Raw genomic sequence first — 114701 nt, forward strand, 5'->3', positions numbered from 1 at the left:
CATCGCCGCAACCATGTTGCCGCCGGTCTCGTTATAGGCTTCGATCATCTGCTGCAGGCAGGGTTTGTCGGCAGCGATTACGTCATCGGGCAGCATCACCGCAAAGGGTTCATTGCCGATCAGACGGCGCGCGCACCATACCGCGTGGCCCAGGCCAAGCGCTTTGTGCTGACGGATATAAGCGATAGCACCGCTGTCCATGTTGGTGCTTTTCAGGATCTCCATCAGCTCTGTCTTGCCCTTGGAGCGTAGTTCCTGTTCCAGCACGGGAGAGTGATCAAAGTAATCCTCCAGCGCGCCTTTGCCGCGGGAGGTGACAAAGATGAATTCCTTGATGCCCGCCGCGCGGGCCTCGTCGATGGCGTATTGCACCAGCGGGCGATCGACCAGGGTCATGATCTCTTTGGGGACAGATTTCGTCGCGGGCAAAAACCGAGTTCCCAAACCAGCCACCGGAAAAATCGCTTTTGTTACTTTCTTAACCATTGAGCGTCCTTATCTGGTTTTGTTAGATCACATTTTTGGTCCTGAACCTTGTGCCGGAATTTAGCAAAGTCCTTCCTGAAAGGATGGTGTGCGAGTTAGGCTTTTTTAAGGCAGGAGCCAATACGTTCTAACCGCAACACTAGGCGATAGGTTTGCGAAAACTAATTCAGCCAACAATAGCGGCTTACATCTTGCCGCATTATATTCTTCTACAGATAATTTCTTTAGGTTAGATACTACGAAATACTTGTCCAATTATTGTTCTAAGATCGTTTTTATGGGCGCTATCGATAGAAGAGTTCTCATATGAAATTTTTGAAGTGTTGACTTCATATGCGTCCGTTCTGATCTTGAATAGCATACCTAATTCGGAAGATTGTCGCTGAGCCATTGGTTGACTGCACCAGGACCTTGCCCCCAACAGGGCTTGCTCACGCTGATAACATAGAAGTTATCATCAGCGTCTAAGTTTTTCGATAGGTTATCGTAAACTTCTGTAACCTCCGCATCTGTTGAGATTATATATGCGGAATCTCCGATTTTTGCCCAACTTCCGTATGCCTTGATATCGTTTGAAATACTAAACCGCGCGTTTTCGACCGCTGAATTGTAGGCCACGAGATAGCAAGCCATGCTTAGTTCTCCTTCAGTACAGTATTCACCTTACAATAGTGCAAATTCGATCATACTGAATGCGAGTTCTATTGTAGGATGTATTGACTTCGACAATATGTATCGTATGACATATTTACATTTTGACAACTGGTAACGTGTTATCTAAAACCTTCGATGCAATTGACTTGCTTTAGTGCATTGATGGCTTGGGCCAAATTCATTTCAACTGCAGAATTTCCGAGTACTTCTATAAGAGCTTTTCGTGTTAGTTTGCCGACACTGCCATCTATCGGCCCTGGGTCAGAACCAGCCTCCACAAGTAAACGTTGCAGTTGAAAACCGTCTACATCGTGCCGGTCATCATTAAGTAAGCACTTTTCTTGATCGTCAGCCGAAGCTTCCTTGATGGGTTCGTTAATACTTTCATGGGATGCGATAGATTTCGGTTCCGAGATACCTTTACTTGGGGATGCTTTTCCCAAAACGCAGGAGGTCAACTCTGCTAGCTGCTCCACGGCTTCTTTGGGGGGGGGTGCCACCCAAGGTTGTAGTGCAAGAATCCCTCCCACAGGAAAAACTCATGTGCCAGTCTTCCGATGAAAAACTGGGTTTTAGATAGCCTTCGCCGTTCGAAAATATCGCATAGGGTAGACCATTAATTAAGCCTTCTTGCCATACGCTAGGGAAAAGGGGGGACGGGACGTCGGCGTAGTTCATTATAACGTTAACAGCGCCTGGGAGTGGCACATCGAACGTCGAAGAAATACAGGGAGCCGCTAAGGTTTCGCGCCCATAGATCACGACACTGAAAAGTATAAGAATTACGAAGTCCGTTCTCATGGAGATACGCGAATTAACGGACCATGACGTCTAAATGCAAGCGCTGCGAGTACAGTCGCATTGGTATTAGCCGTAATTGATGTGTTTGTTGATCCGTCTACTTCGTAAATGCCTTCCGGCCATCCACGTTCATAGTTCGCGGTGGGGGCGATTGCAGAAACCAGTTTGCGCGTATATTCGGTGCCAAACAACGCGTCCATTGCGAAAGAAACTTTCGTAGTAACAGTGCGTTTGCTGTCTAAGCGGTCCCCTTTAAACGTCATTACAGCCCAAGGCGCACCTCCGCCCCATATTGATGAATATACAAAATAAGGTGCTTCATCTAGGTGGGACTCACTTACGGCGGTCAGAATGCCGGTCTCCGTGAAGCGGGCCTCTTGTGCATGGTATATCGCCGTTGCAAATCGATGGGACCGATCATCAAAGCCGAACTCTAGACCATCGAAAATGTACGGCTCGCTGACGGTAAAGGCAGGGGTGACGTTGCGGTGCAAGCGAGTATCAACGGGTACGGGGTGGCCTAGTACGTCTTTCACCATCAAATGATCTTCTACACCGTACGCGTTTACCATATCGTAACCGAAGAGCATCATGGCTTTAGCGGCATATTGTTCATAGCCGACGCGTCCCTCCTGATCGCGACGCAGTTTATCGTTCGCAATATTGCCGCCGATCAGTTGCCCACCTTCGACCATCTGAGTGAGGTGCCATTTGTCGAGCAGAGCAGTTACCTGCGGCGCTAGCTCGGGATAGCGACTTTCAACCTGAGCCAAGGCACCGACCATACGTGCAATGTCCAAAGCCGACCAGCCTAGGCCACGTTCGACTGGTCGATTGCCGTAGTCTACAAGTTCGGCTGTCTGCACGTTATAGGCTTTGTTGGGTAAGAGGTCGTCGAACAAACGCAAATTGCTGAGCGTTTCTAAAGCCAACAATAGTCGAGATTGTGCTTCGTCTGGGTCAATTATTTCGAGTAATTCAGCAGATATTACGGCAATAAAGTATGATCCCGTTTCCCACATCGTTGTCGATGGGTACTTGTCTGCAGAATTCACCAGCCCCGTAGTCTTATGCGTGTTATTCTCGAAGTAGCGCCAAGCGATCCGCGCATAATCAAGGTCGCTTTCGCTACTTTCGCCCGTCATCGCTAGTGGCAATGGCGTGACGGCCTCAAAGGCGGCGAGGGGGGAGCGCTGTTCCACGGCGGAGGACTCCATCAGTTCTGGGTCACGTGTTGCGCGTTTATCGATGGTGTTTTCTAAAAACACAACCAAGGCCAGGCCAAAGCCCAATGCCACGAGGAATGTAATATGGCTGCGGGCCTTTATCAGATTAGAACGAAAGCTCATGCGTTCAGCTCCTCTTGCGATTGTTCGGGTTGCCATAGGGCGGCGCGGATCATTCCGGCCATGGCGAGGCAATTGTTAAGTCCCCACAGAATATTCGCCACGACACCGCCCGCTGAATGCCCGGAGCCGCCATAAATCAGTGCCCCGATGCCCCAGAGTGCCCCAAGGACGGTAAACAGGATCACGGCCATCTGCGGGCGGACAAGCTCAAGGAAATTGCCTGTCTGTCGAGTTTTAGGGGTGACCTTGAAAGAAATCCTCTCGCCCTTGGCGACGGCCAGCAGGGCTTTCATGCCCAATGGGAAAAAGGCGAGGTAGCTGCTTTTAGCGGCATATCCCGCAATCCCCCAAGTGCCGATCATTATTGCCAGCTCCAGCGTGACGAGAAAGGGGATCAGACGGAAAAAAAACTCATTCGAATATGCGGAAACGGGCGAAGCGCCGGTAAAAAGATACACGACAGGGGCAAAGAGAAAGATGATGTTCCACAACGGTGCCAGATAGGAATAAAACGTGGTGCCATACATAAGCCGTTGGCCGATCGACAAGCCCCGGCGAAACAGAGGATTGTCGTTCTTGAGAATATCCAAGCTACCGCCAGCATATTTGAAGCGTTGCACGGTCCATGTCAGCAGATCTTGAGGTGATAGCATTTTGCTTTCAACCATCGGATGCTGCTTTGACTTCCAGCCGCGCTCGCTATCCGAATGCAGGACGATTGAAGTATAGATGTCTTCGGAGACGTGGAATCGATATGGCGTCAACACCTCTGTCGCGGCGGATTCCGTGCGGATGGCTGCCATCAGATCGGGGGCAATCTCGCGCTCTTTGCTGGAGACGGTAATATTTTCTTCGACCGCGAAAGACCGTTGTTCGACCTTTTCGCCGAAGCTGCGCAGCGCAGCCTCCATCACCGCCTCTCGGCGATGGATAGAACCAGCGCCACAACAGAATGCGGCATTTACCCAGTTCCGACGGCGTAGGATGATATCGTAGAACATCTTGGGGTCGTTCACGAAGGGATCCGCGCCGTAAACCACAGGCCCAATCGTCCGCTCGGCCGCTCGGCCGATCTTGCCGCCAAACTGACCGAAACGGCGTTGCAACTTGTCAGTCAGATGCTCTCCGGCGGGCAGGTCGTAGAACCACTGGGGCGTTTGGACCCAGGCCATCTTCTTGTCTCTAAAATAGCCCATTGTGTGTTCAAGAAACGTTGGGAAAGGGCGGGTGTCTGCGTCGCAGATCACCATGAAGTCGCCCGAGGTCTGCTCCATCGCGTTGCGGAGATTGCCGGCTTTGAAACCTTCGTTCGTGCTGCGGGTGATGTAGTTTACCCCTTCCGCTTCGGTAACTGCGCGCATTTCGGGGCGACGACCATCGTCGAGAATATGGATGCGTATGTCGATCGGGTGGGGGTAGGTCATTTGCTTCGCATCGAGGATTCCGAGCCTCACCAGTTCGGGGTCTTCGTCATAGGTGGCAAACATCACATCGACAGAAATTGGCCGATCCCCCTCGGGATGGCCATCAACGACATCTGAAAGAACCGCCGGGGGGCTCTCGATCTTGAGCGGATCGTCTTTCCACAGATTGAAAACGAACAGCAACATGCCGAAATAGGCACAGGTTTCGGCCACCACCAAGGGTAGCGCAAACCACATGGCGTCAGGGTTCAGCGAGTGGGCCCATCGCCACCAGATGTACCAGCCCCCGACAACCAAGGCGATTGTCGCAAGGAATTGCCACAGCATTTCACGCAGTGGCGAGTAGGGTAGAGGCGGCTCCGGCAGGCGGTCTTCGAACTTGAGAAAATAATCGTCCATTCTATGCACCAGCCAACGGTTTGGCCTTGCCCCGTTCCCAAGGCAGCGGCCCAAGGCCGATCGTCCAAGCCACCAAGGCCCCCTTGGAAAGCCCGTAGGCTACGGCGAAAGACAGCGGCAGCGCGAAGGCGTAGCGGGACAGGACAAGCATCCACGGTTGCATCATCTGGGACAGGCCCGTTTTGAACACGAAGATATCGAAGAGGTCGATCACAAAAGGATGAACTAGGTAGACGCCGAAACTGAACCTCGCAAAGAGCGACCACTGCTTTGACCACGGTAAGAACTGCCCGCCAAGAAAGACAAAGAACACGAAGACCGGCATCAGAAAATGCCCGTAATAATCCCAATTGTTTCGGATGCCCCAGCCGCCGGTTTCATAGGCGATGGCGAAGAAGGGTAAGGTGGCAATATAGGCGAGGGCCACGAAATAGAACGCGGCGCGTCGGATCAGGCGAGACTCGCCTCTGGGAATGCCGTCCTTCCACAAGCCATAAATCGCGAAGGCCGCCAGCCCGTATCCGACATAGCCGAATATTTTCAGCGCGCGAACGATGTAGTCGCGGTAGAAGGGGTCGATCCCTGTGCTCCATACAAATGCCTGCGCGCTGTTCATGACGCCTATGGTCACTAATACGGCAAATCCGAACATGGGATAGCGCATCGCGACGCGCATCACCGGATAGAACAGGAAGAGGGCAAATAGCGTGGGCAAAAAGTGCATGTGGTACTGGGACTTGCCCAAGATGAGATAGCCCGCCCAGTTCTTCAAGTCGGCGATCTGATCCCAGATATAGGGCGTGTAGCCAAACGCCTCTGCCTTCGCCAAACGGAAGAACACATAGAAGAGCGTCCAAAAAGCAAAAGGCACCAGCAGCCGTTTGGCTTGTTGTCCGATCGCCGTTCCGTAGCCTGGCATCTTCCTGTCGACCCGCATCGCCATCAGGAAAAGCGAAAACATAAAGAACATTTCGGAGCCCGAAAATTCGCCGATTGATCGCAAGAACACCGGAATAAGACGCGCTGCAGGTTCCGCATCGGCAAATGGCTGCCCCGAAAAATCCGTGGTGGAGTGGATCAGCACAACGCCCATCGCCGCAAAAACCCGGTTTGCGTCAAACCACAACAGTCTTGTTTTGCTGCTCTGGTTCATGGGTTAGCAGCGGGGATCGGGCAGGATTTCGGTAGCACTTTACGCACTTTGGGTGGCGGCATCTTATGTTCGGTCGGCTGGCATTCGGTCGCCCCGATTTCCCCGCCTGTCAGAACGGGGCGGCAATAGGTGAACTCCTCCACAGGTATCACGGGATCGACGCGGTTGGGGTTCGCGCAGGCACAGCAAGGCACCTCTTTGATCATCTTGTTCGGGTGGCATTTGTTGTCGCGCAAATCAGTCCCGATATTTGCCATATCCCAGGTCTGCGTATTGTTGTTTACCTTTTTCAGGATCGGCCCTTGGACCTTGTACAAAAGAGCCGCGAGGATGATGCCGTTGTTGTTCGACGATTGAAGCGGGATATAGCCATTGCCGTTCTCATAGAGCCCTTCGTAGAATCCTAATTCGGGCTCGGACAGATCGGCAACGCTTTCGAACAGAAGGTCCGTATAGTCCGTCTCCCACAGCGCCCACATGCCGATTGCGGCTTTGGCGGCGATGGCGGCGCGGTCGGGTTGGTATTCTCCCGTAGGATCAAGCGTATTCCAAGGATAACCATCGGCAAAGATCGTGTCATACACAAAGTAAGGCTTGCCGTTGACCTGATGCTCGGATCGCGCGGTCACGATGCCTGTCTGTTCGAACCGGCGCTGTTGCACCAGATAAATGCGGTTGGCGAATTCCGCCCGCCAACCGTGGCTGGCAGTTTCGCCGTCACCGTCTGTGTCGGAGGGAATGTCCCACCCTAGTTCCAGACCGTCCAGAATGTAGCCTTCGGTTAGTACGTAGTTCTGGTTCTTGAAAATGCGGGGATCGCGACCGTCGAAAGGCACTTTGACGTCATAGATCGTGGTATAGGACAGCGGTTCCGGCGATAGGGCGCGGTCGACATCGAAACCCCAAAGCGCAAAGCCTTTTGCGGCGTATTCTTCATAGCCTAAACGCCCCTCCTGTACATAGCGTGTGGACCCGTCACCACGTTTGAATGACCCGAACATCCGGCCATCCTCATTGATAAGATTGCAGAAGTTCCACCGCATCGGAACGTTGTCGACACTGTTTGCCAGGTGCGGGTGGCGTTCTTTCAAAATGCGAAGCCACACAAGCATCCGGCCGATATCAAGCGCAGACATGCCGACTTCGCCAGATTCATTTGCATAGTTCACTTTCTCGCCGGTCTTGGCATTGTAAACCTTGTTGGGGGCTTCACCTTGGTACAGGTCAAGATTGCGCAACGTATTGAGCAGTTTGGTTGCGCGGGTGTCGAAATCCCGTTTGTCGATTACGCAAAGCTCATAGGCTGAAACCAAAGCGCTGATATAAGAGGCCGTGTCCCATAGGGTGGTGGAAGGATAGGCACCCACGGCATTGACCAGTCCCGTATCCGGTTGAAAACGCTTCTCAAAATAAGACCAAGCGGTCTGCGCCATCGCGTACTCGCGGTCTGTCAACTGGCCGTTGCGGCCAAAGTGTCTTTCCTTGTCAAATCTCGCCCCGCGATTGCATTCATTTCGAGCACTTCCATCACCGTTGAAATCGATGATCAAAGGCGCTGTTGAGCGGATGGTCATACTGTCGTAAGGCGTTCCTTCGACAATGATATTGCCGATCGTGACCTTTTCGGCCTTAGCTTCTGCCTTGGCCTTAGCTTCTGCCTTGGGCTTGGCTTCTGACGTGTCTTGGGCCTGAACCAGCGGCGCGGTGGCCAAGGCGACAAAAGCTGCTGCAATGCAATTTACGAATTTTAATGACATAGGGTGCCTCATTCGCACGCTCCTTCTGCGGGGGGCATGGTGGTACTATCGGGTTCAATATCCCGAAATGCTAACAATAGCCTGCGGCCGTTGCCGGATGGGCCGTATTCGACCTCATTCGCGAATTCCATAATAAGGCCAAGCCCACGGCCGCCTTCGGACATTTCGTCAATTTGCGACAGATCGGTTGCCTTTTCGCGCAGATCGAATGGCTCTGCGCCGGCGGGGTCGAATATCTCTATCGATATTGCTGCGGGCTGGACTGTAAGTTCAATATTGATCTCTGCCGCGGATGGTATTGGACGGGCGTGGATCACGAGGTTGTTCAGCGCCTCCGAGATGCAAAGCTCAAATTTGAACCGTGTCGTATCAGATAATGATTGCCCGACCGCAGCGCTTAAACGCTGGACCATCGGATCCACAGCCTCAAGGGCGTTGGACATCGTGTAGCATTGGCTCTTCACTGGCGCTCTCGCAGCGACTGGAGCGCTGCATCGACGTTTCGGTGAATGGGAAGCACCCGATCCATGCGGCAGATACGGAACATCTGTTCCACGTCGCTGTTAAGATCAGCAACCAGCAAGTCGCCACGATGCCCAATTTTTTTCAAAACCCCGACCAGTGCCCCCAAACCAGAGGAATCCAGAAAAGAAACCTGCGAAAAATCGACAATGATTTGGCTGTTGCCCTGATCAATCAGTTCGACGACTTCGTTTTTGAACCCGGTCGCGTTCTGCGCTGTCAGCCGCTCTACGCCGGGGCGAACGACAGTTATGGAATCGTCATGTTGTGTCGTATAGATCATTCTCAGTTCCTATTAAGAGCGACAACGGTCAGGTCGTCTTCCAGTGTGTTCCCGCCGCGCCAATCGGTCAATGACTGGACGATCGTCTCAGGCATTTGCTTTGCGCCGACGAATGGCATTGTGGCGACCATGCGTTTGAGACGATCAAGTCCGAAGGAGGTGCCCATCTCGTTCTCGGCCTCAGTCACCGCGTCGGAGCAGACGACCAATGTGCATCCTTTGGCAAGGTGGATCGTGTTGTTTTCGTAGGTCAGGCTCGGCAGCATCGCGACGGGAAAGCCGCCGTCGCCCACCATGTCTACGGCACCGGATTCATCAACGTAACAGGGCGATGGGTAGGCGGCCTGACAATAGGTCAACTCGCCGCTTGCCGTGTCGATAACGCCGCAGAACATGGTGAAATATTCGTCGTTCTCCGGGCTGAAGAAGCGGTCGTTCAGATTGGCGACCAATGCTGCCGGATCAGGGGGCTGGCCTTCTCGCAGCGCAAATGTTCGAAAAAATTCTGGCGTGATGAGATAACCCAGTGCAACCGAAAGAAGCGATGCGTGAACGCCGTGGCCGGATACGTCTATCATGTAGAAACCGAGCGTATCGTCGTTTAAAGGAAAGCAGCCAAACATATCGCCCGAAACAAAGGATGAGGGGACGAAAGCCGAGGAAATGTCGAAGCCAGACATCTCTTCCTTAAAATCAGGTAAAAGCCGGCGCTGCGCTGCGGCGGCGGCGCGCAGGTCTGCCTGAATACGGTCGTTGGATTCCTTAAGAATCCTTGTCCGTTCGGCAAGCTCATCCGCGTGTTGAATCAGTCGCGTCGCCGCACGGATACGGGCATTCAGACTCATGGGGCTGCGTGTTTTAGCAAGAAAATCATCGACCCCGGCGTCTAGCGCCTTGGATCGAAGTTCTTCGTTCTCGCTACCGGTAATCATAATAATGTAAACGTAATGGTCCAATTCAAGCGCGCGCACTGCTTGGGTCAGCTGAATGCCGTCCATATTGGGCATCTGATAATCGCTGATGACAATTTGTATTTTCGCTTCAACTAGTTGCTGGATCGCAGCACGACCATCGTCGACGGGAATTGCCTCATACCCTAAACTCTCGATCAGTTTTGAGAGGTATAGCCGTTGAACTGCATTATCCTCTGCAACGATGATTTTCAGCCGTTCTACCATCCCGCGTTTGCTAACCTCAGTTTATAACGTCCACCTGCTGATTCCTACTTAATAGCCGAACTTTGTCATTTGATTGGCGGGATATTGTGAAAAATTGTGAAAATACCTTGATTTTGACAATTTTCAGGTGGGCTCCTCTGATAGGTAAACAAAGGGTATAGGTTAACAGGCTCGGGTCCCAAGAGACTGACACTGTCTTCTGGAAGGGTGGAAATGAATGGTCTGATATATGTGGGTTCCGCCATAACCATCTTGTTGAAGAGGGAAGGTTAACATTTATGAAAGTGGGGCGATATGAAGGGTACTATTTTTGTTGAACTAATCAAAATGGCCGAAGATGCGTTTGGCGAGGATGTCGTAGATATTGCGTTAGATAACGCAAATCTCGACAACGGCGGCGCGTTTACCACGGTAGGAAATTATCCTTGCTCAGAACTTATCAAAATTGTGACTGCATTCAGCGAGTTATCGGGTATTAGCTCGGAAAAGCTACAGCGCATGTTTGGGCACTGGATGATGAATCACTTCGTCGAAAACTTCGGCGGATCGTTTGAGGGCAAGGCCGATAGCTTCTCGCTTCTTGAAGCTGTCGACGGCCAAATTCACGTCGAGGTTAAAAAATTATACCCTAGTGCCGAGCTTCCGGCGTTCTCCACGGATCGCATAAGCGATGACCGCCTAGTGCTTACCTATTCTTCTCCACGTCCATTGGTCGAATTTTGCCATGGTATGGTCGAAGCTTGCTTGGAACTTTACGGCCAAACGGCAGAGATTGCACGTAGCCCCGCCCCGCATCCAGCAAATGCTACGAACTTCGATATTCGTTTGAATGGATAACCATTGGTATCGTTTGAGGTAAGTTTTGAAATGCCTAATGAAGTCTCATCTATCAATACTACAGTTTCTCGGCGGCGCTATCAGCGCGAGCAGGCGGCCCGAGCTGAAGCGGAAAACCTGTTGGAGCAGAAAAGTCGTGAACTATTTTTGGCGAATGAAAAGCTTAGTGCCTATTCATCGGAGTTAGAAGAAGCGGTGCGGGTGCGCACTGAAGAGTTGGAAGAAGCGCTGAAACAGGCCGAACTTGCAGGAAAAGCAAAAAGCAGATTTCTAGCCACGATGAGCCATGAGATACGGACGCCGCTTGGCGGTATGCTGGGCATGATTGATCTGTTGGAGATGGACGAAACAGATCCTGAAAAGAAAGAACTCCTTAGGCTTGCGTCCACGGCGGGCATCAGTTTGGGAAGGATCGTGAATGATGTTCTCGATTTTTCAAAGATGGAAGCTGGTGTATTTATTCTTGAGAGAGAAAACGTTGATATTCGTGCGTTGATTGAGAGCGTATGCGTGCTTGCGGGGAGCAATGAAACGACCCGACACCGCAACCTGAAGATCGAGGTTACCCACGACGTACCCAAGATATTTTTCGGGGACGCAACGCGCATCCGGCAAGTCATCTCAAACTTGGTTTCTAACGCTTTGCGGTATTCCACCGAAGGGCCAATCCATATTCGTGCCTCGGCATCAAAGCATCCGAAAGGATGTCTACTTCGAGTTGAAGTTGAAGATTCGGGTATTGGCATTTCGGATGCTGCCAAACTCGATTTGTTTAAGGACTTTTCACAGGTATCCAACTCTTTGACCGCCGCGGCTCAGGGTACGGGCCTCGGCCTAGCCATCTGTAAACGAATTATTGAGGGCTCAGGTGGTGCGATTGGTTTGATTAGCGAGGTCGGCGTTGGATCTACGTTTTGGTTCGAGCTTCCTGTCGAAACCGGTGAAATTACCAATGTCGCTTCTGACACGGAGAGGCGGGATCAGCCCAATGGTAACGCTCTCGACGGGAAGCGGGTGCTTATTGCCGAAGATAACATAGTCAATCAAAAACTTTTGCTAGCCTACGCTGATCGTTTAAACCTTGTAAGTGACCTTGCAGAAAATGGTCGTGTTGCAGTGAAAATGTTTGATCCCAAAAAGTACGATCTAGTACTAATGGACGTCGCCATGCCTGAAATGGACGGACTAGAGGCCACGCAGCGTATTCGTGAGAAATGGGGCGCGTTCAGTTATCCTCCAATCATCGCACTCACAGCGCACCTGATGGATGCTATTGAAGAAGAAGCCAAAGTAGTGGGAATCGAGACTATCTTATCTAAGCCTATTCCGTTCCTAGAACTTAAATTCGCGCTAGAGATCGCGTTATGCGGGCAAACACCTAGCTCAGACAAACAAGCAAGTTTGGTGGCGGAGGGAGCTTTGGGTACTAACGTGCAAAGTGCTTCGATACTTGACCGGATGTCCGATCGCAGCTTGAGTGACATTCGAGAGCTTTTTACCGAAGAGAAATTGATCCAGCTTGCCCACAAGTATGTGGACGATTGTTCCAGGCGTTTCGAGCGTTTGGAAACTGCGTTTGAAGAGGGCGATGCAAATACGGTGAAAGCTGAAGCTCACTCAATCAAGGGTTCTTCGCTGATGCTGGGATTCAACAACATCGCCGAGTGGGCAAAACTTCTTGAGGAAACGCCTTTGGGTAACGGAAATCCGCGAGATTGCGTTAATAATATTCGAAATGAACTCGCGGATCTTCGGACGCTCGCATGATACATTACACAGTAGAGGTTAAAAGTTAAATTTGTAGGCTACAGAGATAGTTCCGCCCCAAATACCCTCACCGGAATTTTGACTTTGGTTCCAGAAAAAGCGATTGTTTGCATAATTGCTGTAGGTCACACTCCAATCATCGCTGATCTTGTAGCTTATCCCGTAAGCAAAGTCCGGATCCCAGGGGTCTTGTTTTCCGGGCAGATAGGCGTAGGCCGTCCCGCTGATGCGCAGCCGGTCTGTTACGGCGTAGCTGCAGAACAAGTTCAGGGAGCCATACTCAAGGTCCAGCAAGTTGACGCTTGTGGAACAGCCTATGACCTTCTCATTCGGCAGTTTAATTTTCGGCAAGCTATAACTGGCGCGAAGCGCTCCAGATATGAGTGAGCCAAAAAATGAGGCGTTGGTGCCGTCGAAGCGGCCAGAATAATTTGAGTAACTCAGCGTGATATTTTTAGTGGCCTTATAAGATAAAGCATAGGTGAACTCTGCATCGGATGGCGACTTCTCCTTGGTGTCAGCATACCCGATCACGGACGCACGTAGCGAGAGTTTTTCGGACAATCGCGCCCCACAAGACAAACTAGCGCGTGGTTTGCCAAACCGCTTCGCGCCTGTGTCGTGGTGCTTGTAGCGGAGTGTCACACTTCCGGTAATAGAACAGGCAAGGTTGATCCGTTTGAAGAAAGTTTCCTCTCCCGACGGCGCGAGGGACGGATCTGACCCTCGAGTGACAACATTGGCCCTCCGAGGCGAGGTCTGTCTTGCCACGGATGAAGATGCCGTTTTGACCTTCTTTGTCGTGGTTTGAACCGCTTTTATCGCATTCAATTTCTCCAGCTGCGGCTCGCTGCAATCCACATCCGGATCCTCGATTGTACACGGTAGATGAGCGGGTTGCTCTAACGGTACGAGGAATTGGGTATCCGCCTCGTCTGTAATCCCCGCCGGAGCGACCGGCGCGGCTTCTGTCTCTGACCCCGCCGTTCCAAGGGCGTTCTGGTCGCGCGGTACTGCAGTCACTGCCGCCGTTTCTTTCCCAGCATCAGCGGTGCCGTCGGCGGAGTTTGTGGATTGAGGGCTTTGCACCTGGGCTACGCGTCTTTCATCGATCCGCTGCGGGGGGGGCGCGATAGGCTCTGAGATAGGAGTCCCGGTTCCGGACAGGATCCACTCGGATAGGTACTGTGCTAACGCTTTCCCCGAGGGAGCCGGAGGCATGACAGGCCGCGGGCCACCGACGGCGGGAACCACAAACGTATCGCCATCCGCGCCATAGACGGTGCAAGCGACGCCCTTCTTACACGACAACCGAAACAGGGCACTGCTCAGTTGCTTTGCGTGCATAACCTTTCCGCTTCCATCTGGAAAAAGGACGTAGCGCAGTCCGTTGATCTCGCCCCGTTGGTGGCGCGATAAATGCAGCGCGCTTGGCAGGTCTTGAACGACTTCCCGTGCCGAAGGAATGGCAGGATCCGTGGTGTTAATAGTGGTGACACTAGTTACGGGGCCGGTCGATAGTTCGGAAACGGAGCTTTCAGCCAGTGGCTGCGCCTGAATCATCGTTGCACATCCCAAAGAGATTGAGCACACGAATGCACCGCCATTGCAGAGGCTCGAGATCGATACTCGATGGAACAAGCTTTGACGGCGTTGCGATGCACCGGACGTCACGGTTTCTGACTGATCGACTGGCATGCTACTTTGCCTTTAACAGTATTCGAGGTTTTCCCTATCGCACGGGTATTTCTGTTTTGGAGGATGGTGGGCGGCGGACACCAATGCAACTTACCAAAGTACAATAATGGCTCAAAGACGTGTTTAGCCAGAGTTGCTAGTTATAGCTAATAGATCACGTTACTTGAGGCGATGCGTTTTTATTTGTCTCATGTCCATCATGCTGCCACTTTTCCATAGAGAATTTAGCAAGGCTGATGGCAGAGAAATAATTTGCCATACTGAATAGGATGACCTGATAGGATGTCGCACGCATGAATGTACAAAAGGCTGCCAGTTTGATCTGTCACAGTATCCTTCTCTTGCTAATGGCAACTGTTGCGATACCTGAAGTGCGATTTGAGAACGCGGTAGGGAGTGATAATTTTGCACGGCCTGTAAATTACTCGCTGTATCTTCCTCCGGGGTACGAAACGGACAACCGCTCCTACCCTGTGCTTTACCTTTTACACGGGGGTGGAAGCGGCCGGCCAAGTGACTGGTTCACGCTCGCCGGTCTGGATCAGCTATTAGATCGGTTGATTTCTGAGGGAGCTATCCGGCCATTCATTGCGGTGGCACCCGACGGTCGTAGAAACGAATCCAACAATGTCGCGACATATTTCCTAAACGATCATGATGGCGGGTTGAATTGGGAGACGATGTTCTTCGAGGATTTTATCCCTGCGGTCGAGAAGCGACATCGAGCCCTGGGTACCGGAGATGCGCGCGCGGTCCTTGGTATCTCCATGGGCGGCGTAGCAGCCACTCTATATAATTTAAAAAAACCCTATGACTTTGCTGGAAGCGCGGCCCTGAGTGTTGCGTTTCGAACGAAGGATCAGGTTCTTGCGCTGTCTCCTGAAGCCTATGAAAGCCGGTACGCGGGAGTGTTGGGGCCTAGTCTAAGCGGCGAAGATCGGCTGAATTCGAGTTGGCAAGCTATCTCCCCCTCAGTGCTCGTGTCTGCCGTGGACAAAAGCAACTTTGGTCGTATCCCGCGCTTGTATTTTAATATGGGCGCAGATGATCCGTTTTTTCAGGGCGCGGCCGAATTGCACATCACTTTGCTAGACGCTGGCATCAAACACAGATTTTTGGTTAGCGAAGGCAGTCACGATTGGATTTTCTGGAGACAATCACTTGAAGAGGCAATTTTTCACATCGATGCTGTTTTTACGCGGGGCTATGGTGAGTAGCCCACGCGCTTAACGTTGATCTCAATATAGCGATTTCAACAAAATCCTGAATGGCCGGCTTACAGATGAGTGTCTTACTTGAACGCCGTTTGGCACATTAAGAAACGTCCGTGAAACGCTGGAAGATTGGCAAGTGGGATGAAGCGCGTTTAGAATCTGGCAGGCTAACTCCAGATTCTTTCAAAGGAATATGTCTGTGAGCGGTACATGAGGTGTGAACCGCCCCGGTTTTACCGGAGACTGTTTAGTTCTTCTTGCCCTGACGGGCTGACTTGTCTTCTGCCTCGAAATGCTCTTTCATCAACCTGAACGCCAGCCGGAAGCCGTTCACCTGGCTCATCCGGTGGCTGACGCAGAACTCCTTGAAGTCCCACCGCTCGTCCTCGGTGATCTTCAGGTTCAGGTTGGCCGGTTTCGATTGCTTATCAGGCATTTCTCGTGTCCTTTGCCACAGACTAGGGTGCTTTCCTCCATCCTGCAAAGGAAGAAGATATGAGAAGCCGACAAAGATGTGGATTTCGGGCGAGATCGCGACGACGCGGAGGTCTGCTACAGAGAGAACGGGTCTGCCGAGAAGCCATGAGATGATCAGGATCGACACCAAAGAAGGGCCGATATTCGCAGAGGCGGAGATCCAGGGGATCCCGATAAATCCACTGCAGCCGCCGTTCATGGGCCACATTGACCCGATCCGGCGCTGGGAGAGCCAGGCCCAACGCGTTTGGGTGAGACAGCCTTGGATTGCCGAAACAGGAGAGAGTCGCGAGATATTTTACATCGGACCAACGGATACCCGCCCTAAGTCTTGGGGCGAGTTTGCAACGCGTGAGGGCGCGGTTGAGTATGTGCTGAACCCGCCTTTGCAGACGGCTCAAGATAAATTATCCGATGACGAGTTGAACTTCTAAGGGGATGAAAACAAACGTATGTTTGCCGAAAACTCAAATTGGTCTCTCCAGAAGCGCAACCACCGGATTTGCAAGCCTCAAAGCCTTGCCGAAATCACCCGCTCCTTAGGCCCGCTGCGGCATATGCCTCTGTCTTTCGTGACTTTTGCGGGGAAAACAGTGTAATGCTTCGGATCAGTGATGATGAAGTTGATATCCAGCACTGGCGTGGCCTAAGCGCAAATCTCCAACCGGGCAAAGTTGCCGATCGATACTTGACGGAAGAAGACTGTGAGGAAGTCCTATTCCAAACGATCTGGAAGCTTGGGTATCGATGCCCGAAGTGTGATTTCGAAGGTGACATCTGGATCATAAAGACGCGACGTAAATATGAGTGTCCGAATTGTCGACACCAATACACAGGCAGATCTGTCAGCCAGATGTACGGAAAGCGGGCGTCCTTACTTGGTTGCTTCAAGGGCGCCGAGTTTATTATTGAAACCATGGCGGGCAACAAACCACACATCCAAACGATCAGTCGGTTCGCAAAGCTTGTTGGCCTCAGTTATCGGCCCGCCCGCACGCTGCGTTTGGAAATGTTCGAGGAGCTGAAAAAACCGATGGGTGGCTTTTGGGGAAGCTTGCTTTGCAATGAAGACTTCGACGAATACCTCTACAACGGCGACCGTCTGGAGGATCTCCTGAACTACTATGATTTCGAGGATCTTAAGGACAGCTCGCTAAAATTTGGTAAGTAAGCATGATGCTGAATTTCCCTCCGCATCAAGCGGGCGCTCAACTTAGCCTGAGAAGATCCCGTGTTCTCACATGTCTCGCCGCCAGTTTCGCACGCCGATCATTTCAGTGCGTGGGCTACAACGAACTAGTCGGTCGCAGCACTACTGGCAGGCTGGCGTATCGACCTGTTTCAAGTGCATAAAAACCTACCGCCCAACCTGACTCAAGTGAACAAAAACAAGCCCGGCAGCACTTCCAAACTCGATTGAGCACTTCTAGCTTTATCGAAACGCACCAAGCCAAAAACAAATGGCTTGCCTCGTAGAAAGGAAGACAATGCCAGGGAACGGAACACATAGGCGGAAAGCTGAACGATCGCTACCTTTCTGCTGTCCACTGAAAAAGCTGAACCATCGGTTGGTGGTTACCTGCGAATCAGAGCCAGATCAGCGTACCTCCAGAGCTTCGTTTTCGAACATTGATGACCGCTCATGTCGCGGAAAAAATTTCTGACTGAAAAAGTCAGAATTATTTTCGCATGGTTAGATGGAATGGGCGAAGAACGATATGACGCAGCATTTCGCAAATCCATCTTCGAACGGCACAAACCTGGTTACTGTGCCATATGCGAAAAATGGACTTATAAGCGTTGTTTAAGGCGCTGATTTAAAACAGAAAAAAGTATTCGCAAGCCACAGTTTGAGATACCGTTAAGCCCAGCCAACGACGAAAACCAAACACCTGAAAGGAACAACAATGACTTGGCCCTAAAATTAAAATCGCGGCCTGCGCCAACAGACCGCGACTTACCTCGAAAGACCGAAGTCCTCCTGTCTTCATCGTGAACGTACCACCTACGGTCGGTCGTTTCAAGGACATCGGTTTTTCGACGCATGACGGTAAACCTCCGCCGAGGGCCGTCTGGCTGCTGAGCTGTGAGATCGTTTATCGAGTGTCCTTATGGACGCACACGAAGACACCCCCCGCATTCAAGTTTTGTCAGTCTCTGATACCGGCCGCCGCCGGCGTTGGTCTGATGACGAAAAAATCCGTATCGTTGAGGAAAGCTTTGGCGACGGCGTGACAGTGGCGGAGGTAGCACGACGCCATGAGGTATCGCGGTCTCAGCTTTATGATTGGCGTTATCGCCATAAGAATGGATTGCTTGGTTCTGGCCCGCAATTTTTGCGCGTTATGAAGATCGAAGATGCTTCTGATGGCACTGACACTGCGCCAGCGCCGCAAGCTCCTGTCATGACTATTGATCTCGGAAAGCGGTGTCGTGTGGCGATCCCGTCAGGTTTTGACATGGAAGCTGCTGCGCAGCTGCTTAACGGCTTGATGGTGCGGTCATGATCGCGTTTCCGGCTGGAACGAAGGTGTGGATTGCAGGTGGTGTGACGGATATGCGCCGAGGCATGAATACTTTGGCGCTGACAGTGCAACAGGGGCTTGGGCGTGATCCGCATGCGGGCGAGATCTTTTGCTTCAGAGGTCGAAAGGGTGACCTGGTGAAGCTGCTCTGGCATGACGGGGTGGGCATGTCGTTATATTTGAAGCGTCTTGAGGCGGGGAAGTTCATCTGGCCGGTGAGCCAAGACGGGACGGCTGTTGCGATATCTGCGGCGCAGTTGGGCTATCTTCTTGAGGGGATAGATTGGCGCAATCCACGCTGGACGCAAAGGCCCAACGCGGCTGGATAATTTATGCTGAAGCGCCTGTTTTTATTGGTATTTAGCGGCTTCTGTGGTAAATATTTGCGATGTCCGACGCCGCTTCCGAAATTGCCAGATTAAGCGCTGCACTTGCCGCGCAGACCGCCCGTGCGCAGGCTGCGGAAACCGAATTGGCGCAGGCTCGCGCTCTGGCCTCCTGCACAGACGCAATGATCCAAGAATTGAAGCTGGAGATCGCCAAGCTTCGGCGTGACAAATATGGCATCACCTCCGAGCGTCGCACGCGGCTGATTGATCAGCTGGAATTGCAGCTTGAGGAATTGGAAGCGGCCGCAACCGAGGATGCGCTGGCAGCTGAGCATGCTGCGGACAAGGCGAACGCCGTGCGTGTCTTCACGCGACGCAAGCCCGTGCGCAAACCGTTCCCCGATCATTTGCCTCGCGAGCGGGTCGTCGTCGAAGCACCTGCCGCCTGCACCTGCTGTGGCTCGGACCGGATCGTAAAGATGGGTGAAGATGTCACCGAGACGCTGGAGGTGATCCCCCGCCAGTGGAAGGTGATCCAAACGGTCCGCGAGAAGTTCACTTGCCGAGCTTGCGAGAAGATCAGCCAACCGCCGGCCCCGTTCCACGCCATTCCGCGCGGTTGGGCAGGGCCGCAACTGATCGCGATGATCGCCTTCGACAAGTATGGACAACATCAACCTTTGAACCGGCAATCCGAGCGCATTGCACGGGAGGGGATTGATCTGAGCCTGTCCACCTTGGCTGATCTGATCGGCCATACCTGTGTGGCGCTGGCCCCCATTCATGCGTTAATCGCGCGCCACGTGCTGGATGCTGGCCGTTTGCATGGTGACGATACCACCGTGCCGCTACTGGCGCGTGGTGGCGCAAAAACGGCGCGACTGTGGACCTATGTGCGCGACGATCGACCGTGGGGTGGGGGTGCGCCACCTGCCGCACTCTTCCACTTCTCAACAGATCGCCGGAAAGAACACCCGACACGGCATCTGGCCGAATGGCACGGTGTTCTTCAGTCGGACGTCTATGGCGGCTACAATGATTTGTATCTCGCAGATCGTAGCCCGGGCCCGGTCCGTAGTGCGCTGTGTTGGAGCCACGCAAGACGCAAGTTCTTTGAACTGGCCGACATCAAGGCCATAGCCCGCAAAGGTAAAAAGGTAGCAAAAGAAATCTCGCCCATCGCGCTGGACGCTGTGACGCGGATCGATGCGATCTTTGCGGCCGAGCGTAACATCACCGGCCTGTCAGATGCAGCGCGTCGTGAAGCTCGCCAGCAGTGGGTAGCGCCGATGGTCAATGATCTGCATGATTGGATGCAGGCCGAGCGGGCTCGGATGTCAAAGCACAACCCAGTTGCCAAGGCGATCAACTACATGCTCGAGGGCACAGGTCGCTGGGAGGCCTTCACCGCATTCCTTGATGACGGGCGTCTCTGCCTCACGAACAATGCCGCCGAACGGGCGCTCAGAGGGATCGCATTGGGCAGAAAGTCATGGCTTTTTGCAGGGTCTGAACGCGGTGGCGACAGGGCAGCCTTCATGTATACCCTCATTGTCACAGCAAAGATGAACGACATCGACCCGCAGGCATGGATGGCAGACGTCTTGGCGCGACTGCCCGAGATGCCTGTGTCACGCTTGCCAGAGCTGTTACCCTGGAATTGGAAGGCCGCCATAGGATTGAAGAGGATTGCTGCATGACGCTGGTCGCGCGCATCAAGGTCACATTGTCCGATGTCGAGCCTCAGGTGCTTCGACGCTTTGATGTGCCCCTCAAGATCAAGCTGAACCGCCTGCATGATGTGATCCAGGCTGCCATGGGATGGACTGACAGTCACTTGTATGAGTTCAGAGCCGGTGGCAGCGGCTGGGGCGTGCCAGACCCAGATGGTTTTTACGATGGCCCGATGCCCGCCAGCAAAACCAGCCTGCTTGACGTGATCGAAGATGTGGGAACCAAGACCATCCATTACATCTATGACTTTGGCGACAACTGGCACCACGTGATCAAGATCGAGAAAATCGATGGCTCTATCGCGGGCGCCGCATATCCACGCCTTGTCAGGGCTATCGGTGCTTGCCCTCCGGAGGATGTGGGTGGCTTCTCCGGCTACGCTGACTTCCTCGATGCCATAGCCGACCCCAAGCACGAAGAACACAGCCAGATGCTGGAATGGTATGGGGGGCAGTTCGACCCGGATGAGGCAGAGATCGGCCGCATCCTCGATAACTTCGAGCGTCTTGCAAAGAAATGGGCCCCGAAACCGCGCAAACCAAAAGCCGCACCCAAACGCCTCTGATCAATACGGCGCGCCCACGGCCTTCGCCGAATGCTTACGCATGACGGATCCCACCCAAATGATTTTCGGATCGGAACGGGAGAGGCATGTCTTCATCCGTGTCGTAGTCGGCGCTTCGCGCGTTCGGTCGACCTGATGAGCGGCAGCTGGGATCAACCGCCTTCCGGCTTCTCCGGGGGAGCGCTCCCTTTTCCATGTTCGAAAGAAAGAGACGATCATGTCCTATCACTTCTCCTCTGGCGGTATCCGCCTTCCCGAATTCAGCCGCGGCAACAGGAATGAATTGCCCCGGATTTACCGGAGACCTATAGCTTCATTTCACGCGACCATATCGAGCACGTCGTGCTGTGCATAGAAGTTCTGTTCAGCCTCTGCTGGCGGGATGTTTCCGATGGGACCAAGTAGACGCCGGTTGTTGAACCAATCGACCCAGCCGAGGGTGGCCAGTTCCAGATCCTGCATGTTGCGCCACGGTCCTTGGCGATGGACCAGCTCTGTTTTGTAGAGACCGTTAATTGTCTCAGCGAGGGCGTTATCATAGGAATCCCCGACGCTGCCTACCGACGGTTCGATGCCAGCCTCAGCCAAACGCTCGGTGTAACGAATGGACAAATATTGACCGCCGCGATCCGAATGGTGAACCAATCCACTTTTCTGGACCGGCCGTCGGTCATGCAGGGCCTGCTCCAAAGCATCGAGAACAAAGTCCGTTTTGGCGGATCGTGAGACCCGCCATCCGACGATGCGATCAGCAAACGTATCGATGACGAAGGCCACATAGACAAAGCCCTGCCACGTCGACACATACGTAAAATCGCTGACCCAGAGAAGGTTCGGAGCTGGTGCTCGGAACACGCGGTTCACCTTGTCACGCGGACAAGGCGCTGACGTGTCAGGCACGGTTGTTTTGACCACCTTGCCCCGCACAGCCCCACGGATGCCAATCTGTTTCATCAACCGTTGCACCGTGCATCTTGCAACCTCAAAGCCCTCACGTTTCAACTGATGCCAGGCCTTGCGCACCCCGTAGACCTGATAATTCTCATCCCAGACACGTTTGATCTCCGGGCGCAGCTCTGTATCCCGCTGATACCGGGCAGAAGCTTTGGCCGGATCAGCGAGGCATGCCAGACGATGGTAATAAGTTGACGGCGCAATCGGCAACACCCTGCAGATTGACTCGACACCGTAAACAGCCCTTTGATCATCAATGAAGCCGATCATCGCTTGAGTGGGCGGTCGAGTTCCGCCTGCGCAAAATAAGCTGATGCCTTGCGGAGAATTTCATTCGCTTGGCGCAGCTCACGGTTTTCCCGTTCCAGCGTCTTGATGCGATCACGCTCTTCGGTTGTCACTCCGTCGCGCATGCCGCTGTCCTTCTCAGCCTGCTTGACCCATCCGCTCAAGGTTTGGGGAATACAGCCGATCTTGGGTGCAATGGCCGCGATCGCGCCCGCCTGCGTTTCGTAGGAGCCTTGATGCTCGAACACCATTCGGACCGCGCGAGCGCGGACCTCTGGCGAGTAGCGATTTGCCATTTTGCTTTTTGTCATAACCATCATCCTTACTTAAGTTGATGGTCTCCGACAAACTCGGGGCGATTCAGAAGACGCAAGTTGGCTCAACCAAGCATTTCACCGGTGGCCTCGTCTTTGGTGAAAACGAAGGCGTGCGCCTTGGCACTGAAAGCCATCTTGAGACCAACGCAGCGCTGCTGCTCAGCTATCGACCGACAACGCTCGACCTCGTCGAACAGGTGCAGTTCTCCTGGTATGATGAGCATGGCGAGTATTTTGACCACTTCATCGACCTCGTCGTCACACGGGTTGATGGCGCCGTCGTCGGTTACGCCGTTCGCCCTACGAGCCGGGTTAGCCATGCTTATCAGTGTAAGCTTGCGCGTATCAAAGAGCAGTCCATTGCCCAGTGCTTTTTGGACGATTTCCGCCTGTTCACTGAAGAGAATGTATGCCCGATCGAGTTGCACAATGCGAAGCTGTTTCACTCGGTCCGTCGTCCAGATGACTTCGCCGATCCGGTTGTTCTGGATGCGTTGGCCGATGCTGCCATCGTCACAACAGTTGGTGATCTGGTAGATCGAACCCGCCTCGAAGGGATGGGTTTTCGGGCGGTCGTTCGCCTGATCCGTTCCGGGCACCTCCAGATGCTGCGCCATGAGCGCATTGAGCGCAGCACGGAAGTCATCCGGACACGCATGATCTGATCGTTCTCTCGGAAGGTCGGCTAGCGCTAAGCGAATTGGCGTAGCCGATCTTCACCCCCCCCTTTTCCTGAATCCACCGAGGCGACCTTCGCCTGGGTTTGACCTCTCTATGCCTGATGAAAGGACACAGCATGACCTGCATTTTGTATGATGCCCCTTGCGCCATTGAGCCGATTGGCGACCAGACGCCTGATTTTGCCAGCGGTTTCTACCGCGCGCGCCATCCGCTGGAGCGCGTGGAGTTCGACGCATGGTTCGAGGATTTGTCCGAGACCCTTCCGACAACGCTCTGAGGTCTCAAACCTACCTACGAGTTCATTCGCTTGCCTACGCAGGCAGCTTCCCTGCGGCCTCATGCCGTCCGATCCCTTGAAAGGAAATTCCCATGGATCTCTCGTTCACTAACGAAAACGCCCACTACGCCTTTGGTAAATTCGATCGTGTCACTGTCGAAGGCGTCGGGTACCGGCTTCATCAAGAGACGGAAGTCGGCTTTGTGTTTGTCCGCGATGACGAGTCCCAGCTTGCGCAGCAATTCACGCATAAGGACATGCAGCGCCTCGGCAATGCTCATGCAATCCGGGTAGAGCGCGGGTATTTTGACCCGCACTTTGCGGTAAAGCGCCATTTGAGAATGACCGTCGCAGATGGTTGCCTCGTGGGTAGCCATAAAACGCGGAAGTCTAAACGGGAGGCGTATTCTGAGGCTCTCTTGGAGATGCACAGCGAGGGCTTGCTGAAAAAAACCGATCTGTCTCTGAAAGCTAATGAGCCATTTCTGGTGGCACGGGCAGTTCAGCTTGCGGATAATCTTAACCCCTCGGGGAAGGCGAAGCTGCCTAAATCCGAGGATTTCAGCATTCCTCCGTCGCCGCGAACATTGCGTCGTTGGTTGAGTGCGATGGAAGAATTTGGCCGGGGCGGTCTGGTTGATCGGATCGACAGCCGCGGAAACCGGTCGAACCGGATGGGGCCGGAGGCGATCGGACTGATGATGAAAGAAGTGCGCAAGTACCTCTCTCCTGAAAAGCCATCGATCAAGCATATTCATGAGGAGGTTCAGCTCAGTTTTCGTGATCGCAACGAGCAACGCGTGGCGAACGGGCAATCCCCGCTTACCATTCCGAGCCGTGAAACCGTGCGCCGTGCCATTCGGGCGCTCGATCCCTATCAGGTCGAATTGGCTCGCAACGGGGAAGCCGCTGCGCGCAAAAAGTTTCGCCCGGTTATGAACGGTATTTCAGTGACACGGCCTCTGGAGCGCGTGGAGATCGACGAATGGACCGTCGATGTTATGACGCTGATGCAGACCAGCGGAATGTACGACCTTTTGGAGGACGACGAAAAGCGTTCTCTGGGTTTGCATGTCGAGGGAGAGGAAGACGAGTCCGGGAAGAAGAAGCGCAAAAAGGCCGCACGCTGGACCCTTACGGCTGCAATCTGTTGTGCCACGCGCTGCATCGTCGGCATGGTGCTGAGCCGCAATCCAGGGGAGGAAGCGGCCGTTCAGCTTCTCCAAATGATCACGACCAACAAAGGCGCGTGGACGGATGCTGTAGGTGGCATGACGCCTTGGGACATGCATGGCACGCCTGAACTGATCGTTTTCGACGGCGGCGCAGCCTTCAAGTCGCAGCGGTTTCGCATGTCGGCTAGCGATCTCGGCGTCGCGTGGGAAATGGCGATGAACGGTGTGCCGGAGAACCGGGGTATGATTGAGCGGGTGTTTGGCACAGTCGCCAGCGATTTCGCACCGCGATTGGCCGGCCACACCTTCAGCAGCATTCTGGAAAAAGGTGATGCCGATCCGGAAAAGCGGGCTGTTCTTACCCTGGATGATTTCACCTTCGCTCTGATCCGCTGGGTGACAGACATCTATCACAACACGCCCCACGGTGGACTGGGCGGTGAGACCCCGGTCAAGGCATGGCGTCGATTGAGCAAGGAATACGGGGTTCTGCCTCCGCCGGACATGGAGATGATGCGCCTGTGTTTCGGGCAGCAGCGTCAGTATCGCCTCGACAAGACCGGAATCACGATCCTCGGGGTCCGCTACCAGGCTGAACACCTACAGACCTATATGCGCCGCAAGGATCCGCACATGGTTGATGTGCGGTGGCACCCTAAAGATATGGGCGCGATTTCGGTCCGGTTGGGCAAGGAATGGTTCGAGGTTCCGGCCCTGGATACTTCCCTTAAGGGGGTAGCTGCACAGACCTGGCTGACGGCCATTCGGCGCACACGTTCCGCGAACCCGACCTCGAACCGGTTGGACAACGTGGCGGTGCGCGAAGCCATCAAGGCCATCAACGACCTCAATGAGCAAGCCAAGCAGGCATCCAGCCTGAACCTTGAAGATTGGTCTGAGGAGCGCATGGAGCGCGCCGAGCGGGATCTGTTGGCAGGGGTCGAGTTCTTCGAGCGCAAGGCGCCTTCGCAGCAGAAGGGCGAACTGGGCCATCACATTCCGTCCACGGAAGAATTGACGGGTGTTCCCATGGATCACAACGCGCCGAAGAAGCCGTCTGGCGGTGCGACAATGACCGGGGACCTGCCCGCCAAGCCAACCAACATCACGATCGAGGAGGACTGATCATGAAGGATTTCGTCAACAAGGACGCCGCTCTGGACGCGGTCCGCAAACTGCACATCGGGTTGGATTGGGATGCTGAGGCTGCCCTGCATGTCAAGCGGCTCCTCGCACGGGACGGGGAGGGCCATCTCCTCCCCACAGCCCGCTTTTTCACCAAGACTGGGGAGACCCGTGGAATGATGTTGGTAGGGGATCCCGGCAGTGGGAAGTCGCACCTGATGGACCGTACGCTGAAGAAGATCCCGGAACTGGCTCCGGCCGAAGATGGGGTGCCGCGTGTCATTGCATGTCCTGTGCCCAGTCCTGCAACCTTCAAGAGCATGACCCTCGCGCTGCTGGAACGGTCCGGATATCCCGATGCAAATCCGCGGCAAGAGGCATGGTCTCTCTGGCAGCTCTTTCGCCATCGACTGAGCAAGCTGGGCGTCGCTGTACTTTGGATCGATGAGGCCCAGGATCTGTTTTGCGCGGATCGAAAGGCCATTCTGCGGGCCCTCAAGTCGCTGATGCAGGGCGATGATGCTGTCGCCGTCATTCTGTCTGGCACCGAAGATCTTGCACAGGTCATTCGGACCGACCCCCAGGTGAAACGTCGGTTCACCGCGATGGTTTTGCCGGAGCTCACCGAGGCGGCGCACGGAAACATGTTCCGCACGGTGTTGGCGGACTACTGTGCGCGGGTCGATCTTGAGCCGCCGGTGGAAGCCGACCTTGTTGCACGCGTTTTCCATGGCGCACGGTATCGCTTTGGCCGCGCTGTCGAGCTCTTGCTGGTTGCCATGGAGTTTGCGATTGCCCGCAATGCGGAGCATTTGACGATCGACGACTTTGCCTCCGCCTATGCGATGAACGAGGCATGTGTCGCATCGCAGAATGTCTTCTATGCGGACCACTACCTGCTTCTCAAGCCGGACGCGGATGATGAGGCTGTTGCCTTTCCCAAGCGCCGTTCAGGCAAGGGGCGCACTTGATGAGTGCGCTGTTTCCGAAGATCGCGTTCCGTATCGGTGAAACGCCGATGTCATGGGCATCGCGGCAGGCGGCCTTCCATACGGGAGGCCGTGTTGTACCGTTCCTGAACGATCTGGGGATCCCGGTTGCCGATCTTGCGCGTGGCAAGCGGGACGCAGTGGAGAGGCTCTGTGCGAAGGCTGGCGCAGATCCTGCAGAGGTTATCCGCGACAGTATCGTCGCGGTCGGACATCGTCGCTTCGAACTTTGTGACGAGGAATTCTCAGCAGAGTTCACCACGGGGCCGGTCACTCGGTTTTGTCCGCTCTGCATTGCTGAGGACGTCGACGGCCATCAACATCCCGGTGAAGCGATGCGTCACCGGGTTCAATGGCGGCTTGCGCCATATCGGACCTGTCCGAAACACAATCTGCCAATGAGCGACATCCGCATGGGAAAGTGGAGCGACATGATCCACGAGCTTCAGGCCGTGCCGGAAGCACTCGCGGAGCAGCTGGAGGTTGCGAAGAAACGTGCCCGGAGAGAGCCGTCTCCTTTGCAGACATATTTGGAACGCCGGTTCGCGGGTGAGACTGGCCCTGCCTTTCTGGACGGTCAGAGGGTCGACCAAGTTTGCCGTGCCGGTGAAATGCTGGGTGGCCTATTGCATTACGGGCCCGCCACAAAGGCCGCCGAGATGACGGAAGACATGTGGGACGCTGCGGGCCGCACCGGTTGGTCATTGTTGGAGAATGGTCCTGAGGCAATTCGGACGGTTCTGGCTGAAACCCTCACAGGCTGTCTCCGTCAGAACGGGCATCCGAGCCCACGCAGCGCATTCGGCATGCTCTACGGGTGGCTGTTTGCCAGCCGATTGACCAAAGATCCGGGGCCAATCCGCGACATCGTTCGAGACGTCATCGTCGAACATGTTCCCCTGGTCCCGGGCCAGATCTTGCTCGGCAAGGCAGTGGAACATCCGCGGTTGTCGAGCATCACGTCGATCGCGAAGGCTGAGGGATTGCATTCGAAAACACTGGCCAATGTCCTACGCGTCGCCGGGGTGATTGAGGTTGGAGAGGAGCAGAAAAGCGCTCGGAATGTGGTTGCCGACTATGCCAAGGCGAAGGTCCTGATCGACAGGGCAAAGCGCGCGGTACCGGTGACACAGGTGCCTGATATGCTCTCCGCGTCCCGCCCGATCGTGGCTGAGTTGATTTCACTAGGACAGCTGACGAGAATACAAGACCACGGTCAGCTGCAAAGCAAGCTGGGGAAGTCGATCGACGGAATGTCGGTTCAACGGACGCTCAAGTTCATCGAAGGTTTCGGCCCGCTTGTAGAGGAGCCTCCCGAAACTCACGTCCACCTAGCCAAAGCTGCTGAGAAATCCCGGGTCACATTACGGGCAATTCTCGAAATGCTATTTGGCCAATTCCTGCAAACGGTCTATCGGCTACAGGGTTGCCACGGGTTCGAAGCAGTCTTGGTTTCACCGGATGAGATCATGGTATGCATCGAAGACCCGCCGCCCGATGCGTCTGACGAGATTCGGTTCTGGATGGGGTGAGCGGGCTTCAGTGGCTTGAAAGCCACACGCTTCTCCAAAATGCCGCCTGCGGGCGGCTTTTTTTCGGACTTTTGATGGCCATTTGATCTGTGCAAAAGGTCATCTTGGCCGCCGGTGGACAAAAATTATCCAATGAAATCAGCGCCCGAGAATGATAGAATGGTCACGTTTTGCTATGTCGCCACAAGGTTTCAAAACCTCACCCGTATTCCTCAAACCACTTCGTCCAATTTTCGGATCCCCCAGATCTGCAGTTGAATGCACAATCAAGGCCGCGGGCCTGTGTGTGCTGTTGCTTCGAGTTAGCGTTCAAGACCCTCACCGAACCCGCTGGATTTGCGTCTCACGATAACGGTCACGCAAATCCAGCGCGCTTGGCCTTTGTTACCAGTTCGGTGACCCTCTCGGCATTGTTTGCCGCGACTTGTCCGTCTGCGTTCAAGCGGTTGTTCTCGAACCCGATCCGGGTCTTGCCGCCGTGGCGCATGGCCTCGATCAGGCAGGCGGTTTCTTCTGGCCCGAAGGCGCAGGCGGCCCAGTCTGCGTCCGGCAAGGCCGATTTTAGCCTTTGTGCCAGTGCTGCGACTTCCGTGGGTGTGCTGGTCTGGCCGTTGGTATAACGCCCCAGAACGATCAGGGTCTTCAGCCCGTCGCAGGGGACATCGCCTTGCGCGACAAGCCGGGCAAGATGGGCAATATCCGCGGCGTCATAGAGAATGTGTTGAACGTCGATCTTCGCTTCGGCGCACATGGCAAAGAACCGTCGGGTGACGGCATTGTCTTGATTGGCCGTGATCTCGCGCAGCGCGACCGACACGGCGCGCGGTTTCAGGGTTTCGACCAGATGGCGTTGTTCAGCGGGGGTAAAGCGGCCCGCGGCCTCGCTGGTGATCTGAACATAGAGGTCAGGGGCGCGCTGGCCGAGCTCGCTCAGAAGCTCGGCATAAAGCCCGACGTCCAGAACATGCCGTTGCTTGGTATCGCGCACATGCGCATGAAGGCCATCGGCACCCGCGGCATGGCAGGCCAGCGCGCAGGCGACCGTCTCTTCTATGGTGACGGGGAGGGCGGGGTGGTCCGCCTTGGTCAGCCGCGCCCCATTCGGCGCGACCATAAATCTGGGCAATGCGGTCATGCGGCAAGCGCCTTGTCGATGGCCGTTGATAGCTTGCCCACCAGCTCATCGATCTGCGCATCCTCGATGATAAACGGCGGCGCGAGCAGCACGTGGTCGCCGTATTGGCCATCGATTGTGCCAGACATCGGATAGCAGATCAGACCGGCGGCAAAGGCCTCCTTCTTGATCCGCGCGGCAAGGCCACGGGACGGATCGAACGGTGCTTTGGTGCTGCGGTCGGCAACCAGTTCGATCCCGCGGAACAACCCGCGCCCGCGTATATCGCCGATGTTGTCATGATCGCCGAACTGCGCCCTTAGTGCTGCGTCAAGCTTGTCGCCCTGGGTGGTGACATGGGACAGCAGGTCGCGGTCCAGAATTTCGCTAAGCACGGCATTGGCCGCCGTGGCCGCCAAGGCGTGGCCCATATAGGTGTGGCCGTGCTGGAAGAAACCGGTGCCCGCCGCAATCGCATCATAGATGGCGGCCGAGGTCAGCAGCGCGCCGATCGGTTGATAGCCCGCCCCAAGACCTTTGGCGATGGTGATCATGTCCGGGGCGACGCCGTCCTCGGTGCAGGCGAACAGTTTGCCGGTACGGCCCATGCCGCACATCACCTCGTCCAGGATCAGCAGCACGCCATATTGGTCGCAAATCTCGCGGATGCGCTTGAGATATCCCGGCACGGCAGGTACCGCGCCCGAGGTCGCACCCACCACAGGCTCCGCGAGGAAGGCCATCACCGTATCAGGGCCAAGCCGCAGGATTTCGGTTTCCAGCTCATTCGCCACGCGCAGGCCGTAGGCCTCTTGCGTTTCGCCGTCCTGCCGGTCGCGGTACTCATAGCAGGGGCTGATATGGGTGGTGTCGGCAAGCAGGGGTGCGAACTGGGTACGACGCCACGCATTCCCCCCAGCTGCCAAAGCGCCCAATGTATTCCCGTGATAGCTTTGGCGGCGGGCAATGACGCGGTGGCGCTTGGGCTGCCCGATTTCCAGAAAATACTGCCGCGCGAGCTTGATCGATGCCTCGACCGCTTCGGAGCCCCCAGAGACGAGATATACCCGATCAATGCCCGCCGGCGCGTTCTCGACCAGGCGATCGGCCAAACGCTCTGCCGGATCGGACGTGAAAAAGCCGGTGTGCGCGAAGGCAAGCTGGTCAATCTGGGCGTGGAGGGCAGCGCGGACAGCCTGATTTGAATGCCCCAGACAGGAAACAGCAGCGCCGCCCGAACCATCAAGATATCTGCGTCCGTCCGCATCGATCAGATAGCAGCCATCCCCCTTGGTGGCGACCGGCAGCGCGCCTTTGGTGGATCTGCCGAAGATATGACTTTTCATGACTGTAGTCCTTGCTTGAAGACGCGCTTTGGGTGACGTGACATCAGCACTTGTCTGCGCGATGATGCGTTTGTATTATTTTATTGCCATAGATTAAGCAAATGTATTTTTACTGTGCATCGGGTGTGACAGGGGCGTGAACCCCGGCACGCATAAACAAAAGGTAAGGGTTTGATGAGCAACGATGAAACGCTGAAAGACCGCTTGTCACAGGTAAGTGCGCAAGGAACGCCCGCGCTTCGGTCCTTTGCGCGGTGGCTTCTGGATAACCTTTCTCTCGTGGCCTTTAGCTCGATTCGCGGGCTGGCAAAGCAGGCAGGGGTCAATCCAAATACCGTGACCCGTATGGCGAAGGAGCTTGGCTATACCAGCTTTGACGCCTTCCGCACGGATGTGCAGGCAACGATCCAGACACCTGCGCCAAACTACGGCGCGCGTGCCCAGACACTAAGACACGAACATCGCGACAGCGCGTTTGCCGCGCTCATGGAAGCGCATGGTAAAAACACGGCGATGCTTTTCTCGGCAGATATTCTGGACACGCTTAACGCGTGCATCGACCCGTTGCTCGGGGCGCGCAAAGTCTATGTGGTCGGCGTGCGCAGCTGCTATGCGATCGCGCATTATTTCTCGTATGTGGGCGGGATGGCGTTTCCGAATTTCGTAGACGTGCCGACCCTGCCGGGGGGCATTGTCGATGTACTGTCTCAGGCCACGTCCGAGGATATTATCGTCGGGATCACCTATGAACACTACGCGGCAGAGGTGGTTCAGGCCTGCCAGATCGCCCAGTCCCGCGGCGCGCGGGTTCTGGCGCTGACGGACAGTCATGCCTCCCCGATCGCGGTTGGCGCTTGGAAAGTGGTACCGCTGCCCATGGCCGGACCCCATTTCCTGCCGTCGCTCAATTCGGCGTTTCTAGCGGTGGAGATGCTGCTGGTCGGAATGGCCGCGCGTTCGGATGACGCGGCAGAGCGGGTATCGAGCTTCGAGGACCGTATCCGACAGTATGGCGGCTACGACTTTTGAGGTGTCTTGCGCGGATGAAAATCATCCGGCAGGCCCAATGCCACGGCAGAGCCACCGGTGATCAACCCCGTGGACCGCAGGTCGCTTTCGTCCAGCGCGACGATGACCGCATAGGATAGGCGTTGTGCCAGTCCGCGGCATGAGTGACGGTTATACCGATAACGGGCGTGTTGTGGGCGCGGGTCTGGCTTCTACGCGCCCCATTCTGCATGTGGCCCAAGATGCGCGATGAGAAAGTCGATCAGGATGCGCGTCTTGGGGGTAAGCACGTTTGAGCGCGGGTACATCAACCACAAGACCGAACTGTCGTTCAGCTTCCATTCCGGCAGGACACGGATCAACCGGCCCGAGCGCAGCTCGTCCGAGGCGCTCCAGAGGGAATTGATCGACAGACCGGCCCCCGCAAGGGTGGCCTCACGCTGAGCGTCACCATCGTCAACGATAGTCCGGCAGATCATCTGGGCTGGGTCAAGCGGCGCGGTTTCGCCCTCAGGGCCGATCAATTCGCGCGGCTCAAGGTCGATCCATGCCAGAAACCGATGTCCCCGAAGCTCTGCCGGTGACTGCGGTACGCCGTGTTCCTCAAGATATGCAGGAGAGGCGCAAAGAACGCGGGTATCATCCGCCAGCTTGCGCCCCTTGAGGCTGCTGTCGGTCAGGGGAGCCGCGCGCAACGCAAGGTCAAAACTGCCCTCGATCGCGTCAAACCGTGCGTCAGACAGGCGAAGTTCAAGCGTAAGGTCGGGGAACGCCGCGTGAAACTGCGGCAGAAGCGGCATGATGTGGCGCTGCGCGAAACTGCTTGGCGCGGCAAATCGGATGGTGCCCTTGGGGCTGGTTTCATGGCTGCCAAGAACGGCCTTCGCGGCCTCTGCCTGCGCCAGAATCTCCCGCGCGTAGGGAAGGAAGTCGGACCCTTCAAGCGACAGCGACACTTTGCGGGTGGTCCGTCGCAGCAGCTCTACGCCAAGCTCTTGTTCCAGTTTGGCAAGGCGGGCGCTGGCGACCGCAGGGGCAAGACCCAGATTCCGTCCGGCAGCAGAGATATTCAGCCGGTCGGCGGCCATCACAAAAAGGCGCAGGTTGTCAGTATCCACCGCTATTATCTCCGTTATCCGAATAATCAAATCGGAAAAATGCCGGTTTTCTACCGTTTCACAAGACCTATTTTTCAGCGACACAATGAAGGAACAAAGAAATGAAAGCCATTGGCTATAGCGCGGCGGGCCCTGCGGACACGCTCGATATGATTGAAATCGACCGGCCCGCGGTGGGACCGCGTGATCTGCTGGTCGCGGTGAAAGGCATCTCGGTCAATCCGGTCGACGTGAAGCTGCGCGCCGCCGCCCAACCCGAAGGCGCGGCGCGCGTCCTGGGCTTTGACGCGGCAGGCGTCGTGGCCGAGGTAGGCGCGTCGGTCACCGGCTTTAAGGTCGGCGATGAGGTCTTCTATGCGGGCGACGTCACGCGCGCGGGCACCAATGCGGAATTCCATGCCGTCGATGAACGGATCGTCGGGCGCAAGCCGGCCAGCCTCGACTTTGCCGAGGCGGCGGGGCTGCCGCTGACCTCGATCACCGCGTGGGAGATGCTGTTCGACGCATTCCGCCTGACCGAAGGGGGCGGCGCGGGGCAAAGCTTGCTGGTGATCGGTGGCGCTGGCGGTGTCGGCTCTATCCTCATCCAGTTGGCCAAAGCGCTGACCGGGCTTACCGTCATTGCGACGGCCTCTCGACCCGAGACGCAGGATTGGGTGCGCAAGATGGGGGCGGATCACGTGGTTGACCATCGCGGTTACCTACCCGCGCAGCTGGCAGAGCTGGGCCAGACCCCAAGCTATGTCGCCGCGTTGACGGCGACGGATCAGCATTGGCCCGCAATCATCGACTTGATCGCGCCACGCGGCCAGATTGCGCTGATTGACGACCCCGAGGCGCTGGATATCAAGGCGGCCAAACCCAAGGCGTTGAGCGTCCATTGGGAATTCATGTTCACCCGTTCGATGTTCGAAACCGACGATATGGATGCCCAGCAAGACCTGCTGAACCGCGTCGCAGCGATGATCGACGCAGGCACATTGCAGTCGACAGTTACCGAGCGCGGCGAGGCGCTGACCGTCAAGGCGCTGCGCGCGGCGCATCTGCGGCAGGAAAGCGGTCGCGTGATTGGCAAACAGGTGCTTGGCGGACTTTAAGTAATAGAGATCACGCGGGGGCGTCGTGCCATGTTCACGCCACGCCCCCGCGTCCCTTGTGCCTTTGAAGGGGCGCGCAGATTGCCCATAGGTTCGCGCAAGCGCAACGGGTTGCACATCAGAGCTTGACCTGCGTCCAATGAATCAATAATTCCCGATATATGGATAAGAACAACGCTCTCGACGCTTTTGCGGCGCTCAGTCAGGTCACCCGCCTTGATGTCTTCCGTCTTCTCATCACAGCCGGAGAAGGGGGGATGTCGGCAGGCGATATCGGCGACACTTTGGGGGTGCGGCAGAATACGATGTCGACCAACCTCGCGATTTTGGCGCGTTCTGGCCTTATTCGCAGCAAGCGCGAAGGGCGAAGCATTCGTTACTTTGCCGATATGGAGGGGCTGCGCGGTTTGCTCGCCTTTCTGATGGAGGATTGCTGCGGCGGGCGTCCGGAACTCTGCCAACCCATCATAAACGAGCTCGCCTGCGCCTGTTAGGCGCGTATGGGGGAGGTGCCGCATTGGTCCTGTAACATTCCTGTGCTGACATCGGGCAACCACATATTCACGGCCAAGGGGCTGCAATTTTTGAAGGTTCGACATGACTGATACGACACTTCCCGCGGCGGCGGGTCTGGGCACGTTTGAAAAATGGCTGTCCGTTTGGGTGGCGCTGGCGATTGGCGCGGGGCTGCTGCTTGGCAATCTGTTCCCGACGGCGTTTGGTATGCTTGCCGGGCTTGAGGTGGCGTCGGTGAACTTGCCCGTTGCGGTGCTGATCTGGGCGATGGTGTTCCCGATGATGGTCGGGGTGGATTTCGGAGCCTTGCGTCAGGTGGGGGACAAGCCGAAAGGGTTGGTTGTCACGGTGGTGGTGAACTGGCTGATCAAACCCTTCACCATGGCCGCCCTTGGCGTGTTGTTTTTCAACTATTTTTTCGCAGGCCTGATCCCGCCGGATGACGCGCAGGCCTATCTTGCGGGCGTTATCCTGCTGGGGGCCGCGCCCTGTACCGCGATGGTTTTCGTCTGGTCGAACCTGACGCGGGGGGATGCGACCTATACGCTGGTGCAGGTGAGCGTGAACGACGTCATCATGGTGTTCGCCTTCGCGCCCATCGTTGCCTTCTTGCTGGGGGCCACGGATATCATTGTGCCTTGGGATACGCTGCTGTTGTCCGTGGGCCTTTACGTGATGCTGCCGCTTTTCGTGGGGTATCTGACGCGCCAGCGGCTGATTTCGCAAGGCGGCGAAGCGGCGGTGGATCGGTTCAAGTCGGGTGTGCAGCCGTTCTCGATCATCGGTCTGCTTGTGACGGTGGTCTTGCTTTTCGCGTTTCAGGGCGAGGTGATCCTGGACCGGCCGCTGGTGATTGCCCTGATCGCTGTGCCGCTTCTGATCCAGTCCTACGGGATATTCTTTCTGGCCTATGGGGTCGCGCGGGCTTGGGGTATCCCCTTCAACGTCGCGGCACCCTGCGCCTTGATCGGCACTTCCAACTTTTTCGAGTTGGCGGTCGCGGTTGCGATCAGCCTTTTCGGGCTCGGATCCGGTGCGGCATTGGCGACGGTGGTCGGTGTCTTGGTCGAAGTGCCTGTCATGCTGTCGCTTGTCGCTTTTGCAAACAGAACTCGCCACTGGTTCCCTGCCTCGGAGGGGTCAGCATGAGTGTTGTCATTCACCACAACCCCGACTGCGGCACGTCCCGCAATGTGCTGGCCATCATAAAAGCATCGGGCGTGGAGCCAGTGGTGATCCCCTATCTTGATACCGGCTGGACGCGCGGACAGCTTCTTGGGCTTTTCGCGGCGGCGGGTCTGACACCGCGCAGCGCTTTGCGGGTAAAGCGATCTCCGGCAGAGGCATTGGGGCTGCTGGATCCCAACGTGGGGGACGAAGCCCTTCTGGCAGCCATGCTGGAACACCCCATTCTGGTCAATCGCCCCATTGTCTGCACACCCAAAGGCGTCCGGCTGTGCCGCCCAAGCGAGGCCGTGTTGGACTTGCTTGACCACCTCCCACAGGGGCCGCTGACCAAGGAAGACGGCTCTTTACTGATTGACGCGGAAGGAAACCGAGTTGCCTGATACCCCGAACCTTGATGACACCCACTTCAAAGCGATTGATGCGGCGCGTCTGCTTGAGCCCGCAGCAGACACGGATCGCCCGCGTATCCTGTTGCTTTACGGATCATTGCGGGACCGGTCGTTCAGCCGGCTCATGACAGAGGAAGCCGCGCGCATCCTGACACGGCTGGGGGCCGAGACGCGTACCTATTCGCCGTCTGGCCTGCCGCTGCCGGATGATGCCGACGCCAGTCACCCCAAAGTGCAGGAGCTGCGCGATCTGGTCACGTGGTCGGACGGTATGGTCTGGTGTTCACCCGAACGCCACGGGGCCATGACCGGCATCATGAAAACCCAGATCGACTGGATTCCGCTGTCCTTGGGCGGTGTGCGTCCGACGCAGGGCAAAACGCTGGCCGTGATGCAGGTCAGCGGAGGGTCACAAAGCTTTAACGCCGTGAACCAGCTGCGCATTCTTGGGCGTTGGATGCGGTTGCTCACGATCCCGAACCAGTCCTCCACCCCCAAAGCCTTTCTTGAGTTTGACGACGCGGATCGGATGAAGCCATCGCCATTCTATGATCGGGTCGTTGATGTCATGGAAGAGCTGGTGAAGTTCACGGTGCTGACCAAAGACAGGAAAGACTACCTGCTGGATCGCTATAGCGAGCGGAAGGAAAGCGCCGCCGAGCTGTCGAAGCGCGTGAACCAGAAGTCGATCTGACCGATTTGTCGACCGCAGGGGCAGGAATATCCGTATGTTGAACGGGACGCGGCTTGAATGATTTGCGCGACAGCTGCGCTGGATGGTCTGTTAAAGCTTCTTCCAGCGCAGTTGCTTGCCTAAGGTGACCGCGCAGCGGCTGCATATAATGATCGTGATATCGCCAGAGACAGAGGCATTTTGTGACACAACTATTTGATACACCAACCCGTTACGGCACCGTAAGCCGGCTGCTTCACTGGGGCATGGCCGCATTGTTTGCGGCGCAGTTTATCTCGGCCGCGGCGCATTGGGCGCTTCCGCGAGAGAACACCCTGCGCGAGCTACTTTGGGGCTACCATACGACGCTGGGGGTGACGCTGTTTGCGCTAATCTTGGTGCGCGGTCTGTGGGGACTGGCGAACATCCAACGGCGGCCTGCGCATGCCGGTTTGATGGGGCAGGCGGCTGTCGCGGGTCATGTGGTTCTATATGCCTTGATGGTGATCGTCCCGGGCGTACGGCTCTTGGCCGCAGCGGGCGGCACCCGTGGCCTGAGCTATTTCGGGGTGCAGATATTCCCGCCCCAAACCGCCGAGGCCGCCTGGATGCAAGCGCCCGCGGAATGGCATGGAGAGCTGGGCTGGATCCTTGCCCTTGTGGTGCTTGGGCATATCTTCATGGCAGTCGTTTGGCATCGCCTGATCCAGCGTGATGATGTCCTGTCCACGATGGCGGGGCGGTAAGACGCTGAAAATAGGGAGCTTGGGTCTTGCCCGAGGCCAACGGCCACGTCTTCGGTTTTACTATGGGGCGTTCGAAGGGTAAGACAGGCCAACGGCCTGGCTGCTTTACACCACTTTCAACAAAGGCTTTCCCATGGCCACCAAAACCAACCTGCACCCCCGCAACCTCCACAACGAGGGGTATGATTTCGCGCGTCTGATTGCGGCCCTCCCCGAGCTAGGGCCGTTTGCGACCCCCAATCCGGCGGGGCAGACCACCATCGATTTTCGGGACGTGGCGGCTGTGCGTATGCTTAATCGGGCGCTGCTCAAGGCGGACTACGGCATTGATTTCTGGGACATCCCGCCGAACTACCTTTGCCCGCCCATTCCGGGGCGCGTCGATTATATCCACCATTTGGCCGATCTGCTTGCGCGCAGCAACAACAACCAGATCCCGCGCGGGCCGCAGATCAAGGCGTTGGACATCGGCACCGGCGCAAGCCTGGTCTACCCGCTGACGGGGCAAAGCGCCTATGGCTGGCAGTTTACCGGTGTCGATATCGACCCTGTGGCCATCAAGTCTGCGCAACAGATTGCAAAGGCCAACGCGCTGGACGTGGACCTGCGGCTGCAAGAGAACCGCGAGGATATTTTCGACGGGGTGATCCATCCTGACGACCGTTTCCACGTCACCCTGTGCAACCCGCCCTTTCATGCCTCAATGGAAAGGGCGACGAAGGGCACGCAACGGAAATGGGCGAACCTTGGCAAAGGGCGTTCAGGCAAGCTCAATTTCGGCGGGCAAAACGCCGAGCTCTGGTGCCCCGGCGGCGAGATCAGGTTCATCGCCAGCATGGTCGACCAAAGCCGCGCGATTGCGGGGCAATGTCTGTGGTTTACGTCGCTTGTGTCGAAAAAGGACAACGTGCAGACGCTCTATAAAATCCTGAAAAAGGCCAAGGTCGCCAACTGCGATGTGGTCGAAATGGCGCAGGGACAAAAAACCAGCCGGTTCATCGCCTGGACATTCATCAAGAAAGACCAGCGTGCGTCCTTTATGAAGGGATCCGCGCGCTAGATCCGCCATGCACATGTTCGATGCCCCGCGACATTAACCACCCGTATCGCCCTTCGTCTCGATCTTGAGCGTGGTGCCGCAGTGTTTACAGTGAACGGCGTCCGTCTCGTGACGGTTGAGGCCACATTCGGGGCAGGTGTGCTTGATCTTGGAGGGTTGGAAAATCGTCCGCGCCAATTGCACGAACAGCGCGACCCCGACCACCATGATGAACACCGACAGCAGCTTGCCACCCGTTGTCGTCATCGTGATGTCGCCAAAACCCGTTGTCGTCAGCGTCGCCACTGTGAAGTACAGCGCATCGACATAGCCCGCGACGCCCGCGTCCTCTTCAAAGGTCAGCACAAACACCAGCGATGTGATGACAAAGATGAACACCAGCAGGTTGACCGCCGCAAGGATCGCGTCCTCGTGTTTGCGGAAAAACGCGCTTTCGCGCCGCAGGTCGTGCAGCAGGTGATAGGCATGGATCAGCCGCAAACCGCGCAAGACCCGCAGGAACGCAAAACTTTCGGCCATAAGCGGTGCCAGCACCAGCGATATCACCACCACCAGATCAGCAAGGGTGTAGATGCGCGTCAGCTCTTTGCGCAGGTTCGTAGAGATCCAAAGACGCGCGGCAAGGTCGAACAGGATGAACAGACCAAAGAACGCATTGACCGCCGTAATCACCGGCGTGGACGGCAGCGCGGCGGTGGCGATGAAATAGATGATCGTCAGCGAATCAAACAGGATCAACCCGTAGCGAAACCGGCGCGAGCGCGTGTTTTGCCCATCGTATAAAGCTTTAATCGTACTGCGTAGACTGTTCATTGATTGGACATACCGCTTCCCTCAGGGTCGTCATCGTCAACAACCGCTGAGGGTCAAGATGGCGCAAGGCGCGCCAATATCAATGGTTTGCGTAGTCCGGCAGGATTACTCGGGCGTGGGCTCGTCTGTCCGGGCCAAGCGGCGCACAAAGCTGACGCCCGTTTGACGGCGCAGCATGCGACGGGATTTATGCTTTAGGCCGACTTCTTCCAGCACCTTGGGGTTGCGGTAGTGCACCGTGAAGATATCGCGATCTTCGGGCAGGGGCTCCCCCCGTATCTTGCCGCCCAGGATATAATGTTGCTCTTCCGCCAGCGGGTTCCATGTCAGGCCCGCACGGCGGATGGCGACAGGAAGGCTCATCTGATCCAGATAGGGGCGTCGCTTTTCCAGCGTGTCAATCTCGTCAATCCGTCGGGCCGTCTCGTACCAGACATCGGTAAACCGGCCCTGTGGTCCTTCGGCTTCGGGGAAAAGGACGAAACCGGACGAGAAATAGGGCACTTTGGGGCGGCGCGACTGGCGCATCAGGTACACGCGCTCTTCCGGGATCTCCATATCGAAGGCCCCGTAGATCAGGTCCCAGATGTCTTTCTGCGCCCAATACATACTGGCCGCGACAGAGCAGGAAACATGGCCGGATTTCACGATATTGTCGATTGTATTGGGGCGGATAAACAAGACGTCGGAATCCACAAAGGCGGAAAACTCGCTCTCGCGGGGCTGCATCGCGGCGATGATCTTGTTGCCGTGGGGATAGGGCTCGCGCCACATGCCTTCCGTTTTCATCGGGCGTAGCTCCGCCCCCATTTTCTCGTGTGCGATAAACACCGAGGGGTGGACGTCGTTCATGCGATGTTCGGGCACATAGCCGATGCAGGCCACGTCTTCGGAAAACTGCTCGCGGATAGAGGCAAGCAGGCTACAGGCCATGATGTCGTAAGAGGGCGGTTCCACGATATAGGTGAGCGTAAGTCTCGGTTTCGCCATTAGTCTGCTTCCCTATCTACGGTGCCCGTCCCGCCCGGGCGGTCGGCTCCGGCGGGGCTGTCGCGCAATGCTCGCTTGCACGCCCCAACTGTTTTTCAGGAATGTCTGGTTCTGTCTAGGTTTACGTGACCGGTGACCCACCTGCGCCTTAGCGCAGACGTTGTTCCGTGTTGGCGTCAAACAGCATCGCCCGCTCTGGCGGGATTCTCACGCCAACCTGCGCCCCTTCACGAGACCGGTCGTCGCCGCGTTCCTCGACGATGATCTTGGCACCGGTGTCGGACAGCAGGTGAACATAGGACACGCCGCCAAGGGCCTCGGTCATTTCGACGGTGAAGCCTTTGCCTTGGGGGTCAATTTCGATGTGTTCCGGCCGGATGCCGAGGGTGATGTCGCGGCCGTCTTCGGGTGGGGTCACGGGCAGGGCATAGCTGCCGTCCAACCCGTCCAGCACGACCTTGCCGCCGCTGGTGGTGCCATCCAGAAAGTTCATCGCGGGAGAACCGGTGAAGCCGGCGACAAAGCGGTTGTCAGGATCGCGGTACAGGTCAAGCGGTGCGCCGACCTGTTCGATCCGGCCCTTGCGCAGCACGACGATCTTATCGGCGAGGGTCATCGCCTCTACCTGATCGTGGGTGACATAGACCATCGTCGCCCCGATTTCCTTATGCAGGCGGGCGATCTCGACGCGCATTTCGACACGCAACTCGGCGTCGAGGTTGGATAGCGGTTCGTCGAACAGAAAGACTTCGGGGCCGCGTACGATGGCGCGCCCGATAGATACGCGCTGCCGCTGGCCCCCCGACAGGGCGGCGGGCTTGCGGTCAAGATACTCTTCCAGCTTCAGGATCCGCGTCGCCTCGGCCACCTTCTGGGCGATCTCGGCTTTGGGATGGCCGTTCATTTTTAGGCCGAACCCCATGTTGTCGCGCACGGTCATATGCGGATAGAGCGCGTAGGTCTGGAACACCATCGCGACCCCGCGCTCTGCCGGGTCCATGCGGGTCACATCCCGGTCGCCGATGCTCATGCTGCCTTCGGTGGTTTCTTCCAGCCCGGCAATCATGCGCAGCAAGGTCGACTTGCCGCAGCCTGACGGGCCGACAAAAACGCAAAACTCGCCATTTTCGATTTCAAGGTCGATCCCGTGTATCACCTGAACACCGCCATAGCGTTTCACGACATCTTTCATGACGACACCGGCCATATACGACTTCCTTTTATGAGGGGACAGAGGGGGACTGCCAGGACTGCGCCTCGGCCCCGATGCGGGTGGCACAATCAAGCAGGGCAGGGCGGAACGCATTCAGACCGTCCAGCGTATGACGGTGTGTTGCAGTTGCAATGGATACGGCACCCACGACGCGGCCTGCGTCGGTCAGAATGGGGGCGGCGATGCTGATGATGCCGGCCTCGTGTTCCTCGCGGTCAAAGGCGATGCCCTCGGCGCGGATCTGTTCCAGCTCGCGCACAAGGGTCTCGGTGCTGGTATGGGTCGCATCGGTATATTTCAAAAACGCCTGCTGCTGTAGCGCCTGCGCCTGTGCCTCGGGTTCAAGATGCGCGAGAATCGCCTTGCCGACTCCTGTGCAATAGGCAGGGGCGACCTGACCGGTGCGCGCCAGCGTGGCAAAGCGGCTGCTGGCCTGACGCTTGTCGACGAATACGACCTGACCGTTGTCGATTTGCGCAAGGTGGATCGCCTCGCGCAGGCGTTCGCCGAGGGCGCTGATATAGGGGGCGGCAATCGGTGCAAGCGAGGCTTGCGACCATGCGGAATGTGCAAGGCTGACCAGACGGATGCCCGGCGCATAGGTCTGCTGATCCTTGTCATAGCTTAGCATACGTTGACTGGTGAGCGTCTGAAGTAGCCGATACAGCGTCGGTTTTGGAAACTCCGATGTCTCCAGCAATTCGCGCATGCGGACGGGGCGGCCCATTGCTGTCACCTGATCCAGCACGCTCAGCGCCTTTGCAACAGTCCCGTCGCTGTTCACCACATTCATATCGTTCTCCGTCCCTCAGGGCGCTGCATCCTGTGGGGTCTTTTGACTGACCCATCCCCCATGCAGCGCACCAAACTGTTGACAAGGCTAGCGAGCCTGATCTTATATATCAATATACAAAACTAAGTTTCAAATAATGAGACAGTTTTGGATTGCGGAAGCATCAGGGAGGATACCATGCATTCCATTCTCAAGAGGTCACTCGCGGCCTTTGTCGCTGCGGGTTTTTCAACATCGTTTGCTGTCGCGGACGAAAGTCAGCTTTCAGGGGAGCTCAAGATCACCTTCTGACATGTCGAACCCCGCGCCGCGCGCGGTGATGGAGAGTTTGGCAGCCGGTTTCGGAGAGCTGCATCCGGACGTCGATATCGAACTGACGATCGTCGACCGCGAAGCGTGGAAGACGCAGATCCGGAACGCCTTGGGGGCGAACCCGCCCGATGTGGTCAACTGGTATGCCGCGAACCGCATGGGCCCTTATGTCTCTGCCGGGTTGTTCGAAGACATCTCTGATATGTATGCCAACGGCGATCTGCCCGGGCTTGAGTTTGTCAAAGGTGCGCTGACCATCGACGGCAAGCAATATGGTGTGCCCTATACCTACTATCAGTGGGGCATGTACTACCGCGAAGATATCTTCAAGGAACTGGGACTGACCGAGCCTGAAACCTTTGAGCAAGAGCTTGCGAACTGCGAAAAGATCGTTGCCTCGGGCCGTGCGTGCTATGCCATCGGGACCAAGTTCCTGTGGACCGCTGGCGGCTGGTTCGACTATCTGAACATGCGCACCAACGGGTTTGATTTCCACATGGAACTGGCCCGTGGCGAGGTGCCCTGGACCGATCCGCGCGTCCGCGAAACCTTTGCCAACTGGCGCAAGATCATCGACATGGGTGGCTATGTCGCCGATCACCAATCCTATTCCTGGCAGGAAGCGTTGAACTTCATGATCGAAGGCGAGGCGGTGGCCTATCTGATGGGGAACTTCGCCGTCGCCGCGATGCGCGAAGGCGGCCTGGACGACAGCCAGATCGACTTCTACCAGTTCCCGAAGATCGCGGATGTGCCACAGGGCGAGGATGCCCCGACCGACACGTTCCACATCCCGTCAGGTGCCAAGAACAAGGAAAACGCCCGCGCGTTCCTTCAGTATGTGACATCGGCTGATGTGCAGACCAAGATCAACGCAGGCGACGCCTTGGGGCAGCTGCCCATCAATTCTGAATCCTCGGTCGATAAGGACGAGTTCCTCGAGCAGGGGTTCGAGATGCTGAACACCAGCGCCAAGGGCGGTGTGGCCCAGTTCTTTGACCGCGACTTCAGCGCCGAGATGGCCAGCGTCGGCATGGAGGGGTTGCAGGAATTCATGGTGGTTCCCGACAACCTCGACGACATTCTCGAACGTCTCGAAGAAACGCGTCAGCGCATCTACGAATAACGCTAAAGCGTCGCGTCCTCCCGCATCGGGGGGACGCAACCCACCGCCTCAATCCATTCGCAAGCCCGCCGACGGCCGGTTTTCGCATGTGTTGATTTACCGGAGACCACGGCATGGCAGCAACAACACCGCCCCCCGCGCGCAGTTGGTACAAACGCAACGAGATCGCGCTGACGCCGTGGCTTTTCCTGCTGCCGGCGATGCTGTTCTTTGCGGTCTATGTGATCATTCCCATCGGCCAAAGCGTCGCGATCAGTTTCTACCAGTGGGACGGACTGGGGGAAAAGACCTTTGTCGGCACCGCGAACTACGAAAGGTTGCTGGGGATCGGCGACCAGAAGATGGACCGCAAGTTCGAAATTTCGTTCTGGAACAACCTCAAATGGCTGGTGCTGTATTTGCTGGCGGTGCCCGCGGGGCTGTTCATCGCCTTGTTCCTGAACCAGACCGTGCGTGGTATCCGTATCTACAAGTCGTTGTTCTTCTTTCCTTTTGTCATTTCTCAGGTGGTCGTCGGACTGGTGTTCTCGTGGTTCTACCTGCCACGCGAAGGGTTGCTGAACGCGATGCTGGCGATTTTCGGGGCAGGGCCGGTGAATATCCTGGGCGATCCGTCTACGGCAACCTACGGGATCATCGCGGCGGGACTGTGGCCGCAGACGGCCTATTGCATGATCCTTTATCTAACGGGTCTGAATGCGGTGGATCCCGAGCAGATCGAGGCCGCGCGACTGGACGGGGCCAAGGGGCGCAAGATGCTGTGGTACATTATCCTGCCCCAGCTCAAGCCCGCGACGTTCATCGCCTTTGTCGTCACCATCATCGGCGCGCTGCGGTCGTTTGACCTGATCAGCGTCATGACCAACGGCGGCCCCTTCGGATCGACCCGCGTGCTGTCGTTCTACATGTTCGAAGAAGCGCTGTCCGAGTTCGGCTTCCGCATGGGCTACGGCTCTGCCATCGCGGTGATCCTGTTCCTCATCATGCTCGGGTTCATCGCCTATTTCCTCTATGCCATGTGGCGCGAAGAGCGGGAGGCTCGCTGATGTTCCCTACACCGATCGCCAAACAATCGCGCAGCCGCCAGCTGACCTATCAGACGCTGCTGCCCGTCGCGCTGATCCTGTGGCTCTTGCCGCTGATCGCGGTGGCTCTGTTCTCTATCAAGCCGGGGTCGGATTTCGCCGCCGGGAATTACTGGGGATGGCCGTCCAGCTTCGAGGGGCTGACGAACTACGGCAAGGTCTTCTTTGAAAGCAATATGCCGCGTTACCTGATGAACTCGGTCTTTATCACGCTGCCCACTGTGCTGGGGGCGATTGCGCTGTCCAGCATGGCGGGGTTCGCCTTGGGGATCTATAAGTTCAAGGGCAACCTGCTGATCTTCTTCATGTTCATCGCGGGCAACTTTGTCCCGTTCCAGATCCTGATGGTGCCCGTGCGCGACCTGACCATATCGCTGGGGATGTATGACAGCATTCAGGGACTGGTCCTGTTCCACGTGGCGTTCCAGACGGGCTTTTGCACGCTCTTCATGCGCAACTTCATCCGCGCATTGCCCTTCCCCTTGATCGAGGCCGCCCGCGTCGAGGGCGTGGCCGAATGGCGCATCTTCTTCTTTGTCGTGCTGCCACTGATGAAGCCCGCGCTGGCTGCGCTGGCGGTATTGGTCTTTACCTTCATCTGGAACGATTATTTCTGGGCCGTCGTGCTGACCCAAGGGCCAAGCGCGCAACCTGTCACCGCGGGCATCACCGAATTCAACTCGCAGTTCCGCGCAGCCTATCACCTGATGAGCGCGGGATCGATTGTCGCCGCCTTTCCGCCGGTCGCGATGTTCTTTCTGATGCAAAAACACTTCATCGCCGGTCTCACGCTTGGCGCAGTAAAGTAGAGAGTTATGACACAGACCTACCGCCTTGATGACGGGCACCAGACGCTTGTTCTGGCCTCTGCGCACGACCGCCTGCCGCAGGTGGTCTATTGGGGCAGCCCGCTGCCCGACGGCGAAAATCTGGAAGAGATCTGCGCCGCCTATGCCATCGACGTCACAGGCGGCATGTTGGACAAGACCCCTGATCTGTCGCTGTGCCCCGAAGCCGGGCGTAGCTTTCCGGGGCACGCGGGGATCGCGGTTGCGAGCGCCGATGGCACGCCGCTGCGCCCCGTGTTCCACCTGCGCAACGTGGTGCAGGATGCAGGGCTGCGGTTCGTCTGCGCGGCACCAGACGAGGGGCTGACGCTGACCTTTGACTTTGCGGTTGATGCAGCAACCGGCGTGACCACCTGCCAGACGACACTGGAGGCCGCGCAGCCCGTGCGCCTGCACTGGCTGGCCGCGCCGGTCATGCCCGCGCCGCAGCTGAGCACAGAGATGATCGACGTCTCGGGCCGGTGGTGCGGTGAATTCCAGTTGAACCGCACCCCGTGGCGGGCAGGCATCCACGCGCGCGACAACCGCACGGGTCGCACGGGCCACGAACACTTCCCCGGACTGCTGATCCCGACCACGGGGACCACAAACACCCAAGGGACGTGCTACGGGTTCCACTATGGCTGGTCGGGCGGTCATACAATGATCGCCGAAGAGCTTCAGGACGGGCGGCGGCAGGTGCAATGGGGCCATGCGGCTGGCACCCAGGACGCCCCCGCGACGCGGTTCCAGACGGCACCGCTTTATCTGACCTATTCTGACACCGGCCTGAACGGCTGTGCCGTCAGCTTTCAGCGTCATCTGCGCGACCGCATCGTGACATGGCCCAAGCCCGACACCCCGCGCCCCGTCCATTACAACTGTTGGGAAGCGGTTTATTTCGACCACGACTGGTCTGTCCTGACCGATATCGCCAACCGTGCTGCCGCTTTGGGGGCAGAGCGTTTCGTGCTGGATGACGGCTGGTTCGGACAGCGCGACGACGACACGAGCAGTCTGGGCGACTGGATCATCGATCCGCGCAAATACCCCAAGGGGCTGACCCCGCTAATCGACCATGTTCAGGGCTTGGGGATGCGTTTTGGCCTCTGGTTCGAGCCCGAGATGATCTCGCGCGATAGTGACCTTTACCGTGCCCACCCCGATTGGATTCTGGGCCCGCAGGACCAGATAGAGGGGCGTCAGCAGCTGGTGCTGAACATGGCGCTGCCGCAGGTCCAAGAACTGCTTTACGACCGTATCGCCACGGTGCTGCGCGACAATGCCATCGACTATATCAAATGGGACCATAACCGCGTGTTGCCCGCACCCGACGCGGCGCAGACACGGGGCGTCTATGCGCTGCTTGACCGGTTACGCGCCGATTTCCCGCTGGTCGAGATTGAAAGCTGCGCGTCAGGCGGAGGACGGATCGATTTCGGGATCATGGCGCGGACCCAGCGGGTCTGGCTGTCGGATAGCAACGACGCGCTGGAACGGCTGCGCATTCAGCATGACGCTGCCTTGTTCCTGCCCGCTGCCGTGACCGGCAGCCATGTCGGGCCCCGCCACTGCCACACCTCTGGCCGCACGCTGGACATCAGCTTTCGCGCATGGGTCGCCGCGCAGCGCCACCTGGGGTTCGAGATGGACCCGCGCGAGCTGGACGCCCGCGAAACCGATGTGCTGAAACAGGTCACTCAGTGGTGGAAGGACAATCGCGGATGGATGCGCACCGCGGATATCCTGCGGCTCGACAGCGCTGATCCGGCGGTGATCGCAGAGCAGCAACAGGCCACCGATGGGATGCGTTTCGTGGTGTTCGCGGGCAAGGCCGCGACCTCGGCCCAGATCTCACCGCGCCCGCTGCGGCTGACCGCACTTGACCCGCAGGCGCGCTACCGGATCACGCTGGCAAACCGCGACGAGGCGGTCGCGCTGTCACGGGGTGATGCCGCGCTCAAGACCCGCGATCTGGTGCTGTCGGGCCAGTACCTCATGAACCATGGCGTGACCCTGCCATGGTCGTTCCCTGAACGCATGTGGGTCATTGAAGGAACACGGCTATGACAAAAGAGAAACGCAACCGCGCTTGGTACGGCAAGAATGATCGGGACGGGTTCATTCACCGCAGCTGGATGAAAAATCAGGGCTTTCCCGACCACGCGTTTGATGGCCGCCCCATTATCGGTATCTGCAATACATGGTCCGAATTGACCCCGTGCAATTCCGGCCTGCGCGATCTGGCCGAAGGGGTGAAGCGCGGCGTGTGGGAGGCAGGGGGCTTTCCGGTCGAATTTCCGGTGATGAGCCTTGGCGAGACCCAGATGAAGCCGACCGCCATGCTGTTTCGCAACCTGCTGGCGATGGACGTCGAAGAAAGCATTCGCGCCTATGGTATCGACGGTGTGGTTCTGCTGGGCGGCTGTGACAAGACCACGCCGGGTCAGCTGATGGGCGCGGCGAGCGTCGATCTGCCGACGATCGTTGTCAGCTCAGGCCCGATGCTGAACGGCAAGTGGAAGGGCAAGGACATCGGCTCTGGCACGGATGTGTGGAAGTTCTCGGAAGATGTGCGCGCGGGCGAGATGACCTTGCAGGATTTCATGGCCGCTGAATCCGGCATGAGCCGGTCCAAGGGCGTGTGTATGACGATGGGCACGGCCTCTACGATGGCGAGCGTGGTAGAGGCGATGGGGATGTCACTGCCCACCAACGCCGCGCTGCCTGCCGTTGATGCGCGCCGCATGGCGCTGGCGCATCTGACCGGCAAGCGCATCGTCGAGATGGTCGAGGAAGATATCAAGCTGTCGCAGGTCGTTACCCGCGCCTCTATCGAGAACGCCATTCTGGCCAATGCCGCTGTCGGCGGGTCGACCAATGCCGTGATCCATCTGCTGGCCATCGCGGGCCGCGTCGGCATCGACCTGACGCTCGATGATTTCGAGCTTGGGTCGGATATCCCGCTGCTGGTCAACTGCATGCCCTCGGGTAAATATCTGATGGAAGATTTCTGCTATGCGGGCGGGATGCCCGTGGTGCTGTCCCATCTGCGCGACAAGCTGCGGCCCGCGCAGACCGTCATGGGCGGGGATATCCTTGCCTACGCCGAAGGGGCTGAATGCTACAACGAGGATGTGATCCGCCCGCTGGATAATCCGCTGCGCCCTGCGGCCGGGTTGAAGGTCCTACGCGGCAATATCGCGCCCAATGGGGCGATCGTGAAACCCTCGGCGGCGACGGACACATTGCTGGAACACGAGGGCGAGGCATATGTCTTCGAGAATATCGAGGATATGAAAGCCAATATCGACCGCGAGGATCTGCCGGTGACCGCGGATACGGTTCTTGTGCTCAAGGGCTGCGGCCCAAAGGGGTATCCCGGTATGCCCGAAGTCGGCAATATGCCGATCCCCGCGCGTCTGGTCAAAGAAGGCGTGCGCGATATGGTGCGCGTGTCCGACGCGCGTATGTCCGGCACCGCCTATGGCACCGTGATCCTGCACGTCAGCCCTGAATCCAATGCAGGCGGCAATCTGGGGCTGGTACAGACGGGCGACCGTATCCGGCTGTCGGTGGCGCAGGGCACATTGGACGTGCTTGTCTCTGACGAGGTGCTGGCACAGCGCCGCGCTGCCTGGGTACCCGAACCGCCCCGATACGACCGCGGCTATGCCAAGCTCTATACCGAGACGGTGTTGCAGGCAGACAAAGGCGCGGACCTTGATTTTCTGGTGGGTAAAGACACCCGCCCCGTCACACGGGAGAGCCACTGATGACCCTGAACGCAACATTTCCCGATCTGCGCGGCCGGTCGGTATTCATCACCGGCGGCGGCGCGGGGATCGGTGCCTTTCTGACCGACGGCTTTCTGGCGCAGGGGGCCAAGGTCAGTTTTGTCCAGCGCAGCGACGCCACCGCGTTTTGCAACGAGATGGAAGAAAAACATGGCCAGCGCCCCTTTGCGCAGACCTGCGATATCTCGGATATTGCTGCACTTCGGTCCAGTCTGGCCGCAGCCGCCAAGGAACACGGCCCGGTCACGGTTCTGGTGAACAACGCCGCCAATGATGCCCGCCACACCGCCGAAGAGGTCACCGAAGACTTCTGGGACCAGTCGCAGGCGATCAACCTCAAGTCCTATTTCTTCGCCTGTCAGGCCGTGGTCGCAGGGATGCGCGTCGCGGGTGGCGGGGCCGTGGTGAACATGAGCTCGATCTCGTATATGATGGGGAATGCGGGCTATCCTGCCTATACGACCGCCAACGCCGGCATCAATGGGATGACCCGTTCGCTGGCGCGGGAATTCGGGCCGGACAAGATCCGCTTTAACGCGCTGGCACCGGGGTGGGTGCTGACGGAAAAGCAGATCGAACAATGGGTCACGCCCGAAGCACTGGCGGCGCATATTGACCGGCAATGCCTTAAGGATACGTTGAAGCCGGAAGACATCGTGGATGCGGTGCTGTTTTTATCCTCTGCCTCCAGCCGCATGATGACGGGGCAGTTGATGGCCGTCGATGGCGGCGTTGTGGTCACCGGATAGGAAGGGATACCGTGCAACACTACGCTGAATGGATCGCTGTCGATTGGGGCACGTCAAACCTGCGGGTCTGGATGATGGGGGCCGATGGGCGGCCCTTTGCCGCTGACAGGTCTGACAAGGGGATGGCGGGGCTGACGCAGGACGGGTTCGAACCTGCCTTGCTTTCGTTGATAGACCCCTACCTAAATCCGGACCATGTGACCCCAGTGATCTGCGCGGGTATGGTGGGCGCCCGCGAAGGCTGGCGCGAGGCCGCCTATGTCGCCACGCCCTGCGCGCCTCCGGATGCGCGGGCGGCGGTTGCGGTACAAGCCCATGACCCGCGGATCGCGGTCCACATCCTGCCCGGCGTGAAACAGATGGCTGCCCCTGACGTGATGCGCGGCGAGGAAACCCAGATCGCAGGGGTGCTGCACAGTCAGCCGGAGTTTGACGGCATCCTTCTGTCTGCCCGGCACCCACACCAAATGGGTCCACATCAGCGCGGGCGAGATCGTGAGCTTCCAGACCTGCATGACCGGCGAGATCTTCGCGCTGCTGGCCAGCCAGTCGGTACTGCGCCATTCGGTCACCACGGAAGAGTGGGACGAGGACAGCTTTATCGACGGCGTCACGCAGGCGATGGACAGCCCACAAAGCTTCGCCTCCAGACTGTTCGGTTTGCGTGCAGGGGGGCTGTTGCAGGGCACACCTGCAGGGGCGGCGCGGGCGCGGCTTTCAGGGCTACTTGTCGGGCTAGAGCTGGCCGGCACGCGCCCCTATTGGCTGGGCCGCCATGTCGCCATTCTGGGCGCAGACAGCGTCGCCGCGCATTACCGGTGCGCATTGGCCGCACAGTGTGTGCAGGCCGAAACACTGGATAACGCGGGTCTGACGCTGGCGGGCCTGACCTCTGCCTATCGTTCATTGAAAGGGCCCCTTGTATGAGCCGCAATATCATCGCCATTCTGCGTGGCATCCAGCCGCATGAGGCCGCCGACATCTGCGCCGCCTTGATCGACGCAGGCATCACTCGCATCGAGGTGCCGCTGAATTCGCCAGAACCGTTGAAATCCATCGAAACGATGGCCCAAACCTATGGGGCCGACGCGTTGATCGGCGCGGGCACGGTGTTGGACGTTGAAAACGTCGCGGCGGTGGCGGCTGCGGGGGGGCGGATGATTGTCTCTCCGAATGCGGATCCTTCTGTTATCACGGCAAGCAAGGCGGCGGGCATGATGTCCTATCCCGGTGTGATGACGCCCACGGAATGTTTTGCCGCGCTTAAGGCCGGGGCCGATGGGCTCAAGCTGTTTCCGTCGTTCCTGCTGGGGGTCGAAGGGCTCAAGGCGATCAGGGCGGTGCTTCCGGCGCAGACCGAAACCTATGCGGTTGGCGGCGTCGGCCCGTCGAATTTCGCGGAATGGCTTGCGGCAGGGGTGACGGGCTTTGGGCTTGGGTCCAGCCTCTACAAACCGGGGCAAAGCGCGGCTGATGTGGCACAAAGCGCGCGCGCGGCGGTAAGCGCCTATGACAAGGCGACGCTCTCTTGAACGCCACACTCTTTGATGCGCGGGCGTGCGCGTTGGGCGAAGGGCCGCTGTGGCACCCCGAACGCGGCCAGCTGTTCTGGTTCGACATCCTCGGCAAAACCCTGATGTCGCGGCAGGGCGACAAAACGCTGTCGTGGCAATTTGACGAATGCGTCTCTGCCGCCGGGTGGATCGATAGGGATACCCTGCTTGTCGCGTCGGAAACCGCGCTGTGGCGGTTCGACCTCAACGGAGAGAAGCGTTCCCTCGTCGTGCCGCTTGAGGCGGATCAGCCGCTGACCCGGTCAAACGACGGGCGCGCCGACCCGTGGGGCGGTTTCTGGATCGGGACAATGGGCTTCAACGCAGAGCGGGGGGCGGGGGCGATCTACCGCTACTACAAGGGCGCGCTGCGACAGCTTTTCGCGGAGATTACCATTTCGAACGCGATCTGCTTTTCGCCCGACCGACGATTTGCCTATTTCACCGACACGCCCACGCGCCAGATCATGCGCGTGCCCCTTGATGCAGCAGACGGCTGGCCCTCGGCCCCGCCAGAGGTGTTTGTCGATCTCAAGAAAGACAAGCGTAACCCCGACGGCGCGGTTGTCGACAGCGACGGCTGCTTTTGGAACGCGCAATGGGGGGCCGGGCAGGTCGCCCGCTACAGCCCCGATGGCACCTTGTTGCAGACCGTTGATGTTCCAGCAGCGCAGGCCACCTGTCCGGCCTTTGGCGGTTCGGATCTGCGGACGCTCTTTGTCACCTCTGCCGCGCAGGGCCGCGACGGGGCGGAGGATGGCCAGACCTTCCAGCTTGCCTCGGACGTGCGAGGCCAGCGGGAACACCGGATAATTTTGTGAGGCGTGATGAAACGAACCCTAGGGACTTGCTATTACCCTGAACAATGGCCCGAAGAGATGTGGGAAGCCGACGCCCGCCGCATGGTCGAAGCGGGCCTGACATGGGTGCGCATCGGCGAGTTTTCATGGAGCAAACTAGAACCGCAACCCGGTCAATATGACTGGGCGTGGCTGGACCGCGCGATCGAGGTTTTGGGGGCTGCCGGTTTGCGGGTTGTGCTGGGCACCCCCACCGCCACCCCGCCACGCTGGATGCTGAAACGCCACCCCGATATGCTTGCCGTGGATATTGAAGGGCGTCCGCGCAAATTCGGGTCGCGCAGGCACTACTGTTTCAGCCACGAAGGCTATCAGCAGGAATGCGTCACGATTGCCACGTTGATGGCCAAACGCTATGGCGCGAACCCCCATGTGGCGGCGTGGCAGATCGACAATGAATACGGCTGCCACGACACGGTGATCTCGTATAGTGACGCGGCAGCCCATGCCTTTCGCGGCTGGCTGGCAAAACGCTACGGTACCCCCGCCGCGCTGAATGCCGCGTGGGGGAATACGTTCTGGTCGATGGACTACGACAGTTTCGACGATATCGACCCGCCCAATCTGACCGTGACCGAAGCCAACCCTGCGCATCGTCTGGCGTACCGGCGGTTCAGCTCGGATCAGGTGGTGGCATTCAACCGGCTTCAGCTTGACGTGATCCGCCAGCACAGCGCCGCCCCCGTGAGCCATAACTACATGGGCCGGATCACTGACTTTGACCATTTCGCAGTGGGTGAAGATCTTGATATCGCCACTTGGGACAGCTACCCGCTGGGCTTTCTCGAGGATCGGGTGGGCGCGGATGCGGCGCAGCAGCACCGCTATGCGCGGCAGGGTGACCCTGACTTTCAGGCGTTCCACCACGATCTTTACCGCGCCGTGGGCAAGGGGCGCTGGTGGGTGATGGAACAGCAGCCCGGGCCGGTGAACTGGGCCCCGCACAACCCTGTGCCACTGGCCGGTATGGTGCGTCTGTGGACATGGGAGGCCTTCGCCCACGGGGCCGAAGCGGTGTGCTATTTCCGCTGGCGACAAGCCCCCTTCGCCCAAGAGCAACTGCACGCCGGCTTGCTGCGCCCCGACAGTGCCGACGCCTTCGCGATGGCGGAGGTCCGGCAGGTCGGCGCAGAGATGGCCAAGGCTCCGGATGTGCAGCCCGCGCAAGCACCGGTCGCACTGCTGTTCGACTATGACGCGGATTTCGCATGGGCAACCCAGCCCCATGGCGCGGATCTAAGCTATTTCGGGTTGGTCTTTCACACCTACAAGGCGCTGCGGCGTCAGGGGCTGTCGGTTGATATCCTGCCCGCCACCTGCCGCGATTTTGACGGCTACGGGCTGGTGATGGCACCGGGGGTGATGCACATGCCGGACGCTCTGAAACAGGCGCTGGCGCGCAGCGCGGCGACGGTCGTCTATGGCCCCCGCAGCGGCGCGCGCACGTCCGAGATGGCGATCCCCGTGCCGCTGCCCCCCGCAATCGACGGGTTGGACGTAACGGTCACGCAGGTCGAAAGCCTGCGGCATGACATCTTCGTGCCGCTGGAGGGCGGTGGGAAAGTGATCCGCTACCGTGATGTGCTGGACGGCACGGCAAAGGTCATCTTGCAGACCACTGACGCAGAGCCGGTTGCCATGCGCGACGGGCAGCAGATCTATCTGGGGGGCTGGCTGGATGAGGGCACGCTCGACCAATTCATCAGCGGGCTGTGCGGCGAGGCAGGGATCGACGTGCTGCCGATGCCCGAAGGGGTACGTACCCGCACGACGGGGGGCGAACGGTTCTGGTTCAATTATTCAGATGCAGAGGTTGCCTGTCACGGTGTCGAACTACCCGCCGCGGGCGTTCTGCGTGTGCCGGTCTGACCACAGGGGCGCGGCTCAAGAGACCGGATACCGCCGCGTCATTGGCGGTATCCGGTGCGTCACTTTACCAAGATGTGATGACGGTCCCGTGGTAGCTTTCATCGATGAAGGCTTTGATCTCGTCCGAGTGATACGCCTCTAGCAGGGTCTTGACCCAAGGCGCGTCTTCCTTGCCCTCTTGCACAACGATCACGTTCACATAGGGGTTGTCGGCGCTTTCCATCGCGATGGAATCCTCTTTGGGGCTAAGGCCCGAGGCGATGGCGTAGTTGGTGTTGATCAGCGCCGCATCCAGATCGGCCAGCGAACGGGGCAGCTGCGCCGCGTCAAGTTCTTTGAACGACAGGTCTTTGGGGTTCTCGGTGATGTCCAGAACGGTGGGCACCAGACCTGCAGCAGGATCGACCTTGATCATGCCAAGCTGTTGCAGCACCAGCAACGCGCGCCCGCCGTTGGTGGGGTCGTTCGGGATGCCAAAGGTCGCGCCTTCTTCAAGCTCGGCGATATCGGTGATCTTGTCCGAATAGATGCCCATCGGCGTGGTGATCGTGTTGCCCACAACCGCCAGCGCAAAGCCGCGGTCTTTCATCTGTGCTTCAAGGTAAGGCACGTGCTGGAACGAGTTCGCCTCGATATCGCCATCGGCCAGCGCCTGGTTCGGCACCACATAGTCAGAGAATTCGACAACGTCGATCTCAAGGCCCATCGGTTCGGCCACACGGGCGACCTCTTCCATGATCTCGGCGTGCTCGCCGGGGGAAACGCCGACTTTGATCTGCTCTGCCATCAGCGATGTCGCCATAAGCGCGAGGGTAGAGGTCAGGGTCGCAATGCGTAGCATGTATATGCTCCTTTAACTGGGAAACGAAATTGGGAGGAAAGGGCGGAGGGCTATTGCCCGCCGCTTTTGGTGGCGCGTTTGTCGACAGCCGCTGCGATGCGTTCGCCGATCGATTGCACAAGCTGCACCAAGACGATGAGGATGATCACGACAACCGCCATAACGTCGGGCATAAACCGTTGATACCCATAGCGAATGCCCAGATCGCCCAGACCTTCGCCGCCCACGGCACCGACCATGGCGGAATAACCGATCAGGCTGACAATGGCGAGGGTGAGGCCAAGCGTGATACCGGGCAGCGCTTCGGGTAGCAGCACCTTGCGGATGATCTGCAACGGGGTCGCCCCCATGGCGCGCGCCGCCTCGATCAGGCCGGAGTCAACCTCGCGGATCGCGTTTTCCACCAGACGCGCGATGAAGGGCACGGTGGCAATCGTCAATGGCACAATCGCGGCTGTCGTGCCGATCGACGTGCCCGCAACCATCCGCGTGAAGGGGATGATCGCGACCACCAGAATGATGAACGGCACCGACCGCGTGGCATTGACCACCAGCCCGAGCACCTTGTTGACCCACGGGGCCGACAGCAGCTCGCCGCGCTGCGAGGTCGCCAGAAACAGCCCCAAGGGCAGGCCAAGCAGCGTCCCCAGAAGCGCCGAGATGGCGACCATATAAAGCGTCTGGCCCGTGGCCTCGATCAGTAGGTTGATAAGGTTAGCCGACATAGCCAAGCACCTCCGTCATAAGCCCGTGGCTTTCCAAAAATGAACGCGCCTCTGCGGCTTTGGCCACAGGCAGCGATACCAGCAGGTTGCCGAAGGGGCGGGTGCCGATTTCCTCGACCGCGCCGGCAAGGATATTGACCGGAATGCCCATGTCCTGCGTGAGCCGTGCCAGCATCGGGTCGGTGGCGTGCTGGCCCGCAAAAGTCACGCGGATCACCTCTTCGCCGCCCTGCGCGGGGGCGTTTGGGAACAGACGATCCTTGACGAAAGCGGGCAGGGTGACGCCGGTCACCCCCGACAGGAAAGACCGTGTGGTCGCTTGCTGAGGCGCGGTGAATATATCGTAGGTCTCGCCATGTTCGACGATACGGCCCCCGTCGATCACGGCGACGTGGCTGGCGATGTCCCGGACCACGGCCATCTCGTGGGTGATCAGCAGGATGGTCAGCCCCAGGTCGCGGTTGATGTCCTTGAGCAGCGACAGCACCGTTTGCGTCGTTTCAGGGTCCAGCGCGGATGTCGCTTCGTCCGACAGCAGCACTTTGGGGCCGGTGCCCAGTGCCCGCGCGATGCCGACGCGTTGCTTTTGTCCGCCCGACAGCTCTGCCGGATAGCGTGTGGCGTGCGCGCTTAGTCCGACCCGTTCGATCAGGTCGGCCACACGGGGTTTGATTTGCGAGGACGGCACACCGGCGATTTCCAGCGGCAAGGCGATGTTGCCCGCCACGCTGCGCGAGGCCAGCAGGTTAAAGTGCTGAAAGATCATCCCCACATCGCGGCGGATCGCACGCAGCTTGGCCCCTTTTGCAGCCCCCACATTCTGCCCGCCCACGAGAACCGCGCCCGTCGTAGGCCGCTCGATCCCGTTGACCATGCGCAGCAGCGTCGATTTGCCAGCCCCCGATCGTCCGATGATGCCGGTGATTGATCCCGGCTCCATCGCCAAAGAGACGCCTTCAAGCGCCGTGACAGTCGTGCCGCCGGATTTGGAATAGGCTTTGCCCACGTTTTCGAACGTGATCGAAGCGCCGTTGGGTTCTGTCATGATCGGTCCAGCCTGCGGTCGGTTGCGGTGGCGCCCGTAGACAGAAAGGCAGGGGGTATTGCAAGCGCAGTTTTCGCATACCCGCCCTGACTTTACCGATGTGCTGAACGCTAAGTTTTTACAGGTCCAGCACCAGATGCCCACCCGCTGCCGCCGCGCGCGACTGGCAGGTGATCAACGTGGTTTCACGCTGCGCCTGTGACAGCACATAATCGCGGTGATCGGCGTCACCCTCGACCAGCCCGCAAGCGCAAACCCCGCAGATCCCGTCGGCGCATTTCACATCCAGGGGCACGCCTGCCTCTGCCAGCATATCTGACAGGCTGCGGTCGGCGGGGACGTGGATGTCTTTGCCGGTCTTGGCTAGATGGACCGTAAAGCTGTGATTCTCGCGCGGGGGGGCTTCGGGGACGGCGAAATATTCGATGTGACACTGATCCTCGGCAAAGCCCGCGCGGGCGGCGGCGGTCATTGCGGCCTCCATATAGGCGGGGGTGCCGCAGGCGTAGGCGTGACTGCCCGCAGGATGGCCTGACAAGATCGTGTCAAACTCTGCCCGACTCCCCTGATCGCTGACGTGCAGCACGGCATGGGCGGCCCAGTGGGCGGCAGCGATCTCGTCCGCAAAGGCCAGATCAGCGGCGGTGCGGGCTGAATAATGCAGCGCGAAGTCGCGGCCCAAATGATGCAGGCGGTGCGCCATAGCGATCATCGGGGTGATACCGATGCCACCGCCCATCAACACGCTGAAGGGGGCGTCTTCGGTCAGGGGGAAATGGTTGATCGGGCGGGCGGCGAAAATCTTGCGCCCCTGCGTGAAGATACGGTGCATCAGGGCGCTGCCGCCGCGGCCCTGATCCTCGCGCTGGACGGCAATGACATAGCGCGACCGGTCCGAGGGATCGCCGCACATGGAATATTGGCGCAGGTACTCGGGCGCGATCACCACATCCAGATGCGCGCCTGCCTGCCACGCGGGCAGATCGGCCCCGTCGGGATCGCGCAGTTCATAGCGCGTGATGCCGTCGCTCAGCACATCCGCGCGGGTGACGGTCAGCGGCAATACCGGACTATCCGCCAAGGGCTTGAGCGCAGGGACCAGCCCTTGCGTGTCTCCGCTTGCGACACGCGCGCGGTGTGTGGCGGCGGGGATCATCGCGCCATAGGCGCGGATGCCGGCCTCGCGGTCCATCGGGTCGGGGTAGGGGTAGGGATGCGGGGCAAGCGGCGCAGGGTAGACGGCCAGCGTCTGGTCCTGCGCGCGCAGCTTCAGGTCTTTTTGCAGACCGCGGGTGTTCACCGGCTTGTCCGTGGGGCGGTAGCCACCGTCGTCCTGCACCTCCAGATCCCACCACCATTTCTTGACGGGGTTGATGTCGCCACGGTCCAGCAGATCGTCGAGCTTGGCCAGCGCTGGCGCGGTGGCGGGCAGCTTCATCGCGGTCCAGCGCCACACGCTGTCGGCCAAGATCCCCTCAAGGTTCCAGGGGCAGGTCTTCATGCAGCGCCCGCACATGGCGCCGCCCTCGGTCGTGATCCGGTATGTGGCGCATTTCTGGCTGTCGGATTTCCAGATCTCGTAGCCGTTGAACATCAGCTTCGGCCCCGCCGTGATCGCCCCCGAGGGACATTCCCGCGCGCATTTCTGGCAGCTTTCGCAGAATTTCTGCAGGCCGAAGTCGATCGGCTTGTCATGGGTCATCGGCAGGGTGGTCGTCACCGCGCCCGATTTCAGACGCGGGCCGAGATAGGGGTTGAGGATGACTTCGCCGATGCGGCTGACCTCGCCCAAGCCCGACAGCAGCAGCAGCGGGGGTTGCAGCACATCGCCATCCATCACCGTATGCGCCTTGGCCGGATATCCCAGATCGCGGATCAACCGCGCCAGCACGCCGCCCACAAGGCTGAACCGCAGATAGGCGCGCATGGATTGCGCCACGCTGATCCAGTCATCGCCCGAGGCCCCCTCCATCGTGTCGAAACCCTGATCAATAACGAGGCTGATCGCCTGATCATGGGGCGGGTCGATCGCGGTGCCGGTGGCGTCGTGGCTGTACCATGCCCAATCGGGGCAACGGCTGACGCCCACGGCATCGGCCCCAAGGAAATAGGCAACCGCCTTGACCATCTCTGCCGCCTGTTGCGGGGCGAGGGCGGTTTGCGTTTCGGCAGCTTGCCCGTCTTGCAGCAGACCAAAGGCCCCAAGCGCGCGCCGCTGCGCCATAGAGGTCGGCGTCTTGCGGATGTAGCGCCCGCCGGTGGCCCCGTCTTGCAGCTTTTTGCCCATGTCCCCGAACAGCGCACGGCTGAACATATCGGTGCGTTTGGGCAGGCGCGGGATGCGCGGTTCGTCCATATAGGTCGTGGGGCTGTCCACGCGCTTAAGCTTTTCGAAAGGCTGCGCGCCATCGACAAAGCGTCGATGTGCATAGGCGGGCGGCGTGCGGGGCAGGGCGGCGGCGGCCAGAGGGCGGTCACAGGCCAGATCCATCGCCATGGTGACGGCGGCCAGCGAAAAGCGCGTGCCGACAAAAGGCGCGGTCAGCTGACCGTCTTGGGGCAGCGCCAGCCCCGCCGCGACCGCCAGCTTGTTCAGGTCCACATCGCTTGCCGTCATGGTATGCCCGCGCGCCGGACGCCCCAGCAGGCGGATGTAATTCGACAATACCGCCGCCGATTCCGCGGCCAGTAGGGACGACCGGTGATCCTCCATCCCTGTGATCCATAGCGCACCGGGTTCATCCTGTTCGACCGCGCGGGGATGCGCGACAAGCAGCACCAGCGCGTGGGTATGGCCTGCGATATCCGTCTCGGGTGCGGTGACGGAGTCGCGCAGGTCGGCCATGATCGCATCCACACCAGAGGCGAGCGTCTTGACCTGACGCGTCTGCAAATCCTGCGCCAGCCGCGCCACATCCGCATTGCGCAGAGGCTGTGCCAGATGGTGGTCGGGGGCAAGCTTGCAAATCCCCACCATCGTCGCATCGTTGAAATGGGCAAACGCCTTGAGGTGCTGCGCCCGCTCGGTCAGATCGGCGGGGATCTCGGCCAAGGCATTGTTCACCAGACCCTCGCGGATCGCATCCAGCATGGCGCGGTGATCCCGCGTCGCTTGGGCCAGCGGACGCGCGTCGCCCGTCACCCCCAAGGGGGTGAAGGCCGGCACCGGCCCTGCAACACCCTCCGCCCGCCGCAGCTTTTCAGTCGGGTAGGCACCCATATGGATGGGGCGGTTTTTGCGGGAACGCAGCCGTGGGGTCATGGGTATTGCCTCTTAATTCGGTGCCATAGTTGTCCTAGATCAACTATTTTGCAAGCAAACAGTAGCGGTGCGGCAAAAATGAAGTATTCATGCCTTATGACCGGACCCGAGAACACCTCTGCCCCTGCCTCCTATCGTCTGCATGACAGGCTGGGCTTTCGCGTGTCGCGGCTGGCCGCGGTTATGCGTGCCAGTCTGGATGCAGAGCTTTCGCAGCTTGGGCTGACACGGTTGGAATGGTGCGTCTTGGCCAGTATCGCACTGGAAGGCATCACCGCGCCCTCCGGTATCGCCGAGAATATCGGCATCACCCGCCCCACGGCGTCGCGGACGTTCAAGCAGATGCGCGACAAAGGCTGGCTGGTGCAGAACCTGACAGAAGGCGACGGGCGCGCCCGTGCGATCACGCTGACCGAGGCGGGGCAAGACCTGTTGGCGCGTGCGCGGGTGCTGGTTGACGCGCATCAGGCGCGGTTTCTGGGTAAGCTCGACTCCCAAGCGGCGGCGCATTTCCTATCTGCGCTGGATACGCTGCTTGAAGGGGTTCAGGACCGGTTCGACGATCCGTAGGGGGTTTCAGGTCACCACGGGAAAGACGTTCGACTGCTTCAGCACGCCATAGGCAAAGCTGGAATCAATCGACGCGATGCCGGAGATATTGTGCAGCTTGTGGCGCACGAATTCCTCGTAGCTTTTCAGATCCTCGACCAGCACGCGCAACAGATAATCCTCGCTGCCGGTGATGACATAGCAATCGAGGATCTGTTCCGTCTCGTGCACCTTCTTCTCGAACAGTTTCACCACGTCGCCCGTGTGGCTGCTTAGCCGGATGCGCACCAGCGCGGTCACGGGCAGCCCGTAGGCGCGTTCATCCACAATCGCGGTATAGCCCTTGATCACGCCCTTTTCCTCAAGCGCGCGGGTGCGCCGCAAACAGGGTGAGGGCGACAGATTCACCTGAGCTGCCAGATCTTGATTGGTCAGACGCCCGTTACGCTGCAGCGCTTTGATGATCTCGCGATCTTTACTGTCCATCTTGGCCCTCTAAGGGCAGAATATGCCCGAAATTCATAATCTCGCGCAATCATTAGCAAGCATCTGCCCGTGGTTACAGCGTAAAACAGCGCAGATACAACGCGCAGGACGAATATGCTCAGCTCCCCCTCACTGCCCGCCGCGCATGGACTTGGCCCGCGGCAGATCCCCCTTCGGCCCTTGGTTGGCTATCTCGCGATTGCGGTGACCGTGCTGGTCTGGGCGGGGTTCGCGCTGTCCACCCGTGCCGTCAGCGGGGCGCAGCTGACGTTTGGCGATGTGGCGCTGATCCGGTCGGGTATTCCGGCGCTGTTCTTTTTGCCCTTCCTGCCAAAACGTATCGCCGTGTTAAGGCAGTTGCCCGCGCATCGCTGGCTGATGATCGCGGCGGGGGCGGGGCTGCCGTTCTTCTGGCTCGCGGCTATGGGCGGGGCGCAGACCTCGGCCACGCATGTGGGGGCGTTGATTGCCGGGACGACACCGGTGTCGGTGGCGGTTCTGACGTGGGTGATCTACCGCCAGCGCCCCGCGGTTCTGCTGCCGCTGGGGATCATCCTTGTGGGGGTGGCGGCGCTGATCGGTGCCTCGGGCAATCTTGCGGCAGGCAGTTTGACCGGCGTGGCGCTGCTGCTATCGGCCAGCCTGTTCTGGGGGTGCTATACGCTGGGGCTGCGGGGCAGCGGGTTGGACCCGATTGGCTGCGCGCTGGTGCTGGCGCTGCCGTCCACGCTGGTGCTGCTGCCGCTGCTCGCCACGGGGGTGCTGCCCAGCAATCTGACGCAGGTGCGACTGGCCGAGGCGATGCCATTCATCCTTGCCCAAGGGGTCGGCGTCGGCCTTGTCTCGAGCCTGACCTATGCCATCGCCATCGCCCGTCTTGGTGTCGCGAAATGTGCCGCGATCGGGTCGCTCGCCCCTGCGATTGCGGCGGTGCTTGCCGTGCCGCTGCTGCACGAGGCCCTGACGTTTGGCACGATTTTGGCCGTTCTCATCATTTGCGCCGGCGTCATGCTGGCCAACCGCCCCAAGGAGTAACCCCGATGCTCGACGCGCTTGCCGCCCTTCCCGAAGACCCGATCTGGGGTCTGACCTCTGCCTTTCGCGCCGATCCGCGCGCCCACAAGATCGACATGGTCATCGGCGTCTACCGCGATGACAAAGGGGCCACGCCGAATATGAAGGCGGTGCGCATGGCCGAGCGCGCCTTGGCGCAGGACAGTGCGCCGAAAACCTACCGCGCTTTGGCGGGCAATGCGGTGTTCAACGCAGGCATGGCGCGGCTGGTCTTGGGCGATGCGCCCGCGCGGATCGCGCGCAGCCATGTGATCCAGACGGTCGGCGGGACAGGCGCCTTGCGCGTCCTGGGGGATATGCTGGCCAGCCTGCGCCCCGACACCACGGTCTGGAGCACGGACCCCGGCTATGTGAACCACCGTCCGATATTCGAGGGGGCCGGGCTGACGCTGCAGCTGTATCGCTGGCAGGCCAAGGGCGACGCACTGGATCTTGACGGCGTGCTCGCGGATCTGGCGGCGGCAAAGCCGGGGGATGTGGTGCTGCTGCACGGCTGCTGCCACAACCCCACGGGCATCGATCCCGATGCGAACATGTGGCATGCGCTGGCCCGATTTTGCGCGGCGCGGGGGCTGATCCCGTTGATCGACATTGCCTATCAGGGCTTTGGCCGCGGGCTCGACGAAGATGCGGCGGGGCTGCGGGTGATGGTCGATGCGGTGCCGGTGGCGATGGTTGCGGCAAGCGGGTCCAAGAACATGGGGCTATATTGCGAACGTATCGGGGCGGCGATGGTGCTGGGGCCAGATGCGGCGTCCATCGCCCATGTGGGCCGCCACCTAGAGACATTGACCCGCGCGAATTATTCGATGCCCCCCGAACATGGTGCCGCTGTCGCCTGCCATGTCTTTGACACCCACACCATCTGGGAGGAAGAGCTCAACAGCATGCGCGCCCGTGTCCAATCGCTGCGGCAGCAGTTGGCGGATGCGCTGGCCGCGATTGATGCGGACCCCGCATTTCAAGCGCTGCGGCACCATCAGGGGATGTTTTCGCTGCTGCCCCTCGCGCCCGACCAGATGGAGAGCTTGCGCCGTGACCACGCGATCTATGGCACGGCCACCGGTCGGATCAATATCGCCGGTCTGCGCAGCACGCAGATCGAACAGGTCGCGGCGGCGCTTCGGGAGGTGTCACAGGCGTGACACTGGCCCGCCCCTTGGGCCAGCGTCTGTAGGCCTTAGCGGGGGGCGGCGTCGAGCATCCCCAGACGCGGCTCTGTCAGCGAGGTCACGGCAATGCGCCCGTCGGGCAGGGTCACGGCACCCGTGGTCAACGCATAGTCCCCTGCCGGATCCTGAAGCGTTTCCAGCACTTTGCCCGAGGCATCCATTCGCAGGACAAAGCCATAGCGCAGCGGCGCGGGTTTCATCGCGTCGGGCAGGCGCATGATCACGCGGCGCAGGAAGGGGCTGTTTGCCAGTTGATCCATGACGGGGTTGCGCGGGCTGACGAGACCGACCCAGAATGTGCCATCGGGGGCGTTGTTGATATTGTCTGGAAACCCCGGCAGGTTCTCCAGCACCACCGTGCCTGCGCTGCCGTCCATGGGGAAGCGCCAGACGCGGTAGCTGCCGGTTTCGACCACAAATACCGCACTGTTCGCGTCATCCACCGCCACCCCGTTGGCAAAGTTCAGACCGTCGGCAAAGACAGTCGTTTCGCCCGATGCGGGGTCGTATTTCAGGATGCGGCCGTTCGACGAATGCTCCACCAGATCCAACACCGACGCCGCCAGTGTGCCGCCGTTATCCTGCGCACCAAAGCGGGTCGAGGCATCCGAGAAATAGACGCTCCCATCGGCGGCGATATCCACATCATCGGCGTAAAGGATCGGGCTGCCGTCCGTGGTCGTCTCGGCCAGCAGGGTCACCTTGCCGCCGCGGTCCACCGACAGCAGGCCCGATAGGCGTCGGCGACGTAAAGCGTGCCGCTGTCGTCAAATTCGATCCCAAGGGGGCGGCCCTCGGTCTGCGCAAAGACGGTGATGGCCCCGTTCTCTTCGATCCGCAGGATTTCACCATCATGGGTGGCGACATGTACCTGCCCGTCCGGGCCGATATCGGCATCCTCCGGCCCGCTGCGGCCCTCAAGCTCGACGATCTTCAATGCGGTCAAACGGTCGTTGACCGCGAAATCACCGGTGTAGCCCTGATCCGGCGGTGCCTCCCACGCGACGGGGGCGACGGATACGGGCCAGAACGCGAGGTAGGCAAGCAAGGCCAGCAGGGCGATGCCCAGAAGTGTAAATAGTTTTTTCATCGGTGATCTCCTCCCCAGGGCTCGCGCCGAAGTAGTGACGCACAGCGTAGGGTTGCCGATCCCTCTGGCAGGTGCAAGAGGCTACGCCGCGCGATTTATGTCAGTCGCTTTGGCCCGCGCCGAGGTCGCATCCCCCGCAGTGGTGAACACCGCGAGGGGGTGTTGCTTAGCTCTCTACCTGAAACGTCAGCCCTGCATTGGCTGTGAGCCGGTCGATGATCGCACCACCAAAGGCAGGGGCCGCCGTCAGCACGCCGCCGGGGGTGTCGGCGGCTTCCTCGATCAGACACAGCGCCGCTTCGGTCAGCATTTTGGAGGTGGAGCCATAGCCCGGATCGCGGTCGCCCTTGACGCCAACGGTCAGCCGCTCTTTGTCTGCGGAGGTGCCGGTGAACATCAGGTCATAGCTGCCGTTGTCGCGTTCTTCTTTCGACGGGCCTTCGCCGGGTTTGATATCATCGTCGCCCATCGGGTTGGATTTGGCGATGCTCTTGGCGATCGCCTCGCCTTTCTCGCCCTTGCCGGTGAACATCATTTCTTCATAGGTGAAATCCGTGCCGTAGGGGTGCCCCATCAGCATATTGGACCGGTGCACGTTCTTGGTATTGATCGACGCCATCACGAAAGGGGCGACCCATATGCCGAAATCGGGGTCTTCGTAGGGTTTGTTGCCGTAAGGCTGTGTCGGCCCCTCAAACCCCGGTGTCAGCGCGAAGGACGAGACCAGGCGTTTCATCACATCGGGATCCCCCATGGCCAGCTTCATCGTCTCTTTGCCCGACGCCGCCGTCCCGCCCGAGAACGTACCCTTCATCCCGCGCACACGTCCCTTGACGTCTTTCAGCGGCGCGCCAAAGCGTTTTTGTGCCTCTTGCTGCAGGAAATAGACGCCCATATCGAAGGGGATGCTGTCAAAGCCGCAGGAGTGTACGATCCGGGCCCCGCTGGCCTTGGCGGCATCGTTGTACTTTTCGATCATGTCCCACATGAAGGGCGGCTCGCCCGACAGGTCGACGTAATCGGTGCCCGCCTTGACACAAGCTGCGACCAGCGGCTCGCCATACAGCAGATAGGGGCCGACCGTGGTGATGATAACCCGCGCCCGCGCGACCATCGCGTCAAGCGAGGCCGGGTCAGAGGCATCGGCCTCGATCAGGGGGGTGTCGGCGGGCAGGCCCATCTCGTCGCGCACCTGCGCCAGCTTGGACGCGCTGCGCCCTGCCATCGCCCAGGGTCGGTCCGGATAGGTCGCGTGGATGTATTCCGCGACCAGCCGCCCCGTAAACCCAGTCGCGCCGTAGATGATGATATCGAATTCAGCCATGTGCCGTTCCTCCCCGATTGGTTGCATGTCTTTGCGCCGACTATGGGACAGCGCAGACGGTATTGACCATTACCGAGTTTCAGAACGCTGCGTCGGGGGGCAAAAGAAACGGGCCGCAGCAGATGCTACGGCCCGTCTCGAATTCAGGTAAGATGCGTCCGGATCACTCTGCCGGGAGCTTCCATGCGTCGCGGTCGATATCCAGATCGGCATAATCGTCCGGGTTCAGCACGGGGCGTTCGACGCCTGCCTTTAGCTGACGACGGAAGTCGCGCAGCAGGCGCATGGCCACGGGGAAGAGCATCATGATCGCCAGCAAGTTGACCAACGCCAGAATACCCATCATCGGATCCGAGAAGAAGAACACCGCAGTCGCCGCCGGTGCTGTCGCACCCAGGAAGACGATCGCGATGATTGCGATCCGCAGACCCAGAATACCCAAGGGGCTCTTGGTCAGTACCGTCATCGCGTTTTCACCCAGATAATAGTTGTAGATGATCGACGAGAACGAGAACAGCAGGATCGCGCCGCTCAGGAAATACTGCACCCATGTGCCCAGATGCGACACCATGCTTTGCTGTGTCAGCGCCACGCCGTCGATGCCTTCGGCACCGGGGACATAGACATCGCCCAGCAGGATCACGAAAGCCGTGCACGAGCAAATGATGATCGTGTCGATAAAGACCGAAAACGACTGCGTGATGCCTTGGCTAATGGGGTGACGTACCTCGGCGGTGGCCGCCACGTTCGGGGCAGAACCCAGACCCGCCTCGTTCGAGAACAGACCGCGCCGCAGGCCTTGCGCAACCGCAGCACCCATACCGCCACCAACGGCTTCTTGCAGGCCGAAAGCATTGGTCACGATGTCATAGATCACGCCGGGCAGGCTGGTAATGTTGAGCAGGATCACGATCAGCGCCATTGCCAGATAGCCGATAGCCATGATCGGCACGACAACGTCCGACACTTTGGCAATGCGGTGGATGCCGCCAAAGATGATAAAGCCCGAGATGGCCGCCAGCGCGATACCGGTCCACAGACGGTCAATGCCAAAGCTGTCCTGCATCGAACCCGCAACCGTGTTGCCCTGGAACGCGTTGAAGCCCAGACCGAAGGCCGCAATCAGGCAGATCGCATAGATCACTGCCAGCCAGCGGTATTCCTTGCCCAACCCGTGGATGATGGCCGCTGCAGGGCCGCCGCGGTAGCTGTGCTCTCCGACTTTGCGTTTGAAGAGCTGTGCCAGTGAACATTCGACAAGGCTCGTGGCCATACCGACCAACGCGATGGCCCACATCCAGAAGACCGCACCCGGGCCGCCAAGGGTGATCGCAACCGCGACGCCCGCGATGTTGCCGCCACCGACACGTCCACCGACCGACACCAGCAAGGCTTCGCGCGCTGAAATCTGGTTGGAATCATCCGCGTTGTTCTTGTTCGACAGCACGCGGAACATGCGGCCAAAGTATTCGATCTGCACAAAGCCGGTGGCAATGGTGATGAAGATACCGAAAATGACGAGGATCGGGATCAGCGACCATCCCCAGGTGAAGTCTCCGATCCAGCCGAAGAGCGTTTGTAGAAATTCCATATACATGTCCCTTTGTTTTGCCGCGTTTTACGGTGTTCTTGGCCAAAGCGTAAAGCCGAATGACGCAGCGCGAAGCACGCAGCCCCTGTGCGACATCTAGTGCGTTGATCCTTATACAGGTTATTTCGCAATTCAACTCTTACGGGTTGGCCCTTCGCGCGTTAATCGGCCATTTCTCCGCATTGATCCGCAGCCAGATAGTCGTGTTGCGCGTCAAACTCCGCAAACCAGCTCAGCGCGAGGTGGATTTTGACGAAGGCCGCCTCGGCTGTCATCTGGCCGCCGTCGACCACCCCGCTGTCGCGCAGCGCCTTACCCGCGGCGTAGGTGCCGATCTTCATGCCGCCCTCGGCGCATTGGCTGACGGCCACCACGGGAACGCCCTTGCCTTGCGCCTTGCCCAAGGCGGCACGTAGGGCGGGGCTGTCGGGGACCGTGCCCGCGCCAAAGCAGCGCAGAACGATCCCGTCGCAGGTGGTCGCCGCATGATCCAGCAGGGCGGCGCTGAAACCGGGGGTGACGGTCAGAAGGGCAATCTCGTGGGGGCGCAGGGGGCTGAGCTGCGGGTCGGGGGCGGTGACACGCGGTGCCCTGTCGGTTGGCGCGGCGGTAAAGGCGTCCAGCGCCTGCGAATGGGCCTTGCGCACCCGCCCGCCATGCAGCCGTTTGCCGCCGAATTGCACCCAGACCCCCGCCGGTGCGGTACGCGCTGCGGCAAGCGCATCGATCAGATTGGCCGTGCCGTCCGTGTCAGCCACAGTCAGCGGTCGCATCGCGCCGGTCACGATCACAGGCTGCGCCAGACCGGGCAGCGCAAGGCACAGGGCGGCGGCGGTATAGGCCAGCGTATCCGTCCCGTGGGTCACGACGAAGCCGTCAAAGCGGCTCCGATGGTGATGGATGGTCTGCGCGATGCGCGCCCAATCCTGCGCCGTGGCGAGCGCGGAATCGATCAGCGGATCAAGGCGCAGCACGTCGACCTCTCCGGTGACCTTGCCGCTGGCCACCAGCGCTGCGACCGCATCTTCGACCACCCCGTCGCGAGGGGCGAAACCGTCGGGGGTCTGGGCCATGCCAATCGTGCCGCCCGTGTGGATCAAGAGTGTCGCCATGCTGCGCCCTTTGTGTTGATTGCCGCCCAATATGCCCCGTCAGGAGCCCTGCTAAAACTGCCGCAGGCGGACCAGAAGCGCCCGTCGCTGTCAAGCCTGCTGACCGTCGGCGCATGGGGCCAAAGCCGCCATGACGTGACGTCCGGCTTGACGGGCAGGGTGCGGCGGCGCGTATATACGCCCGACACGACCGGAAGGCCCCCTGATGCGCACACCGACCCGCCGCCATTTTATCGCCCTTGCCAGTGCGGGTGCCGTCGCCGGATGCGGCGGGCAGGGCGGGTTCTCTGTCGTTGATCCGGACCACGCCAGCGCAGGGGGCGGGGCGGATGTGGGCGCGGGCGTGCAACAGCTGCTCGTTGCGACCACACGCACCGCCGATCCCGCGCCGATCGCCTACGGTGCGGGGCGGGCCAAAACGCTGGATTTCGCGCGGCTTGCCATCTCGATCCCGCCGAACCACGAGGTCGGGCAGATCGAACGCAGCCGCGGTTCGCGGGCCGACCCCGCACGCCATTTCGCCCTCACCGGGGCAGAAACCTTGCCGGATCTGGAGGCGCTGGTCTTTGCCGCCCGCGCCGCGTCGACACCGGGGCAAGAGGCGGTGGTCTTTGTGCATGGCTATAACAACGGCTTTGCCAAAGCCGCGTACCGTCATGCGCAGGTGGCGTGGGACTATGAATTGAAGGGGCCGCAGATCCACTTTTCGTGGTCTTCAGCGGCGAACCCGTTCGAATATACCTATGACCGCGACAGCGTGCTGATCGCCCGCGATGCGCTGGCGACTTTGCTGCGGCGCCTGCTGCGCGAGGACGGGCTGCGCGTGTCGCTGGTGGGGCATTCGATGGGCGGGCTGCTGATTATGGAGACGTTGCGACAGATCGCGCTGAGCGGGGACCGCGCCCTGCTGGATCGTTTGTCTGCGACGACGCTGATCTCGCCCGATATCGATATGGATCTGTTCCGCGCGCAGGCCCATGCGCTTGGCCATTTGCCGCAGCCCTTTACCGTGGCGATCGCGCAGAACGACCGGTTGCTGCGCCTGTCGTCGGGCTTGTCAGGGGGCGCTGCGCGTTTGGGATCGGTAGAGGATCTGGACCAGCTTGAAGGGCTTGGCGTCTTCGTGGTGGATATGACGGGCATCGCGGACACGGGCAGCAATCACTTCCTGCCGGGCACTTCGGCCTCTGCCATCGCGCTGATAAAGGGGTTGCGAGACGCCGATGCGCTGGCCCCGCAATCCCTGTCGGTCGGACCGGTGAGCATCAAGCTCGGCGGGTAGCCTCGTCGCCGTCCAGGCTCGCCGCTGAAATTGCTGCCCGAAGCGCTGTGCTAAAGCGCGCCATCATCGCGCCATCCTCTGCCAAGTTGCGGCGCAGGGATCGGGGCAGTTCCAACTGCACGCCCGCGCCGCTGCGGGTGCGGTTGCAGATGTTGCTGGGGTGCACGCCGGGCAGGGCCGTATTCAGCGCGGCCCCGAAGCCCGCCGCGCGCAGTGCGTCGCCTACAGCATCCCGCAGGGTTTCGTCACGCCCGCCCAGCCAGACCGTGTCGGAGCCATCATCCTTGCGCCCGTGAATGGCGATCGACGTGTCCGCCCCAGCCACCAGTGCCAGCGCCCGAGGCTCATCAAACCGATGCGAGGTGATGTGGTAATCGCCATGCGCCCCGGCGTGCAACGCCTCGAACAGGTAGAACGACAGATCATCCCCGGCGACAGCCCGTGCGATGCTTGCCGTTTCCGGTTCGATCGTCCCCCCGTGGGGCGCAAGGATCACGACGCGCGTGCCGCGATCCTGCACGGTGATACGGTAGTCCCGGTCCTGCTCATGCGCCGCGGCGAGCGTGGCGAAATCGGGGTAGCGGTCGGCCATCGTCTATACGTCCAGCTCGGTGATCGTTTTGCTGATCTTGCCGTCGACGCGACGCAGGCTCACCATCTCTCCGAAGCGGATGTGCAGCCAGTCTGAGCCATCCTCTGTCAACGGTTCCGACGCGAAAATGGCCGAAGTCGCTTCGCCCTCGGGGCTGGCATCGACCTTGTAGCTGTCGGCGTAGTCCTCGAAATTCTCGCCCATCAACAGGTACATCGGTTCAAGCAGCATCGACAGGGCGTAGTCATCGGTGCCGGGGCCGGCTTTGCGCAGCTCTTTCCAGTCGCCTTCGGGTGCGGTTTCGCCTTTGTGGCCGGCCCCATAGTTCACGCCGATGATCCGGTCGGTGGATACCAGAGCGATTTTCAACTTAGTCAGGGCGACCAGATCTAGCTTGCGCATCGCCTGCAATACGGCATCAAGCAGCTTCTCGAACGCCGCCTGCACGTCGTCATCGCTATCGCCTTCCAGCAGGGACAGCAGCAGCACGTAGAAGAATTCCGTGTCCGTCGTGCCTTTCATCTGCCGTAGGAAATCGTCTTTGCACAGGGGCAGCAATTCGCGCTGCAGCAGCCGCCAATGGGGCAGGGCTCCGTTCTGCGCGATGATCCACGGGGTGCCCTTGAACGAGAACGGGTGGCAGTTCTCGTCCGCCAGCACGTTGCGTGCATCATAGGCCGCAGCGCGGACATGGGCGAGCATGGTGCTGGCCTGCAAGCTGGGGATGATGCCGGGGGCGTTGTCATCGTGGAACGCGGCCATGGGGCGGTGATACAGCAGCGGTTCCTCGGGCTTCAGCAGATGCGCGCTCCATAATCCGAAGCCCCAACCGGCGAGCTGCAGGTTCGGGTGCAGCTCGGGGTCAAGGCTTTGGTTGATCAGACTGTTTTCCGGCTTGATCAGCAGGCTTTCAAGCGGGATTTCAGGCCCGATATAGGCGAGAACGCGGCACATGGCTTTCCTATCACATCAAGGGTCGATCACGGGCACCACCAAGCGGCGGCATCCCGTATCATTCTGTCAGCTCAGGTAGGGCGGCGCGGGCCAAAGGCCAGATCAGCGGATCAGAGGGGGCGAACACCTGCGCATTTGGCAGGGCCGTCCGGCATATGCAGACGGTCGCGGGTCAGCGTGTTGCGCTCACAGCGCGATAGGTGTTGTTTTGCGGCATCCGTATCGCCACTGAACCGCTGCAAGGCGCGCTGCCACGCCCGCAGCGCAGAGCGTGCGGACCAAGGCAATGCCGCTTGGGCCAGCCAGCCGCGCAGTTCCGGCGGCAAGCGGTCATAGGCGGCCATCGGGTCCTGCGTGCGGCGGCGTGCGGCAAGGCTGCTGCGGCAGTTAGGCTGGCGAAGGGTGGTTTTCGGCATGGTACTTTTGTCGCTGGAAGCAAGGGGTGCGCCGCCACCGTCAAGGCAGGCAGCGGCGCAGGATGTCAGTGCGCCTGCATCTCGGCAGAGATGTCAGCGGGGCTGAGGGCCGCGGGGTAATATGTCGGCCAGTTGGTGACCTCTTTCAGCAGGGCCGCGCGATCATCCCCCCAATAAAGGTGATAGTGATCTGCCTTGGCGGGCGCGATCTTGTGGTCGCTGAACTGGAAGAACATCGGAGCCTCGGCGTCACCGCTGACCTTTTCAAAGATATAGCGCACACCGCGATTGCCCTTTTCATAGGTCAACACCTCGAAGCCGTCGCTTTCATACCGCCCCTGCACCGATGTCTCGCCCGTGTAGAAGGTTGCGGTATCGCCCGAGAATACGATCCGGTCGACATCGGTGGCATAGCCGGTGGCGTAATAGGCTTTGTATTCCTCGGCGGTTTTGTCACCCTTGGCCGCCTTATGCGCCATCACCGCATCCAGATCACCGCTTTGCAACAGCGGGTAGACGGACTGCCAGTCGCCCTCCCAGTCGGCCAGTGGGCGCGGTTTGATCTGCGCATCGTCGAAGTAGCCTTTGTAGATGTCATCGTCGCCGTGATCGTTTTTGTGATCATGGTCGTGGCTGTGATCATGGTCGTGATCATGGGCTTCGTGGTCATGCGCCTTGTCTTTGGCGTGATCCGCAAGGGCGGGCAGGGCTGTGGCGGCAAGAGAGGTCGCGGCCAGAGCGGAAAGAAATGCGGTGTGGATGCGGGTCATCATGGGCTCCATTCAGGGTCGGTAGAGAAGTGATTCGTTATGTTATAACGTAACTCTTTCCCTACAGGCAAGCCACGCGGAGAGCAATGATCAGAATTCTTGATTAAATCAGTCAAGGCAGTAAGGTCGGGACACGATTGCCGGTAGGGAACTTGAAAAAGGGCCGCGCAGTCGCTCTGGGAGGAGAACAAAATGAAGACTAATAATACTATTAATCGACGTTCGTTTTTGACCAAATCGGCAGTCGCTGGCGGGGCTGCGGCTGGCAGCATGCTGGCGGCTCCGGCGGTTCTGGCGCAAGCGCCATTGGTTATCAAAATGCAAACGTCATGGAATGACGCCAACATCTGGCAGGACTTCGCACGCGACTATGCCACCCGCGTCGAAGAAATGTCGGGCGGACGCGTCAAGGTCGATGTGCTGCCTGCCGGCGCGGTTGTTGCGGCGTTCCAGGTGCTGGACGCTGTGAATGACGGCTTGATCGATGCTGCGCATTCGGTGCCTGTCTATTGGTACGGCAAGAACAAGGCCGCGTCGCTGTTCGGCACAGGTCCGGTTTTCGGCGGCTCCGCAACGACGATGCTGTCGTGGTTCTACGAAGGCGGCGGCCAAGAGCTGTATAACGAGCTGACACAGGACATCATGGGTCTCGACGTGGTCGGCTATATGGGCTTCCCGATGTTCGCGCAGCCCTTTGGCTGGTTCAAGGAAGAGGTGAATTCAGTCGAGGATCTGCAAGGGTTCAAATATCGCACCGTGGGTCTGGCGGCCGATCTGATGGCCAAGCTGGGCATGTCCGTCGCTCAGCTGCCGGGCGGCGAAATCGTGCCTGCGATGGAGCGTGGCGTGATCGACGCTTTCGAGTTCAACAACCCCTCGTCGGACAAGGACTTTGGCGCGCAGGACGTGGCCAAGAACTACTATCTGTCGTCCTATCACCAGGCGTCCGAAAGCTTCGAGTTCCTGTTCTCGCGGACCTTCCTTGAGGATCTGGACCCGGACCTGCAGGCGATCCTGAAATATGCTGTCGAAGCGGCCTCTACCGCGAACACAGCCAAGGCGATGAACCGCTATTCCGCGGATCTTCAGTTCTTGCAGGATGAAGCAGGGGTCACCGTGCGCCGCACCTCGAAAGAGATTTTGGACGCACAGCTGAAGGCATGGGACGAACTGATCCCCGAGCTGGAAGCCGATCCGTTCATGAAAAAGACCCTCGACAGCCAGCGCGAGTGGGTCAGCCGCGTGTCGTATTACGAGCTGATGAACTCGCCCGACTACGGTCTGGCCTACGAGCATTACTTCCCTGGCAAGATCAAGCTCTGATCCCGCTGACAGGTAAAGTACAGAACCCCGGCACCTTTGTGTGCCGGGGTTTCAGACGAGGCATGGGGACATCATGATTTCATTTATACGGTTCGCCGACAGCCTGTCGGCATGGTTTGGCAAGTCATTCGCGTGGCTTATCCTGCTGATGTCCATCGGCACGGGCTACGAGGTTTTCGTACGCTATGTGCTTAACAGCCCGACGGCCTGGGCGCTGGACGTTTCCTTTATCATGTACGGCACGCTGTTCATGATGGGCGGGGCCTATACGCTGTCGCGTGGCGGGCATGTGCGGGGCGATTTCCTGTACCGGCTGATGCAACCCAAGACCCAGGGCAAGATCGATATCGTGCTGTATATCGTCTTCTTTTTCCCCGGTGTGCTGGCCCTGATCCTGTCCGGCTGGAAATACGCCGCGCGGTCCTGGCAATACGGAGAGGTCTCCGTCAACAGTCCCGCGGGTGTGCCGATCTACCAGTTCAAAGCGGTGATCGTGGCGGCGGGCATATTGCTGTTTATCCAGGGGATCGCGCAGGTATGCCGCTGCATTATCGCGATCCGGGACAATTACTGGCTTGAAGCGGACGAAGACGTTTTCGAGACCGAAGATCTTTTGATCCAGAAGGCCAACATGGCCGAGAAAGACCATATCACATGACCGATCCGCAAATCGCCCTGATGATGCTTGGGCTGTTCATCATCTTTGTCTTCCTGGGCTTCCCGATCGCCTTTACCCTGATGGCCATGGGCATCGGCTTTGGCTACTACGCCTATTTCGATGCGCGCCGCATGTGGCGCGGTTTTGACCGGCTGGATGAAACCGCCGGACAATGGGAACAATGGTCGAGTTGGATAGAGGGATTCTATAACAACCGAATATTTGACCTCTTCGTGAACCAGACCTTTACCGTGATGTCGAACGAGGTGCTGACGGCTGTGCCCTTGTTCCTGTTCATGGGCTATATCGTCGAACGCTCCAACATCGTGGACCGTTTGTTCACCACGCTGAACATCGCGTCCAAGAATGTCCCCGGCTCGATGGGGGTGGCGGCGCTGATCACCTGCGCGCTGTTTGCCACGGCGACAGGGATCGTGGGCGCGGTTGTGACCTTGATGGGCCTGCTGGCGCTGCCGGCGATGTTGAAAGCGCGCTATGACCCGTCCTTTGCGGCGGGCATCATCTGTGCGGGCGGCACCCTGGGCATCCTGATCCCGCCGTCGATCATGCTGATCGTCTATGCGGCGGCGACCAATGTGTCGATCGTGCGCCTTTATGCGGCGGCACTGCTGCCGGGGCTGACACTGGTGGGGCTGTATCTGGTCTATATCATCGGGCGGTCTTTGCTGCAGCCATCGTCGGCACCAAAGCCCACGGCGGATGAGGTGCCAGATATGCCAATGGGCAAGCTGGTGATGATGATCATCACCTCTTTCGTGCCACTGGCTTTCCTGATCTTTGCGGTGCTCGGGTCGATCCTTTTCGGTCTCGCCACCCCGACAGAGGCGGCATCCATCGGTGCATTGGGCGGTATCTTCCTTGCCTTCATCTACCGCGCGATGACATGGCAGCGTTTGCGTGAAAGCGTCTATCTTACCGTGCGCACCACGGCGATGGTCTGCTGGCTGTTCGTCGGCTCCTACACCTTCTCTGCCGTGTTCTCCTATCTCGGGGGGGAGCATGTGATCTCGGAGTTCGTGCAATCCATGAACCTGTCGCCGATCCAGTTCCTGATCATGGCGCAGCTGATCATCTTCCTGCTGGGCTGGCCGCTGGAATGGTCCGAGATCATCATCATCTTCGTGCCGATCTTCCTGCCGCTGCTCGCGGTTTTCGAGATTGATCCGTTGTTCTTCGGTATCCTCGTGGCGCTGAACCTGCAGACCAGTTTCCTGACCCCGCCGATGGCGATGTCGGCCTATTACCTCAAAGGCATCGCGCCGCCGTCGCTCCTGCTGACGCAGATCTTCAAGGGGGTCATGCCGTTCCTCTTCTGCGTGATCCTGTCGATGGTGCTGATGTATGTCTTCCCGCAGATCGTCTTCTATTTGCCGGATCTGTTTTATGGACGGTAATCGGATGTCGGGTCACGGGGTGGACGGCACCCCCAGCGTGACGCTGCTGCGCGACAGGCTGGCGTCCGGCGCGCTGGACGCGCTGGCGCTGGTCGACAGCTATATCAAGCGGATCGAGGCGCGCGAGCCGCAGGTGGGTGCATGGGCGTGGTTCGATCCCGAATTTGCGCGCGCACAGGCCCGCACGCTGGATGCGCATCGCCGGGCAGGGCGTCCCTTGGGGCGGCTTCACGGGTTGCCGGTTGCGCTGAAGGACGTGATCGACACCCAACGCATCCCCACGGAAAACGGCTGCGCGCAGGATGCGGGGCGCGTGCCCCTGCGCGACGCCTTTGTGGTAGAGAGGCTGCGCAAGGAAGGGGCGATCCTGATGGGTAAGACGGTCACGACCGAGCTTGCCTTCATGCAGCCCGGCAAGACCGCGAACCCGCATAATCTGGCGCATACGCCCGGCGGATCGTCGCAAGGCTCTGCCGCGGCGGTGGCGGACGGGATGGTGCCGCTTGCCATCGGCACCCAGACCGGCGGGTCGGTGATCCGCCCGGCGTCCTTCTGCGGGGTGACCGGATATAAACCCACCTTCGGCGCGATCCCGCGGCGGGGGGTGCTGACGCAATCGCCCTCGCTTGATACAATCGGGGTCTTTGCCAGCGATCCCGCAGGGGCAGCACTGCTGGCCGAGGTGCTTTTCGGGCAGGATGACGAAGACAACGCGACCACGCTTTGCGCTGCGCCCGCCTTACATACGGCGGCGACCTCGGCCCCGCCGCTGCCGCCCGTGTTCGGCTTCATCCGCCCGCCGGGATGGGAGGATGCGGAACCGCAACTGCATGAGGCCTTTGCCGAGCTGCTGGACGCGCTTGGCGATCAGGCGTTCGAGCTTCCGTTGCCAGCGGTGTTTGACACGGCAGCAGACCAGCGCAAGCTGATCAATCTGGCCGAGATGTCCTATCACTACTACCCCTATTGGCACCGGGGCGCGGACACGCTGGGGCCGATCACCCGCGACGCGATAGAGCAAGGCAACGCCGTGCCCGCCCGCGATTACCTGTCTGCCCGCGACATGCCCAAGGTGCTGAACGCCGCGCTGGACGAGATGTTCACCCGCTGCGATGTGATCCTCTGCCCCTCGGCCCCCGGTCCGGCCCCCAAAGGGTTGGAAACCACGGGCGATCCGGTGTTCAACGGGCTGTGGACCTTCTGCGGCACACCCTGCATCAACCTGCCGCTTTTCACCTCGACCGAAGGGCTGCCCATGGGCGTCCAACTGGTCGGCGCACGCCACAATGACGCGCGGTTGCTGCGCACGGCACAATGGCTGACCGACTGGGCCGCCGGTGCCTCTGCATAAAGGATATCTGATATGAACCGACTTCTCGCACTTGTGGCCTTTGCGACCATCACCGCCTTTCTGCTGATCCTGGCCGTCAAGGTGCCCAGCCCCGATCTGGTGATCATCGTGGCGATCACGCTGGCGTTCATCGCCTTTGATCTGTTCACCTCCAGTCGCAACAAGAAAGACTAGCCGATGTCCAAACCCGTGATCTGGATCACCCGCACCCTGTCGAATGCCACGCTGGAACGCGCCCGCCGCGACTACGAGGTGATCTGGAATGCCGCCGACACCCCCGGCAGCGCCGAGGATATCATCAGGATGAGCGCATCCGTCGACGGGATCATCCCGTGCCACTCCGAACATTTCAGCGCAGATGTCGTGGCGCAGCTCGACCCGCGGCTGAAAATCGTCGCGAACCATTCGGTCGGGGTGGATCATTGCGATCTGGACGCGCTGCGCGGCAAGGGGATCGTCGTCACCAACACGCCCGATGTGCTGTCGGACGCCACGGCAGAGCTGGCGATGATGCTGATGCTGGGGGCTGCGCGCAATGCGGTCGCGGGGGACCGGACTGTGCGGTCCGGCACATGGGATTTCTGGTCGCCGGCCTTTCTGGTGGGCAAACAGCTGACCGGCGCGCGGCTGGGGATCGTGGGGATGGGCGGTGTGGGCCGTGCCTTTGCCCGCAAGGCACGCGGCTTTGACATGGAGATCCACTATCACAACCGCAGCCGTCTGTCGCCCGAGGATGAAGCGGGCGCGATCTATCACGAGACACTGGAAAGCCTGCTGGCGGTGTCCGACTTCCTGTCGCTCCATTGCCCCGCGACGCCCGAGACGGTCGGGCTGATGAACGCCGACCGTTTGGCGCAGCTGCCCAAAGGGGCAGTGCTGGTCAACACGGCCCGCGGCAATCTGATCGACGAGGCCGCTTTGGTCGACGCCTTGGATGCGGGGCATATCGGAGCGGCGGGGCTGGATTGCTTTGTCACCGAACCGGGGGGCAATCCGGCCTTCGCGTCTTATGACAACGTGATGATGATGCCACATGTGGGCAGCGCCACGGTGCAGACACGCGATGCGATGGGGTTCAAGGCGCTGGATAATCTTGACTCGTTCTTCCGTGGAGAGTCTCCACCGAACGCGCTCTAGTCTAGGAACGGTCCGAAGAACTCAATGCGGACCTACGCTGAAAAAAATCGTATACGATTTACATGATCGTATTTATTTGTCATGGTGTGTTTCGAAAGGGGCGCATCATGACACTTCGGCAATCGAAATCGGACATTCTATTCGACCGGCTTCGCCATGATATCCTGTCGCTGGATCTGCCACCGGGCATGGCGCTGCGCCTACCGGCCCTGTCGGAACGCTATGCCATCGGCCTGACGCCGCTGCGCGAATGTCTGAACCGGCTGGCGGCTGAAAAGCTTGTCGTGCCCGAGCATAACAAGGGCTTTCGCGTCACCCCGCTGACCCGTGCCGATCTTCTGGATCTGGAACGCAGCCGCGATGCCATCGAAGGCGCGATGCTGGCCCATTCCGTCAGCCACGCTGATGACACGTGGGAGGCAGGGGTGATCGGCGCCTATCACCATCTGTCGCAAACGCCCGTGCCCTCGGTGATCCATAATGACGAGGCACTGGCCCAATGGACGCGGCGGCATCTGGCCTTTCATCAGGCATTGGTGGCTGGGGCGCGGTCAGAATGGATGGCGCGGTTTGCGGGGCAGTTGCAGGACCAGCTGGGGCGCTACCACCGTTTTATTCAGGCGGGCCTGCGCGATCTGACCCAAAGCGCGCCCCCGCTGGCGGCCAAAGCGGCAGAGGTATTCTCTGCCGGTATGGCGCTAGAGCCGCATCGCGCGCTCTATCAGGCGGCACTTGATCATGATCCGGCGGCGGCGCTTGCGGCCTTTCGCCATCACACCGGCCTGAGCATCGCCGCGTTCGAGGAGCTTTCGACGCTGATGCCGGCCCATTCACCCTTTGCAAGAACCCTCGGCCCCCAATCGGAGCACCCCGCATGACCGGCTACAACCCCGCTGACGAAGGGGCGCAAATGTCCTTTGCCAAGGATATGTCCTATACCGACTACCTGTCGCTCGACCCGATCCTCGGGGCGCAGAATTGCAAATCCGACGCCCATGACGAGATGCTGTTCATCATCCAGCATCAGACCTCAGAGCTATGGATGCGCCTGTGCCTGCACGAGCTGTCGTCGGCGCGCACCCATCTCGCGGCGGGCGATTTTGCGCCTGCGATGAAAATGCTGACCCGTGTGGCGCGCATTTTTGAACAGCTCAACAGCGCGTGGGATGTGCTGCGCACCATGACCCCCAGTGAATACAGCGATTTCCGCGACGACCTTGGCGCGTCCTCGGGGTTTCAGTCGCATCAATACCGGCTGATCGAATTCATCCTCGGCAACCGCAACCGCGCGATGATGAAAGTGCATGAACATCGCCCCGAACTGCACCGCATGCTGACGCAGGAACTGGGGACAAAATCCCTGTACCATGTGGCGCTTGATCTGCTGGCAGAGGCAACGGGGCAAAGCTTTGATCCACAAACCTATGCGATGGACACGCCTCATGCGGCGGATGATGCGGTGATGCAGGCATGGGTGCGCGTCTACCAAGACCCGCGCGCCCATTGGCAACTGTATGAGCTGGCCGAAAAGCTCGTCGATCTCGAAGATTATTTCCGCCGCTGGCGTTTCAACCATGTGACCACGGTGGAACGCATCATCGGCTTCAAACGCGGCACGGGCGGCACGTCGGGGGTGAAATACCTGCGCCGGATGCTCGAGGTCGAACTTTTTCCCGAACTCTGGAACGTACGAGGTGCCCTGTGACCCGATTGCCGATGAAAGACCGCTTTTCCCTGCCCGAGGGCATGATCTACCTTGATGGAAACTCGCTTGGGCCGCTGCCTGTGGGGACGGCCGAAAAGGTGCAGGATGTGGTGCAGGCGCAATGGGGCGCGCATCTGATCAAGGGCTGGAACCTTGACGGCTGGATGGCGCAGCCCGCACGGGTCGGCAACCGCATTGCCCGCCTGATCGGCGCGCCCGAGGGCACGGTCACCATGGGCGACACGCTGTCGGTCAAAGTGTTTCAGGCCTTGTCTGCCGCTCTCAAGATGCGCCCCGACCGGCGGGTGATCCTGTCGGACAGCGGCAACTTCCCGTCGGACCTGTATATGGCCGAGGGGCTGATCCAGCAGTTGGGGCAAGGCTACGAGCTGCGCATTGTCGCCCCCGAGGATGTCGCCAGCGCCATGACAGATGACGTGGCTGTCGCGATGATCACCCAAGTGGACTACCGCACGGGCCGCATGCATGACATGGCGCAGGTGACTGCGGCGGCCCATGGGGCTGGGGCGGTAATGCTGTGGGATCTGGCCCATAGCGCAGGCGCGGTGCCCGTCGATGTGGCCGCCTGCAACGCGGAATTCGCCGTCGGCTGCACCTATAAATACCTCAACGGCGGGCCGGGAGCCCCTGCGTTCATCTATGCGCGCCCCGATATCGTCGCGGACATCCAGCCCGCTTTGGCCGGATGGCTGGGGCATGATGCGCCCTTCGCCTTCGAGACCGGATACCGCCCCGCTGCGGGCATCGAACGCATGCGCGTCGGCACGCCCCCCGTGATCCAGATGACCGCGCTGGAGCATGCGCTTGGGCTTTGGGACGAGGTGGATATGGCCGAGCTGCGGGACAAGTCTGTCGCGCTCGCTGAGCTGTTCATCGCGCTGGTCGAAGAAAAATGCCCCGAGCTTGTGCTGGCCAGCCCACGGGATGCAAACCAGCGGGGCAGTCAGGTGTCTTTCGCGTCAGAGAACGGGTATGCGGTGATGCAGGCGTTGATCGCACGCGACGTGATCGGTGATTTCCGCGCGCCTGACATCATGCGCTTTGGCTTCACGCCCCTGTACATCGACGAAGCTGACGTACGCGGCGCGGTCGACATCCTTGCCGACATCCTAGCGACCCGCAGTTGGGACCGGCCCGAGTATCACCAGAAGCGCGACGTGACCTGAAGGGGCAAGCGACATCGGGACGCAGCGCGGTGGCGGTGCGTCTTGGTGATGGTGGTCCGCGCGAATGAACGCTATGATCGCGCCATGCTTGATCTTCAGTCGCGCCCGAAATGCAGTGAATGCCCGATCCGCCACCGCGCCGTTTGTGCGCGGTGCGATGATGATGAACTGCTGATGCTGGAGCAAATCAAGACCTATCGGTCGTTCAAGGCGGGTGATCCGATGCTTTGGCGTGGCGACGGGCTGACCTATGTTGCGTCGGTCGTGTCGGGCGTCGCGAGCCTTGGCAAAACGATGGAGGACGGGCGCACCCAGATGGTGGGGCTGCTTTTCCCGTCGGATTTCATCGGCCGTCCGGGCCGCGCGGCGATTGATTTCGATGTGGTCGCCGTTACCGATGTGACGCTGTGCTGCTTCCAGCGCAAACCCTTCGAGGCGCTGATCGAAACCACGCCGCATATCGCCCAACGGCTGATGGAGATGGCCCTCGATGAACTGGACGCGGCGCGCGACTGGATGCTGTTGCTCGGCCGCAAAACCGCGCGCGAAAAGATCGCGACCTTCATTGAAATGCTGGCGCGGCGGCAGCAATTGGCCAATGCGGATACCCCTGGGCAAGAGCTGGTCTTGCCTCTCACACGGTACGAGATCGCCAACTATCTGGGGCTTACGCTTGAAACGGTCAGCCGCCAACTTGGCGCGATGAAGAAAGAGGGTATCCTGAGCTTTGTCGACCGTCGCCGTTTCCGCGTGGCCGATGTGGACGCGCTGCACGCGGCCTCGGGCGATGATTGCGACTAGGGAAATATTCCCTTTGATTTGATCTGTATCAACGCCGCAGGGCACCCCAAGGCGTTCCCTGTCTGCACCTTCATAGGAGAGTGCAGCATGTACAAGAATATCCTGATCCCCGTTGTTTTCGAGACCCCCGAGATCACCCAGACCGCCTTTGATGCGGCGCAGGCGCTGGCGGCACCGGACGCCAGATTGACCCTGCTGCATGTGATAGAGGCAGTGCCGGTCTATGTCGCCGAATACATCCCCACCGACATCGTGACCTCCACGCGCGAGGCGGTACAGGCGCGGCTGGATGCGCTGGCGCTAAGGGTGCCGGGGGCCGCGACAGCGATTGCGGACGGGCGCGCCGGGCCACGGGCGACACGCTGGGCCGAGGAAAACGGGACCGACTGTATCGTGATCGCGTCGCATCAGCCCGCGTTATCTGACATCCTGCTGGGGTCGGTCGCGCAATATGTGGTGCGTCACGCCAAATGCGCGGTGCATGTGGTTAGATAGGTCGGGGCACCGCCAACGCGCTATTGCAGCCCGAGTATGCCGTCGGCGGTGGCGGCAACGCGGGCGAATGCGGCGCGGTCTTTACGTGCGATCAGCCAGAGGTCGTGAAACCGCCGTTGGGGCAGGGTATGCACCGCCAGCGCGTCGCGGTGCGCAAACCCCTCCACCCCTGATCGCGGCAGGATAGTATAGCCCAGTCCTTGGGCCACGGGCAGGGGGATTTGCCCGATCTGGTTGATAAAACTGCGCAGCCGCAAATGCTCTGCCCCGCGGTAGTCATCAAAGTTGCGCCCGAGAAGATCATCGGCATAGGCATTGCCATCGGGATGCGCGATGAACCCCAAGTCATCAAGCTTCTGCAGTGTCAGATCCGTCGCGTTAAAGGTGGCGGGCAGCACGAGGCAAAGTTCCTCTTGCGATAGGGGCGTGGCCTGAACGCGGGGCATATCGGGCACCGCGGTCACCACGCCCAGATCAAGCGTCCCTGCCAGTATATCCGCCAGAATACGCGCCTGCGGCGCGGCGCTGAGGTGCATTTCCAGCTTCGGGGCCTGCTCCATCCGCGCGATCAGATGCGGATACAGCCGTAACGCAAAGCTGCCAGAGCAGCCGATCCGCACCGTGCCGGATAAAGGATCATCGCGCTGCATCCTTTCGCGCAAGGCGCGCTCCTCTGTCCGGCGGGCACGGCCGATCGACAGCAGCTCTTCTCCGGCGGGGGTGAGGGTAAAGGACTTTCCCTCGCGCAGGATCAACGGCTGGCCGACCTGTTGTTCCAGCTTGCGGATATGCTGCGACACCCCCGGCTGGGTCATGGCCAGCCGGTCTGCGGTGCGGGTGAAATGCCCGATGTCACATAGGGTCGTGAAAGTTTCGAGCCATGAGGCGTTTAGCACGCAGATCATTCCATAAAATTATCAATTTAATTCCATATGATAATTTTATGTTTGTGCGTGGTCCACCTAAATCACGGGGTATCACAGAACAAAGGATAGACCATGACACCGACACCACGCAGTTTCTCTCATATCGGGCTTTCCGTGCCCGATCTGGACCAAGCCGTAAAATTCTACGCCGACGTGCTGGGGTTTTACGTCATCATGCAACCGACAGAGGTTGTCGAAGACGGCAGCGATATCGGGCAGATGTGTACCGATGTCTTTGGCGAAGGCTGGGGCCGCCTGCGTATCGCGCATCTTGCCACGGCAGACCGTATCGGGATCGAGCTGTTTGAATTTGACGGCAACCACGCGCCCGCAGACCCGCTGAATTTCCGCCAGCACGGCACGTTCCATTTCGCCATTCAGGATCCCAACCTCGAAGACCTGCTGGCCAAGATTGTCGCGGCGGGGGGCAGGCAGCGGATGCCGGTGCGCGAATACTTCCCCGACGATAAACCCTATCGCATGGTCTACGTCGAAGACCCCTTTGGCATCGTGTTCGAGCTGTACAGCCACAGCTACGAGCTGACCTATTCCGCCGGTGCCTATAGCTAATCCCAAGTCTGTTCTGCGGGCGAGGGCAGGGCTTTCGCCCGCAGTTATAATGACAAGATATGTCAACTAATGCAGGTCGGCGGGAACCCTCCTGCGCGGGAAGGCGGTTTTGTTGTCATAGCAACATCACGAAAGGTCTTCTCATGTCATACTGGCGCTTCTTTGCAATGATCATCACCTCTACCGTGGTGATGTTCGGCTTAATGTATCTGAACACCTACGCAATCGATCACGTGTTCTTTAGCGAAACCCGCAGCTATATGGCGCTGTATATGGGCGCGGTGATGGCGGTCATCATGCTGGCGTTCATGCTGGGGATGTACAGCAACCGTGGGGTGAATATCGCGATTTTTGCAGGCAGCGCGCTGGTTTTTGCGGTGTCGCTGTTTCTGGTGCGTAGCCAGTCCACAGTCGATGACACGGCGTGGATGCGTGCGATGATCCCGCACCATTCCATTGCGATCCTGACGAGCGAGCGTGCCAATATCTCGGACCCGCGGGTGCGCAAGCTGGCGGACGATATCATCGAAGCGCAACGGCTTGAGATCGACGAGATGAAGGCCTTGATCGCGGATCTTGAAGGCGGGCCAGCCGCAACACCAGAAATCGACGGGAAGTGAGGACACAATGACGCAACAGCAGACACAACCGGCAAAACTCTACCGTATGGTGATGCCCGACCACACCTGTCCCTACGGTCTGAAATCGAAAGACCTGCTGGAGCGTCAGGGCTTCGAGGTCGAGGATCACCACCTGACAACGCGCGAAGAGACAGACGCGTTCAAGGCGAAGCATGATGTCGAAACGACGCCGCAGAGCTTTATCGGCGGGGAACGGATCGGCGGCTATGACGATCTGCGGGTCTATTTTGGCCTGGACAAACCCAAGGATCAGCAATCTGACACGTCGTACCAGCCGGTGATCGCCATCTTTTCGGTCGCCTTTCTGATGGCGCTTGGCCTGTCGTGGTTTGCCTTCGAAAGCCTCTTTACGGTGCAGGCGTTCCAGTGGTTTATCTCGATCTCCATGTGTTTCCTCGCCGTGCAGAAATTGCAGGATATCGAGAGTTTCTCGACCATGTTCCTGAATTATGACCTGCTGGCAAAACGCTGGGTGCCCTACGGCAAGATCTACCCGTTCGGAGAGGCCTTTGCAGGCATCGCCATGACCGCAGGGGCGCTGCTGTGGCTGGCGGCACCGATCGCGATCGTGATCGGTGGTATCGGGGCGATCTCGGTGATCAAGGCGGTCTATATCGACAAACGCGAGCTGAAATGCGCCTGCGTGGGCGGCAGTAGCAATGTGCCGCTTGGCTTTGTGTCCCTGACCGAGAACGTGATGATGCTGGGCATGGGGCTTTGGATGCTTGTACGGCTCTTCGGGTGATATTCTGGCACCTGCTCAGCGGAATTGAAGCCTATTCCTATTGCAAGTCCCCCCGCGCCGCATCCGCGGTACGGGGGGATTTTCGTTCGTATGGGGCGCGGGCAGCACCCCCTTCCGTGCCTGACAAGCGCCGCCTTAGGGGGCGATCCGCACCTCAAAGGACACAGACCCCGTTGCACCCGGTTCATGTGATCCGGTGCAGTCCCATTGCAGCGCCCCCGCATAGCCCGCCGTATCTGCCCCGGGCGTGGTCATCGTGCAGACCACATCGCCGCCGATGGATACGGGGCTTGGGATGGCGGATGCCAGCTCTGTGTAGGGCGGCGTGCGGTCGTGGATCACGATGTTGGTCGCGGGCAGTTCGCCAGGGTTGTCGAGGAAGATGCGATATTCAAGCACATCCCCCGCAGCGGCACCGTTGCTGACGCCTTCGGGCGTGCCTTGGGTCACATTGCGGACCGTCTTGCGCAGTTTCAGTACCCCTTCGGAGGATTCTACCCGCACTAGATCGGTGTTTCGGTCCTGCTCGGTCGCGCCGGTCGCGCCATAGGTCGTGTCGGCGACCACATCAAAGGCGATGGTTGATCCCGGTGCCGCCGCACCCGAGGCGGCGACACGAGCCACCAGACAGATACGCGTGTCAGGGGTCACGGGCAGGGCGGTGGTGATGGGGCTGGTGGCCGTCCCGTCGCAGGCGGCATCCTCGAACAGGGCGACGGAAAAGAGCCCCGGCGCGGTGATCGACTGGATATCGATGTCAAACACCACAGAGCCTTCTGCATCGGCAAGATATTCATGCCGCAGGGTCACCACCTGTGCCGGACGGATCGCGCTTTGCTGGCTTTCGCTCAGCCGAGCGTCCTCGATCAGGCCGACATCCAGATCTGGATAGGATGTCCCCGCCACAGGGGTGAAGGTAAAGGTGCCATCGCCGCTGGCCGGGTTGACCAGGCCGGGCAGGGCACCGGGGTTTTCGGACACGGTGAGCAAGCCGTTGTCCGGGACCACGGTGATGGTGACGTCATCGGCAAAGCCTTCGGGCAGGGTCAGGCTCCAGCTGCCATCGCTGGCAACCTGCGGCGACCCGATCAATGTGCCGCTGCTATCGGTGATCCGGACTTCCGCCGCACCGGTGTCGGCTTCCGAGGCCCCTTGCAGCGCGTCATAGGCTGTGTCGGAACCTGCACCATTGTCGATAAAGACCTTACCAGACAAGCTTGGGCCGGATCCGGCAAAACTCACGCTCACGGCGGCTTCGTCGTCATCGCCAACCCCGTCGCCCAGATCGTCTGTCAGCGGGCCCACGAGCGGATCGCTATCGGGATCCGGCAGGTCAGAGGCGATGATCTCGGCCACGTTGGTATGCTCGCCTGTGGCGTTCATCGTGACCCGCACGGTCAGGATTTCGCTCGCGCCATTGGCCACCTCGCCGACGTCCCATGTACCGGTGTTGGCGTCATAGGTATCGGTGCCATCCGCCGGTGTGGCAGAGACAAAGGTGAACCCGTCGGGGATCAGATCACGGACCCGCACACCGGTGGTGCCGTCAGGGCCGTCGTTTGTCACCGTGAGCACGAAATCAAGCTCTGTGCCCGGGCCCGCTTGGGTCACCGGCTGGCCGCTGGTGTCGAACACGCCCTTGGTCAGGGACAGGTCCGCCGTCGCCCCGCCGTTCACAAACCCGAAATCAAGGGTGCGCACGCTGCCGGCGGTGATTGATACGCCCGTCTGTGGGTTCACGGTACCGGCCACAAGCCCGGGGGGCATGTCGGGATCGGCTGCGTCGACCTCTACGCGGTAGGTCGCTGTGGCAGACAGGTCAGAGAAGAGATAGGTGCCGTTGCTGGCTGTCTCTACGCTGGTCAGGAACGTGTCATCCGCGGTGTCAGCTGTGCCACTGTCGTCGTACAGGGACACGGTCACGGCGCTGAGCACGGTTTCACCGGGCTGGTAGCTGTCCGAATAGTTGGTGTCGCGGTAGACGACGCCGGACAGGTCACCTTCGGGCGGCAGCGGGCCAAAGCGCGAAGGGCAGGCGGCACCGTCGTTCAGGCCACCCTCGCCGACAGGCACCGTATTGATCAACTGCCCCCCGCCCGAGCCGGAGCCCTGAAGTCCCACGTCGGCCTCGTAGACCTCGTTTGTGGCGTTCTGATTGATGTACATGCGGCCGTAGAAATCGAACCACACCGTGCCATAGGACCCTGTCCAAGCGGTCGGGCCGAATTCAACCGGCGCGCGGGTGCCAGACGTACCATCCGCAGGGTCGATATAGAACAGGCGGTCAGAGGCCTCGTTGACGCCGTACAACATGCCGTCGTTCGGATTATAGGCGATGTCCGACGGTTCAACGGCAGCCGACAGCGTGATCAGGCCCAGATCAACGGGGGCGGACGGATCGGAAAGATCCAGCAGCTGCAACGCGTTGGCCCCGTTCACACGATAGACCATCACCCCGTTGGGCAGGATGTCGCCCGCGGTGGAGCCCACCGCCGCCGACGCGGGGAGGGTCGAGACGACCTCGTAGTTGCCGGTGGAGTCCAGGCGGATCAGCTCGCGCGTTGCACTGCGCACCCCGTAGAACAACCCGTCGAGCGCATTATAGCCCCAGCCGCCGTCATACTGCACGCCCGCAGGGGCACCGATGTCGGTCGCGGTGATGCTGTACACGCCAGCGCTTTCCGCGAAGCTGAGCCGCTGCAGCTGCGTATCCGTCTGCGTCACACGATAGAGCGAGCCATCGCAGGTAAAGGGCACCGCCCCGGCCGAGAGGATCACTTTGTAGTCCTCGACCTCACCGTCGAAATTCAGACCATCAAAAGGGTCCGCCGCGACGGCGCTGGAGGTCGACCAGCGGATACGTGCATGGGTAAAGCCGCTGCTGATATTCGCAGGGACAGGAATGTTCAGCGTGATCTGGTTGTTGAACACCCCATCCGTATCGCCCGCGCCCCCATCACGGTAGTCGACCGCGATGTGTTCTGAGGGATCGAAGGTGCCGCTTTGGTCAAAATCGACCCAAAGCTGCAGGTTTGTGATCCCCGCGGTTACCGGGATGCCCAGGGCAAGTTGAGCGCTCAGCGTTTCATGGGTCACGATGGTCAGGGGCACGGTTGTGCCGGCCTCCAGGATGGGAAAGACGGCGATGGAATCCTCATCGTCAAAGCCCGACAGGTCATCCGCATCGGAATCGGGGCTATGCTGAGGGGTCTGTTCGGTGTCGGGTTCGCCGGCACCCAGATAGATGTCCTCCACCACGATGTGACGCGGATCGCCATAGGTCGCGGGCGCGTCGCCGCGGTCGGACAGATCAGCAGCCGCAATGACCAGCGAATAATCCTCTACCTCGCCATCCACGGCAAAATCCGATGTGCTCAACCCCGTCTCGGAGCCGTAGCGGAAGCGTGCGTAGGTGGTCGATGTGGTCGCATCCGACGGCACGGTAACGTCGATCTGGATCACGCCATCGCCCGCGACATTGTCGAATTGCGTGCCGTCATCCTTTAGGTCAAGCGCGATACGCTCGCCAAGTGTCTCTTCGAACAGACCGTCGCCGTTGAAATCGATCCAGGCCTGCAGGTTACCATTGCCTGTTACGGTCACGTCGAGAGTGCTGATCGTGCCCTGGGTCAGGACGGGAAAGGTGATCCCGTCTTCGTCGTCGGTGCCGATCAGGTCATCCGCTGTTGCCGTCGCATCCGATTGTGCAACCAGTTCGATATCCGGCTCGATCAGGCCCAGATACACACCCGGAGAGGCATCAACGCCGTGGGTCGGTGTGAGGTAGCTAAGCGGTGCATCGCCAAAATCCACACCCAGCCCGGCAAAGACCGCCACCGTGACCAACGCGCGGTCACAATCTGCGGGGTCCAGCGCATCGCAGAGCTGGTATTCGATGGTATAGACACCAGCGGGAACGCCCGCGGGCACGATAACGCGACCGGCTTCGGCACCGGCTGTTTCCAGAACCGGCACAGGATCGCCCGTGTTCTGCGGCACCGCTTCGGTCAATACCGTCAGCGTCGCGGTCGGGAAGGCGGCGGGCAGGCCGTTGATTGTGTCATTCGCCATGACTTCGCCTGCGGTGCCGCCCAGCAAGGTGTTCACGGGCGACGCGGTGTAGTCGTCGTCTTGCGCCACAATATCGGGCGAGGTGTTCGAGATTGCGCAAAGCTGGATACCGGACCCGCGCGTCGCGCTACGGCTGGATGACCCTGTGTAGCCGTGGATAAATTCAGCTTCGACGAAGGTGTTGAATTCATAGGTGGCGTAGTTGTCAAAGCTCGATTCATTCGGCTCGTCCACCCAATCAAGCGGGTTGCCTGTCTTGGCAGGATCCATCGCGATCGCGTTCGGCCCGGCGGGAAAGGAGGATAAGGGCGCGGTGTTGAAGAAAGAGGTCACCGTCGGGTTGGTGAGCGAGCCCACCACATCCGAAGAGTCATCGCCCGTGCCGCGGCTGTCGACATCCGTTTGCTGGACAATGACACCGTTAATCCGGCTTTGGTCAATGGCCAGACCTTGCGGGTTGGCCGCTGTGGCCGTGCCATCCTGGACCAGCCGCAGACGGTAGGTGATGTATGCGTCGTCCTCTGGCGTCATGCGCGCCTCGAGGGATGTATCGAGGGTAAGCGCGGTCGCATTGTTGATGCTCGTGACCTGCATGACCACATCGATCGGGTTGCCGTTGATATCGGTTGTCACGTCGTCGAACAGGAAGATGTCTGACGGGGTTACATTCGTCGGGCTGCCGGACCCTGCCAACTGGGTCGATGGCTGGCGGAAGACGGACTGAGGCGTGCAGCTTTGCGAACCGGTCTCGCCTGACAGCACGCTGCTGACGATGGACAGGGATTCAGAATTCGACTGCAACCGTGAAACAAAAGGCTGGCCGATACGGCCAATGCCCGCAACCGCGTTGCTGTCCACAGACCCCGTCAGCACATCGGCCGCCTGAATGGTGTAGTCCTCCTGACAGACGACCGTTCCACCCGGGGCGACAGGCGTGGTGATCGCGGGGCAAAGCACAGGCCCCAGCAGATCGTCGTCAATCACAATGTCCTGCCCGGTGTTGAACGGCAGCGCGCCGGTGTTTGTGACCGTGTAAGTATAGGTCACAGTCTCACCCTGCGTCCCTGTGCTGGGGCTGGCGGTACGTGTCAATGAAATGCTTTGATCCACATTGAACGTTGCCGCACCAAACATCCCGATACCCCGCGGGGCGGGGTCATAATTGGTGAACTGGCTATAATTGCGCACGTTGCCGATCGTTTCATCATACCAGAAGGTGACCGTCGAGGTGCTGTCAGGGAAGGTCGCCCGCACGGTGCCAGTGTCATCATTGTTCGATGTAGGCGAGGCCCCGAACCCTTCGACATAGATACATTGCGCCTGGTTCGCGCCGATGGTGCCGGTGAAGCCAGATCCGGGACCGGGACCGACAAGCACCGCGGGTGCGGCGCTTACAGGTGCGAGCGTCGGATTGCCGTTGTCACCAAAGGCGGTTACAAAATCGCAACGGTCAGACCCGGCGTTGCTATCGCTGGCGTCAATATCCAAAATGTCGATCTGCAGATTGTCGATCGGAAAGGCGACCCCGCCCGAGCTGGTGGAAATAGAGGAAGTCGTCCGCGCATCCCCGAAACGCCCGCGGTTTGGCGGCGCGTTGGAAATGACCACGAGCGATTCCACATTGCCGCCAAAGATGGTCGAATTGTTGGGTGTCCCTTCGCCGCTGAAGCCGGTGTAGTTGCCTGTATGTTCAAAGGTCAGGTCAACCTCGAACCCGTATTGGTCCCGCAGGGTGCGTGTCAGTGGGCCAAGATTGCCGCCGGGCCAGTCGTATGTGCCCCAATCAAGTTCGAACTCGCCGGCATCAGCTTGGCCGGAGCCTGTAACGACCAAAGCCGCCAAAGCGGCGGCACAATTCAGTGTTGTAAAGGTTAACTTTGAAATCGACATCAGACGGACCTCTTGTTGCGGTGTCCCAAACACCTTGTACATTGGCCGGAGACGACCTCGCCGTCTTTCCTGCCCCCCGGGATATGTCTAAAGTTCTCATACGAGGTTAACGCGAGCGACAATGCGCAGGTACAATCCCCCTGCCTTCCAGAATAGCGCCCTATACTTTCGAGAGCGTCCCACCCAGAATTGGTAGGCGGTGCGATGCGGAAAAGCCTTTAATCCATAGGCCCTTGCTCTGTTGCCGTTTGCCCGCGGATGGTGAATATGTCGGCACCAATTCTCTCGCGCCGCACGAAAGCCAGTATTTTGCAGACAATTTTCGACAAATCAGGAGCGTCTGCAGAAACTCCACCTGTTTTCGGTCACTTCGGTGAATGGGTGCAGGGGCGGTTGGGGCCGGAGGGCCCTGTGGTTCTGGTCACGATGCTGTGCCGTGCACATGGGGTGCGGGCGCGGTTTACCCGCGGGGGGGCATTGGGCCTGACGCAGGATGAACCCGCAGCGGTCAGCCTCGCGCAGCTTCGACAGCTGCTAGAGGCCGCAGGGGAAGATGCGGGCAGTTTTACCTTGTCTGGTAACCTTCCTGTCGGGGTTGGGGCAGGTGCATCCACTGCGGCGCTGGTGGCTTTGGCGCGGGCTGCGGGTATTGCTGAAGACCGTTTGCCGTCGCTGTGTCTGGCGGTGGAAGGGGCCACCGATCCGTTAATGTTACCGCATCCGGACCGCGTGATCTGGGCCTCGCGGTTGGCGCAAAGCAAGGGGGCGCTGGGCGCGCCGCCACGGGCTGACATCATCGGCGGCTACTTTGGCGAACCGATCCGGACCGATGCGGCGGATAGCGGTTTTGCGGATATTGCCGACCTGTTGCCAGCCTGGGAAAGCGCCGTGACGCAGGGTGATTTGCCTCAGGTGGCGAGGTTGGCGCGCATCAGCGCAGACCGCACCACCGCGTTGCGCGGCCCTTCTGGACGACCCGAGCACGATACTGGCGCAGCGGCTCGGTGCTTTGGGCTATGCGCGTGCGCACACAGGGTCCGCGCGCGCGTTCATCTTTGCGCCGGGCACTGTCCCGGATGATGCTGAACATCTGCTGGCCGACCACGGGCTGACCGGTGCGATGCGGTTCACAACCGGAGGGGACGCATGATCGGCGCGGCGGGCATCCTGCTGGGGTTTGTGATCGAGGCGGCTTTGTCCTGGCCTGCGCCTCTTTATGCGAAAATCGGCCATCCGGTGTCCTGGATCGGCCGCGCCATTCGCATGATCGAGGCGCGGTTGAATAGCGCCGATACATCGCCCGCACGGTTGCGCCTGTTGGGCGGTGTCGGGGTCTGCCTCGTGCTTGCGCTTGCCGTCTTGCCTGCGATTGTGGTTGCCGTGTTGCTGCCCTCTGGTTGGGCGGGCTACGTTGTCGGCGGGCTGCTGGCGTGGCCCTTTCTGGCACCGCGGTCGCTGTTCGACCACGTTCAGGCCGTGGCGACGCCTTTGATACAGGGAGATATTGCAGGGGCACGCTATGCCGTCTCGATGATCATCGGGCGCGATCCTGATCAGCTGGACGCTGCCGCGATTGCCCGTGCTTCTATTGAAAGCCTTGCCGAGAATGCCTCGGACGGGGTGGTGGCTCCGGTGTTTTGGGGCGTGCTGCTGGGGCTGCCGGGGCTGGTGGCCTATAAGGCAATCAACACGATGGATTCGATGATCGGGCACCGGTCCGCGCGCTACCGTCACTACGGGATGGTGGCTGCGCGGCTCGACGATCTGGTCAACCTGATCCCGGCGCGGGCTACGGGGCTGCTATTCGTGATCGTCTCGGGCCAGCCACGTCGCGCCGCCGCCGTGATGCTGCGCGATGCGCGCCACCACCGGTCCCCCAATGCCGGTTGGCCCGAAGGGGCGATGGCCGGTGCGCTGAACGTGCGCCTGTCCGGCCCGCGTGTGTACGGCGAAGAGATCGCGGATGAACCGTGGCTCAATGCCGAAGGGACCGAGGCCGATGCAACCACCCTGCGACGGGCGCTGACGCTTTACCTTCGCGCCATGTTCGTATTAGCAGTCGTGTTGGCGCTGGTGGCGCTGATCTGACAGGGGCAAGTGATGCGGGACCACGGCGGCAATCTGGATGGGGCGATCAAGGCGTTCGGCGGCGACCGCGCTGATTGGATCGACCTGTCCACGGGGATCAACACGGTGCCCTATCCGGTGGGGCCGATCTCGCCAGAGGCATGGACCCGTCTGCCCGAACGCAGTGCCCTTGGCGCGTTGGAAGACGCCGCGCGGCGGGCCTATGACGCAAACTGTGCTGTTGTGCCTGTGTCAGGGGCGCAGGCGGCGATCCAGCTGGTGCCGCGCCTGATCGCGCCGGGACAAGCCGCGATCCTGTCGCCCACCTATAACGAACATGCCGCCGCGCTACGGGCCGAAGGCTGGCAGGTCACCGAGGCCACGGATCTTGCCGCGCTTGAAGGGTATGCCCTTGCCGTGGTGGTCAACCCCAACAACCCCGACGGGCAGCGCCACGCCCCAGACGCCTTGCGCGCGCTTGCCGAAACGGTCGAGCTTTTGATCGTGGATGAAAGCTTTGCCGACCCCGATCCAGAGGTGTCGCTGGTCCGCGGCGGGGCCGAACTGCCGAAAAATATTCTTGTGATGCGGTCCTTTGGCAAGTTCTACGGGCTGGCGGGGCTGCGCTTGGGTTTTGTGCTGGCGGCAGAGCCTTTGGCCGAAAGGCTGCGCGCGATGACGGGGCCATGGCCGGTTTCCGGCATGGCGATAGAGGTCGCCTTTCGCGCGCTGAACGACACTGAATGGGCGGCACAGACCACCGCGCGCCTGCAAGGCGAGGCGGCGCAATTGGATGCGATGGCGGCGCGGGCAGGGTGGGCGCTGGTCGGCGGCACCCCGCTGTTTCGCACTTACGCGACGCCGGATGCCAGGGCTGCGCAAAACGCCTTGGCCGCACATCACATCTGGTCGCGGATCTTCCCCTATTCCGACAGCTGGATCCGTCTGGGCCTGCCCGGACCGACCGGTGATTGGGCCCGGCTCAAAACCGCGTTGAAAGACGGCGCGTGATCCGGCGGATCGCTCTGACAGGGCGGCGGGTGCTGCTGGGGCTGGTGGCCGCCCTGATAGCCGTCACGCCAGCCAGCGCGGCAGACCTGCCCCGTGTGGTGTCGATGAACCTGTGCACGGACCAGATGGTACTGCTGCTGGCGGATCCTGATCAAATCACCTCTCTCAGCCGATTGGCGCGCGATCCGCGATCGTCGTCGCTGGCGCAGGAAGCATCGGCACATCCGCAGAATGCGGGCGGTGCAGAAGAGATATATCTCTCCGCGCCGGATCTGGTGTTGGCGGGGCAATACTCCGACAAAGCGACCCTCGCGATGCTGCGCCACCTCGGCCTGCGGGTAGAGCAGATGCCGATCACCAAGGCGCTTGACGATATTCCCGCGCAGATCCGGTGGATGGGCGACCTCTTGCAACAGCCCGCGCGGGCAGAGGCGATGGCCCGCGACGTCGAACAGACATTGGCCGCGCAGCCCGCCCTGACCCCCGATGCCCCTGTTGCGGCGTTCTATTACCCGAACGGCTATTCGCTGGGGGTGGATACTTTGGGCCACGACATCGTGACCACCGGCGGACTGCGCAACCTCTCGGAGAAACTCGGACGCCGGACCAGCGGGCGTCTGGCGCTGGAAGACCTGGTGATGAATGCCCCCGATGTGCTGGTCACCACGACACCCTATCCCGGAGGTTCCCGATCCGAAGAGATCATGCTACATCCTGCGCTCGCACAATACGCCAAGACCGGCCGGATGGTGTATAGCTCGCCCGATTGGGTCTGCGGCACGCCGCTGGCGTTGCGGGCGGTGCAAGACGTACGCAGGGCAGGCAACCAGATACGCCACGAGGAGAGATAACAGATGACCGACAGCACCCCAGACCAGAACAAGCGCCACGCCGAAAAGATGGCGAAGGTCCAGACGGCCCGCGCCAAGATGATGGCGGAAAAGACCGTGACCAAGGGGTTGATCATCGTCCACACCGGGACTGGCAAGGGTAAAAGCAGCTCTGCCTTCGGGATGATCATGCGCTGCATCGGGCACGGGTTCCCCTGCGCGCTGGTGCAGTTCATCAAGGGCGCACGGGTGTCCGCGGACCGTCAACTGCTTGAGGACCGCTTTAGCGACATCTGTCAGGTCTATGTGATGGGCGAGGGCTTTACCTGGGACACGCAAGATCGCGAACGCGACATCGCCGCCGCCGGACGCGCATGGGAAAAAGCCAAAGAGCTGATCCGCGACCCCAACAACCGCATGGTGCTGCTGGATGAGCTCAACATCGCGCTGCGCTATGGCTATATCGAGGTGCAGGATGTGGTCGATTTCCTGCAGGCCGAGAAGCCGCATATGACCCATGTGGTGATCACCGGCCGCAACGCGCCCGACGCCTTGATCGAGATTGCGGATCTGGTGACCGAGATGAAGGAAATCAAACATCCTTTCCGCAAACAGGGTATCGCCGCACAGGCCGGTGTGGAATTCTGATCGCCACCGGGGCAGGGCATTTGCCCGCGCCCCGCTTGGCAAAGGGCGGATATCATGGACAAGATTACGCTGGTCACCGGCGGTGCAAAATCGGGCAAGAGCCTTTTTGCCGAAAACCACCTGCGCGCCTACGGGCTGCCGTTGGTCTATATTGCCACCAGCCAGGCCTTCGACCCCGAGATGGAGCACCGCATCGCCGCACATAAAGTGCAACGCGGTGACGGTTGGGACACGGTGGAGGAGCCCCTTGATCTATGCGGCGCGCTGAAGCGCACCGATGGGGCGGGCGCGCGGCTGGTCGATTGCATGACGCTGTGGCTGTCCAACGTGATGCATGCCGAACGCGACTGGCAGGCGGAGCTTGAAAAAGTGCTGGACAGCTTGCGCGCACAGTCCTCTCCGGTGGTGTTGGTCACGAATGAGGTGGGCGGGGGCATCGTGCCGATGTCCGCGTTGGCTCGACGCTACCGCGATGCCTCGGGCCTGATGAACCAGCGCATTGCAGCGGTGGCGGGGCATGTCGTGTTGGTCAGCTGTGGTCTGCCCCTGACGCTGAAGGGCAGCGCGTCGGCTCCGGCCTCGCTTGCCTGACCCATGATCCCGACATACGATAGATTTCCAAACGAAAGAGACCCCTTTGCATGGCGCATGTGACTTTTCCCCTGACTTCCCTGTCCGACCTTGACGCGCTGACCCGCGATTTGCCTCAGGCTGATGCCGTCGCTCAAGACGCCGCGCGCGACCGGCAGAATGCGCTGACCAAACCGCCCGGATCACTGGGCCGGCTGGAGGAGCTGGCGGTGTTCATGGCGGGGTGGCAGCAACAGGCGGTGCCGCAGATCGACATGGCGCAGGCCCTCGTCTTTGCCGGTAACCACGGGATCTGCGCGCAGGGGGTGAACCCTTTCCCGCAAGAGGTGACAGCCCAGATGGTGCAGAACTTCAAGGCGGGGGGCGCTGCGATCAACCAGTTGTGCCGCACCAATGACGCGCAGCTGTCGGTGATTGATCTGGACCTTGACCGCCCCACTGCCGATTTCACGCAAGGCCCCGCGATGACCGAGGCGGACTGTGTCGCGGCTCTTAACGCAGGGGCGGCGGCGCTGCATCCGGCGGCCAGTGTCTTGATCCTAGGCGAAATGGGGATTGGTAATTCGACGGTCGCGGCAGCGCTGACGGCGGCGGTCTTTGGTGGGGCTGTGCAAGATTGGGTCGGGCGTGGCACCGGTTCGGACGACGAAGGTCTGCGCCGCAAGGTCGACGCCATCACCCGCGGACTTGCCCGCCACGCCGCCACCCCGCAGGACGGGGCGTCTATCCTGATGACCTTGGGCGGGCGCGAGCAGGCGGCGATCTGCGGCGCGGTGCTGGCCGCGCGGCAACGGCGTATTCCGGTGATCCTTGACGGGTTCATCTGCACCGCCTTCTGTCGCACCGCTCTTCGCGCTGGCCCCTGCGGCGCTGGACCATTGTCTGATCGGGCACCTGAGCGTCGAGCCCGGGCATAAACGTCTGCTGGATGCGATCGGCAAGACGGCCGTGCTTGATTTCGACATGCGGTTGGGCGAAGGATCGGGTGCTGCGCTGGCGCTTGGTATCCTGCGCTCGGCGCTGGCGTGCCACAGCGGCATGGCGACCTTTGCCGAAGCCGGCGTGGCGGACGGCTGATGCTGCGCGCCCGGGTGGCAGAGGCGCGGCTGGCGATGCTGCTGCTGACCCGTATCCCCGTGGGATATCTGCGCGATCCGATCCCCGCGACAGGAGCCTCGGCCTGGGGCTGGCCTTTGGCGGGGGCGGTCGCAATGCTGCCTGCCGGTCTGATCTACTGGGCGCTGCACGCGGCGGGCTTTGGCCCGACAGTTGCGGCCCTTGGTCTGATCTTTGCCACGACACTACTGACCGGCGCGATGCACGAAGACGGGCTGGCCGATATGGCCGACGGGTTCGGCGGCGGGCAGACCCGCGCGCGCAAGCTCGAGATTATGCGCGACAGCCGCATTGGCAGCTACGGGGTGATGGCCCTGATCCTGACGGTGGCGCTGCAGGTGGCGCTGATCACACGGCTGGATCATCCTGCACTGGTCGTGCCTGCCACTCTTGGTCTGTCAATGGCCAGCCGCGCGATGCTGCCGTTCTGGCTGGCGCGGATGCCCGCCGCGCGGGCCGACGGGCTGGGGCACGGCGCGGCGCAAGTGCCGGCGGCTTGCGTCTATATCGCGGTCGCCTTTGGCTTGATCGGGCTGCTGCCCTTGGGCTTTGGCGCGGCGGCGGTGATCTTTGCGGGGGTCGTCGTGGCCACCGCGCTGGTGGCCGCGCTGGCGCTGCGGCAAATCGGCGGGCAGACCGGCGACGTGATCGGCGCGATGCAGAAACTGGCCGAACTGTCAGGCTGGGGCGTCACCGTCTATCTCTTTGCCTGACGCGTCCGAGCCGCGCGCCCCCTTTGACCGGCCGCAAATCCGATGTAGCAAGGGCCCATGTCGAAAAAGACCCTGAACACCGCAAATCTTGCCGCCCTCGGGGCGGAGCGGCTGGCCGAACTGTTGATCGAGGTCAGCACCGGCAGCGCCGATATGAAACGCCGCCTGCGGCTTGAGTTGAGCCACAACCTCGGCCCCGCTGAACTGGCGCGTGATGTGCGCAAACGGCTGGTCACGATCCGGCGGGCCAAAAGCAATGTCGGGTGGCGCAAGCGGACGGCGCTGATCAAAGACCTGCGCACCCAATCCGCGATGATCATCGACAAGATCGCCCCAGACGCCCCCGCCGACGCCTTCGACCTGCTGTGGGAGTTTCTAACGCTTGCCCCTTCGGTCATGGATCGAGTGGACGACAGCAAGGGGGACGTGGGGGCCGTTTTTGCTGACGCGCTTGCTGAGATCGGCGAGATTGCCGCCCGCGCCCCGCTGGACCCGATCGCGCTGGCGGAACGCACGTGGGAGGCGGTGCAGGGGAATACGGATGGCGCTTTTGATGGGATTATCACGCGCATGGCCCCGTCCTTGGGCGACAGCGGGCTCGCATATCTGAAGGGGCTGATCCAAAGCTTTGACGCGGCACCACTGGACGCGACAGAGGATCACCCCGCCTTGCAATTCCTGCGCGAGCTGCGCGGGCGCAATGCAAACTACGCCGCACAACGCAAGAAACGCTTTGTTCAGATGCACCTGCGCGAGGTGGCCTTGGCGCAGGGGGATACGGAGACCTACATCTCGCTGTTCTCTCCCACCGATTTGGCGCGGCCCACCGTCGCGGTCGAGGTGGCGGCGCTCTGGTCGGCTGCTGGCAATCACAATGCCGCGCTTGATGTTCTTGAGGGTGCGCGCCCCAAGGGGAAAGAGGCGGGGCGGCAGGCGTGGGACGCGGCCTATATCCACGCGCTGATCGCATCGGGGCGCGAGGACGAGGCGCAAGCCCACCGCTGGCGCTGTTTTACCGAAACGCTCGACCCAGAGATGCTGCGGGCGCACCTCAAACAGCTGCCGGATTTCGATGACCTTGAAGTAGAGGAGGCCGCCAAGGCCCATGCGGCCACGTTCAAGGATCTCAACGCGGCGATCGCCTTTTTCCTCGCGTGGCCCGACCTGCGCGGGCTTGCAGCGATGATTGAAGCACGCGCCGAGACGTTGAACGGCACCCATGTTGCCCCACTCTCTGGTGCCGCCGATGCGCTGCGGGCGCGCCATCCTCTGGCGGCAGCGCTGTGTTGGCGCGCCATGATCGAAGCCGCGCTGTGGGAAAGCGCCAAGTCGCGGTACGCGCAGGCGGCAGATCACCTGATGGATTGCGCCGCCGCGGATATCGAGATCGAGGATTACGGAGCTTTCGAGAGCCACGACGCCTTTGTCCGGCGCCTGCGCAAACGCTATGCCCATAAGGCGGGGTTCTGGACGCGGGTAACCTGATCTGCGCGTGCTGGGTCTTTTCTTGCGGCGACGTGGGAACCAACAGGCACGTCGCGCGTATGGATGCATGAGTATTTTCAAACGCGCCGCCTTCGCCCCCATTGCCGCCCTTGGCTTTGCCCTTCCTCTTGCAGCTACCGCTGATGTGGTGGGCAATGTCGATGTGGACTGGCTGGGCAATGACATCGTGGTAGAGGCGGTCCAAGACCCCGAGGTCAAGGGGGTCACCTGCCATCTGGCCTATTTTGAACGCGGCCTGATCGACCGGCTGCAAAAGGGCAATTGGTTCGAGGACCCGTCGAATTCTTCCATCTCTTGCCGCCAGACCGGCCCGATCGAGATTGGGGACATCTCGCGCGATGACGAGGGCGAGACGGTGTTCAGCGAGCGCCGGTCCGTGATCTTCAAGACGCTGAAGGTCAAGCGGATTTTCGACGAGGAAAACAACACTTTGGTCTATATCAGCCACGCGCGCGACGTGCAGAACGGGTCTGCCAAAATGTCGATGTCGACTGTGCCGCTCTACGTACCGACCAAATAGGCAAAGCTTTGCCAAGGCGTATCATCCGCTTTGCCCGCCCCCGTGCTTCGGCTATTCTATGCCGAAGTCATAACAAACAAGGGCGCGGGCAGTATGAGCATTTCTCGAAGAAGTTTCACCGTCGGAGTGGCAGCATTGGGCCTTGCGGCCTGTAGCACCGGCAACAGGGCAGGCAGCTTTGCGCCGCGCAGCGATGCGGCGCTGGCACCGGACCTGCAACCCCAACCGAATGCGGGCTATGACGCGTGGGTTTCGGCGTTCAAGTCACGCGCTGCGGCGCAGGGCATTTCCGACAGCACGCTGCGTCGCGGCTTTGCGGGGGCGGGCTATCTGCCGGGGGTGGTCAAACGCGACCGTAACCAGACGGAATTCAGCCGCTCGCTTGAAGATTACCTTGCCATTGCGGCATCGGACGAGCGTGTCACCAAAGGGCGCGCAGCATTCGCGCGCCACCAGGGCGTGCTGCGCCAGATAGAGGCGCGCTACGGCGTGCCTGCCGAAGTCGTGACCGCCGTGTGGGGGCTGGAAAGCTTTTACGGGGAACGGCGCGGGAATGTGCCGGTCGTGTCGGCGACATCGACGCTGGCCTATGACGGTCGTCGCGGGGCCTTTTTCGAGAAACAACTGATTGCGGCGCTGCGTATCCTTGAGCGCGGCGATGTGTCGGCTGCCGGTCTGACCGGAAGCTGGGCAGGTGCAATGGGCCACACGCAGTTCATCCCCACCTCCTATCAATCCTTCGCGGTAGATTTCACCGGCGACGGCAAACGCGACATCTGGTCTGACGACCCGTCGGATTCGCTGGCCTCCACCGCCGCCTATCTGGCGAAGTCGGGCTGGAAGTCCGGCCAGAAATGGGGCGCAGAAATGGGCACCGCGGCGGCAAGCTCTGCCACGCCGGTGCAGATCCTCCAGCCGGATGCGGGCGGGCCGCGCTTTGCGATCTTTAACAACTTCAAGGCGATCAAGCGCTATAACAACTCGGACAATTACGCGATTGGCGTCGGGCATCTGTCGGACCGTATCGCAGGGGGCGGGCCTATTCAGGCCAGCTTCGGCCCCGATAAATACGGGTTGACCATTGATGATCGCAAGGCGTTGCAAGAACGGCTGACCGCCCGCGGTTTTGACACGGACGGCACCGATGGTGTGATCGGCCCGAACAGCCGCAAGGCAATCACCGCCTATCAGCAAAGCCAGGGGCTGCCCGCAACCGGTGACCCGTCGCGCGAGCTGCTGGCGCGGTTGGGCTGATACCGCGATGAAACGATGATCCGCCCGCTTAGCTCGGGCGGATCAGATCGGCGATTTCGGACAGTTTGCTGGCCAGCGGGCTGGTCTTGCGCCAGATCATCCCCACACGGCGCGTCGGTTCGGGCGCGGGGAAGGCGTTGACCGCCACCTGCGCCGACCGCGTTTCCACGGCGACGGCCATTTCGGGGATCAGCGTCACGCCGATGCCCGCGCCGACCATCTGCACCAGCGTGGACAGGGAGCTCGCATCCAGACCCTCGCGCGCGGTTTCCGACTGCATATCGCAAAACGACAGTGCCTGATCGCGAAAGCAATGTCCTTCCTCAAGCAGCAGTAACTTCATCTCGTTCAGATGTGCGCTGCTGGGGATCGGCTTGCCGCGATCAGCCTCGGGGCGCACCAGCATGAATTTCTCGTCAAACAGGGTGACTTCGGTCAGGGAGGGTTCTGATACGGGCAGGGCGACGATGGCGGTGTCGATGCGCCCCTCCGTCAGCTCGGTGATCAGCCGCGGTGTCATGGTTTCGCGCACGTGGATATCCAGCGCGGGGTTCATCTGGGTCAGCTTGGTGATGATCGAGGGCAGCAGATAGGGGCCGATGGTGGGAATGATGCCGATTCTCAGCCGGCCCATCAGCCCGTCCTTGGAGGCGCGCGCCATGTCCTGAAGCTCGTCCACCCCCTGCAGGATCGCCCGCGCGCGCGGCGCGAAATCGACGCCAAAGCTGGTCAACGTGATATTCCGCCCGCCGCGATCAAAGAGGGGCGTTTGCAAGTTCTGCTCCAACTCCTTGATTTGCACGGATAAGGCGGGCTGCGAGATCGCGCAGGCCTCGGCGGCGTGGCCAAAGTGACGGTGATGGGCAACGGCCTCGAAGTAGCGAAGCTGTTTAAGGGTGATGTTGGTCATAGTTAATTATTATCAAACTGATAGGAAATGCCAACTTAAACTAATCAATAACTGCTGTTAGAACAATTCCAGAAAGACGGGGCAGACTGTATCGCGCCCCCGACATCCATCCCCCGTGACGCGGTGCAAAACCGCGCACCAGACAGATAATATCGGAGACCACCATGGACGGAAATGACGTCGAAAACATCAGCAAATGCCCGGTCGTCGGCAGCCACGGCCGCAACTCAAAGCGCGGTGCGCGGTCGTTGAACGAATGGTGGCCGAACCAGCTGAACCTCAAACTGCTGCACCAGAACACCATCGATTCGAACCCGCTCGGGCCAGACTTTGACTATGCCGAAGAGTTCAAGAAGCTCGACGTTGACGCGGTCAAGGCTGACCTGCATGCGCTGATGACGGATTCGCAAGACTGGTGGCCTGCGGACTATGGTCACTATGGCCCGTTTTTCATTCGTATGGCATGGCACGCGGCAGGCACCTACCGGACAGCGGATGGCCGTGGCGGGTCCAGCACGGGCACGCAGCGTTTCGCGCCGCTCAACAGCTGGCCGGATAACGCCAACCTCGACAAAGCGCGCCGCCTGCTGTGGCCGATCAAGCAGAAATACGGCAACCAGATTTCCTGGGGTGACCTGATCATCCTGTGCGGCAATATCGCGCTGGAATCGATGGGGCTGAAAACATTCGGCTTCGCCGGTGGCCGCGTGGACCGTTGGGAACCCGAAGAAGACGTCTACTGGGGCCCCGAAGACGAATGGCTGGGCAACAAACGCTACAGCGAAGAGCGCGCGTTGGAAGACCCGCTGGCCGCTGTGCAGATGGGCTTGATCTATGTGAACCCCGAAGGGCCGGACGGCAAACCCGACCTGCAAGGGTCGGCCAATGACATCCGCGACACCTTTGGCCGGATGGCAATGAACGACTATGAAACCGTCGCGCTGATCGCGGGTGGTCACACCTTTGGTAAGGCGCATGGTGCCGTGGGCGGCGAGAATGCCGGTCCCGATCCCGAAGCCTCGCCATTGGAAGCACAGGGCTTCGGCTGGACCAACAAGCACGAGACAGGCCACGGCATCCACGCCCTGACCAGCGGGCTTGAAGGCGCATGGTCGCAAACGCCGACAAGCTGGGACATGACCTATTTCGACAACCTGCTGGGGCTCGAGTGGGAAATGACCAAAAGCCCTGCCGGTGCCGTACAGTGGACCCCAAAGAACGGCGACGCCGCAGGCACCGTGCCGGATGCGCATGATCCGTCCAAACGTCACGCGCCTATCATGTTCACCTCTGACCTCGCGCTGCGCGAAGACCCCGAGTATTTCAAAATCTCGACGCGTTTTCATGAGAATCCCGAGGAATTTGCCGACGCATTTGCCCGTGCATGGTTCAAGCTGACCCACCGCGACATGGGGCCGATTGCCCGCTATCTGGGCAAGGACGTTCCCAGCGAAGAGCTGATCTGGCAGGACCCGATCCCCGCCGTGACGCATACGCTGGTCGATGACGCAGATGTGGCATCGCTGAAAGCCAAAGTGCTGGAGTCGGGGCTGAGCGTTCAGGAACTGGTGGCCACCGCTTGGGGCTCTGCCGCGACCTTCCGCGGGTCCGACAAGCGCGGCGGTGCAAATGGCGCGCGCATCCGTCTGGCACCGCAGAAAGACTGGCCGGTGAACGAACCCGATCAGTTGGCCAAAGTGCTTGGCGTGCTGGAAACGATCCGCGCAGACTTCAACAACGCGCAGTCGGGGGACAAAGAAATCTCTGTCGCTGACCTGATCGTGCTGGCCGGTGCCGCCGGGATCGAGAAAGCCGCCAAGGACGCGGGCCACGACGTGACCGTGCCCTTCGCACCGGGTCGCGGCGATGCCTCGCTTGAACAGACCGAGGTTGACTCCGTTGCCTATCTTGAACCCGTCACCGACGGTTTCCGCAACTTTGCCAAGACCCGCTATTCGGTCACCACGGCAGAGCTGCTGGTCGACCGTGCCCAGCTTCTGACGTTGACCGCGCCAGAGATGACGGTTCTGGTTGGGGGGATGCGTGCACTGGACGTGAACGTGGGCCGCGCCAAACACGGCGTGTTCACCGATGCGCCCGGCACGCTGAACAACGACTTCTTCACCACGCTGCTGGATATGGGCACCGTGTGGTCGAAGGCGGACGAGACGGCGACGGACGACATCTATGAAGGCCGCGACCGCGCCACGGGTGAGCTGAAGCACACCGGGACCGCTGTTGATCTGCTTTTCGGGTCGAACTCGCAACTGCGCGCGATTGCAGAGGTCTATGCAGGTGATGTCGCGAAAGACAAATTCGTGACCGACTTCATCGCCGCCTGGACCAAGGTGATGAACCTCGACCGTTTTGACCTCGCCTAAGGGTAGGTAACGAGTGCCAAGGGCGCGGCCGGTATCCGGTCGCGCCCTTTTTTATGTCGTGGTGTCAATGTAACGGGGCTTAGCTGCCCGCGTGGCGTAGCAGATGGGCCTGTGCCTGCTCTGCCGTGGGCGGGGTGCTGCTGCCCAGCAACAGCAGATGCCAGTAGAATTGCACCTCTGCCGGATCGGTCATCAATGCGGCAAAGCTGTCATGGTGCCACTGCACCGCCTGTGCGTGCGCATTGGCGACACCGGGCAGGGCGTGCAGGCGGGTGACCTTCTGCCATCGTTGCGTCCAGCATCGGGTCGATCATCGTGTCAGCGGCGGTGTTGAAATTACGCTCCGCCCAGTAATGCAGATCCAGCCGCTTTGTCGTCCGGTTGGGCAGGCCACGCCCGCGCTTGACCATAAACTCGCCCGCCGAGCGCAGGGAATAGTGGTTCAGCCGCGCCTGTGCTTGGGCTTGCATCACGCCGAACAGGTTGATCCGGTTGTCATTTTCGGCAAAGCCCCCGGGGGCGGCCTGAACACCGCCGAGATTCCACAGCGGGCTGACACCGCGCTTTTTCTTGGGCCGATGCACGCCGAGCTTCTGAAAGGCCGCGGGCCGGTGCAGGGTCTTGAAGAAGCTTCCCGCAGGCAGAAAGAACGGATCAGGGGCCGCATGGCGAAACCGCAGCGGGGTGAGCGTATCTTGCAACGCCTCTTGCCCGTCCGCGCCGAAAAACCGCCACGGCAGGGCAATCGCGTCGGTATCCGCGGGGACAGAGGCGATCAGATCGGGCAGCCCACGCATCGGTGCTGCGAGGGTTAGAAACTCATCCGCGTCAAAAAACAGCGCCCAATCGGCCTGTTTCATCAAATCATGGCGGTCGGCCAGACGCATGGCCTGCCATTGCACCGATGTGTCGCCCTCGGGGGTGAAGGGCACATGGGTCACATCATCCAGCAGGGCCAGCAGGGCCGGCGTGCCATCGGTGCAATCATGGGTAAAAATCAGAAAATCCGTCACCCCCGCCGCGCGGTGATGCGCGATCCATTCAAGGCAATAGGGCCCTTCGTTGCGCATGCAGGTTACGGCAAGGATACGTGTCACGGGCGGGCAGTCCCTTGGGTCAGGATATCAAAGGTTGTGCAAATGACTCTCATGCGGGTCAGGGCAAGTCAATCTTTGCCACAGGCGATGCCGCGTCGGCTTAGGATTGTTTACAAGCCGGGGTCGGCTAAGCTATCGTTCTGCCAATGTATTTGAAACCACCACGGTGCATTTCAGCCCCGCGTTTCGCGCCACCAGAGAGGCCCCTTATATCATGAACACCCGTCGCCCTGTCGCCTCCCTTTGGATTGGCGAAAAGCTTCATTATCTGAACCAGCTTTGCCTCAAGTCCCATGTCGTTGCGGGTCATAAAACGATCCTGTATTGCGCCGATAAAGTGGACAACGCCCCCGAAGGGGTCGAGGTTCGCCCCGCGTCCGAGATCATGGATATTGACCGCGAGCTGGTCGCCGCGACCAGCGCGTCGTTCCTGTCGAATGTGTTCCGTTACAAGATGATCCAGAAGACCGGCGCGATCTGGATCGACTGCGACGCTTTCTGCCACCAGCCTTTCCCCGAGGATCAGGAATATATCTTTGGCCGCCACGGCATGTCCGGCGCGCTCAACTGTGGTGTGGTGGGGTTGCCGCAGGAATGCGAGTTGATGGATCAACTGCTGGATTACTACGATAACCTGCCGGACTATCCCGCATGGTGGAACAAGAACCAGCGCAAGAAATACGACCGGCAAGACCCCAAACTGACCCATGCGCACCGCATCTATAATGCCGAGCGTACGGCCTTTGGCCCGCAGGCGTTTACCTATTTCGCCAAGCAGACCGGCCAGTATGAAAAAGCCAGCGAACGCGAGGTGCTTTATCCGGTGCCGTTCCAGTTGAACGACATCTTCTATGACCCGCATGGCCGCGTCGAAGGGCATTTCACCGACAAAACCCTGTCTGTGCACCTTTATACCAATGGCACGAAACCGTGGTGGGAAAAGAACGAACCTCTGCCCGGTTCCTATGCCGCGCGGATGTGCGAAAAGATCGGGATCGACCCGTCCAAAGCGCTGCGCTAAGCCGCGTTACGAAGGGCCTTTGCCATCAATCTGAAACCGCACACCAGCCGGCACGGCAAGCTGCTGGCCATCTCTATGATGAAGGACGAGGCACCATTCCTGCTGGAGTGGTACGCCCATCATCTTGCCGTGGGGTTCACCAAGATACTCGTTTACACAAACGATTGTTCCGATGGCACCGATGACATGTTGATCCGGCTTGAAGAGCTGGGTCTGGGCTACCACCGGCGCAACGACATCCCCGAAGGTGTGAAGCCGCAGCCATCTGCGATGAAATACGCGCAGGCCGAACCCAAAGTCGCCGAGGCCGACTGGATCTTGATGTTCGATGCCGATGAATTCCTCTGCATCAACTATGGTGACGGCACGCTGGACCAGATGCTGGACGCGGCAGGGGATGCCAACGGCATCGTGATCACCTGGCGCATCTTCGGCTCTGGCAATGTGGTCGACTGGTCCCGCGATCCGGTGACCGAACAATACCTCTATGCGGCACCGCCGACGTGGAACAAGGGCTGGGGCGTCAAGACGCTGTTCAAGTTTGACCCTGACAAGTGGAAGATCGGCATCCATCGCCCGTCGATCAAGAACAAGCATCTGGAGACCGGCTTTCCCGACACTGTGAAATGGCTCAACGGGTCGGGTCAGCCGATGGAGGATTACTTCAAGTTTCGCGGCTGGCGGTCGATCCGGCGCACCGTGGGCTATCAATGGGCGCAGATGAACCACTATGCGGTCAAATCGGTCGACAGCTATGCGATCCGCAAGTTTCGTGGCAATGTGAACAACAAGAAAGACAAGTATAACGCCGACTATTGGTCATTGCAGGACCGAAACGAGGTCTATGACGACAAGATCCTGCGCTATACTGAACGACGCAAGCAGATCATGGAGGAGCTGCTGACTGATCCGGTTCTGTCGCGTCTCCATTATGCCGCCATTGAAAAGGTCGAGGCGCGGCTTGAAGAATACCGCGCGACCGACGCCTATGCGGAACTGAAGCAATCGCTGCTTGCGGCATCCGAGGTGCCGATCACGCAGATCGTGGCCAAGCCGCCCAAGGCCCGCGACCCCGAAGAGATCGCCAAGCTGATGTCTCAGGTCGAGAAAAACGTCGCCGACCGCCCCGCCGAGGAACGTCGTAGCGTGCCGGAACCTGCGTTCGCGGATGTCGCAGAAGGCGGCGACGGGTTCGTTCCGGGCGACATTGACGTATCGGTTCAAACGGCAGTGGACTGGGTGCCCAACCACGACATCGCCCTGCCTGCGGATGTGCGTATCTTTGCGCAAAGCACGCTCGAGCTTGTGATGCGCGGCAAATACCAAAGACGCATGGCGCGCATGACCGGGCGTATGGTCGAGGATGGCCAAAAGGTGCTCGACCTTGGTGCGGGGATCGGTTTTCTGTCGATCCATGCCGCGCAAACGGTGTCAGGTGCGACGGTTTTGGCGCAAGAGGATAACAGCTCGCGGTTGGCGATCATGCGCGACGTGCTGGACCATAACGCGCTTGAACTGGGCGACCGTTTGTCCATGATCAACGCGCCGGTGATCTGCGACAACGATGCCGAAACCCTTGCGCGGGTGAACCAGATGATCGCGGACCATCAGCCGGATGTTCTGCGCATCAGCTACGAGGAACTGGGCGGCAAATTGCTGAGCCGGGTGACGCTTGGTCCTGTGACGCGTGTTGTGTTGTTCGGGCCTGCCGTGGCCGCGTTCCACGCCCAACGGAGCAAGGTCAAGGACCCGAGCCTTTCGCCCGACCAGGACCAAAGCATGCCCGAATTTGTTATCATCGAGCCAAAGCAGGCTGCCCATGCGACCTGAGACGGCTTTCCCGAAGGGGATGGAGGCTGCGGTGCTTTTGCCGCCTCGGGGATGGTGACATAAACGATGCTGAAGGGGGCGCGAAACGGCGCCCGACCCGCCAATAGGAACGTATCAAATGCCAGACCACGCCCCCAGTAAACGCGGTGTCCTTCTTCGGGCAAAGAACGGCGACGTGATCGGCTTTGACGAAACGGGCCTGCGCCTGAACCTCTCGGACAGCGTCATCGCGGATATCCACCGCCGCCTGCCTGCCGGAGGGCAGGTGCTGCCCGTCGATGCGGCTGTGTTGGGCGATGTCGATGCGTGGAACCTTCGAGAGCAGGGGGAATGGTACGTGTTTGACGCGAACCTGCCCGGTGCCCAAGGCACGCGGCAATTCCGCCGCAAGATCACCGCTGCCCCGGACGCCAGCGCGCCTGATATCATTGCCGACACGTCGGGCGCGGTCTTTGGTGTTCTGGCCATCGGGGGCACGCGGCGGGCGGTGACTGCAGATGAAACACTGTCCTTCCCCTACCACGTGGTGACCACCGGTGATGACCTGGGGCCCGCAGGGGCTGCGGGGACAGAAACGCTGGCACCCACTGACCTGATGCAGCGCCTGACTGAACAGACCCGCGACAGCCTGATCGCCGACGAAATTCTGCGTCGCAGGTACGCGGAGCACCGGGCCCTGCCACTGCTTTATGCGCGCACCGAAACCGACAGCAGCGCCAGCATCACCGCGTTGATCGAGGGGGCCGCCTTTACCAGCTTTCATCAGACTGTCGCCAACCTTTGTGGCGCCGCGCGCGCATTGGGTAAACCGGCCAAGGTGCTGTCGGTGGGGCTGGATTTCACGCTCGAAGATGTTCTGAGCACCGGACCCGAATGGTGCGCCGCCATGCACGCGCTGATGCGCCGTATCACGGATATCTTCGCCGACCACGGATTGCGCAAGCCGCTGTTTACGGCTGTCTTTGATGCAGGGACGCGGGATGTATCGGACTCGGACGTGCTGCGCGCGCAGTGGGATTTGGCATGGAACAAGGGCGGGCACGATCACGTCTACGCGGCACCGGGCTATATGTTCGCGCTGGATGAATTTGGCCGGCCCACAGATGTCGCGCGGCTGCAAATGGCCGAGATGGAGGCCTGCGCGATCGAGGCGCGCAACAGCGACCAACCGTGGAACTGTCCCGTTCTTCTGCTGGCAGAGCGTGAGCCCGACAACCCCAGCGTGATCCGTTGCCGCGGGGAGGGGATGGGCTCCTTTGTGCTGGATGCCGCCGACCCGCTGAATGCCGGTGGTGCCTGTGGTTTCCGCCTTGAAGGGGACAGTGCCGGTGCCAAGATTACCAGCGTGCAAGTTGATGCCAAAGACCGTAACGATCTGCTGATCACCTGTGACAAGCCTCCGGCGGGGGAGGGGCTGACGCTGTGTTACGCCATCGGGGCCGCACCCAGCGACGACGGGATGCCCGCCAATCGCGGGGCGCTGCGCGACGGGTTCTGCTATGCCAGCCGAACCGGAGAGATGTTACACCGTTGGGCGCTGCCAGCCGCGCTGCCGGTGCACTGATGCAAGATTTTACGCCCCTTTATGTCGATATCGACCTGCCCGAAGGTGCCTTGTTGCGCGATGACGCAGCGCAGGCCAGCGTCGTGGACGCCTGTCACCCCAATGATGCGCAGGCGATCTGGTATCACGCCCATGCCCCCGCCATGACCTTCAATGCGCAAAAGGCGATGACCCAATGGGCCGCCGAGAACGGACTTGGCTCGCCCGCGCGCCCTGTCGATCCGAACGACGACAATGGCACACTGCTGGAGCGCGGCGGGGTGGCATTCACGCGCGGGGTGAATTGCGGCTTTGTCGTTGATGCGGCATTGGTCGAGCAGGACTGCTTTTGCCTTGCCATCCGCGTCACTTCGCCCGACGCAGAGGCGCGTAGCCTCCTGACGGTGAACCCCGACGCCAGCGACAACTACCTGTTTCTCAGCGAAAGCGAGGGCCGGCTGATCTGGCGGGATGATGCGGGTATGGTTGAGGTTTCCATCCCCGCACCGGGTAAGGACTATTGGGTGCTGGCAGGTTTTGACCAAGGGCAGTTGCATCTGACCGCCGCACCGGTCGGGGATGTGTTTCCGATCCCGCAGAAGAGCACCCGACCAAGCGCTGAACTGGCGGCAGAGTTGAACGGTGTGGCTGATCTGTTCATCGGCTGCCGGTCCCACCGCAAGGGGATCCTCAAGACCCTGGGCTCATCGGTGGTGCATGATGTGCTGATCTGGCTTGATCATGGCGCCAGCACGCCCGTCGCCCTTGAACAGGTCGCGCGCGCTTGCCGCTATGCCGAAGCGCCCCGAAACACAGGGGAACGCGCATGAGCTTTACCAGAACCGACACCGCTGGCGGCAATATCTGTGTCATCTGGATCGATGATATGATCGATATTTTCACGTGGCGAACGGCCTTCGGGCTGCAGATCAGCACGCCCAATATCGACCGCTTCATGTCCGAGGGGACGCGGTTTTCCAACGCCTATGCCACCGTGCCGCTTTGTGCGCCGTGCCGGGCGGAACTGGCGACGGGGCTGTCACCGTTTCGCACGGGGCTGGTCGATCTCAACCGGTTTTGGCGCGATATCTTGCCGCCAACGGCGGGCTGGCAATACGATTTGCGCCGCAACGGGTTTCGGACGTTCACGACGGGCAAGGTCGACAGCAACTACAAACCCATGCCCCATGAATATGCGCGCATCCTCTTTCATGAACAGCCTGAGGCAAAGGATGCGGGGCGGCGATCCAAGGTCAAGAAATACCTCGACAAGGGGCCGGGGATCGCGGGCGTGAACCATCCCGATGACGATGGCAGCCAGGATGACCGCTTCTACGACAATAGGGTGGCGCAGAACGCCATCGACTATCTGGATCGGGCGGACCCTGCGCGGCGGCACCTGATCCAGCTGGGCTTCAAGCACCCGCACTACAACTTGCAATGCCCCGACCGCTTCTATCAGCAGTATGATCCCGACCAGATTGTCTGGCCCAATTCTGCCGCGCCGGAAGATTATTTTGGCCCGCAGGAGGGCATGGCCGTTTACGAGGCCGCCTATATCGCCAACGGTCCCTGGACCCCGGAGAAGGCGGGCGATCATGCGTGGCGACAGGTTGTACGCGCCTATTTCGCGGCCATCAGCCATGTGGATGCGGAAATCGGCCGCTTCATGGACGCCTTGCGAGGCTCGGAGCTGGCGCAAAATACCACCGTCCTGTTGCTGTCAGACAATGGGTTCAACCTTGGCACCCACGACAGTTTCCACAAGATGAGCCAGTGGGACAGCGCCGCCCATGTGCCGCTGGGGATCTGGCACGCAGGCATGACGCAGGGCCGCGTGGTCGAGATGCCCGTATCGCTGCACAATGTGCCCAAGACGATCATGGACTTGGCGGGGCTGCCATACCGCCCCGACTGGACGTCGGGCCAAAGTCTGCTGCCGCTGATTGATGACAGTTTCGGATCGTATGACGACAGCAAGTCTCCGGTGACGAGCGTTTTCGGCACGCTCTCCGTGCGCGCCGCCGATCCTGATCTGAGCCAATACCGCTACTTCCGCTACCCCAACGGCGAAGAGCATATCTATGATCTGGTCGCCGACCCCGGCGAGACGACAAATATCGTGGAAACGGCCCCGCTCGACGCGTTGCGCCGCACGATGGTGGATAATGCGCTCGACCTCGGGCTTGACCTGCGCGGGTTCGAGAACCCGCAGCGCGGGGTCAATGCGATGATGGCGCTGGACGGCTCTGTGGTGCTGGCGGGGGGCACGGCGGATAATGATTATTGGGCCTATGGGGCCAATGCCGAAAAGATTTCGGAAGATGAAGACGGCGGCAATGACACGTTGTGGTATATGGCGGGGCCAGATGACTATGTGCTGCACTTGCCCGCCTATATCGAGAATATCCGCATCGCCACTGTCGTCGCCCGGGAAGAGCAAGACCCCTCGAAGGGCAAGCCCATTGCGGTCGTGGCGCATCCGGATACCCCGATGAACTTCGAAACCTCCGAAAGGGTCGCGGTGAACGTCCAGGGAAGCCGCGGGGCCGATATGATGATCGGTGCAAAATACGCGGGCGCGACCTTCTATGGCGGTGCTGGCGACGATATGTTGATCGCCAAATCAGGACGCGGCAAGGATGTGCACCTGTTCTACGGCGGCGCGGGCAATGACACGCTGATCGGCGGCAATGGGCGCGACATCCTCGACGGGGGCGCGGGCAACGACGTGATCCGTGGCGGGGCAGGGCGCAGCAAGATCTACGGCGGGCCGGGCAATGACGATATTTCCGACGGCGAAGGCGGGTCCGAAATCCACACCGGCCCCGGCCGTAATCGTGTGAAATCCGCAGGCGGGGATGATACGATCTATATCGGCAGCGGGCACAACACGATTGAACCCGGCAAAGGGCGTGCGACCTTCCACGTGGCTTATGGCGGCGTGACGACGCTTACCGGATGGGAGGACGACTATACGCTCGACCTATCCGACTGGCCGGCCGCCCCGACCATCACAATCGACGAAGGCCGTGGTGCGGAACTGAGGCTCGGCGTCGCCGTCGTGCGGATCAACGCCGCCGTCAGCGCCAGTCAATTACAGTCGCAAATCCAGCAAAGCCGATGAAAGCGCTGTCGCCCGCCGAAAGCCCGGGGCGACAGCGGATGTCTTAGGCGCTGCGCAGGCCCAGCATGTCGCGCGCCTGCTGCCAGGTCGCCACGGGGCGTTCGTATTTCTCGCATAGATCCGCGGCGCGTTTGATCAGCGCCGCATTGGATGGGGCGAGCGTGTTGCGGTCCAGACGCACGTTGTCTTCCAGGCCGGCCCGCGTGTGACCGCCCGCTGCAATCGCCCATTCGTTCACGACGATCTGGTTCGGCCCGATCCCAGCGGCACACCATGCGGCCTCGGGCGCGCGGGCCTTCAACTGCGCGACGTAGAAGTCAAAAACCTCTTTATCCGCTGGCATGGCGTTTTTCACCCCCATGACGAATTGCACATAAAGCCGCCCGAACAGCTTGCCGTCCTTGTGGTGCTGGATCGCCTGCAGGATGTGGCTCAGATCGAAGGCTTCGATCTCGGGCACAACCTCATGGGCGCGCATTTCGGACGCCAGCCAATCCACCAGATCCGGCGGGTTCTCGTAGACGCGGGTGGGAAAGTTGTTCGACCCCACCGACAGCGAGGCCATATCGGGCCGCAGTGACAGCATGCCGCCGCGCGCCTTGCC

The 114701-nt window shown here is 60.1% G+C and carries 104 protein-coding genes, 3 pseudogenes and 1 other annotated feature (2 of these 108 only partly in view); of the genes and pseudogenes, 67 read left to right on the forward strand and 40 right to left on the reverse strand.

Annotation, left to right across the window (positions count from 1 at the left end; all coding sequences use genetic code 11):
- The 10 genes from galU to SJY36_RS04500 all read right to left on the reverse strand — a co-directional run.
- Window positions 1-486, reverse strand: partial view of a UTP--glucose-1-phosphate uridylyltransferase GalU gene (galU, locus tag SJY36_RS04455; protein ID WP_386173261.1) — the 5' portion only. The gene continues 423 nt to the left of window position 1, outside the view; only the first 486 of its 909 coding nucleotides appear in the window; the start codon lies at window positions 484-486; the stop codon falls past the left edge of the window.
- 363 nt (window positions 487-849) lie between these two features.
- The gene (locus SJY36_RS04460) at window positions 850-1119 is read right to left on the reverse strand and encodes a hypothetical protein (RefSeq protein ID WP_386173265.1); all 270 of its coding nucleotides are present in this window, start codon (window positions 1117-1119) and stop codon (window positions 850-852) included.
- 140 nt (window positions 1120-1259) lie between these two features.
- Complete coding sequence (locus SJY36_RS04465; RefSeq protein WP_386173267.1) at window positions 1260-1616, reverse strand: peptidoglycan-binding protein; 357 nt, start codon at window positions 1614-1616, stop codon at window positions 1260-1262.
- 321 nt (window positions 1617-1937) lie between these two features.
- Window positions 1938-3290 (reverse strand): DUF3131 domain-containing protein, encoded by a 1353-nt coding sequence (locus SJY36_RS04470; RefSeq protein ID WP_386173269.1) that lies wholly within the window; start codon window positions 3288-3290, stop codon window positions 1938-1940.
- Window positions 3287-5113 carry a glycosyltransferase gene (locus SJY36_RS04475; protein WP_386173271.1) on the reverse strand — a complete coding sequence of 609 codons (1827 nt, stop codon included), beginning with the start codon at window positions 5111-5113 and terminating at the stop codon, window positions 3287-3289. The genes SJY36_RS04470 and SJY36_RS04475 overlap by 4 nt, the downstream gene beginning before the upstream one ends.
- 1 nt (window position 5114) lies before the next feature.
- Window positions 5115-6266 carry an acyltransferase gene (locus SJY36_RS04480; RefSeq protein ID WP_386173273.1) on the reverse strand — a complete coding sequence of 384 codons (1152 nt, stop codon included), beginning with the start codon at window positions 6264-6266 and terminating at the stop codon, window positions 5115-5117.
- Window positions 6263-8035, reverse strand: coding sequence for a DUF3131 domain-containing protein (locus tag SJY36_RS04485; RefSeq protein WP_386173275.1), 1773 nt, complete (start codon window positions 8033-8035; stop codon window positions 6263-6265). Before SJY36_RS04485 ends, SJY36_RS04480 begins: the two co-directional genes overlap by 4 nt.
- A complete protein-coding gene (locus tag SJY36_RS04490) occupies window positions 8032-8466 on the reverse strand; it encodes an ATP-binding protein (protein ID WP_386173277.1) in 435 nt (144 codons plus the stop codon). Before SJY36_RS04490 ends, SJY36_RS04485 begins: the two co-directional genes overlap by 4 nt.
- A 17-nt stretch (window positions 8467-8483) precedes the next feature.
- Window positions 8484-8828, reverse strand: coding sequence for an STAS domain-containing protein (locus SJY36_RS04495; protein WP_353628481.1), 345 nt, complete (start codon window positions 8826-8828; stop codon window positions 8484-8486).
- 2 nt (window positions 8829-8830) lie between these two features.
- Window positions 8831-10006 (reverse strand): PP2C family protein-serine/threonine phosphatase, encoded by a 1176-nt coding sequence (locus SJY36_RS04500; RefSeq protein WP_386173280.1) that lies wholly within the window; start codon window positions 10004-10006, stop codon window positions 8831-8833.
- Between the two features lie 294 nt (window positions 10007-10300).
- On the opposite strand from SJY36_RS04500, the gene SJY36_RS04505 reads away from it, so the two are divergent.
- Both SJY36_RS04505 and SJY36_RS04510 read left to right on the forward strand, forming a co-directional pair.
- Entirely contained in the window at window positions 10301-10843 is a 543-nt protein-coding gene (locus tag SJY36_RS04505) for a heme NO-binding domain-containing protein (RefSeq protein WP_386173282.1), read from the forward strand.
- Between the two features lie 30 nt (window positions 10844-10873).
- Entirely contained in the window at window positions 10874-12610 is a 1737-nt protein-coding gene (locus tag SJY36_RS04510) for an ATP-binding protein (protein WP_386173284.1), read from the forward strand.
- 18 nt (window positions 12611-12628) lie between these two features.
- Here the strand turns inward: SJY36_RS04510 and SJY36_RS04515 are convergent, their stop codons facing one another.
- Window positions 12629-14308 (reverse strand): hypothetical protein, encoded by a 1680-nt coding sequence (locus SJY36_RS04515; protein ID WP_386173286.1) that lies wholly within the window; start codon window positions 14306-14308, stop codon window positions 12629-12631.
- A 293-nt stretch (window positions 14309-14601) separates the two neighbouring features.
- Here SJY36_RS04515 and SJY36_RS04520 point away from each other — a divergent pair, with 293 nt between their 5' ends.
- Window positions 14602-15525: an alpha/beta hydrolase gene (locus SJY36_RS04520; protein ID WP_386173288.1), complete on the forward strand. Its 924-nt coding sequence runs from the start codon at window positions 14602-14604 to the stop codon at window positions 15523-15525.
- Window positions 15526-15769: 244 nt separating this feature from the next.
- Here the strand turns inward: SJY36_RS04520 and SJY36_RS04525 are convergent, their stop codons facing one another.
- On the reverse strand, window positions 15770-15958 hold the full coding sequence (locus SJY36_RS04525) for a hypothetical protein (RefSeq protein WP_386173290.1): 189 nt from the start codon (window positions 15956-15958) through the stop codon (window positions 15770-15772).
- A 151-nt stretch (window positions 15959-16109) separates the two neighbouring features.
- Here SJY36_RS04525 and SJY36_RS04530 point away from each other — a divergent pair, with 151 nt between their 5' ends.
- From SJY36_RS04530 to SJY36_RS04555, 6 genes are all read left to right on the forward strand, one after another.
- Window positions 16110-16433 carry a hypothetical protein gene (locus tag SJY36_RS04530; protein ID WP_386173292.1) on the forward strand — a complete coding sequence of 108 codons (324 nt, stop codon included), beginning with the start codon at window positions 16110-16112 and terminating at the stop codon, window positions 16431-16433.
- A 164-nt stretch (window positions 16434-16597) separates the two neighbouring features.
- A complete protein-coding gene (locus tag SJY36_RS04535; protein ID WP_386173294.1) occupies window positions 16598-17170 on the forward strand; it encodes a transposase in 573 nt (190 codons plus the stop codon).
- 940 nt (window positions 17171-18110) lie between these two features.
- Window positions 18111-18506 carry an IS66-like element accessory protein TnpA gene (locus SJY36_RS04540; protein ID WP_009827085.1) on the forward strand — a complete coding sequence of 132 codons (396 nt, stop codon included), beginning with the start codon at window positions 18111-18113 and terminating at the stop codon, window positions 18504-18506.
- Window positions 18503-18853, forward strand: a complete 351-nt coding sequence (gene tnpB / locus SJY36_RS04545) for an IS66 family insertion sequence element accessory protein TnpB (RefSeq protein WP_009827084.1) — start codon at window positions 18503-18505, stop codon at window positions 18851-18853. Before SJY36_RS04540 ends, tnpB begins: the two co-directional genes overlap by 4 nt.
- 59 nt (window positions 18854-18912) lie before the next feature.
- Window positions 18913-20553, forward strand: a complete 1641-nt coding sequence (locus tag SJY36_RS04550) for an IS66 family transposase (protein WP_386173297.1) — start codon at window positions 18913-18915, stop codon at window positions 20551-20553.
- The gene (locus SJY36_RS04555) at window positions 20550-21152 is read left to right on the forward strand and encodes a plasmid pRiA4b ORF-3 family protein (RefSeq protein WP_009827082.1); all 603 of its coding nucleotides are present in this window, start codon (window positions 20550-20552) and stop codon (window positions 21150-21152) included. The genes SJY36_RS04550 and SJY36_RS04555 overlap by 4 nt, the downstream gene beginning before the upstream one ends.
- Window positions 21153-21470: 318 nt before the next feature.
- On the opposite strand, the gene SJY36_RS04560 is transcribed toward SJY36_RS04555, so the two are convergent.
- A protein-coding gene (locus tag SJY36_RS04560; protein WP_386172136.1) for an IS3 family transposase occupies window positions 21471-22705 on the reverse strand; the annotation gives its coding sequence in 2 pieces (ribosomal slippage) (window positions 21471-22411 and window positions 22411-22705; 1236 coding nt in all).
- Window positions 22302-22418 (reverse strand) — a sequence feature (AL1L pseudoknot). It overlaps the preceding gene by 117 nt.
- A 23-nt stretch (window positions 22706-22728) precedes the next feature.
- Between SJY36_RS04560 and SJY36_RS04565 the strand changes: the two genes are divergently transcribed.
- The 5 genes from SJY36_RS04565 to SJY36_RS04585 all read left to right on the forward strand — a co-directional run bounded on the left by SJY36_RS04565 (window position 22729) and on the right by SJY36_RS04585 (window position 28490).
- The gene (locus tag SJY36_RS04565) at window positions 22729-23376 is read left to right on the forward strand and encodes a hypothetical protein (protein ID WP_386173299.1); all 648 of its coding nucleotides are present in this window, start codon (window positions 22729-22731) and stop codon (window positions 23374-23376) included.
- A gap of 131 nt (window positions 23377-23507) precedes the next feature.
- Window positions 23508-23669: a hypothetical protein gene (locus tag SJY36_RS04570; protein WP_386173301.1), complete on the forward strand. Its 162-nt coding sequence runs from the start codon at window positions 23508-23510 to the stop codon at window positions 23667-23669.
- A 92-nt stretch (window positions 23670-23761) separates the two neighbouring features.
- Window positions 23762-25969 (forward strand): Mu transposase C-terminal domain-containing protein, encoded by a 2208-nt coding sequence (locus SJY36_RS04575; protein WP_386173303.1) that lies wholly within the window; start codon window positions 23762-23764, stop codon window positions 25967-25969.
- Window positions 25970-25971: 2 nt separating this feature from the next.
- The gene (locus tag SJY36_RS04580) at window positions 25972-26940 is read left to right on the forward strand and encodes a TniB family NTP-binding protein (protein ID WP_386173305.1); all 969 of its coding nucleotides are present in this window, start codon (window positions 25972-25974) and stop codon (window positions 26938-26940) included.
- Window positions 26940-28490 carry a TniQ family protein gene (locus SJY36_RS04585; RefSeq protein WP_386173307.1) on the forward strand — a complete coding sequence of 517 codons (1551 nt, stop codon included), beginning with the start codon at window positions 26940-26942 and terminating at the stop codon, window positions 28488-28490. The genes SJY36_RS04580 and SJY36_RS04585 overlap by 1 nt, the downstream gene beginning before the upstream one ends.
- A 355-nt stretch (window positions 28491-28845) precedes the next feature.
- Here the strand turns inward: SJY36_RS04585 and SJY36_RS04590 are convergent, their stop codons facing one another.
- Window positions 28846-29625: a 3-keto-5-aminohexanoate cleavage protein gene (locus tag SJY36_RS04590; protein WP_386173309.1), complete on the reverse strand. Its 780-nt coding sequence runs from the start codon at window positions 29623-29625 to the stop codon at window positions 28846-28848.
- A complete protein-coding gene (locus SJY36_RS04595; RefSeq protein ID WP_386173311.1) occupies window positions 29622-30950 on the reverse strand; it encodes an aspartate aminotransferase family protein in 1329 nt (442 codons plus the stop codon). The genes SJY36_RS04590 and SJY36_RS04595 overlap by 4 nt, the downstream gene beginning before the upstream one ends.
- A gap of 174 nt (window positions 30951-31124) precedes the next feature.
- On the opposite strand from SJY36_RS04595, the gene SJY36_RS04600 reads away from it, so the two are divergent.
- Window positions 31125-31979, forward strand: coding sequence for a MurR/RpiR family transcriptional regulator (locus SJY36_RS04600; RefSeq protein WP_386173313.1), 855 nt, complete (start codon window positions 31125-31127; stop codon window positions 31977-31979).
- A gap of 191 nt (window positions 31980-32170) precedes the next feature.
- Here SJY36_RS04600 and SJY36_RS04605 read toward each other — a convergent pair whose 3' ends face one another.
- Window positions 32171-33076, reverse strand: a complete 906-nt coding sequence (locus SJY36_RS04605) for a LysR substrate-binding domain-containing protein (protein WP_386173315.1) — start codon at window positions 33074-33076, stop codon at window positions 32171-32173.
- Between the two features lie 101 nt (window positions 33077-33177).
- Here SJY36_RS04605 and SJY36_RS04610 point away from each other — a divergent pair, with 101 nt between their 5' ends.
- From SJY36_RS04610 to rlmF, 7 genes are all read left to right on the forward strand, one after another.
- Window positions 33178-34173, forward strand: coding sequence for a zinc-binding alcohol dehydrogenase family protein (locus SJY36_RS04610; RefSeq protein WP_386173317.1), 996 nt, complete (start codon window positions 33178-33180; stop codon window positions 34171-34173).
- A 161-nt stretch (window positions 34174-34334) separates the two neighbouring features.
- Complete coding sequence (locus SJY36_RS04615; RefSeq protein ID WP_386173318.1) at window positions 34335-34667, forward strand: ArsR/SmtB family transcription factor; 333 nt, start codon at window positions 34335-34337, stop codon at window positions 34665-34667.
- Window positions 34668-34770: 103 nt separating this feature from the next.
- Window positions 34771-35838 (forward strand): ACR3 family arsenite efflux transporter, encoded by a 1068-nt coding sequence (arsB, locus tag SJY36_RS04620; protein ID WP_386173320.1) that lies wholly within the window; start codon window positions 34771-34773, stop codon window positions 35836-35838.
- Window positions 35835-36257, forward strand: coding sequence for an arsenate reductase (glutaredoxin) (gene arsC / locus SJY36_RS04625; protein WP_386173322.1), 423 nt, complete (start codon window positions 35835-35837; stop codon window positions 36255-36257). Before arsB ends, arsC begins: the two co-directional genes overlap by 4 nt.
- On the forward strand, window positions 36250-36960 hold the full coding sequence (gene arsH, locus SJY36_RS04630; protein ID WP_037963363.1) for an arsenical resistance protein ArsH: 711 nt from the start codon (window positions 36250-36252) through the stop codon (window positions 36958-36960). The genes arsC and arsH overlap by 8 nt, the downstream gene beginning before the upstream one ends.
- 182 nt (window positions 36961-37142) lie before the next feature.
- Window positions 37143-37685, forward strand: coding sequence for a cytochrome b (locus SJY36_RS04635; RefSeq protein WP_386173324.1), 543 nt, complete (start codon window positions 37143-37145; stop codon window positions 37683-37685).
- 133 nt (window positions 37686-37818) lie between these two features.
- Window positions 37819-38745 (forward strand): 23S rRNA (adenine(1618)-N(6))-methyltransferase RlmF, encoded by a 927-nt coding sequence (gene rlmF, locus SJY36_RS04640; RefSeq protein WP_340262008.1) that lies wholly within the window; start codon window positions 37819-37821, stop codon window positions 38743-38745.
- Window positions 38746-38778: 33 nt separating this feature from the next.
- Here rlmF and SJY36_RS04645 read toward each other — a convergent pair whose 3' ends face one another.
- The 4 genes from SJY36_RS04645 to SJY36_RS04660 all read right to left on the reverse strand — a co-directional run bounded on the left by SJY36_RS04645 (window position 38779) and on the right by SJY36_RS04660 (window position 42554).
- The gene (locus SJY36_RS04645) at window positions 38779-39558 is read right to left on the reverse strand and encodes an ion channel (protein ID WP_037943672.1); all 780 of its coding nucleotides are present in this window, start codon (window positions 39556-39558) and stop codon (window positions 38779-38781) included.
- 105 nt (window positions 39559-39663) lie between these two features.
- Window positions 39664-40548: a hypothetical protein gene (locus SJY36_RS04650; RefSeq protein WP_386173327.1), complete on the reverse strand. Its 885-nt coding sequence runs from the start codon at window positions 40546-40548 to the stop codon at window positions 39664-39666.
- Window positions 40549-40696: 148 nt separating this feature from the next.
- On the reverse strand, window positions 40697-41755 hold the full coding sequence (locus tag SJY36_RS04655) for an ABC transporter ATP-binding protein (protein ID WP_386173329.1): 1059 nt from the start codon (window positions 41753-41755) through the stop codon (window positions 40697-40699).
- A gap of 13 nt (window positions 41756-41768) precedes the next feature.
- Window positions 41769-42554, reverse strand: a complete 786-nt coding sequence (locus SJY36_RS04660) for an IclR family transcriptional regulator (protein ID WP_005852114.1) — start codon at window positions 42552-42554, stop codon at window positions 41769-41771.
- Between the two features lie 177 nt (window positions 42555-42731).
- Between SJY36_RS04660 and SJY36_RS04665 the strand changes: the two are divergent.
- From SJY36_RS04665 to SJY36_RS04710, 10 genes and pseudogenes are all read left to right on the forward strand, one after another.
- Window positions 42732-43992: pseudogene (locus SJY36_RS04665) on the forward strand (ABC transporter substrate-binding protein).
- Window positions 43993-44105: 113 nt separating this feature from the next.
- Window positions 44106-45038: a carbohydrate ABC transporter permease gene (locus SJY36_RS04670; RefSeq protein WP_005852117.1), complete on the forward strand. Its 933-nt coding sequence runs from the start codon at window positions 44106-44108 to the stop codon at window positions 45036-45038.
- Window positions 45038-45886 (forward strand): carbohydrate ABC transporter permease, encoded by an 849-nt coding sequence (locus SJY36_RS04675; RefSeq protein ID WP_005852118.1) that lies wholly within the window; start codon window positions 45038-45040, stop codon window positions 45884-45886. The genes SJY36_RS04670 and SJY36_RS04675 overlap by 1 nt, the downstream gene beginning before the upstream one ends.
- 6 nt (window positions 45887-45892) lie before the next feature.
- On the forward strand, window positions 45893-47974 hold the full coding sequence (locus tag SJY36_RS04680; protein WP_386173331.1) for an alpha-galactosidase: 2082 nt from the start codon (window positions 45893-45895) through the stop codon (window positions 47972-47974).
- Window positions 47971-49680, forward strand: coding sequence for an IlvD/Edd family dehydratase (locus SJY36_RS04685; RefSeq protein WP_037963355.1), 1710 nt, complete (start codon window positions 47971-47973; stop codon window positions 49678-49680). Before SJY36_RS04680 ends, SJY36_RS04685 begins: the two co-directional genes overlap by 4 nt.
- On the forward strand, window positions 49680-50450 hold the full coding sequence (locus SJY36_RS04690) for an SDR family NAD(P)-dependent oxidoreductase (RefSeq protein WP_386173333.1): 771 nt from the start codon (window positions 49680-49682) through the stop codon (window positions 50448-50450). The genes SJY36_RS04685 and SJY36_RS04690 overlap by 1 nt, the downstream gene beginning before the upstream one ends.
- Before the next feature lie 11 nt (window positions 50451-50461).
- Window positions 50462-51377, forward strand: a pseudogene (locus tag SJY36_RS04695) (2-dehydro-3-deoxygalactonokinase).
- On the forward strand, window positions 51374-51982 hold the full coding sequence (locus SJY36_RS04700) for a 2-dehydro-3-deoxy-6-phosphogalactonate aldolase (RefSeq protein ID WP_340241501.1): 609 nt from the start codon (window positions 51374-51376) through the stop codon (window positions 51980-51982). The pseudogene SJY36_RS04695 and the gene SJY36_RS04700 overlap by 4 nt, the downstream one beginning before the upstream one ends.
- A complete protein-coding gene (locus tag SJY36_RS04705) occupies window positions 51979-52824 on the forward strand; it encodes an SMP-30/gluconolactonase/LRE family protein (protein ID WP_386173336.1) in 846 nt (281 codons plus the stop codon). Before SJY36_RS04700 ends, SJY36_RS04705 begins: the two co-directional genes overlap by 4 nt.
- Window positions 52825-52830: 6 nt before the next feature.
- Complete coding sequence (locus SJY36_RS04710; protein ID WP_386173338.1) at window positions 52831-54732, forward strand: beta-galactosidase; 1902 nt, start codon at window positions 52831-52833, stop codon at window positions 54730-54732.
- Window positions 54733-54796: 64 nt separating this feature from the next.
- On the opposite strand, the gene SJY36_RS04715 is transcribed toward SJY36_RS04710, so the two are convergent.
- The 4 genes from SJY36_RS04715 to SJY36_RS04730 all read right to left on the reverse strand — a co-directional run bounded on the left by SJY36_RS04715 (window position 54797) and on the right by SJY36_RS04730 (window position 60605).
- Window positions 54797-55573 (reverse strand): MetQ/NlpA family ABC transporter substrate-binding protein, encoded by a 777-nt coding sequence (locus SJY36_RS04715; protein ID WP_037943683.1) that lies wholly within the window; start codon window positions 55571-55573, stop codon window positions 54797-54799.
- A 50-nt stretch (window positions 55574-55623) separates the two neighbouring features.
- Window positions 55624-56298, reverse strand: coding sequence for a methionine ABC transporter permease (locus tag SJY36_RS04720; RefSeq protein ID WP_009826399.1), 675 nt, complete (start codon window positions 56296-56298; stop codon window positions 55624-55626).
- Entirely contained in the window at window positions 56288-57343 is a 1056-nt protein-coding gene (locus SJY36_RS04725) for a methionine ABC transporter ATP-binding protein (RefSeq protein ID WP_386173341.1), read from the reverse strand. The genes SJY36_RS04720 and SJY36_RS04725 overlap by 11 nt, the downstream gene beginning before the upstream one ends.
- Before the next feature lie 118 nt (window positions 57344-57461).
- Complete coding sequence (locus SJY36_RS04730) at window positions 57462-60605, reverse strand: 2Fe-2S iron-sulfur cluster-binding protein (RefSeq protein ID WP_386173343.1); 3144 nt, start codon at window positions 60603-60605, stop codon at window positions 57462-57464.
- 96 nt (window positions 60606-60701) lie between these two features.
- On the opposite strand from SJY36_RS04730, the gene SJY36_RS04735 reads away from it, so the two are divergent.
- The gene (locus SJY36_RS04735; protein WP_386173345.1) at window positions 60702-61175 is read left to right on the forward strand and encodes a MarR family winged helix-turn-helix transcriptional regulator; all 474 of its coding nucleotides are present in this window, start codon (window positions 60702-60704) and stop codon (window positions 61173-61175) included.
- A 6-nt stretch (window positions 61176-61181) separates the two neighbouring features.
- Here SJY36_RS04735 and SJY36_RS04740 read toward each other — a convergent pair whose 3' ends face one another.
- The gene (locus tag SJY36_RS04740; RefSeq protein ID WP_386173347.1) at window positions 61182-61640 is read right to left on the reverse strand and encodes an Lrp/AsnC family transcriptional regulator; all 459 of its coding nucleotides are present in this window, start codon (window positions 61638-61640) and stop codon (window positions 61182-61184) included.
- Between the two features lie 114 nt (window positions 61641-61754).
- Here SJY36_RS04740 and SJY36_RS04745 point away from each other — a divergent pair, with 114 nt between their 5' ends.
- Window positions 61755-62675, forward strand: a complete 921-nt coding sequence (locus SJY36_RS04745; protein WP_386173349.1) for a DMT family transporter — start codon at window positions 61755-61757, stop codon at window positions 62673-62675.
- A 5-nt stretch (window positions 62676-62680) separates the two neighbouring features.
- On the forward strand, window positions 62681-63859 hold the full coding sequence (locus SJY36_RS04750) for an aromatic amino acid transaminase (RefSeq protein ID WP_386173351.1): 1179 nt from the start codon (window positions 62681-62683) through the stop codon (window positions 63857-63859).
- Between the two features lie 35 nt (window positions 63860-63894).
- Here SJY36_RS04750 and SJY36_RS04755 read toward each other — a convergent pair whose 3' ends face one another.
- The 5 genes from SJY36_RS04755 to SJY36_RS04775 all read right to left on the reverse strand — a co-directional run bounded on the left by SJY36_RS04755 (window position 63895) and on the right by SJY36_RS04775 (window position 69003).
- Window positions 63895-64587: a strictosidine synthase family protein gene (locus SJY36_RS04755; protein WP_386173353.1), complete on the reverse strand. Its 693-nt coding sequence runs from the start codon at window positions 64585-64587 to the stop codon at window positions 63895-63897.
- Window positions 64584-64976 (reverse strand): hypothetical protein, encoded by a 393-nt coding sequence (locus tag SJY36_RS04760; protein WP_386173355.1) that lies wholly within the window; start codon window positions 64974-64976, stop codon window positions 64584-64586. The genes SJY36_RS04755 and SJY36_RS04760 overlap by 4 nt, the downstream gene beginning before the upstream one ends.
- Before the next feature lie 166 nt (window positions 64977-65142).
- On the reverse strand, window positions 65143-66300 hold the full coding sequence (locus tag SJY36_RS04765) for a trans-acting enoyl reductase family protein (protein WP_289090002.1): 1158 nt from the start codon (window positions 66298-66300) through the stop codon (window positions 65143-65145).
- Between the two features lie 163 nt (window positions 66301-66463).
- Window positions 66464-67891 carry a sodium:alanine symporter family protein gene (locus tag SJY36_RS04770; RefSeq protein ID WP_037943691.1) on the reverse strand — a complete coding sequence of 476 codons (1428 nt, stop codon included), beginning with the start codon at window positions 67889-67891 and terminating at the stop codon, window positions 66464-66466.
- Window positions 67892-68052: 161 nt separating this feature from the next.
- The gene (locus SJY36_RS04775) at window positions 68053-69003 is read right to left on the reverse strand and encodes an asparaginase (RefSeq protein ID WP_386173357.1); all 951 of its coding nucleotides are present in this window, start codon (window positions 69001-69003) and stop codon (window positions 68053-68055) included.
- Window positions 69004-69208: 205 nt separating this feature from the next.
- Here SJY36_RS04775 and SJY36_RS04780 point away from each other — a divergent pair, with 205 nt between their 5' ends.
- Complete coding sequence (locus SJY36_RS04780) at window positions 69209-70285, forward strand: alpha/beta hydrolase (RefSeq protein ID WP_386173359.1); 1077 nt, start codon at window positions 69209-69211, stop codon at window positions 70283-70285.
- Here SJY36_RS04780 and SJY36_RS04785 read toward each other — a convergent pair.
- From SJY36_RS04785 to SJY36_RS04800, 4 genes are all read right to left on the reverse strand, one after another.
- Window positions 70269-70877 carry a poly-gamma-glutamate hydrolase family protein gene (locus SJY36_RS04785; RefSeq protein WP_386173361.1) on the reverse strand — a complete coding sequence of 203 codons (609 nt, stop codon included), beginning with the start codon at window positions 70875-70877 and terminating at the stop codon, window positions 70269-70271. The two genes, SJY36_RS04780 and SJY36_RS04785, sit on opposite strands and share 17 nt — an antisense overlap.
- Window positions 70878-70880: 3 nt before the next feature.
- Window positions 70881-71831, reverse strand: a complete 951-nt coding sequence (locus SJY36_RS04790; RefSeq protein ID WP_386173363.1) for a class II glutamine amidotransferase — start codon at window positions 71829-71831, stop codon at window positions 70881-70883.
- Between the two features lie 110 nt (window positions 71832-71941).
- The gene (locus SJY36_RS04795; protein WP_132996954.1) at window positions 71942-72247 is read right to left on the reverse strand and encodes a DUF6525 family protein; all 306 of its coding nucleotides are present in this window, start codon (window positions 72245-72247) and stop codon (window positions 71942-71944) included.
- Between the two features lie 65 nt (window positions 72248-72312).
- Window positions 72313-73017 (reverse strand): ZinT family metal-binding protein, encoded by a 705-nt coding sequence (locus SJY36_RS04800; protein WP_386173365.1) that lies wholly within the window; start codon window positions 73015-73017, stop codon window positions 72313-72315.
- Between the two features lie 192 nt (window positions 73018-73209).
- Between SJY36_RS04800 and SJY36_RS04805 the strand changes: the two genes are divergently transcribed.
- From SJY36_RS04805 to SJY36_RS04855, 11 genes are all read left to right on the forward strand, one after another.
- The gene (locus tag SJY36_RS04805; protein ID WP_037963297.1) at window positions 73210-74340 is read left to right on the forward strand and encodes a TRAP transporter substrate-binding protein; all 1131 of its coding nucleotides are present in this window, start codon (window positions 73210-73212) and stop codon (window positions 74338-74340) included.
- A gap of 73 nt (window positions 74341-74413) precedes the next feature.
- Window positions 74414-74998, forward strand: a complete 585-nt coding sequence (locus SJY36_RS04810; protein WP_386173368.1) for a TRAP transporter small permease subunit — start codon at window positions 74414-74416, stop codon at window positions 74996-74998.
- A complete protein-coding gene (locus SJY36_RS04815; protein ID WP_005852158.1) occupies window positions 74995-76413 on the forward strand; it encodes a TRAP transporter large permease subunit in 1419 nt (472 codons plus the stop codon). The genes SJY36_RS04810 and SJY36_RS04815 overlap by 4 nt, the downstream gene beginning before the upstream one ends.
- 4 nt (window positions 76414-76417) lie before the next feature.
- Window positions 76418-77764, forward strand: coding sequence for an amidase (locus tag SJY36_RS04820; RefSeq protein WP_386176444.1), 1347 nt, complete (start codon window positions 76418-76420; stop codon window positions 77762-77764).
- Window positions 77765-77776: 12 nt separating this feature from the next.
- Window positions 77777-77938, forward strand: coding sequence for a hypothetical protein (locus tag SJY36_RS04825; protein ID WP_184582721.1), 162 nt, complete (start codon window positions 77777-77779; stop codon window positions 77936-77938).
- Between the two features lie 3 nt (window positions 77939-77941).
- Entirely contained in the window at window positions 77942-78901 is a 960-nt protein-coding gene (locus SJY36_RS04830) for a 2-hydroxyacid dehydrogenase (protein ID WP_386173371.1), read from the forward strand.
- 107 nt (window positions 78902-79008) lie between these two features.
- Window positions 79009-79779: a GntR family transcriptional regulator gene (locus SJY36_RS04835; RefSeq protein ID WP_386173373.1), complete on the forward strand. Its 771-nt coding sequence runs from the start codon at window positions 79009-79011 to the stop codon at window positions 79777-79779.
- Complete coding sequence (locus SJY36_RS04840) at window positions 79776-80606, forward strand: tryptophan 2,3-dioxygenase (protein ID WP_386173375.1); 831 nt, start codon at window positions 79776-79778, stop codon at window positions 80604-80606. Before SJY36_RS04835 ends, SJY36_RS04840 begins: the two co-directional genes overlap by 4 nt.
- 11 nt (window positions 80607-80617) lie before the next feature.
- The gene (kynU, locus tag SJY36_RS04845; RefSeq protein ID WP_386173377.1) at window positions 80618-81793 is read left to right on the forward strand and encodes a kynureninase; all 1176 of its coding nucleotides are present in this window, start codon (window positions 80618-80620) and stop codon (window positions 81791-81793) included.
- A gap of 48 nt (window positions 81794-81841) precedes the next feature.
- A complete protein-coding gene (fnrL, locus tag SJY36_RS04850) occupies window positions 81842-82594 on the forward strand; it encodes a transcriptional regulator FnrL (protein WP_005852166.1) in 753 nt (250 codons plus the stop codon).
- A gap of 87 nt (window positions 82595-82681) precedes the next feature.
- Window positions 82682-83089 (forward strand): universal stress protein, encoded by a 408-nt coding sequence (locus SJY36_RS04855; protein ID WP_386173379.1) that lies wholly within the window; start codon window positions 82682-82684, stop codon window positions 83087-83089.
- Between the two features lie 20 nt (window positions 83090-83109).
- Here the strand turns inward: SJY36_RS04855 and SJY36_RS04860 are convergent, their stop codons facing one another.
- Window positions 83110-83994 (reverse strand): LysR family transcriptional regulator, encoded by an 885-nt coding sequence (locus SJY36_RS04860; RefSeq protein ID WP_386173381.1) that lies wholly within the window; start codon window positions 83992-83994, stop codon window positions 83110-83112.
- 93 nt (window positions 83995-84087) lie between these two features.
- Between SJY36_RS04860 and SJY36_RS04865 the strand changes: the two genes are divergently transcribed.
- The 3 genes from SJY36_RS04865 to SJY36_RS04875 all read left to right on the forward strand — a co-directional run bounded on the left by SJY36_RS04865 (window position 84088) and on the right by SJY36_RS04875 (window position 85971).
- The gene (locus tag SJY36_RS04865; protein WP_037943705.1) at window positions 84088-84585 is read left to right on the forward strand and encodes a lactoylglutathione lyase family protein; all 498 of its coding nucleotides are present in this window, start codon (window positions 84088-84090) and stop codon (window positions 84583-84585) included.
- A 143-nt stretch (window positions 84586-84728) separates the two neighbouring features.
- A complete protein-coding gene (locus SJY36_RS04870; RefSeq protein ID WP_009826428.1) occupies window positions 84729-85205 on the forward strand; it encodes a DUF305 domain-containing protein in 477 nt (158 codons plus the stop codon).
- Window positions 85206-85212: 7 nt separating this feature from the next.
- Window positions 85213-85971 (forward strand): MauE/DoxX family redox-associated membrane protein, encoded by a 759-nt coding sequence (locus SJY36_RS04875; RefSeq protein ID WP_386173383.1) that lies wholly within the window; start codon window positions 85213-85215, stop codon window positions 85969-85971.
- 135 nt (window positions 85972-86106) lie between these two features.
- On the opposite strand, the gene SJY36_RS04880 is transcribed toward SJY36_RS04875, so the two are convergent.
- A complete protein-coding gene (locus SJY36_RS04880; protein WP_386173385.1) occupies window positions 86107-91932 on the reverse strand; it encodes a GEVED domain-containing protein in 5826 nt (1941 codons plus the stop codon).
- Window positions 91933-92199: 267 nt separating this feature from the next.
- Between SJY36_RS04880 and SJY36_RS04885 the strand changes: the two genes are divergently transcribed.
- From SJY36_RS04885 to SJY36_RS04935, 11 genes and pseudogenes are all read left to right on the forward strand, one after another.
- Window positions 92200-93012, forward strand: coding sequence for a hypothetical protein (locus SJY36_RS04885; RefSeq protein ID WP_386173387.1), 813 nt, complete (start codon window positions 92200-92202; stop codon window positions 93010-93012).
- A gap of 66 nt (window positions 93013-93078) precedes the next feature.
- Window positions 93079-94020, forward strand: coding sequence for an adenosylcobinamide-phosphate synthase CbiB (gene cbiB / locus SJY36_RS04890; RefSeq protein WP_386173389.1), 942 nt, complete (start codon window positions 93079-93081; stop codon window positions 94018-94020).
- A 12-nt stretch (window positions 94021-94032) separates the two neighbouring features.
- A complete protein-coding gene (gene cobD / locus SJY36_RS04895; protein WP_386173391.1) occupies window positions 94033-95010 on the forward strand; it encodes a threonine-phosphate decarboxylase CobD in 978 nt (325 codons plus the stop codon).
- Entirely contained in the window at window positions 95007-95861 is an 855-nt protein-coding gene (locus SJY36_RS04900; RefSeq protein ID WP_386173393.1) for an ABC transporter substrate-binding protein, read from the forward strand. The genes cobD and SJY36_RS04900 overlap by 4 nt, the downstream gene beginning before the upstream one ends.
- A gap of 3 nt (window positions 95862-95864) precedes the next feature.
- Window positions 95865-96488 carry a cob(I)yrinic acid a,c-diamide adenosyltransferase gene (cobO, locus tag SJY36_RS04905; RefSeq protein WP_009826435.1) on the forward strand — a complete coding sequence of 208 codons (624 nt, stop codon included), beginning with the start codon at window positions 95865-95867 and terminating at the stop codon, window positions 96486-96488.
- A 54-nt stretch (window positions 96489-96542) separates the two neighbouring features.
- Window positions 96543-97079 carry a bifunctional adenosylcobinamide kinase/adenosylcobinamide-phosphate guanylyltransferase gene (gene cobU / locus SJY36_RS04910; RefSeq protein WP_386173396.1) on the forward strand — a complete coding sequence of 179 codons (537 nt, stop codon included), beginning with the start codon at window positions 96543-96545 and terminating at the stop codon, window positions 97077-97079.
- A gap of 50 nt (window positions 97080-97129) precedes the next feature.
- Window positions 97130-98156: pseudogene (cobT, locus tag SJY36_RS04915) on the forward strand (nicotinate-nucleotide--dimethylbenzimidazole phosphoribosyltransferase).
- Window positions 98156-98908: an adenosylcobinamide-GDP ribazoletransferase gene (locus SJY36_RS04920; protein WP_386173398.1), complete on the forward strand. Its 753-nt coding sequence runs from the start codon at window positions 98156-98158 to the stop codon at window positions 98906-98908. Before cobT ends, SJY36_RS04920 begins: the two are co-directional and overlap by 1 nt.
- Before the next feature lie 57 nt (window positions 98909-98965).
- Window positions 98966-100393, forward strand: coding sequence for a DUF6880 family protein (locus tag SJY36_RS04925; RefSeq protein ID WP_386173400.1), 1428 nt, complete (start codon window positions 98966-98968; stop codon window positions 100391-100393).
- 67 nt (window positions 100394-100460) lie between these two features.
- Window positions 100461-100934, forward strand: a complete 474-nt coding sequence (locus SJY36_RS04930; RefSeq protein ID WP_005852196.1) for a CreA family protein — start codon at window positions 100461-100463, stop codon at window positions 100932-100934.
- Between the two features lie 93 nt (window positions 100935-101027).
- Window positions 101028-102188 carry a lytic murein transglycosylase gene (locus SJY36_RS04935; RefSeq protein ID WP_341204909.1) on the forward strand — a complete coding sequence of 387 codons (1161 nt, stop codon included), beginning with the start codon at window positions 101028-101030 and terminating at the stop codon, window positions 102186-102188.
- Between the two features lie 28 nt (window positions 102189-102216).
- On the opposite strand, the gene SJY36_RS04940 is transcribed toward SJY36_RS04935, so the two are convergent.
- On the reverse strand, window positions 102217-103098 hold the full coding sequence (locus SJY36_RS04940; protein WP_304949990.1) for a hydrogen peroxide-inducible genes activator: 882 nt from the start codon (window positions 103096-103098) through the stop codon (window positions 102217-102219).
- Window positions 103099-103262: 164 nt separating this feature from the next.
- Here SJY36_RS04940 and katG point away from each other — a divergent pair, with 164 nt between their 5' ends.
- On the forward strand, window positions 103263-105479 hold the full coding sequence (katG, locus tag SJY36_RS04945; RefSeq protein ID WP_386173403.1) for a catalase/peroxidase HPI: 2217 nt from the start codon (window positions 103263-103265) through the stop codon (window positions 105477-105479).
- Window positions 105480-105558: 79 nt separating this feature from the next.
- Here the strand turns inward: katG and SJY36_RS04950 are convergent, their stop codons facing one another.
- Together SJY36_RS04950 and SJY36_RS04955 are read right to left on the reverse strand one after the other, a co-directional pair.
- A complete protein-coding gene (locus tag SJY36_RS04950; RefSeq protein ID WP_386173405.1) occupies window positions 105559-105705 on the reverse strand; it encodes a hypothetical protein in 147 nt (48 codons plus the stop codon).
- Entirely contained in the window at window positions 105689-106576 is an 888-nt protein-coding gene (locus tag SJY36_RS04955) for a glycosyltransferase family 2 protein (RefSeq protein WP_386173407.1), read from the reverse strand. The genes SJY36_RS04950 and SJY36_RS04955 overlap by 17 nt, the downstream gene beginning before the upstream one ends.
- 214 nt (window positions 106577-106790) lie before the next feature.
- On the opposite strand from SJY36_RS04955, the gene SJY36_RS04960 reads away from it, so the two are divergent.
- From SJY36_RS04960 to SJY36_RS04980, 5 genes are all read left to right on the forward strand, one after another.
- Window positions 106791-107597, forward strand: a complete 807-nt coding sequence (locus SJY36_RS04960) for a hypothetical protein (RefSeq protein WP_037963241.1) — start codon at window positions 106791-106793, stop codon at window positions 107595-107597.
- A 75-nt stretch (window positions 107598-107672) separates the two neighbouring features.
- Entirely contained in the window at window positions 107673-109427 is a 1755-nt protein-coding gene (locus tag SJY36_RS04965) for a glycosyltransferase family 2 protein (protein WP_386173409.1), read from the forward strand.
- Between the two features lie 118 nt (window positions 109428-109545).
- Window positions 109546-110991, forward strand: coding sequence for a hypothetical protein (locus tag SJY36_RS04970; protein ID WP_386173411.1), 1446 nt, complete (start codon window positions 109546-109548; stop codon window positions 110989-110991).
- Window positions 110991-111800 (forward strand): hypothetical protein, encoded by an 810-nt coding sequence (locus SJY36_RS04975; RefSeq protein WP_386173413.1) that lies wholly within the window; start codon window positions 110991-110993, stop codon window positions 111798-111800. The genes SJY36_RS04970 and SJY36_RS04975 overlap by 1 nt, the downstream gene beginning before the upstream one ends.
- Complete coding sequence (locus tag SJY36_RS04980; protein ID WP_386173415.1) at window positions 111797-114097, forward strand: sulfatase-like hydrolase/transferase; 2301 nt, start codon at window positions 111797-111799, stop codon at window positions 114095-114097. The genes SJY36_RS04975 and SJY36_RS04980 overlap by 4 nt, the downstream gene beginning before the upstream one ends.
- 43 nt (window positions 114098-114140) lie before the next feature.
- Here the strand turns inward: SJY36_RS04980 and SJY36_RS04985 are convergent, their stop codons facing one another.
- Window positions 114141-114701 carry the 3' portion of a 3-keto-5-aminohexanoate cleavage protein gene (locus tag SJY36_RS04985; protein ID WP_386173417.1) on the reverse strand. 270 nt of this gene lie beyond the right edge of the window, so 561 of the gene's 831 nt are visible here — the last part of the coding sequence; its start codon lies beyond the right edge, outside the window; the stop codon is at window positions 114141-114143.

It is taken from the genome of Sulfitobacter sp. R86518 (assembly GCF_042466275.1).
GTDB lineage: Bacteria > Pseudomonadota > Alphaproteobacteria > Rhodobacterales > Rhodobacteraceae > Sulfitobacter > Sulfitobacter pontiacus.

What these genes read in the sequence shown, in the direction of transcription:
- SJY36_RS04460 (WP_386173265.1), bottom strand. Translation starts at nt 1,119, where the DNA reads ATGGCTTGCTATCTCGTGGCCTACAATTCAGCGGTCGAAAACGCGCGG.
- SJY36_RS04470 (WP_386173269.1), bottom strand. Translation starts at nt 3,290, where the DNA reads ATGAGCTTTCGTTCTAATCTGATAAAGGCCCGCAGCCATATTACATTC.
- SJY36_RS04475 (WP_386173271.1), bottom strand. Translation starts at nt 5,113, where the DNA reads ATGGACGATTATTTTCTCAAGTTCGAAGACCGCCTGCCGGAGCCGCCT.
- SJY36_RS04480 (WP_386173273.1), bottom strand. Translation starts at nt 6,266, where the DNA reads ATGAACCAGAGCAGCAAAACAAGACTGTTGTGGTTTGACGCAAACCGG.
- SJY36_RS04485 (WP_386173275.1), bottom strand. Translation starts at nt 8,035, where the DNA reads ATGAGGCACCCTATGTCATTAAAATTCGTAAATTGCATTGCAGCAGCT.
- SJY36_RS04490 (WP_386173277.1), bottom strand. Translation starts at nt 8,466, where the DNA reads ATGTCCAACGCCCTTGAGGCTGTGGATCCGATGGTCCAGCGTTTAAGC.
- SJY36_RS04495 (WP_353628481.1), bottom strand. Translation starts at nt 8,828, where the DNA reads ATGATCTATACGACACAACATGACGATTCCATAACTGTCGTTCGCCCC.
- SJY36_RS04500 (WP_386173280.1), bottom strand. Translation starts at nt 10,006, where the DNA reads ATGGTAGAACGGCTGAAAATCATCGTTGCAGAGGATAATGCAGTTCAA.
- SJY36_RS04505 (WP_386173282.1), top strand. Translation starts at nt 10,301, where the DNA reads ATGAAGGGTACTATTTTTGTTGAACTAATCAAAATGGCCGAAGATGCG.
- SJY36_RS04510 (WP_386173284.1), top strand. Translation starts at nt 10,874, where the DNA reads ATGCCTAATGAAGTCTCATCTATCAATACTACAGTTTCTCGGCGGCGC.
- SJY36_RS04515 (WP_386173286.1), bottom strand. Translation starts at nt 14,308, where the DNA reads ATGCCAGTCGATCAGTCAGAAACCGTGACGTCCGGTGCATCGCAACGC.
- SJY36_RS04520 (WP_386173288.1), top strand. Translation starts at nt 14,602, where the DNA reads ATGAATGTACAAAAGGCTGCCAGTTTGATCTGTCACAGTATCCTTCTC.
- SJY36_RS04525 (WP_386173290.1), bottom strand. Translation starts at nt 15,958, where the DNA reads ATGCCTGATAAGCAATCGAAACCGGCCAACCTGAACCTGAAGATCACC.
- SJY36_RS04530 (WP_386173292.1), top strand. Translation starts at nt 16,110, where the DNA reads ATGATCAGGATCGACACCAAAGAAGGGCCGATATTCGCAGAGGCGGAG.
- SJY36_RS04535 (WP_386173294.1), top strand. Translation starts at nt 16,598, where the DNA reads ATGCTTCGGATCAGTGATGATGAAGTTGATATCCAGCACTGGCGTGGC.
- SJY36_RS04540 (WP_009827085.1), top strand. Translation starts at nt 18,111, where the DNA reads ATGGACGCACACGAAGACACCCCCCGCATTCAAGTTTTGTCAGTCTCT.
- tnpB (WP_009827084.1), top strand. Translation starts at nt 18,503, where the DNA reads ATGATCGCGTTTCCGGCTGGAACGAAGGTGTGGATTGCAGGTGGTGTG.
- SJY36_RS04550 (WP_386173297.1), top strand. Translation starts at nt 18,913, where the DNA reads ATGTCCGACGCCGCTTCCGAAATTGCCAGATTAAGCGCTGCACTTGCC.
- SJY36_RS04555 (WP_009827082.1), top strand. Translation starts at nt 20,550, where the DNA reads ATGACGCTGGTCGCGCGCATCAAGGTCACATTGTCCGATGTCGAGCCT.
- SJY36_RS04565 (WP_386173299.1), top strand. Translation starts at nt 22,729, where the DNA reads ATGGTCTCCGACAAACTCGGGGCGATTCAGAAGACGCAAGTTGGCTCA.
- SJY36_RS04570 (WP_386173301.1), top strand. Translation starts at nt 23,508, where the DNA reads ATGACCTGCATTTTGTATGATGCCCCTTGCGCCATTGAGCCGATTGGC.
- SJY36_RS04575 (WP_386173303.1), top strand. Translation starts at nt 23,762, where the DNA reads ATGGATCTCTCGTTCACTAACGAAAACGCCCACTACGCCTTTGGTAAA.
- SJY36_RS04580 (WP_386173305.1), top strand. Translation starts at nt 25,972, where the DNA reads ATGAAGGATTTCGTCAACAAGGACGCCGCTCTGGACGCGGTCCGCAAA.
- SJY36_RS04585 (WP_386173307.1), top strand. Translation starts at nt 26,940, where the DNA reads ATGAGTGCGCTGTTTCCGAAGATCGCGTTCCGTATCGGTGAAACGCCG.
- SJY36_RS04590 (WP_386173309.1), bottom strand. Translation starts at nt 29,625, where the DNA reads ATGACCGCATTGCCCAGATTTATGGTCGCGCCGAATGGGGCGCGGCTG.
- SJY36_RS04595 (WP_386173311.1), bottom strand. Translation starts at nt 30,950, where the DNA reads ATGAAAAGTCATATCTTCGGCAGATCCACCAAAGGCGCGCTGCCGGTC.
- SJY36_RS04600 (WP_386173313.1), top strand. Translation starts at nt 31,125, where the DNA reads ATGAGCAACGATGAAACGCTGAAAGACCGCTTGTCACAGGTAAGTGCG.
- SJY36_RS04610 (WP_386173317.1), top strand. Translation starts at nt 33,178, where the DNA reads ATGAAAGCCATTGGCTATAGCGCGGCGGGCCCTGCGGACACGCTCGAT.
- SJY36_RS04615 (WP_386173318.1), top strand. Translation starts at nt 34,335, where the DNA reads ATGGATAAGAACAACGCTCTCGACGCTTTTGCGGCGCTCAGTCAGGTC.
- arsB (WP_386173320.1), top strand. Translation starts at nt 34,771, where the DNA reads ATGACTGATACGACACTTCCCGCGGCGGCGGGTCTGGGCACGTTTGAA.
- arsC (WP_386173322.1), top strand. Translation starts at nt 35,835, where the DNA reads ATGAGTGTTGTCATTCACCACAACCCCGACTGCGGCACGTCCCGCAAT.
- rlmF (WP_340262008.1), top strand. Translation starts at nt 37,819, where the DNA reads ATGGCCACCAAAACCAACCTGCACCCCCGCAACCTCCACAACGAGGGG.
- SJY36_RS04645 (WP_037943672.1), bottom strand. Translation starts at nt 39,558, where the DNA reads ATGAACAGTCTACGCAGTACGATTAAAGCTTTATACGATGGGCAAAAC.
- SJY36_RS04650 (WP_386173327.1), bottom strand. Translation starts at nt 40,548, where the DNA reads ATGGCGAAACCGAGACTTACGCTCACCTATATCGTGGAACCGCCCTCT.
- SJY36_RS04655 (WP_386173329.1), bottom strand. Translation starts at nt 41,755, where the DNA reads ATGGCCGGTGTCGTCATGAAAGATGTCGTGAAACGCTATGGCGGTGTT.
- SJY36_RS04660 (WP_005852114.1), bottom strand. Translation starts at nt 42,554, where the DNA reads ATGAATGTGGTGAACAGCGACGGGACTGTTGCAAAGGCGCTGAGCGTG.
- SJY36_RS04670 (WP_005852117.1), top strand. Translation starts at nt 44,106, where the DNA reads ATGGCAGCAACAACACCGCCCCCCGCGCGCAGTTGGTACAAACGCAAC.
- SJY36_RS04675 (WP_005852118.1), top strand. Translation starts at nt 45,038, where the DNA reads ATGTTCCCTACACCGATCGCCAAACAATCGCGCAGCCGCCAGCTGACC.
- SJY36_RS04680 (WP_386173331.1), top strand. Translation starts at nt 45,893, where the DNA reads ATGACACAGACCTACCGCCTTGATGACGGGCACCAGACGCTTGTTCTG.
- SJY36_RS04685 (WP_037963355.1), top strand. Translation starts at nt 47,971, where the DNA reads ATGACAAAAGAGAAACGCAACCGCGCTTGGTACGGCAAGAATGATCGG.
- SJY36_RS04690 (WP_386173333.1), top strand. Translation starts at nt 49,680, where the DNA reads ATGACCCTGAACGCAACATTTCCCGATCTGCGCGGCCGGTCGGTATTC.
- SJY36_RS04700 (WP_340241501.1), top strand. Translation starts at nt 51,374, where the DNA reads ATGAGCCGCAATATCATCGCCATTCTGCGTGGCATCCAGCCGCATGAG.
- SJY36_RS04710 (WP_386173338.1), top strand. Translation starts at nt 52,831, where the DNA reads ATGAAACGAACCCTAGGGACTTGCTATTACCCTGAACAATGGCCCGAA.
- SJY36_RS04715 (WP_037943683.1), bottom strand. Translation starts at nt 55,573, where the DNA reads ATGCTACGCATTGCGACCCTGACCTCTACCCTCGCGCTTATGGCGACA.
- SJY36_RS04720 (WP_009826399.1), bottom strand. Translation starts at nt 56,298, where the DNA reads ATGTCGGCTAACCTTATCAACCTACTGATCGAGGCCACGGGCCAGACG.
- SJY36_RS04725 (WP_386173341.1), bottom strand. Translation starts at nt 57,343, where the DNA reads ATGACAGAACCCAACGGCGCTTCGATCACGTTCGAAAACGTGGGCAAA.
- SJY36_RS04730 (WP_386173343.1), bottom strand. Translation starts at nt 60,605, where the DNA reads ATGACCCCACGGCTGCGTTCCCGCAAAAACCGCCCCATCCATATGGGT.
- SJY36_RS04735 (WP_386173345.1), top strand. Translation starts at nt 60,702, where the DNA reads ATGACCGGACCCGAGAACACCTCTGCCCCTGCCTCCTATCGTCTGCAT.
- SJY36_RS04740 (WP_386173347.1), bottom strand. Translation starts at nt 61,640, where the DNA reads ATGGACAGTAAAGATCGCGAGATCATCAAAGCGCTGCAGCGTAACGGG.
- SJY36_RS04745 (WP_386173349.1), top strand. Translation starts at nt 61,755, where the DNA reads ATGCTCAGCTCCCCCTCACTGCCCGCCGCGCATGGACTTGGCCCGCGG.
- SJY36_RS04750 (WP_386173351.1), top strand. Translation starts at nt 62,681, where the DNA reads ATGCTCGACGCGCTTGCCGCCCTTCCCGAAGACCCGATCTGGGGTCTG.
- SJY36_RS04760 (WP_386173355.1), bottom strand. Translation starts at nt 64,976, where the DNA reads ATGAAAAAACTATTTACACTTCTGGGCATCGCCCTGCTGGCCTTGCTT.
- SJY36_RS04765 (WP_289090002.1), bottom strand. Translation starts at nt 66,300, where the DNA reads ATGGCTGAATTCGATATCATCATCTACGGCGCGACTGGGTTTACGGGG.
- SJY36_RS04770 (WP_037943691.1), bottom strand. Translation starts at nt 67,891, where the DNA reads ATGGAATTTCTACAAACGCTCTTCGGCTGGATCGGAGACTTCACCTGG.
- SJY36_RS04775 (WP_386173357.1), bottom strand. Translation starts at nt 69,003, where the DNA reads ATGGCGACACTCTTGATCCACACGGGCGGCACGATTGGCATGGCCCAG.
- SJY36_RS04780 (WP_386173359.1), top strand. Translation starts at nt 69,209, where the DNA reads ATGCGCACACCGACCCGCCGCCATTTTATCGCCCTTGCCAGTGCGGGT.
- SJY36_RS04785 (WP_386173361.1), bottom strand. Translation starts at nt 70,877, where the DNA reads ATGGCCGACCGCTACCCCGATTTCGCCACGCTCGCCGCGGCGCATGAG.
- SJY36_RS04790 (WP_386173363.1), bottom strand. Translation starts at nt 71,831, where the DNA reads ATGTGCCGCGTTCTCGCCTATATCGGGCCTGAAATCCCGCTTGAAAGC.
- SJY36_RS04795 (WP_132996954.1), bottom strand. Translation starts at nt 72,247, where the DNA reads ATGCCGAAAACCACCCTTCGCCAGCCTAACTGCCGCAGCAGCCTTGCC.
- SJY36_RS04800 (WP_386173365.1), bottom strand. Translation starts at nt 73,017, where the DNA reads ATGACCCGCATCCACACCGCATTTCTTTCCGCTCTGGCCGCGACCTCT.
- SJY36_RS04805 (WP_037963297.1), top strand. Translation starts at nt 73,210, where the DNA reads ATGAAGACTAATAATACTATTAATCGACGTTCGTTTTTGACCAAATCG.
- SJY36_RS04810 (WP_386173368.1), top strand. Translation starts at nt 74,414, where the DNA reads ATGATTTCATTTATACGGTTCGCCGACAGCCTGTCGGCATGGTTTGGC.
- SJY36_RS04815 (WP_005852158.1), top strand. Translation starts at nt 74,995, where the DNA reads ATGACCGATCCGCAAATCGCCCTGATGATGCTTGGGCTGTTCATCATC.
- SJY36_RS04820 (WP_386176444.1), top strand. Translation starts at nt 76,418, where the DNA reads ATGTCGGGTCACGGGGTGGACGGCACCCCCAGCGTGACGCTGCTGCGC.
- SJY36_RS04825 (WP_184582721.1), top strand. Translation starts at nt 77,777, where the DNA reads ATGAACCGACTTCTCGCACTTGTGGCCTTTGCGACCATCACCGCCTTT.
- SJY36_RS04830 (WP_386173371.1), top strand. Translation starts at nt 77,942, where the DNA reads ATGTCCAAACCCGTGATCTGGATCACCCGCACCCTGTCGAATGCCACG.
- SJY36_RS04835 (WP_386173373.1), top strand. Translation starts at nt 79,009, where the DNA reads ATGACACTTCGGCAATCGAAATCGGACATTCTATTCGACCGGCTTCGC.
- SJY36_RS04840 (WP_386173375.1), top strand. Translation starts at nt 79,776, where the DNA reads ATGACCGGCTACAACCCCGCTGACGAAGGGGCGCAAATGTCCTTTGCC.
- kynU (WP_386173377.1), top strand. Translation starts at nt 80,618, where the DNA reads ATGAAAGACCGCTTTTCCCTGCCCGAGGGCATGATCTACCTTGATGGA.
- fnrL (WP_005852166.1), top strand. Translation starts at nt 81,842, where the DNA reads ATGGTGGTCCGCGCGAATGAACGCTATGATCGCGCCATGCTTGATCTT.
- SJY36_RS04855 (WP_386173379.1), top strand. Translation starts at nt 82,682, where the DNA reads ATGTACAAGAATATCCTGATCCCCGTTGTTTTCGAGACCCCCGAGATC.
- SJY36_RS04860 (WP_386173381.1), bottom strand. Translation starts at nt 83,994, where the DNA reads ATGATCTGCGTGCTAAACGCCTCATGGCTCGAAACTTTCACGACCCTA.
- SJY36_RS04865 (WP_037943705.1), top strand. Translation starts at nt 84,088, where the DNA reads ATGACACCGACACCACGCAGTTTCTCTCATATCGGGCTTTCCGTGCCC.
- SJY36_RS04870 (WP_009826428.1), top strand. Translation starts at nt 84,729, where the DNA reads ATGTCATACTGGCGCTTCTTTGCAATGATCATCACCTCTACCGTGGTG.
- SJY36_RS04875 (WP_386173383.1), top strand. Translation starts at nt 85,213, where the DNA reads ATGACGCAACAGCAGACACAACCGGCAAAACTCTACCGTATGGTGATG.
- SJY36_RS04880 (WP_386173385.1), bottom strand. Translation starts at nt 91,932, where the DNA reads ATGTCGATTTCAAAGTTAACCTTTACAACACTGAATTGTGCCGCCGCT.
- SJY36_RS04885 (WP_386173387.1), top strand. Translation starts at nt 92,200, where the DNA reads ATGTCGGCACCAATTCTCTCGCGCCGCACGAAAGCCAGTATTTTGCAG.
- cbiB (WP_386173389.1), top strand. Translation starts at nt 93,079, where the DNA reads ATGATCGGCGCGGCGGGCATCCTGCTGGGGTTTGTGATCGAGGCGGCT.
- cobD (WP_386173391.1), top strand. Translation starts at nt 94,033, where the DNA reads ATGCGGGACCACGGCGGCAATCTGGATGGGGCGATCAAGGCGTTCGGC.
- cobO (WP_009826435.1), top strand. Translation starts at nt 95,865, where the DNA reads ATGACCGACAGCACCCCAGACCAGAACAAGCGCCACGCCGAAAAGATG.
- cobU (WP_386173396.1), top strand. Translation starts at nt 96,543, where the DNA reads ATGGACAAGATTACGCTGGTCACCGGCGGTGCAAAATCGGGCAAGAGC.
- SJY36_RS04920 (WP_386173398.1), top strand. Translation starts at nt 98,156, where the DNA reads ATGCTGCGCGCCCGGGTGGCAGAGGCGCGGCTGGCGATGCTGCTGCTG.
- SJY36_RS04925 (WP_386173400.1), top strand. Translation starts at nt 98,966, where the DNA reads ATGTCGAAAAAGACCCTGAACACCGCAAATCTTGCCGCCCTCGGGGCG.
- SJY36_RS04930 (WP_005852196.1), top strand. Translation starts at nt 100,461, where the DNA reads ATGAGTATTTTCAAACGCGCCGCCTTCGCCCCCATTGCCGCCCTTGGC.
- SJY36_RS04935 (WP_341204909.1), top strand. Translation starts at nt 101,028, where the DNA reads ATGAGCATTTCTCGAAGAAGTTTCACCGTCGGAGTGGCAGCATTGGGC.
- SJY36_RS04940 (WP_304949990.1), bottom strand. Translation starts at nt 103,098, where the DNA reads ATGACCAACATCACCCTTAAACAGCTTCGCTACTTCGAGGCCGTTGCC.
- katG (WP_386173403.1), top strand. Translation starts at nt 103,263, where the DNA reads ATGGACGGAAATGACGTCGAAAACATCAGCAAATGCCCGGTCGTCGGC.
- SJY36_RS04960 (WP_037963241.1), top strand. Translation starts at nt 106,791, where the DNA reads ATGAACACCCGTCGCCCTGTCGCCTCCCTTTGGATTGGCGAAAAGCTT.
- SJY36_RS04965 (WP_386173409.1), top strand. Translation starts at nt 107,673, where the DNA reads ATGATGAAGGACGAGGCACCATTCCTGCTGGAGTGGTACGCCCATCAT.
- SJY36_RS04970 (WP_386173411.1), top strand. Translation starts at nt 109,546, where the DNA reads ATGCCAGACCACGCCCCCAGTAAACGCGGTGTCCTTCTTCGGGCAAAG.
- SJY36_RS04975 (WP_386173413.1), top strand. Translation starts at nt 110,991, where the DNA reads ATGCAAGATTTTACGCCCCTTTATGTCGATATCGACCTGCCCGAAGGT.
- SJY36_RS04980 (WP_386173415.1), top strand. Translation starts at nt 111,797, where the DNA reads ATGAGCTTTACCAGAACCGACACCGCTGGCGGCAATATCTGTGTCATC.